General features: G+C 65.8%; 109 protein-coding genes, 6 tRNA genes and 1 other RNA gene (2 of these 116 running past the window's edge). 48 read left to right on the forward strand and 68 right to left on the reverse strand.

The genetic code is table 11. From position 1 onward, the window contains the following. From nuoL to A7Q26_RS01740, 20 genes are all read right to left on the reverse strand, one after another. Positions 1-1823 carry the 5' portion of an NADH-quinone oxidoreductase subunit L gene (gene nuoL, locus A7Q26_RS01645; RefSeq protein ID WP_066855630.1) on the reverse strand. Its footprint begins 244 nt before the window's first position, so 1823 of the gene's 2067 nt are visible here — the first part of the coding sequence; it begins with the start codon at positions 1821-1823; its stop codon lies off the left edge, out of view. A gap of 10 nt (positions 1824-1833) precedes the next feature. Then, entirely contained in the window at positions 1834-2139 is a 306-nt protein-coding gene (gene nuoK / locus A7Q26_RS01650) for an NADH-quinone oxidoreductase subunit NuoK (protein ID WP_004211745.1), read from the reverse strand. Next, positions 2136-2747 (reverse strand): NADH-quinone oxidoreductase subunit J, encoded by a 612-nt coding sequence (locus A7Q26_RS01655; protein ID WP_066855633.1) that lies wholly within the window; start codon positions 2745-2747, stop codon positions 2136-2138. Before A7Q26_RS01655 ends, nuoK begins: the two co-directional genes overlap by 4 nt. A gap of 29 nt (positions 2748-2776) precedes the next feature. Further along, the gene (nuoI, locus tag A7Q26_RS01660) at positions 2777-3262 is read right to left on the reverse strand and encodes an NADH-quinone oxidoreductase subunit NuoI (protein ID WP_066855636.1); all 486 of its coding nucleotides are present in this window, start codon (positions 3260-3262) and stop codon (positions 2777-2779) included. After that, the gene (gene nuoH / locus A7Q26_RS01665) at positions 3259-4308 is read right to left on the reverse strand and encodes an NADH-quinone oxidoreductase subunit NuoH (RefSeq protein ID WP_066855639.1); all 1050 of its coding nucleotides are present in this window, start codon (positions 4306-4308) and stop codon (positions 3259-3261) included. The genes nuoI and nuoH overlap by 4 nt, the downstream gene beginning before the upstream one ends. Next, complete coding sequence (nuoG, locus tag A7Q26_RS01670) at positions 4305-6311, reverse strand: NADH-quinone oxidoreductase subunit NuoG (RefSeq protein WP_066855642.1); 2007 nt, start codon at positions 6309-6311, stop codon at positions 4305-4307. The genes nuoH and nuoG overlap by 4 nt, the downstream gene beginning before the upstream one ends. 2 nt (positions 6312-6313) lie before the next feature. Continuing rightward, positions 6314-7648: an NADH-quinone oxidoreductase subunit NuoF gene (gene nuoF, locus A7Q26_RS01675; RefSeq protein ID WP_066855645.1), complete on the reverse strand. Its 1335-nt coding sequence runs from the start codon at positions 7646-7648 to the stop codon at positions 6314-6316. Next, positions 7645-8313 (reverse strand): complex I 24 kDa subunit family protein, encoded by a 669-nt coding sequence (locus A7Q26_RS01680; protein WP_066855648.1) that lies wholly within the window; start codon positions 8311-8313, stop codon positions 7645-7647. The genes nuoF and A7Q26_RS01680 overlap by 4 nt, the downstream gene beginning before the upstream one ends. Then, on the reverse strand, positions 8313-9548 hold the full coding sequence (locus tag A7Q26_RS01685; RefSeq protein ID WP_066855651.1) for an NADH-quinone oxidoreductase subunit D: 1236 nt from the start codon (positions 9546-9548) through the stop codon (positions 8313-8315). The genes A7Q26_RS01680 and A7Q26_RS01685 overlap by 1 nt, the downstream gene beginning before the upstream one ends. Continuing rightward, positions 9548-10333 (reverse strand): NADH-quinone oxidoreductase subunit C, encoded by a 786-nt coding sequence (locus A7Q26_RS01690; RefSeq protein WP_066855654.1) that lies wholly within the window; start codon positions 10331-10333, stop codon positions 9548-9550. Before A7Q26_RS01690 ends, A7Q26_RS01685 begins: the two co-directional genes overlap by 1 nt. Position 10334: 1 nt before the next feature. Then, on the reverse strand, positions 10335-10889 hold the full coding sequence (locus A7Q26_RS01695; RefSeq protein ID WP_084438940.1) for a NuoB/complex I 20 kDa subunit family protein: 555 nt from the start codon (positions 10887-10889) through the stop codon (positions 10335-10337). Further along, positions 10880-11254, reverse strand: coding sequence for an NADH-quinone oxidoreductase subunit A (locus A7Q26_RS01700; protein ID WP_066855657.1), 375 nt, complete (start codon positions 11252-11254; stop codon positions 10880-10882). Before A7Q26_RS01700 ends, A7Q26_RS01695 begins: the two co-directional genes overlap by 10 nt. 127 nt (positions 11255-11381) lie before the next feature. Beyond that, a complete protein-coding gene (locus A7Q26_RS01705; RefSeq protein ID WP_066855660.1) occupies positions 11382-12197 on the reverse strand; it encodes an inositol monophosphatase family protein in 816 nt (271 codons plus the stop codon). A gap of 39 nt (positions 12198-12236) precedes the next feature. Continuing rightward, positions 12237-12611 (reverse strand): hypothetical protein, encoded by a 375-nt coding sequence (locus tag A7Q26_RS01710; RefSeq protein WP_066855663.1) that lies wholly within the window; start codon positions 12609-12611, stop codon positions 12237-12239. Then, positions 12611-13174, reverse strand: coding sequence for an elongation factor P (gene efp / locus A7Q26_RS01715; RefSeq protein WP_066855666.1), 564 nt, complete (start codon positions 13172-13174; stop codon positions 12611-12613). The genes A7Q26_RS01710 and efp overlap by 1 nt, the downstream gene beginning before the upstream one ends. Before the next feature lie 102 nt (positions 13175-13276). Further along, a complete protein-coding gene (locus A7Q26_RS01720; protein WP_066855669.1) occupies positions 13277-13837 on the reverse strand; it encodes a M23 family metallopeptidase in 561 nt (186 codons plus the stop codon). Then, complete coding sequence (locus A7Q26_RS01725) at positions 13834-14922, reverse strand: L,D-transpeptidase family protein (protein WP_066855672.1); 1089 nt, start codon at positions 14920-14922, stop codon at positions 13834-13836. The genes A7Q26_RS01720 and A7Q26_RS01725 overlap by 4 nt, the downstream gene beginning before the upstream one ends. Before the next feature lie 73 nt (positions 14923-14995). Beyond that, entirely contained in the window at positions 14996-15619 is a 624-nt protein-coding gene (locus tag A7Q26_RS01730; protein WP_066855675.1) for a cation transporter, read from the reverse strand. 30 nt (positions 15620-15649) lie between these two features. Beyond that, positions 15650-16342, reverse strand: a complete 693-nt coding sequence (gene thiE / locus A7Q26_RS01735) for a thiamine phosphate synthase (protein ID WP_066856245.1) — start codon at positions 16340-16342, stop codon at positions 15650-15652. Between the two features lie 152 nt (positions 16343-16494). Continuing rightward, entirely contained in the window at positions 16495-17400 is a 906-nt protein-coding gene (locus A7Q26_RS01740) for a fructose bisphosphate aldolase (protein ID WP_066855678.1), read from the reverse strand. Between the two features lie 353 nt (positions 17401-17753). Here A7Q26_RS01740 and A7Q26_RS01745 point away from each other — a divergent pair, with 353 nt between their 5' ends. After that, positions 17754-18953, forward strand: coding sequence for an MFS transporter (locus A7Q26_RS01745; protein ID WP_066855681.1), 1200 nt, complete (start codon positions 17754-17756; stop codon positions 18951-18953). Between the two features lie 20 nt (positions 18954-18973). Here A7Q26_RS01745 and A7Q26_RS01750 read toward each other — a convergent pair whose 3' ends face one another. The 3 genes from A7Q26_RS01750 to tkt form a co-directional block, all read right to left on the reverse strand. Further along, positions 18974-20176, reverse strand: a complete 1203-nt coding sequence (locus A7Q26_RS01750) for a phosphoglycerate kinase (protein WP_066855684.1) — start codon at positions 20174-20176, stop codon at positions 18974-18976. A gap of 77 nt (positions 20177-20253) precedes the next feature. Further along, positions 20254-21264, reverse strand: coding sequence for a type I glyceraldehyde-3-phosphate dehydrogenase (gap, locus tag A7Q26_RS01755; protein WP_066855687.1), 1011 nt, complete (start codon positions 21262-21264; stop codon positions 20254-20256). Between the two features lie 34 nt (positions 21265-21298). After that, a complete protein-coding gene (gene tkt / locus A7Q26_RS01760) occupies positions 21299-23266 on the reverse strand; it encodes a transketolase (RefSeq protein WP_066855690.1) in 1968 nt (655 codons plus the stop codon). Positions 23267-23445: 179 nt separating this feature from the next. Here tkt and A7Q26_RS01765 point away from each other — a divergent pair, with 179 nt between their 5' ends. The 5 genes from A7Q26_RS01765 to aqpZ all read left to right on the forward strand — a co-directional run bounded on the left by A7Q26_RS01765 (position 23446) and on the right by aqpZ (position 25994). After that, a complete protein-coding gene (locus tag A7Q26_RS01765) occupies positions 23446-23640 on the forward strand; it encodes a hypothetical protein (RefSeq protein WP_232313639.1) in 195 nt (64 codons plus the stop codon). Next, positions 23633-23968 (forward strand): cell division protein ZapA, encoded by a 336-nt coding sequence (locus A7Q26_RS01770; protein ID WP_066855694.1) that lies wholly within the window; start codon positions 23633-23635, stop codon positions 23966-23968. Before A7Q26_RS01765 ends, A7Q26_RS01770 begins: the two co-directional genes overlap by 8 nt. Before the next feature lie 204 nt (positions 23969-24172). After that, entirely contained in the window at positions 24173-24760 is a 588-nt protein-coding gene (locus A7Q26_RS01775; RefSeq protein WP_066855697.1) for a 5-formyltetrahydrofolate cyclo-ligase, read from the forward strand. Next, the gene (locus A7Q26_RS01780) at positions 24757-24999 is read left to right on the forward strand and encodes a DUF2842 domain-containing protein (RefSeq protein WP_066855701.1); all 243 of its coding nucleotides are present in this window, start codon (positions 24757-24759) and stop codon (positions 24997-24999) included. The genes A7Q26_RS01775 and A7Q26_RS01780 overlap by 4 nt, the downstream gene beginning before the upstream one ends. 263 nt (positions 25000-25262) lie before the next feature. Beyond that, the gene (aqpZ, locus tag A7Q26_RS01785; RefSeq protein ID WP_066855704.1) at positions 25263-25994 is read left to right on the forward strand and encodes an aquaporin Z; all 732 of its coding nucleotides are present in this window, start codon (positions 25263-25265) and stop codon (positions 25992-25994) included. Between the two features lie 67 nt (positions 25995-26061). On the opposite strand, the gene A7Q26_RS01790 is transcribed toward aqpZ, so the two are convergent. The 4 genes from A7Q26_RS01790 to A7Q26_RS01805 all read right to left on the reverse strand — a co-directional run bounded on the left by A7Q26_RS01790 (position 26062) and on the right by A7Q26_RS01805 (position 27627). After that, positions 26062-26138: transfer RNA gene (locus tag A7Q26_RS01790), tRNA-Asp, on the reverse strand. A gap of 79 nt (positions 26139-26217) precedes the next feature. After that, positions 26218-26294, reverse strand: a tRNA-Asp gene (locus tag A7Q26_RS01795). 83 nt (positions 26295-26377) lie between these two features. Next, positions 26378-26454, reverse strand: a tRNA-Asp gene (locus A7Q26_RS01800). A 42-nt stretch (positions 26455-26496) separates the two neighbouring features. Further along, positions 26497-27627 (reverse strand): AI-2E family transporter, encoded by a 1131-nt coding sequence (locus tag A7Q26_RS01805; protein ID WP_443018149.1) that lies wholly within the window; start codon positions 27625-27627, stop codon positions 26497-26499. A gap of 182 nt (positions 27628-27809) precedes the next feature. Here A7Q26_RS01805 and A7Q26_RS01810 point away from each other — a divergent pair, with 182 nt between their 5' ends. Continuing rightward, a complete protein-coding gene (locus A7Q26_RS01810) occupies positions 27810-28292 on the forward strand; it encodes a hypothetical protein (RefSeq protein WP_066855707.1) in 483 nt (160 codons plus the stop codon). A 42-nt stretch (positions 28293-28334) separates the two neighbouring features. Here A7Q26_RS01810 and A7Q26_RS01815 read toward each other — a convergent pair whose 3' ends face one another. From A7Q26_RS01815 to thyA, 4 genes are all read right to left on the reverse strand, one after another. After that, positions 28335-29654, reverse strand: coding sequence for a dihydrolipoamide acetyltransferase family protein (locus A7Q26_RS01815; protein ID WP_066855710.1), 1320 nt, complete (start codon positions 29652-29654; stop codon positions 28335-28337). 5 nt (positions 29655-29659) lie between these two features. Further along, positions 29660-30664 (reverse strand): alpha-ketoacid dehydrogenase subunit beta, encoded by a 1005-nt coding sequence (locus A7Q26_RS01820; RefSeq protein ID WP_066856252.1) that lies wholly within the window; start codon positions 30662-30664, stop codon positions 29660-29662. Between the two features lie 210 nt (positions 30665-30874). Continuing rightward, a complete protein-coding gene (locus A7Q26_RS01825; RefSeq protein ID WP_066855713.1) occupies positions 30875-32170 on the reverse strand; it encodes a 3-methyl-2-oxobutanoate dehydrogenase (2-methylpropanoyl-transferring) subunit alpha in 1296 nt (431 codons plus the stop codon). A gap of 120 nt (positions 32171-32290) precedes the next feature. After that, positions 32291-33229, reverse strand: a complete 939-nt coding sequence (thyA, locus tag A7Q26_RS01830; protein WP_066856255.1) for a thymidylate synthase — start codon at positions 33227-33229, stop codon at positions 32291-32293. A gap of 170 nt (positions 33230-33399) precedes the next feature. Here thyA and A7Q26_RS01835 point away from each other — a divergent pair, with 170 nt between their 5' ends. The 10 genes from A7Q26_RS01835 to A7Q26_RS01880 all read left to right on the forward strand — a co-directional run bounded on the left by A7Q26_RS01835 (position 33400) and on the right by A7Q26_RS01880 (position 44967). Then, a complete protein-coding gene (locus A7Q26_RS01835; protein ID WP_066855716.1) occupies positions 33400-33699 on the forward strand; it encodes a JAB domain-containing protein in 300 nt (99 codons plus the stop codon). Positions 33700-33803: 104 nt separating this feature from the next. Continuing rightward, a tRNA-Pro gene (locus A7Q26_RS01840) sits at positions 33804-33880 on the forward strand. A 275-nt stretch (positions 33881-34155) separates the two neighbouring features. Beyond that, complete coding sequence (locus A7Q26_RS01845) at positions 34156-35790, forward strand: TldD/PmbA family protein (protein ID WP_066855719.1); 1635 nt, start codon at positions 34156-34158, stop codon at positions 35788-35790. A 19-nt stretch (positions 35791-35809) separates the two neighbouring features. Further along, positions 35810-37144 (forward strand): TldD/PmbA family protein, encoded by a 1335-nt coding sequence (locus A7Q26_RS01850; RefSeq protein ID WP_066855722.1) that lies wholly within the window; start codon positions 35810-35812, stop codon positions 37142-37144. Positions 37145-37325: 181 nt separating this feature from the next. After that, positions 37326-37994 carry a DUF4159 domain-containing protein gene (locus A7Q26_RS01855; protein WP_232313640.1) on the forward strand — a complete coding sequence of 223 codons (669 nt, stop codon included), beginning with the start codon at positions 37326-37328 and terminating at the stop codon, positions 37992-37994. A 48-nt stretch (positions 37995-38042) separates the two neighbouring features. Then, on the forward strand, positions 38043-39032 hold the full coding sequence (locus A7Q26_RS01860; protein ID WP_066855728.1) for an AAA family ATPase: 990 nt from the start codon (positions 38043-38045) through the stop codon (positions 39030-39032). A 10-nt stretch (positions 39033-39042) separates the two neighbouring features. Then, on the forward strand, positions 39043-39936 hold the full coding sequence (locus A7Q26_RS01865) for a DUF58 domain-containing protein (RefSeq protein ID WP_066855731.1): 894 nt from the start codon (positions 39043-39045) through the stop codon (positions 39934-39936). Then, complete coding sequence (locus tag A7Q26_RS01870; protein WP_066855734.1) at positions 39933-41075, forward strand: BatA domain-containing protein; 1143 nt, start codon at positions 39933-39935, stop codon at positions 41073-41075. The genes A7Q26_RS01865 and A7Q26_RS01870 overlap by 4 nt, the downstream gene beginning before the upstream one ends. After that, complete coding sequence (locus A7Q26_RS01875) at positions 41072-43180, forward strand: DUF4175 family protein (RefSeq protein WP_066855737.1); 2109 nt, start codon at positions 41072-41074, stop codon at positions 43178-43180. The genes A7Q26_RS01870 and A7Q26_RS01875 overlap by 4 nt, the downstream gene beginning before the upstream one ends. After that, positions 43177-44967 carry a carboxypeptidase regulatory-like domain-containing protein gene (locus tag A7Q26_RS01880; protein WP_232313642.1) on the forward strand — a complete coding sequence of 597 codons (1791 nt, stop codon included), beginning with the start codon at positions 43177-43179 and terminating at the stop codon, positions 44965-44967. The genes A7Q26_RS01875 and A7Q26_RS01880 overlap by 4 nt, the downstream gene beginning before the upstream one ends. Here A7Q26_RS01880 and A7Q26_RS01885 read toward each other — a convergent pair. Next, entirely contained in the window at positions 44952-45410 is a 459-nt protein-coding gene (locus A7Q26_RS01885) for a hypothetical protein (RefSeq protein WP_066855740.1), read from the reverse strand. The two genes, A7Q26_RS01880 and A7Q26_RS01885, sit on opposite strands and share 16 nt — an antisense overlap. 170 nt (positions 45411-45580) lie before the next feature. Here A7Q26_RS01885 and A7Q26_RS01890 point away from each other — a divergent pair, with 170 nt between their 5' ends. From A7Q26_RS01890 to A7Q26_RS01900, 3 genes are all read left to right on the forward strand, one after another. Continuing rightward, complete coding sequence (locus A7Q26_RS01890; protein WP_066855743.1) at positions 45581-46252, forward strand: spermidine synthase; 672 nt, start codon at positions 45581-45583, stop codon at positions 46250-46252. A 78-nt stretch (positions 46253-46330) separates the two neighbouring features. Then, complete coding sequence (locus A7Q26_RS01895; RefSeq protein ID WP_066855747.1) at positions 46331-47959, forward strand: alpha-D-glucose phosphate-specific phosphoglucomutase; 1629 nt, start codon at positions 46331-46333, stop codon at positions 47957-47959. A gap of 116 nt (positions 47960-48075) precedes the next feature. Then, complete coding sequence (locus tag A7Q26_RS01900; protein WP_066855750.1) at positions 48076-48774, forward strand: DUF2490 domain-containing protein; 699 nt, start codon at positions 48076-48078, stop codon at positions 48772-48774. Between the two features lie 12 nt (positions 48775-48786). Here the strand turns inward: A7Q26_RS01900 and purQ are convergent, their stop codons facing one another. Beyond that, complete coding sequence (gene purQ, locus A7Q26_RS01905) at positions 48787-49461, reverse strand: phosphoribosylformylglycinamidine synthase subunit PurQ (RefSeq protein WP_066855753.1); 675 nt, start codon at positions 49459-49461, stop codon at positions 48787-48789. Between the two features lie 3 nt (positions 49462-49464). Further along, a complete protein-coding gene (gene purS / locus A7Q26_RS01910; RefSeq protein ID WP_021224554.1) occupies positions 49465-49698 on the reverse strand; it encodes a phosphoribosylformylglycinamidine synthase subunit PurS in 234 nt (77 codons plus the stop codon). A gap of 165 nt (positions 49699-49863) precedes the next feature. Between purS and A7Q26_RS25475 the strand changes: the two genes are divergently transcribed. After that, positions 49864-50013, forward strand: coding sequence for a hypothetical protein (locus A7Q26_RS25475; RefSeq protein WP_198162806.1), 150 nt, complete (start codon positions 49864-49866; stop codon positions 50011-50013). 290 nt (positions 50014-50303) lie between these two features. Further along, on the forward strand, positions 50304-51056 hold the full coding sequence (locus tag A7Q26_RS01915) for a sulfite exporter TauE/SafE family protein (RefSeq protein WP_066855756.1): 753 nt from the start codon (positions 50304-50306) through the stop codon (positions 51054-51056). 34 nt (positions 51057-51090) lie between these two features. On the opposite strand, the gene purC is transcribed toward A7Q26_RS01915, so the two are convergent. The 3 genes from purC to A7Q26_RS01930 form a co-directional block, all read right to left on the reverse strand. After that, the gene (purC, locus tag A7Q26_RS01920) at positions 51091-51873 is read right to left on the reverse strand and encodes a phosphoribosylaminoimidazolesuccinocarboxamide synthase (protein ID WP_066855759.1); all 783 of its coding nucleotides are present in this window, start codon (positions 51871-51873) and stop codon (positions 51091-51093) included. Between the two features lie 171 nt (positions 51874-52044). After that, positions 52045-53319 (reverse strand): aminotransferase class V-fold PLP-dependent enzyme, encoded by a 1275-nt coding sequence (locus tag A7Q26_RS01925; RefSeq protein ID WP_066855762.1) that lies wholly within the window; start codon positions 53317-53319, stop codon positions 52045-52047. 136 nt (positions 53320-53455) lie between these two features. Continuing rightward, the gene (locus tag A7Q26_RS01930) at positions 53456-54352 is read right to left on the reverse strand and encodes a LysR family transcriptional regulator (RefSeq protein ID WP_066855765.1); all 897 of its coding nucleotides are present in this window, start codon (positions 54350-54352) and stop codon (positions 53456-53458) included. Positions 54353-54453: 101 nt separating this feature from the next. Between A7Q26_RS01930 and A7Q26_RS01935 the strand changes: the two genes are divergently transcribed. Both A7Q26_RS01935 and A7Q26_RS01940 read left to right on the forward strand, forming a co-directional pair. Continuing rightward, on the forward strand, positions 54454-55233 hold the full coding sequence (locus A7Q26_RS01935; RefSeq protein ID WP_066855768.1) for an SDR family NAD(P)-dependent oxidoreductase: 780 nt from the start codon (positions 54454-54456) through the stop codon (positions 55231-55233). Positions 55234-55313: 80 nt separating this feature from the next. Beyond that, positions 55314-56027: a 2OG-Fe dioxygenase family protein gene (locus tag A7Q26_RS01940; protein ID WP_066855771.1), complete on the forward strand. Its 714-nt coding sequence runs from the start codon at positions 55314-55316 to the stop codon at positions 56025-56027. 94 nt (positions 56028-56121) lie between these two features. Here the strand turns inward: A7Q26_RS01940 and gor are convergent, their stop codons facing one another. Both gor and pgi read right to left on the reverse strand, forming a co-directional pair. Beyond that, entirely contained in the window at positions 56122-57468 is a 1347-nt protein-coding gene (gene gor, locus A7Q26_RS01945; RefSeq protein ID WP_066855773.1) for a glutathione-disulfide reductase, read from the reverse strand. A gap of 181 nt (positions 57469-57649) precedes the next feature. Further along, the gene (gene pgi, locus A7Q26_RS01950; protein ID WP_066855776.1) at positions 57650-59155 is read right to left on the reverse strand and encodes a glucose-6-phosphate isomerase; all 1506 of its coding nucleotides are present in this window, start codon (positions 59153-59155) and stop codon (positions 57650-57652) included. Between the two features lie 177 nt (positions 59156-59332). Here pgi and lepB point away from each other — a divergent pair, with 177 nt between their 5' ends. From lepB to era, 4 genes are all read left to right on the forward strand, one after another. After that, positions 59333-60157: a signal peptidase I gene (lepB, locus tag A7Q26_RS01955; RefSeq protein WP_066855779.1), complete on the forward strand. Its 825-nt coding sequence runs from the start codon at positions 59333-59335 to the stop codon at positions 60155-60157. Then, a complete protein-coding gene (gene rnc, locus A7Q26_RS01960; RefSeq protein WP_066855782.1) occupies positions 60154-60825 on the forward strand; it encodes a ribonuclease III in 672 nt (223 codons plus the stop codon). The genes lepB and rnc overlap by 4 nt, the downstream gene beginning before the upstream one ends. A 119-nt stretch (positions 60826-60944) precedes the next feature. Beyond that, positions 60945-61232 carry a GIY-YIG nuclease family protein gene (locus A7Q26_RS01965; RefSeq protein WP_066855785.1) on the forward strand — a complete coding sequence of 96 codons (288 nt, stop codon included), beginning with the start codon at positions 60945-60947 and terminating at the stop codon, positions 61230-61232. Positions 61233-61268: 36 nt separating this feature from the next. Then, a complete protein-coding gene (era, locus tag A7Q26_RS01970; RefSeq protein WP_066855788.1) occupies positions 61269-62177 on the forward strand; it encodes a GTPase Era in 909 nt (302 codons plus the stop codon). A 119-nt stretch (positions 62178-62296) separates the two neighbouring features. Here era and topA read toward each other — a convergent pair whose 3' ends face one another. The 4 genes from topA to plsY form a co-directional block, all read right to left on the reverse strand. Then, complete coding sequence (topA, locus tag A7Q26_RS01975) at positions 62297-64870, reverse strand: type I DNA topoisomerase (protein WP_066855791.1); 2574 nt, start codon at positions 64868-64870, stop codon at positions 62297-62299. A gap of 64 nt (positions 64871-64934) precedes the next feature. Then, on the reverse strand, positions 64935-65579 hold the full coding sequence (locus A7Q26_RS01980) for a YoaK family protein (RefSeq protein WP_066855794.1): 645 nt from the start codon (positions 65577-65579) through the stop codon (positions 64935-64937). 16 nt (positions 65580-65595) lie between these two features. Continuing rightward, entirely contained in the window at positions 65596-66678 is a 1083-nt protein-coding gene (dprA, locus tag A7Q26_RS01985; protein WP_066855797.1) for a DNA-processing protein DprA, read from the reverse strand. Further along, entirely contained in the window at positions 66675-67289 is a 615-nt protein-coding gene (plsY, locus tag A7Q26_RS01990; protein WP_066855800.1) for a glycerol-3-phosphate 1-O-acyltransferase PlsY, read from the reverse strand. Before plsY ends, dprA begins: the two co-directional genes overlap by 4 nt. A gap of 263 nt (positions 67290-67552) precedes the next feature. Between plsY and murI the strand changes: the two genes are divergently transcribed. Both murI and hemA read left to right on the forward strand, forming a co-directional pair. Further along, complete coding sequence (gene murI / locus A7Q26_RS01995; RefSeq protein WP_066855804.1) at positions 67553-68356, forward strand: glutamate racemase; 804 nt, start codon at positions 67553-67555, stop codon at positions 68354-68356. A 194-nt stretch (positions 68357-68550) separates the two neighbouring features. Continuing rightward, entirely contained in the window at positions 68551-69777 is a 1227-nt protein-coding gene (gene hemA / locus A7Q26_RS02000; RefSeq protein ID WP_066855807.1) for a 5-aminolevulinate synthase, read from the forward strand. Between the two features lie 7 nt (positions 69778-69784). On the opposite strand, the gene A7Q26_RS02005 is transcribed toward hemA, so the two are convergent. Beyond that, a complete protein-coding gene (locus tag A7Q26_RS02005) occupies positions 69785-70426 on the reverse strand; it encodes a class I SAM-dependent methyltransferase (protein WP_066855810.1) in 642 nt (213 codons plus the stop codon). Next, entirely contained in the window at positions 70423-71667 is a 1245-nt protein-coding gene (locus A7Q26_RS02010; protein WP_066855813.1) for a DUF3419 family protein, read from the reverse strand. Before A7Q26_RS02010 ends, A7Q26_RS02005 begins: the two co-directional genes overlap by 4 nt. 145 nt (positions 71668-71812) lie before the next feature. Between A7Q26_RS02010 and A7Q26_RS02015 the strand changes: the two genes are divergently transcribed. The 3 genes from A7Q26_RS02015 (at position 71813) to A7Q26_RS02025 (ending at position 74865) form a co-directional block, all read left to right on the forward strand. Continuing rightward, the gene (locus A7Q26_RS02015; protein ID WP_066855816.1) at positions 71813-72805 is read left to right on the forward strand and encodes a ligase-associated DNA damage response exonuclease; all 993 of its coding nucleotides are present in this window, start codon (positions 71813-71815) and stop codon (positions 72803-72805) included. 101 nt (positions 72806-72906) lie between these two features. After that, on the forward strand, positions 72907-74490 hold the full coding sequence (locus tag A7Q26_RS02020) for a cisplatin damage response ATP-dependent DNA ligase (protein WP_066855819.1): 1584 nt from the start codon (positions 72907-72909) through the stop codon (positions 74488-74490). 27 nt (positions 74491-74517) lie between these two features. Continuing rightward, entirely contained in the window at positions 74518-74865 is a 348-nt protein-coding gene (locus A7Q26_RS02025) for a GFA family protein (RefSeq protein ID WP_066855821.1), read from the forward strand. 61 nt (positions 74866-74926) lie between these two features. On the opposite strand, the gene A7Q26_RS02030 is transcribed toward A7Q26_RS02025, so the two are convergent. Then, the gene (locus tag A7Q26_RS02030; protein ID WP_066855824.1) at positions 74927-75487 is read right to left on the reverse strand and encodes a fasciclin domain-containing protein; all 561 of its coding nucleotides are present in this window, start codon (positions 75485-75487) and stop codon (positions 74927-74929) included. A gap of 197 nt (positions 75488-75684) precedes the next feature. Between A7Q26_RS02030 and A7Q26_RS02035 the strand changes: the two genes are divergently transcribed. The 3 genes from A7Q26_RS02035 to A7Q26_RS02045 all read left to right on the forward strand — a co-directional run bounded on the left by A7Q26_RS02035 (position 75685) and on the right by A7Q26_RS02045 (position 79555). Next, a complete protein-coding gene (locus A7Q26_RS02035) occupies positions 75685-76902 on the forward strand; it encodes a saccharopine dehydrogenase family protein (protein WP_066856261.1) in 1218 nt (405 codons plus the stop codon). Between the two features lie 127 nt (positions 76903-77029). Continuing rightward, positions 77030-78202 carry a carboxynorspermidine decarboxylase gene (locus A7Q26_RS02040; RefSeq protein ID WP_066855827.1) on the forward strand — a complete coding sequence of 391 codons (1173 nt, stop codon included), beginning with the start codon at positions 77030-77032 and terminating at the stop codon, positions 78200-78202. Between the two features lie 147 nt (positions 78203-78349). Further along, positions 78350-79555, forward strand: coding sequence for a type III PLP-dependent enzyme (locus tag A7Q26_RS02045; protein WP_066855830.1), 1206 nt, complete (start codon positions 78350-78352; stop codon positions 79553-79555). Positions 79556-79611: 56 nt separating this feature from the next. On the opposite strand, the gene A7Q26_RS02050 is transcribed toward A7Q26_RS02045, so the two are convergent. From A7Q26_RS02050 to A7Q26_RS02080, 7 genes are read right to left on the reverse strand one after another with little or no spacing between them, the layout of a single operon-like run. Continuing rightward, positions 79612-80817: a class I SAM-dependent RNA methyltransferase gene (locus tag A7Q26_RS02050; protein WP_066855833.1), complete on the reverse strand. Its 1206-nt coding sequence runs from the start codon at positions 80815-80817 to the stop codon at positions 79612-79614. Continuing rightward, entirely contained in the window at positions 80814-82205 is a 1392-nt protein-coding gene (locus A7Q26_RS02055; RefSeq protein WP_066855836.1) for a bifunctional ADP-dependent NAD(P)H-hydrate dehydratase/NAD(P)H-hydrate epimerase, read from the reverse strand. The genes A7Q26_RS02050 and A7Q26_RS02055 overlap by 4 nt, the downstream gene beginning before the upstream one ends. Further along, a complete protein-coding gene (locus A7Q26_RS02060) occupies positions 82202-82576 on the reverse strand; it encodes a hypothetical protein (RefSeq protein WP_066855839.1) in 375 nt (124 codons plus the stop codon). The genes A7Q26_RS02055 and A7Q26_RS02060 overlap by 4 nt, the downstream gene beginning before the upstream one ends. Then, entirely contained in the window at positions 82573-83289 is a 717-nt protein-coding gene (locus A7Q26_RS02065; protein WP_066855841.1) for an N-formylglutamate amidohydrolase, read from the reverse strand. The genes A7Q26_RS02060 and A7Q26_RS02065 overlap by 4 nt, the downstream gene beginning before the upstream one ends. Then, positions 83286-84167 (reverse strand): 4-(cytidine 5'-diphospho)-2-C-methyl-D-erythritol kinase, encoded by an 882-nt coding sequence (locus A7Q26_RS02070; RefSeq protein WP_066855844.1) that lies wholly within the window; start codon positions 84165-84167, stop codon positions 83286-83288. Before A7Q26_RS02070 ends, A7Q26_RS02065 begins: the two co-directional genes overlap by 4 nt. Further along, complete coding sequence (locus A7Q26_RS02075) at positions 84154-85776, reverse strand: tetratricopeptide repeat protein (RefSeq protein ID WP_066855846.1); 1623 nt, start codon at positions 85774-85776, stop codon at positions 84154-84156. Before A7Q26_RS02075 ends, A7Q26_RS02070 begins: the two co-directional genes overlap by 14 nt. A 19-nt stretch (positions 85777-85795) precedes the next feature. Then, positions 85796-87448, reverse strand: coding sequence for an electron transfer flavoprotein-ubiquinone oxidoreductase (locus A7Q26_RS02080; protein WP_066855849.1), 1653 nt, complete (start codon positions 87446-87448; stop codon positions 85796-85798). Positions 87449-87578: 130 nt separating this feature from the next. On the opposite strand from A7Q26_RS02080, the gene A7Q26_RS02085 reads away from it, so the two are divergent. The 7 genes from A7Q26_RS02085 to A7Q26_RS02115 all read left to right on the forward strand — a co-directional run bounded on the left by A7Q26_RS02085 (position 87579) and on the right by A7Q26_RS02115 (position 92755). Further along, positions 87579-88310 (forward strand): uracil-DNA glycosylase family protein, encoded by a 732-nt coding sequence (locus A7Q26_RS02085; protein WP_066855853.1) that lies wholly within the window; start codon positions 87579-87581, stop codon positions 88308-88310. Then, positions 88307-90094, forward strand: coding sequence for a lytic transglycosylase domain-containing protein (locus tag A7Q26_RS02090; RefSeq protein WP_066855856.1), 1788 nt, complete (start codon positions 88307-88309; stop codon positions 90092-90094). The genes A7Q26_RS02085 and A7Q26_RS02090 overlap by 4 nt, the downstream gene beginning before the upstream one ends. Further along, entirely contained in the window at positions 90094-90621 is a 528-nt protein-coding gene (gene moaB, locus A7Q26_RS02095; protein WP_066855860.1) for a molybdenum cofactor biosynthesis protein B, read from the forward strand. Before A7Q26_RS02090 ends, moaB begins: the two co-directional genes overlap by 1 nt. A gap of 78 nt (positions 90622-90699) precedes the next feature. Continuing rightward, positions 90700-91464 (forward strand): 4-hydroxy-tetrahydrodipicolinate reductase, encoded by a 765-nt coding sequence (gene dapB, locus A7Q26_RS02100; RefSeq protein ID WP_066856263.1) that lies wholly within the window; start codon positions 90700-90702, stop codon positions 91462-91464. A gap of 5 nt (positions 91465-91469) precedes the next feature. Beyond that, a complete protein-coding gene (gene nth, locus A7Q26_RS02105) occupies positions 91470-92117 on the forward strand; it encodes an endonuclease III (RefSeq protein ID WP_066855862.1) in 648 nt (215 codons plus the stop codon). A 100-nt stretch (positions 92118-92217) separates the two neighbouring features. Beyond that, positions 92218-92604 carry a hypothetical protein gene (locus A7Q26_RS02110; protein ID WP_066855865.1) on the forward strand — a complete coding sequence of 129 codons (387 nt, stop codon included), beginning with the start codon at positions 92218-92220 and terminating at the stop codon, positions 92602-92604. 74 nt (positions 92605-92678) lie between these two features. Beyond that, positions 92679-92755, forward strand: a tRNA-Arg gene (locus A7Q26_RS02115). A gap of 207 nt (positions 92756-92962) precedes the next feature. On the opposite strand, the gene A7Q26_RS02120 is transcribed toward A7Q26_RS02115, so the two are convergent. Further along, on the reverse strand, positions 92963-93256 hold the full coding sequence (locus tag A7Q26_RS02120) for a hypothetical protein (RefSeq protein WP_157102422.1): 294 nt from the start codon (positions 93254-93256) through the stop codon (positions 92963-92965). Positions 93257-93331: 75 nt separating this feature from the next. Next, positions 93332-94222 (reverse strand): EamA family transporter, encoded by an 891-nt coding sequence (locus A7Q26_RS02125; protein WP_066855869.1) that lies wholly within the window; start codon positions 94220-94222, stop codon positions 93332-93334. Between the two features lie 166 nt (positions 94223-94388). Here A7Q26_RS02125 and A7Q26_RS02130 point away from each other — a divergent pair, with 166 nt between their 5' ends. The 3 genes from A7Q26_RS02130 to A7Q26_RS02140 all read left to right on the forward strand — a co-directional run bounded on the left by A7Q26_RS02130 (position 94389) and on the right by A7Q26_RS02140 (position 97485). Then, complete coding sequence (locus tag A7Q26_RS02130) at positions 94389-95585, forward strand: MFS transporter (protein ID WP_084438941.1); 1197 nt, start codon at positions 94389-94391, stop codon at positions 95583-95585. Between the two features lie 40 nt (positions 95586-95625). Further along, on the forward strand, positions 95626-96765 hold the full coding sequence (locus A7Q26_RS02135; protein WP_066855874.1) for an aspartyl/asparaginyl beta-hydroxylase domain-containing protein: 1140 nt from the start codon (positions 95626-95628) through the stop codon (positions 96763-96765). A gap of 93 nt (positions 96766-96858) precedes the next feature. Further along, positions 96859-97485: a YitT family protein gene (locus tag A7Q26_RS02140; protein ID WP_066855877.1), complete on the forward strand. Its 627-nt coding sequence runs from the start codon at positions 96859-96861 to the stop codon at positions 97483-97485. On the opposite strand, the gene A7Q26_RS02145 is transcribed toward A7Q26_RS02140, so the two are convergent. Further along, a complete protein-coding gene (locus A7Q26_RS02145) occupies positions 97482-98012 on the reverse strand; it encodes a hypothetical protein (protein ID WP_066855880.1) in 531 nt (176 codons plus the stop codon). The genes A7Q26_RS02140 and A7Q26_RS02145 overlap by 4 nt on opposite strands. Beyond that, complete coding sequence (gene hisI, locus A7Q26_RS02150) at positions 97999-98370, reverse strand: phosphoribosyl-AMP cyclohydrolase (RefSeq protein ID WP_066855883.1); 372 nt, start codon at positions 98368-98370, stop codon at positions 97999-98001. The genes A7Q26_RS02145 and hisI overlap by 14 nt, the downstream gene beginning before the upstream one ends. A 234-nt stretch (positions 98371-98604) precedes the next feature. Between hisI and A7Q26_RS02155 the strand changes: the two genes are divergently transcribed. Further along, positions 98605-100881, forward strand: a complete 2277-nt coding sequence (locus tag A7Q26_RS02155) for a TonB-dependent receptor (protein WP_066855886.1) — start codon at positions 98605-98607, stop codon at positions 100879-100881. Between the two features lie 132 nt (positions 100882-101013). On the opposite strand, the gene A7Q26_RS02160 is transcribed toward A7Q26_RS02155, so the two are convergent. From A7Q26_RS02160 to A7Q26_RS02210, 11 genes are all read right to left on the reverse strand, one after another. Then, positions 101014-101090: transfer RNA gene (locus A7Q26_RS02160), tRNA-His, on the reverse strand. Between the two features lie 89 nt (positions 101091-101179). Then, the gene (locus A7Q26_RS02165; RefSeq protein WP_066855889.1) at positions 101180-101740 is read right to left on the reverse strand and encodes a septal ring lytic transglycosylase RlpA family protein; all 561 of its coding nucleotides are present in this window, start codon (positions 101738-101740) and stop codon (positions 101180-101182) included. Positions 101741-101952: 212 nt separating this feature from the next. Continuing rightward, a complete protein-coding gene (locus tag A7Q26_RS02170; RefSeq protein ID WP_024019962.1) occupies positions 101953-102225 on the reverse strand; it encodes an HU family DNA-binding protein in 273 nt (90 codons plus the stop codon). A 179-nt stretch (positions 102226-102404) separates the two neighbouring features. Beyond that, positions 102405-104801 carry an endopeptidase La gene (lon, locus tag A7Q26_RS02175; RefSeq protein WP_066855893.1) on the reverse strand — a complete coding sequence of 799 codons (2397 nt, stop codon included), beginning with the start codon at positions 104799-104801 and terminating at the stop codon, positions 102405-102407. Between the two features lie 136 nt (positions 104802-104937). Continuing rightward, positions 104938-105261 carry a YbaB/EbfC family nucleoid-associated protein gene (locus tag A7Q26_RS02180; RefSeq protein WP_066855896.1) on the reverse strand — a complete coding sequence of 108 codons (324 nt, stop codon included), beginning with the start codon at positions 105259-105261 and terminating at the stop codon, positions 104938-104940. Next, on the reverse strand, positions 105258-106871 hold the full coding sequence (locus A7Q26_RS02185) for a DNA polymerase III subunit gamma/tau (RefSeq protein WP_066855899.1): 1614 nt from the start codon (positions 106869-106871) through the stop codon (positions 105258-105260). Before A7Q26_RS02185 ends, A7Q26_RS02180 begins: the two co-directional genes overlap by 4 nt. Positions 106872-106922: 51 nt before the next feature. Then, an RNA gene (gene ffs / locus A7Q26_RS02190) (signal recognition particle sRNA small type) lies at positions 106923-107020 on the reverse strand. Between the two features lie 77 nt (positions 107021-107097). Then, positions 107098-108063 (reverse strand): SGM family class A beta-lactamase, encoded by a 966-nt coding sequence (gene blaSGM / locus A7Q26_RS02195; RefSeq protein ID WP_066855902.1) that lies wholly within the window; start codon positions 108061-108063, stop codon positions 107098-107100. An 8-nt stretch (positions 108064-108071) separates the two neighbouring features. Further along, the gene (locus A7Q26_RS02200; protein WP_066855905.1) at positions 108072-108407 is read right to left on the reverse strand and encodes a 2Fe-2S iron-sulfur cluster-binding protein; all 336 of its coding nucleotides are present in this window, start codon (positions 108405-108407) and stop codon (positions 108072-108074) included. 18 nt (positions 108408-108425) lie between these two features. Beyond that, positions 108426-109514 (reverse strand): cysteine desulfurase family protein, encoded by a 1089-nt coding sequence (locus A7Q26_RS02205; RefSeq protein WP_066855907.1) that lies wholly within the window; start codon positions 109512-109514, stop codon positions 108426-108428. Continuing rightward, a complete protein-coding gene (locus tag A7Q26_RS02210) occupies positions 109511-110572 on the reverse strand; it encodes a cysteine desulfurase family protein (protein WP_066856266.1) in 1062 nt (353 codons plus the stop codon). Before A7Q26_RS02210 ends, A7Q26_RS02205 begins: the two co-directional genes overlap by 4 nt. Positions 110573-110738: 166 nt before the next feature. On the opposite strand from A7Q26_RS02210, the gene A7Q26_RS02215 reads away from it, so the two are divergent. Further along, positions 110739-111253 carry the 5' portion of an alpha/beta hydrolase gene (locus A7Q26_RS02215; RefSeq protein WP_021319762.1) on the forward strand. The gene runs 142 nt beyond the window's last position, so only the first 515 of its 657 coding nucleotides appear in the window; its start codon is at positions 110739-110741; its stop codon lies off the right edge, out of view.

Below are 111253 nucleotides of genomic sequence, written 5' to 3' on the forward strand. Positions count from 1 at the left end.
TTCAGCAGGAACTGGTACAGCGCGCCGAAGGTGGCGACGAAGCGCTGCGGCCAGTCGGTGAACTTGATGTAGCTCAGCCAGGCAATGACCAGGCCGGTCAGCATCACCGTGAACGGACCGAACTTGACCCAGGTCGGCACTTCATGCGCGGCGTGCATCAGATGGCTGTCGAACGCCAGGGCGTTCTTCCAGAATTCGATGCCGCCTTCCGAACCGATGAACTGGTCGTGGAAGAGGAAACCGGCGAAGACGGCACCCAGGCTCAGCACCACCAGCGGAGTGAGCATGACCCAAGGGCTTTCGTGTGGATGATAGCCCGCCGTGCCGGTCAGTTCCTGGCTGTGATGACCATGATCGTCATGCGCGTCAGCATGGACGTCATGGCCATGGCCGTCGCCTTCCTCGTCCGCCCCTTCATGATGGCCGTGGACGGCGTGCTGGATATGCTCCGAAGCGGCCCAGCGCGGCTTGCCGAAGAAGGTCAGGAAGACCAGGCGCCAGCTGTAGAAGCTGGTCAGCAGCGCGGCGAACACACCGACGAAATAGGCGCCGATGCCCGCACCGCCCGACGCATAGGCCGCTTCCAGGATGCCGTCCTTCGAGTAGAAGCCGGCGAAGCCGACGCCGACGAGCGGCAGGCCCACGCCGGTGATGGCCAGCGTGCCCAGGGTCATCGTCCAGAAGGTGATCGGGATCTCCTTCCGCAGCGCGCCATAGTAACGCATGTCCTGCTCATGGTGCATCGCATGGATGACCGAACCGGCGCCCAGGAACAGCAGCGCCTTGAAAAAGGCGTGGGTGAAGAGGTGGAACATCGCCGCGCCATAGGCGCCGACGCCGGCGGCAAAGAACATGTAGCCCAGCTGCGAGCAGGTCGAATAGGCAATGACGCGCTTGATGTCGTTCTGCACCGTGCCGACGGTCGCGGCGAACAGGCAGGTCGCGGCGCCGACATAGGTGACGACGGTCAGCGCCGTTTCCGACGTTTCGAACATGGGCGACAGGCGGCAGACCATGAACACGCCCGCGGTCACCATTGTGGCTGCATGGATCAGTGCCGACACCGGGGTCGGGCCTTCCATCGCATCCGGCAGCCAGGTGTGGAGGCCAAGCTGCGCCGACTTGCCCATCGCACCGATGAACAGCAGCAGGCAGAGCACGGTCATCGTGTCGAAGCGGTGGCCCAGGAAGCCGATGGTCGAACCGGCCATCGACGGCGCGGCGGCCAGGATTTCCGGAATCGAAATGGTGTTGAACACCAGATAGGTGCCGAAAATGCCCAGCATGAAGCCGAGGTCGCCGACGCGATTGACGACGAACGCCTTGATCGCGGCCGCATTTGCGCTGGGCTTGCGGAACCAGAAGCCGATGAGCAGGTAGGACGCCAGGCCCACGCCTTCCCAGCCGAAGAACATCTGGAGCAGGTTGTTGGCCGTCACGAGCATCAGCATCGCGAAGGTGAAGAGCGACAGATAGGCGAAGAAGCGCGGCTGATCCGGCTCCTCGTCCATATAGCCCCAGCTATACAGGTGGACGAGGCTCGACACGCTGGTGATGACCACCAGCATGACGGCCGTCATCGTGTCGACGCGCAACGCCCACTGGGCATCAAAGCTGCCCGACTGGATCCAGGTGAAGACGGGCGCGACATAGGGTTCGGCGTGCCCGGTCAGGAAGCTGATGAAGATCGGCCAGCTCATTGCGCAGGAGGCAAAGAGCGCGCCGGTGGTGACGATCTTGGCCGGCAGCTTGCCGAGGGCCTTGTTGCCAAGGCCGGCGATGGCAGCAGCCAGCAGCGGGAGAAGGACGATAAGCTGGATCATGGGTAGCGGCTCAGCCCTTCATCCGGTTGACATCGTCGACGGCGATGGTGCCGCGACCACGGAAGTAAATGACGAGGATAGCAAGACCGATGGCCGCCTCACCCGCCGCGACGGTCAGCACGAACATCGAGAAGACCTGCCCCACCAGATCGCCCAGGAAGGCGCTGAAGGCGACGAGGTTGATGTTCACGCTGAGCAGGATCAGTTCGATCGCCATCAGGATGATGATGACATTCTTGCGGTTGATGAAGATGCCCAGCACCCCCATCACGAAGAGGATGGCGCTGACCACCATATAATGTTGAAGGCCGATCACAGCTCCACCCCCTGCCCCACGGGCTGATTGATGTTGCGCACGGCGTCCTGCGGACGACGGCGGTTCTGTTTCGCGACATTCTGGCCACGGACGCCGCCACGGGCGCGGTGGGTCAGCACGATGGCGCCGATCATCGCGACCAGCAGGACGATGCCCGCCGCTTCGAACAGGAAGATGTAGCGGGTATAAAGAATGCCGCCGATCGCCTGAATGTTGCTGAGTTCGGGGTTTGCCGGCGCGGCGCGCTGCGCCAGCTCGATCGGACCCGCGCTCCACAGGCCGATGCCCAGCACGATTTCCGCCAGCAGCACCGCCGCGATCAGCAGGCCGAAGGGCAGGTAGCTGACGAAGCCCGCGCGCAGTTCGGCGAAGTCGATGTCGAGCATCATGACCACGAACAGGAACAGCACGGCGACCGCGCCGACATAGACGATGACGAGCAGCATCGCGATGAATTCGGCGCCGAGCAGGACCATCAGGCCGGCCGCGTTGAAGAAGGCCAGGATCAGCCAGAGAACCGAATGGACCGGGTTGCGCGACAATATCGTGAGCGCGCCGCTGCTCACCACCAGAATGGCGAACAGGTAGAAGGCGATAACGTGGATCACAGGATCATATTCCCCTTGATGCCGGCGGCTTAACGATAGGGTGCATCGGCGGCAAGGTTGGCAGCGATCGCACGCTCCCACTTGTCACCATTTTCCAGGAGCTTGACCTTGTCGTAGATCAGCTCCTCGCGGCTTTCGGTCGCGAATTCGAAATTCGGTCCCTCGACGATGGCATCGACCGGGCAGGCTTCCTGGCAGAAGCCGCAATAGATGCACTTGGTCATGTCGATGTCGTAGCGCGTCGTGCGGCGGCTGCCATCGTCGCGCGGCTGCGCCTCGATGGTGATCGCCTGCGCCGGACAGATGGCCTCGCACAGCTTGCACGCAATGCAGCGCTCTTCCCCGTTCGGGTAGCGACGCAATGCATGTTCGCCCCGGAACCGCGGCGAAATCGGGTTCTTCTCATAGGGATAATTGATGGTCGCCTTGGGCTTGAAAAAATATTTCAAGGTCAGCCAGTGCGCCTTCACGAACTCCCACAGGGTGAAGGATTTGACGTAGTAACCGAGGCTCATTGTGCGCCTCCATAGCGCGTCAGCATGAGGAAGCCCGAAACCAGGAAGACGAAGAAGAGCGAGGTCGGCAGGAAGATTTTCCAGCCCAGCCGCATCAGCTGGTCATAACGGTAGCGGGGCACCGTCGCCTTCACCCAGGAGAAGACGAAGAAGAAGAACAGGATCTTGGCGAACAGCCAGATGATGCCCGGCACATAATAGAGCGGCGCCCAGTCCAGCGGCGGCAGATAGCCACCCCAGAACAGGATCGCGTTCAGCGCGCACATCAGGATGACGTTGGCATATTCGCCCAGCCAGAAGAGCGCGAAGGCCATGGACGAATATTCGGTCTGGTAGCCAGCGACCAGTTCCGACTCCGCTTCGGTCAGGTCGAACGGCGCGCGCGCAGTTTCCGCCATCGCGGATATCAGGAACATGATCGCCATCGGGAAGAGCAGCGGGTTGAAGCCGTTGCCGTTCAGCAGGCCATAATAGCCCTTCTGGCTTTCCACGATCGCGGTCAGGTTGAAGCTGCCCGCCCACAGCACGACGCAGATCAGGATGAAGCCGATCGAGACTTCATAAGAGATCATCTGCGCCGACGCGCGGATCGCCGAGTAGAAGGGATATTTGGAGTTGGACGCCCATCCCGACAGCACGACGCCATAAACGCCGAGCGACGAGATGGCCAGGATGTAAAGCAGGCCGACATTGATGTTGGCCAGCACCACGCCCACCTGGAACGGGATCACCGCCCAGGCCATCAGCGCCACCGTGAAGGTGATGATCGGCGCGATCAGGAACAGCGCCCGGTTCGCGGCCGACGGGACGATGGTTTCCTGGAGGAAGACCTTGAGCCCGTCCGCGAAGGACTGGAGCAGGCCGAAGGGCCCGACGACGTTGGGGCCACGACGCAGCGCCATCGCCGCCCAGATCTTGCGGTCGGCGTAGATGATCATGGCGACGGCCAGCATGACCGGCAGCGCGATCAGCAGAATGCCCACGACAGTGGAAAGCAGCCAGGCGCCTTCGAACGGCAGGCCCAGGCCTTGGAAGAAAGCGGTCACTCTGCGGCCTCCGCGAAGCTTTCACCATGGATCAGCTCGGCCGAGCATTGCTGCATCGTCGGGCTGGCGCGGCAGATCGCGTTGGTGAGGTAGAAATCCTTGATCGGCGAACCCAGTTCGCCGGTGGCGCCGGTCGGCAGCGACGGCAAGGACCAGCCATAATCGGCCAGCCCCTCCTGCGCGAGCGCCGGAACCGCCTTGCCCATTTCGGCCCGCAGTTGCTCGAAGCTGTCGAACGGCAGCTTGGCGCCCAGCGCTTCCGAAAGCGCGCGCAGGATCGACCAGTCCTCGCGGGCGTCGCCCGGCGCGAACACCGCCTTTTCGCCGCGCTGCACACGGCCTTCCAGATTGACGTAGGTGCCCGCCTTTTCGGCATAGCTTGCCCCCGGCAGGATCACGTCCGCCGCGTGCGCGCCCTTGTCGCCATGATGGCCGACATAGACCTTGAAGCTGTCCTCGAACGCCGAATAATCCACTTCGTCGGCGCCCAGCGAGAAAAGCAGCCTGGGCTTGGCAGCCGCCACCGCCCTGATGCCGCCCTGCGTCGCATAGCCCAGCATCAGCCCGCCCATACGCGCGGCCGCGAAGTGGAGGACGTTATAGCCGTTCCAGCCATCCTTGATCAGGCCCAACGTCTCGACCAGCGCCAGCGTGTCGCCATGCGCGCCATCCTTGGCCAGCACGCCACCGCCCACGATCATCGCGGGCCGCGCGGCCTTGCCGAACGCCTCGACCACCGCTTGAGGCAGCTTGGCCAGCAGCGCGGCGTCATTGCCCAGCCATTCGACCTTGTAGGTGAGGTCGAATTCGGGACCGATGCCAAAGACCTTCGCGCCCTTCTTGATCGCCTTCCGGATGCGGGTGTTCACCAGCGGCGCTTCCCAGCGCAGGTTGGTGCCCACCAGCAGGATCACGTCGGCGGTTTCCAGATCGGCCAGCGGGGTGTTGAACACCACCGAAGACAGGCTCGACACGTCATAGGACAGGCCGGTCTGGCGCCCTTCCAGCATCGTGCCGCCCAGCTTTTCGACCAGCGCCTTGCCCGCAAACATGGTTTCGCAATCGAGCAGGTCGCCCGCGATGGCCGCGACGCTGCCGCCATGCTGGACCGCCGCGACGGCGGCGAAGGCTTCCGCCCAGGTCGCCGGGACCAGCTTGCCATCCTTGCGGACATAGGGCTTGTCCAGGCGCTTGCGGACCAGACCGTCGACATTGTGCCGGGTCTTGTCTGACGCCCACTCCTCGTTCACGTCATCATTGATGCGCGGCACGGCTCGCAGCACCTGACGGCCACGGCTGTCGAGGCGGATGTTGGTGCCGACCGCGTCCATCACGTCGATCGCATGAGTCTTCTTGAGTTCCCACGGACGCGCTTCGAAGGCGTAGGGCTTCGACGTCAGCGCGCCGACCGGGCACAGGTCGACCACATTGCCCGACAGCTCGCTCTTGGCGGCATGTTCGAGATAGGTGGTGATCTGCATATTCTCGCCGCGATAGATGGCGCCGATTTCCGGCACGCCCGCAACTTCCTCGGCAAAGCGCACGCAACGCGTGCACTGGATGCAGCGGGTCATGACCGTCTTGACGATCGGACCCATATATTTCTCGGTGACGGCGCGCTTATTCTCCTCGAAGCGGCTGCCGCCCCGGCCATAGGCCATGGACTGGTCCTGCAAATCGCACTCGCCGCCCTGATCGCAGATCGGGCAGTCCAGCGGGTGGTTGATGAGCAGGAACTCCATCACCCCCTCGCGGGCCTTCTTGACCATTTCGCTGTCGGTGCGGATTTCCTGGCCTTCGGTGGCCGGAAGCGCGCAGGACGCCTGCGGCTTGGGCGGTCCGGGCTTCACCTCGACCAGGCACATGCGGCAATTGCCGGCGATGGAAAGGCGCTCATGATAGCAGAAGCGGGGGATTTCCTTCCCCGCCTGCTCGCAAGCCTGGAGAACCGTCGCCCCGGCCGGGACTTCCAGTTCTACGCCGTCTACTTTGACCTTCGGCATGGTTACTCCGCTGCCTCCATGACGGGGGCGCTACCCTTGTTCTCGTTGATCCGACGCTCGATTTCCGGGCGGAAATGCTTGATCAGCCCCTGGATCGGCCAGGCCGCCGCGTCGCCGAGCGCGCAGATGGTGTGGCCTTCAACCTGCTTCGTGACCTGGAACAGCATGTCGATTTCGCTCTGGTCGGCATCGCCGGTGCGCAGACGCTCCATCACCCGCCACATCCAGCCGGTGCCTTCGCGGCATGGCGTGCACTGGCCGCAGCTCTCATGCTTGTAGAAGTAGGAGAGTCGCGAAATGGCGCGGACGATGTCGGTCGACTTGTCCATGACGATGACGGCGGCAGTGCCAAGGCCGGAGCCGAGCGCGCGCAGGCCGTCAAAATCCATCGGCGCGTCCATGATCTCCTTGGCGGGGACCAGAGGCACCGACGACCCGCCCGGAATGACCGCCAGCAGATTGTCCCAGCCACCGCGAATGCCGCCGCAATGGCGGTCGATCAGTTCGCGGAACGGGATCGACATCGATTCCTCGACGACGCAGGGCTTGTTCACATGACCGCTGATCTGGAACAGCTTGGTGCCGCGATTATTCTCGCGGCCGAAGCCGTTGAACCAGGCCGCGCCACGGCGCAGGATCGTTGGCGAAACCGCGATCGATTCCACATTGTTCACGGTGGTCGGGCAACCATAGAGGCCCGCCCCTGCCGGGAAAGGCGGCTTCAGGCGCGGCTGCCCCTTCTTGCCCTCGATGCTTTCGATCTGCGCGGTTTCCTCGCCGCAGATATAGGCGCCAGCGCCGCGATGGACGAAGACGTCGAAATCATAGCCCGAACCGCAGGCATTCTTGCCGATGAAGCCCTTTTCATAGGCCTGCTCGACAGCGGCGAAGAGTACCTTCGCCTCGTAGATGAACTCGCCGCGGATATAGATGTAGGCGGCGCGCGCGCGCATCGCGAAACCGGCGATCAGCGCGCCTTCGATCAGCTTGTGCGGATCGTGGCGGATGATTTCGCGGTCCTTGCACGAACCCGGTTCGGATTCGTCGGCGTTGATGACCAGGAAGCTGGGACGGCCATCCTTGCTTTCCTTGGGCATGAAGCTCCACTTCATGCCGGTCGGGAAGCCGGCGCCGCCACGGCCGCGCAGGTTCGACGCCTTGATGGTGTCTATGATCGCGTCCTGGCCGATTTCCATCAGCTTCTTCGTATTGTCCCAATCGCCGCGCTTCATGGCGGCGTCGATGCCCCAATCCTGGAAGCCGTGGACGTTGGTGAAGATGCGGTCCTTATCGGCCAGCGGGCCGACGAAAGGAGCCGGAGCGGGTGCGTCGGTCATGCCCAATCCCCCCGATAGTCGTGATTTTCCGTGACCATCTCCTTCAGAGTGGTCGGGCCGCCTTCGGGCGCGCTCGTCTGACGGTCGATCTGCGGGCCGATCTTGGGCTGGCCGCCAGCGGCCAGCGTCTCAAGGACAGCGCTCATGCTGTCATAGGTCAGATCTTCGTAATTATCGTCGTTGATCTGCACCATCGGCGCGTTGGCGCAGGCGCCCAGGCATTCGACTTCGGTCAGCGTGAACAGGCCGTCCGGGGTCGTGCCGCCCTTCACCAGCCCCTTGTTCTTGCACGCGGCGAACACATCATCCGACCCGCGCAACATGCACGGCGTCGTGCCGCACACCTGCACATGGTAACGGCCAACCGGCGCCAGATTGTACATGGTGTAGAAGGTCGCGACCTCATAGACGCGCATGTAGGGCATATCGAGCTGACGCCCGATATATTCCATCACCGGCACGGGCAGCCAGCCCTGGGTCTGCGTCTCCGCACCGACCTGACGCTGGGCCAGGTCAAGCAGCGGCATCACCGCCGACTGCTGGCGACCGGCGGGATAGCGGGCGATCACTTTCTTGGCCTGTTCGGCATTTTCGGCGGTCCACTCGAACGCGCCCCAGCGCGCACGGGTTTCGGCCTCGTCCGGGATATGCACTGCGTCAGCCATTAGCGGTCACATTCTCCAAACACGATGTCCATGGCGCCCAGGACAGCGGTCGTATCGGCCAGCATGTGGCCCTTCATCATGAAGTCCATCGCCTGCAAGTGCGAGAAGGCGGTCGGGCGGATCTTGCAGCGATAAGGCTTGTTGCTGCCGTCGCTGACCAGATAGACGCCGAATTCGCCCTTAGGGCTCTCGGTCGCCACATAGACTTCGCCTGCCGGGACATGGAAGCCCTCGGTGTAGAGCTTGAAGTGATGGATCAGCGCTTCCATCGAGCGCTTCATCTCGCCGCGCTTGGGCGGCACAACCTTGCGGTCGAAGCTCGCGATCGGCCCTTCCGGCATTTCGTTGAGGCACTGTTTCATGATGCGCGCGGACTGGCGCACTTCCTCGACGCGGACCATGAACCGGTCATAGCAGTCATATTGCGTGCCGACCGGGACATCGAATTCCATCCGGTCATACACGTCATAGGGCTGCGCCTTACGGATGTCCCAGGCGATGCCCGAACCGCGCAGCATGGGACCGGAAAAGCCCCATTTCAGCGCGTCTTCCTTGCTCACGACCGAAATATCGACATTGCGCTGCTTGAAGATGCGGTTGTCGACCACCAGACTCATCGCATCCTCGAACAGGCGCGGCAGGCGGGTATCGAGCCACTCGGCAATGTCGGTCAGCAGCTTCAGGGGCACGTCCTGATGCACGCCGCCCGGCCGGAAATAGGCCGAGTGCATACGGGCGCCCGACGCGCGCTCGAAGAAGTTGAGGCAATCCTCGCGGATTTCGAACAGCCACAGGTTCGGCGTCATCGCGCCGACGTCCATGACGTGCGACCCCAGGTTCAGCATGTGATTGCAGATTCGGGTCAGCTCCGCGAAGAACACACGCAGATATTGCGCGCGCAGCGGCACTTCCAGGTTCAGCAGCTTTTCGACCGCCAGCACATAGCTATGCTCCATGCCGAGCGGCGAACAATAGTCCAGCCGGTCGAAATAGGGCAGCGCCTGCATATAGGTCTTGTACTCGATCAGCTTCTCGGTGCCGCGATGCAGCAGGCCGACATGCGGGTCGCAGCGCTCGACGATTTCGCCGTCCAGTTCCATGACCAGTCGCAACACGCCGTGCGCAGCGGGGTGCTGCGGACCGAAGTTGATCGTGTAGTTCTGGATTTCCGTGTCACCATATGTCGGATCGGCCGCATCGGTGACATGGTCCAGCTTTTCCAGATAGTCGGACATCAGGCCTTACCTTCGGGCTTGGCAGCCCCCTTGCCTTCATCGGTATGGGCGGCCGGCTTGACCGGCGCGTCAGCGGATTTTTCCTCAGCCTGCTTGTTGGCGGCCTCACCCGCGCCGGTATCGGCCTTCTTCTCCGTCACCTTGGGCGTCGGAGCGGCAGGCGCAGCCGGAACCGCAGCCGCCTTCTCATCGCCCGGCAGCACATATTGCGCGCCTTCCCATGGGCTCATGAAATCGAAGCTGCGGAAGTCCTGGGCCAGCTTGACCGGTTCGTAGACGACGCGCTTGTCCTCCTCGGAATAGCGCAGCTCGACATAGCCCGTCAGCGGGAAGTCCTTGCGCTGCGGATGCCCCTTGAAACCATAGTCGGTCAGGATGCGGCGCAGGTCGGTATTGCCGTCGAACACGACGCCATACATGTCGAACACCTCGCGCTCCAGCCAGCCCGCGACCGGCCACAGGTGCGTGACGGTGGGTACCGGCGTGTCCTCGTCCGTGGACACTTTCACGCGGACGCGATGGTTCCGCGTGACGCTCAGCAGATGATAGCAGACCTCGAACCGCTCCGGACGATCCGGATAGTCGACGCCGGCGATTTCCATCAGCTGCTGATAATGGCCCATGTCTCGCAGCAGGGTCATGGCGTTGGCCAGCTCCTCGCGCACGACGGTGAAGCTCAGCTCGTCGGCATGGTCGACGGTTTCGACCAGCATCGACCCCAGCAGCGCGCCGATTTCCTCGGCGATGCCTTCGGGGTTCACGATCTTGGGTGCAGAATGGCCCATATTAACGCTCAATCGTCCCGATCCGGCGGATCTTCCGCTGCAACTGCATGATACCGTAGAGCAGCGCCTCGGCGGTCGGGGGGCAACCCGGCACATAGATGTCGACCGGCACGATGCGGTCGCAGCCACGGACCACCGAATAGCTGTAGTGATAATAGCCGCCGCCATTGGCGCAGCTGCCCATCGAAATCACATATTTCGGGTTGGACATCTGGTCATAGACCTTGCGCAGCGCCGGAGCCATCTTGTTGCACAGCGTGCCCGCGACGATCATCACGTCCGACTGGCGCGGAGACGCGCGCGGCGCGGCGCCGAAGCGCTCCATGTCATAGCGCGGCATGTTGACGTGGATCATCTCCACCGCGCAGCAGGCGAGGCCGAAGGTCATCCACCAGAGCGAGCCGGTGCGCGCCCACTGGAACAGTTCCTCGGTCGAGGTGACCAGAAAACCCTTGTCGCTGACCTCATTGTTCAGCGCGTTGAAGAAGTCCTGGTCGGGCTGCGTCCCCACGGGCGGCATGGTGCCGGGCATGGGGCTGGTCAGTTCTACTCCCAATCGAGTGCTCCCTTCTTCCACGCATAGACGAGGCCGAGCACCAGCTCCGCTATGAAGATCATCATCGTCGCCCAGCCGGCCCAGCCGATCTGGTCGAGGCTTACCGCCCAGGGAAAGAGGAACGCCGCTTCAAGATCGAAGATGATGAAGAGGATCGCGACCAGATAGAAGCGCACGTCGAACTGGCTGCGCGGCTCCTCGAAGGCGGGGAAACCGCACTCATATTCGGAGAGCTTGGCAGGGTCCGGCTTGTGCGCACCGGTCAGGCGGCCCACCAGCATCGGCAGAAAGACGAATGCGGTGGAAAGCAGCATAGCGATCCCGAGAAAGATCAGGATCGGCAGATATTGGGCTAGATCGACCAACGGAATCCCCTGGGCGAATGAAATGTGAGGGCGCTTTAGGCCCGCTGCATATGCGAAGCAAGGGGCCAGGGGCGTGAGAATGAATCGCAAAAAGACCAAGTGACTGAGCCGCTTGGCGCAAGATGCGTCAGCGCAACGCTCCAGCAACCAACTTATGCAATTTGGAATGGATGGCGTCGTTCCCGGCGATCACTTCCTTGCGCTCGATCGGCTGGTCGCCGCCGCGGAAATCGCTGGCGAACCCCCCCGCCTCGCGAACCAGCAACAGGCCCGCCGCGACGTCCCAGGGCTGGAGGCCGCTTTCCCAATAGCCGTCGTACCGGCCCGACGCGACATGGGCGAGGTCGAGCGAGGCAGCGCCGAAACGGCGGATGCCCGCGACCGAGGGCGCCACCGCGCCGAAGATGCGCGTCCATTCCGCCATGTTGCCATGGCCCATGAACGGAATGCCGGTTGCGATCACGCAGTCGGCCAGGTCGCGGCGTGCCGACACGCGCAACCGCTGGTCATGGCGCCAGGCGCCCCGGCTCTTTTCCGCCCAATAGCTCTCGTCCGTGACGGGCTGGTAGATGAGGCCGGTCGTCACTTCGCGCTTCGATCCACCGAACAACGGCTCCTCGACCGCGATCGAGATGGCGAAATGCGGGATGCCGTGCAGGAAGTTGGTCGTGCCGTCGAGCGGATCGATGATCCAGCGCGGCTTGTTGGGATCGCCGGCGATCTCGCCGCCCTCCTCCAGCAGGAAACCCCAGTCGGGGCGTGCCTTCTGCAATTCCTCGACCAGCGTCCTTTCGGCCTGCTGGTCGGCCTTGGACACGAAATCCGCCGGCCCCTTGCGGCTGACCTGGAGATGCTCGACCTCGCCGAAGTCGCGGCGCAGCTTGCTGCCCGCCTTGCGCGCGGCGCGTTCCATGACGGTTAGAAGGCCGGAGTGCGATACCATATATTTTCTCCGCCGCCCGGAATGGAGCGGCCTGCTGGATTATTTCTTGGGGGCGGGCCTGGCGGCCGGGCCGGCGGCGGGACGATAGCCGCAAGTGCCGGCGATCACCGCCAGCATCTGCGACGCGTCCTTGCGATCGACCTTGCCTGCATTGGCGGCGATCACCTTGTCCGTCGCCTCGCTGATCTTGCCGATCGAATTGGAATAGAGGCAGTCGAACAGCGCGTTCTTGACCGGTTGCTCGACCTCGCTCGACTGGAGCGCCGTCATGACCACGCGCAGCACATGGGCCGCGTTGTCGATCTGCGCTTTCGTCGGCGCGGTCGACTGGGCGTGGAGCGCAGCCGGCATGACGCCGATCGCCAGCGCCGTCGCGATGGCGGCGGCCAGTGTCACGCTGCGCCCCATCGGCATCAGTCCGCGCGCTTCACATATTCGCGCTCATACACGTCGACGACGATGCGCGTGCCGGTGACGATGTGCGGCGGCACCATGACGCGCACGCCATTGTCGAGGATGGCGGGCTTGTAGCTGGCCGATGCGGTCTGGCCCTTCACCACCGCGTCGGCCTCCACGACCGTCGCCTCGATGGTTTCGGGAAGCTGGACGCTGATCGGGCGCTCTTCATACATTTCGAGCACGACCATCATGCCGTCCTGAAGGAAGGCGGACGCGTCGCCGATCAGGTCCTGGGCCAGGTTGATCTGCTCATAGGTTTCGGTATCCATGAACACCAGCATGTCGCCTTCGGCGTAGAGATACTGGAAATCCTTGGTGTCGAGCCGAATGCGCTCGACGGTTTCGGCCGACCGGAAACGGACATTGTTCTTGCGGCCGTCGATCAGGTTCTTGAGTTCCACCTGCATATAGGCGCCGCCCTTGCCGGGCTGCGTGTGCTGGATCTTCACGGCGCGCCACAGGCTGCCGTCATACTCGATATTGTTGCCGGGACGAATCTCGACGCCGCTGATCTTCATGGGAAGAGCCTGCCTATATGTCTGAATGTGGAAAAGAGCCGGCCTCTGCGAGGCTGCGCGCGCCTTTACAGCGGGACGGGACGAAGGGCAAGGGGGCGAAGGTCAGCGTGTCGCCAGCAACGGATAGGGATTGATGGGCCTCCCGCCATACCATGGCTCGCCCGGTCGCACGGCATGGACCGCGAAGTGCAGATGCGGCGCCCCAGGGTCGGCATTGCCGGTGCTGCCCACCGTCGCGATCGGCTGTCCCCGCCGGACTGCCTGCCCCTCGCGCAGGCCCGGCGCATAGCGGTCGAGATGCGCGTAATAATAGAGGCGCCGACCGTCGCCCGATCGCTGGTAAAGGGTGCGCCCGCCTTGGTCGCTCCAGAAGATTTTTTCGACCCTGCCGTCGGCGACCGCCAGCACCGCCCTGCCCCGCGCCGCCATGATGTCGATCGCGTCATGCGGCCGGGCGCCGCCGGCGCGGGCTTGCGTGAATGTGTCGGCCAGCGCCGACGGGGGCACGCCTTCCACCGGGATCAGCAGAGCGCCATTATCGACCGGCCCCTCACCGCCGGACGCCGTTGGCGCATCCGCCGGCACGATCCGCACGCAATAGCGGGCAAAGCCGACGCATAGCAGCGCCGCCACCGCCATGCCGGACCACGACCTCGCCCTCATGCCTGGAACGTCGCCTTGACCCCGCTCTTCACCATCTGCGCCAGCCGGGCCGCGTCCCAGTTGGTCAGGCGGATGCAGCCATGGCTTTCGGTGCGGCCGATCGTCTGCGGCTCGGGCGTGCCGTGGATGCCGTAATGATCCTTGGACAGATCGATCCACACCACGCCGACCGGGCCATTGGGGCCGGGCTTGAGCACCGCCTTCTCATCCTTCGCCGAAGCGTCCCAGAAGAGGGTGGGATTATAATGAAAATCCGGATTGCGGCTGACCCCCCTGACGGTCCATTCGCCCAGCGGCAGAGGATCATGCTGCGATCCCGTCGTCACCGGAAACTGCGCGATCAGGCGCTTGTCCGCACCATAAACCTTCAGCAGTCCTTCGGACTTGTCGACGACGATCCGGTCGGCCTGTGGCTGATCCTTTGCGACACCCAGGCTGGCGAGCGTTTCACCCCATCCACGCTCGTCCCCCTCGATGCGCGCGACGGGCTGGTTGTCGACCGCGGGCACCCGGATGGTGAGGCCGGGACCGACCCTGGTGCCCGGCGGGTTCAGCGCCGTCAGCGCCTCCGGCGTGGTATGGAACCGCTCGGCCAGTTTTTCGAGCAGGTTGCGATAGGTCAGCGCGGGCAGGCTCGCCTGTTCGTTCAGCCCCTTGGGAATGCCGAAGAAGGGACCGCGCGCGAAGCCCGGCGGGATCTTCACGAGCCAGCTTGTCGGCCGCTTCTCCCCCTCCATCAACGCGATCCCGGTCTTTTCGTCATAGGCGCCCGTCACCGGCAGTCCCTGCGCCACCTGGAAGCCGCGCAACGCCGCCTTGAAGCTCATGCCGTCCTTGCCGTCGATCACGCCGGGCGAAAAGCCGCGCCGATCGAGCGCCACCTGCGCCTGGAGAACGGGGTTCGCCTGCCACGCCTTCTGTTCCGGCACGATCTCGAACGCATAGTCGCCGTTCCGGTCCGCCGGTTCAGCGACCGCCTTGCCCGGCGGCACCGCCTTGTTCGCGGGCGCGCTTTCATTGGCGTCGGTGACGGACACATTGCAGGCGCCGCACAAAAGCACGGCAAGAAGCAGAGGATTTCGCAAGGCTATTCTCTCCTGTCAGACACGGAAAGAACGCACGAGCGGGCGGAAGGCTGCGCCCCTCCGGCCTGGACTGTCAGGCGGCGCGCCAGATCGGCCACGCCTCGGCCACGACCCGCGCGGCCGACCGCAGGAACAGCAGCGCCATGGCAGAGCCGATCAGAATATCCGGCCAGGGCGAACCCAGCAGTGCGACCGCCCCGGCCGCGATCAGAACGCCGATATTGGAGATCACGTCGTTGCGCGAGCAGGCGAACGTGCTCGCCATGTTCACGTCCAGCCCGCGAAACCGCCACAGCAGGCGCAGGCAGACCAGGTTTGCGACGAGCGCGAGCGCTCCGAAGGCCAGCATCAGCGTCGATGCCGGCGGCACGCCGCTTTGCAGCCTGTCGATGACATTGGCGATGATGCCGACGCCCAGCAGCAGGATAAAACCGCCTTTCGCCAGCGCCGCCCCGGCCTTCCAGCGATCGGACCGGTCCAGCGCATAAAGGCTGAGCGCATAGACCAGCGCATCGCCCAGCATGTCGGTCGCATCGGCCATCAGCGCCGTCGATCCCGCCCAGATGCCGGCCGCAAATTCCAGGACGAACATGATGGCGTTGATCGCCAGCACCGTCACCAGCACCCGGCGCTGATCCGCCCGCCGCGCCAGCCGCTCCAGTTCACCGGCCTTGGAAGAGCAACATTGGTCCGCCATTCCCGCCTCCCCAGTGCCCCTGCCGACCCGTCAGCCGCGACCCAGCAGCGCGGCGAAGGCCGCCACACCCGCCTTGGGACCTTCGGGATGGTTCCACACCGCCCCGCTCACCGCCAGGAAATCGGCGCCCGCGGCCACCAGCGGCGCGGCATTGTTGGCGGTGATGCCGCCGATCGCGACGCAGGGCAATTCGAACAGGGTCGTCCACCAGCCCAGGATCGACGGGTCGGGGCGATGCGCCGTATCCTTGGTGGTGGTGGGGTAGAAGGCGCCGAACGCCACATAATCAGCGCCCGCCTCGCCCGCTTCCATCGCCAGATGGCGGCTGTCATGGCAGGTGACGCCGATCTGCACCCTGGGGCCCAGCAGCTTGCGCGCCGCCTTGGGATCGCCGTCGCCCTGCCCCAGATGGACGCCGTCCGCGCCCAACCGATGCGCTAGCTGCGCACTGTCGTTGATGATGAAGGCGACCTCCCGTTCCGCGCAAAGCCGCTGCAACGGTTCGGCAGCGCGGGCGATCGCGTCCTCGTCCAGCCCCTTGAGCCGCAACTGGAATGCAGCGACCCTACCCCCGTCGAAAGCAGCGGCAAGCTGGTCGACGAAGCCCTCGTCGATCGTCGGCGGGGAAATCAGGTAGAGCTGGCAGGCAGGGCGAAAGCCCTGCTCGAACTGGTCGGCGAAATGCGGGTCGAGCGCCAGTTCTTCATCGGTAAAATCGGTCATGCCCGCTTTATAGCCATTCAAGGCGATCCGCCAAGAGCGGCATGACCGGAACGGAGCGCATGGCCCTCATCCCGCTCGACCCGAGCGCCGATATGTCAGCGAAAGTGACAATGCCGGGCGAGCATCCACCCGCCCGGCATGGCTCGGTCGGTTCAGGCCGCGACCGCCTGCTTGGCGACCGAAGCACCATGGATTTCGTCGATCGCTTCGCCCAGCGACGCGTTGAATTCCTCGTCGCTCATCTGGTGGCGCAGGTCGTTCAGCAGCGCGCGGCTGAAGCTCGCGATGATCCCGCGATTCTTCGCCAGTTCGGCGCAGGCCTCGGTGCGGCTGAAGCCGCCCGACAGGGCGACGACGCGCAGCACCTTGGGATGGTCGACCAACGGATCGAACAGGCCGGCCTTGGCGGGCAGCGACAGCTTGAGCATCACCTGTTCGCCTTCGGGCAGCGCATCCAGATTCTTGAGGATTTCCTCCAGCAGGATCGCGTCGGCTTCGGCGCGCTCGGGCGACTTGATGTTCACCTCCGGCTCGATGATCGGCATCAGGCCGCCTGCCAGCACCTGCCTGCCGACCTCGAACTGCTGCGCGACGACGGCCGCGATGCCTTCGCGGTTGGCAAGGTTGACGACCGAGCGCTCCTTGGTCCCGAAAACGCCCAGCCCCTTGGCGCGCGCCAGCAGCGCGTCGAGGCCGGGATTGGGCTTCATCAGCTGGACGCCATTTTCCTCGTCCTCCAGCCCCTTGTCGATCTTGATGAAGGGCACGACGCCGCGCTCGATCAGGGCGGCGGGCGTCGGCTTGCCGTCGACCGTTCCGTCCATGGTGCGCTCGAACAGGATCGCGCCCAGCACCTTGTCGCCGGTGAAGGGCGGGGCGGTGATGACACGGCTGCGCATCGCATGGATCAGGCCGAACATTTCCTCGTCATTGGACCAGGCGCCTTCTTCGATCCCATAGCCCTTGAGCGCCTTGGGCGTCGATCCGCCGCTCTGGTCGAGCGCGGCGATGAAGCCGTTTCCGTCGGCGATCTTCTGCTTCATGGTCTGATCCAGCATCTGCACATACCTTCTCTTGGGGCACGCCCTCGCGGGGGCGTGCGAAAATGGATTTTCGGCAGACGCTCCATCATCTGCCGGCCGGGCGCGATGTTCGATCGATCACCCCCGCTCTTGGGGCTGGTAGCCAGTCCCATGGCGCACCGCAAGGGAACATCACCCGCAAATCGGCGCAACTGGACCGTCATCGCCGGCATGTCGGCGCAAAGCGCGCGCGGGCGGGCGGATCGGCACGACGTGCCGCTCGCGCGTCGATTGCGCGAAAAACCCGCCTGCCGGCCAAATGCGCCGCAATTCGACGAAACCGGCCGCCATGGGTTGAACGTCGGCCCATCGCGACCCATAGAGCCGCCATGAACAGCATTGCCATCCCCAAACCCGCAACTCTTTCGCGTTTTACCCTGCTGCTGATGGCCGTCGCCTGCGGTGCGATCGTCGCCAACCTCTATTATGCCCAGACGCTGATCGACGTGATCGGACCGGAAATCGGCCTTTCGCCGGGCGTGGCGGGGCTTGTCACCACTCTAACCCAGCTGGGCTATGGCGCAGGCCTGTTCCTGGTGGTGCCGCTCGCGGATCTGTTCGAAAACCGGCGGATCGTGCTGACGTCGATCACCGCCACCATCATCGGCTGCATCGCCATCGCCCTTTCCGATGGACCGGCCAGCTTCCTCGTCGCGTCGATCCTCACCGGCGTCGGCGCGACCGGCGCGCAAGTGCTGGTGCCCCTCGCCTCCCATCTTGCCGCACCCGAAAAGCAGGGGCGGGTCGTCGGGACCGTGATGAGTGGGCTGCTGTTCGGCATCATGCTGTCGCGTCCCATCGCCAATTTCCTGGCCGGATCGGTCGGCTGGCGCGCGACCTTCATCCTGTCCGCGGTGGTGATGGCCATGATGGGCGTCGCGCTTCGCGTCGCCTGTCCTCAGCGCAAGCCCAGGGGCGGCATGGCCTATGGCCAGGTGCTGGCGTCGACCTTCGCCCAACTCGTCAGGCATCGCGTCGTTCGGATGCGCGCCTTCTACCAGGCGGCAATGTTCGCTGCCTTCAACCTGTTCTGGACCGCCGCGCCACTCGCTCTGATCCACGAATTCGATCTGGGTCGTGGCGGTATCGGGGCATTCGCGCTGGCGGGTGCGGGCGGTGCGCTGGTCGCGCCGGTGGCCGGATGGATGGCCGACCGCCGACTGACGCGGCCGGCGTCGCTGATCGGGATGATTGGCCTCTGCCTGGGATTCCTGCTGGCGGACTGGAGCGTGGCAGCGGGCAGCCTGATCGGTTTCACCATCATGGCCGTGCTGATCGACGGCGCCGTGCAGATGAGCCAGGTGACCGGCCAGAAGCTGATTTTCTCCCTGGATCCCCATGCGCGCGGGCGGATCAATGCGGCCTATGTGACCGTGATGTTCCTGGTGGGCGCCCTCGGGTCGGTGATCGGATCGGCGACCTATGAAGCTGGCGGCTGGTCCGCGAGCGCGCTTGCGGGCGCGGCCATCGGCGGGGTCGCCACGCTGGCATTCCTGCTATTCGACCGGGGCGCCAGCCTCGCACGCTGACGCCCGGACGTACCTTCCGCTCAGCCCATCAGCGCCTTGACGCCGGGCAGGTCCTTGCCTTCCATCCATTCCAGGAAGGCGCCCCCGGCGGTCGATACGAAACTGAAATCGGCGGCCACGCCGGCATGGTTGAGCGCCGCCACCGTGTCGCCGCCACCGGCGACCGATGTCAGCTGGCCTTCCTTGGTCAGCGCCGCCGCGGTCTTCGCCAGCGCCACCGTCGCCGTGTCGAACGGCGCGATTTCGAACGCGCCAAGCGGACCATTCCACACCAGGGTGCGGCAATTTTTGAGCGCATCGCCCAGCGCCTCGACGGCGGCCGGTCCGACGTCCAGGATCATCTCGTCCTCGGCCACTTCATGCACGTTGCAGGTGCGGACCGACGGCGGATTGGCGGCAAATTCCTTTGCCACGACCACGTCATAGGGCAGGTGGATGATGCAGCCGGCCTCTTCGGCCTTGTCGAAGATCGCCTCGGCCGTCGCGCTCAGATCCTTTTCGCACAGCGACTTGCCGACATCGACGCCGCGCGCGTAGAGGAAGGTGTTGGCCATGCCGCCGCCGATGATCAGGTGATCGACCTTGGCGACCAGGTTGTTGAGCACGTCGAGCTTGGTCGAGACCTTGGCCCCGCCGACGACCGCCGCGACCGGCGTCACCGGCTCGCCCAGGGCCGCCTGCAACGCATCCAGTTCCTTCTCCATGGAGCGCCCGGCAAAGGCGGGCAGCTTGCGCGCCAGCCCCTCGGTCGAGGCATGGGCGCGGTGCGCCGCGGAGAAGGCGTCGTTGACATAGAGATCGCCGATCGCCGCCATTGCCTCGACCAGCGCCGGGTCGTTCTTTTCCTCGCCAGGGTGGAAACGGGTATTTTCCAGGATGGCGATGTCGCCGGGGCGCATCACCGCGATGCCGTCCGTCGCCGCCTCACCCTGGCAATCGGGAATGAACTGCACTTCGCGACCCAGCACGGCAGAGAGCGGTCGGGTGATCTTCGACAGCGAATATTCCGGGTTCTTCTGCCCCTTGGGACGGCCGAAATGGGCGAGGATCAGCACCTTGGCACCGCGATCGGCCAGTTCCAGCACGGTCGGCATCGCCGCGCGCAGGCGCGTGTCGTCGCTGACCGAGCCATCCTGCATCGGCACGTTCAGATCCTCGCGCACCAGCACCACCTTGCCGGTGATGTCGCCCATGTCGTCGAGTGTCTTGAACGGCTTGGCCATGATCGCTCCTGTCTTGGCAGATAAAGGTCGGTAGAAGAAAAACCCCGCCGGTTTGATCCGGCGGGGTCTCGAAAGGCTTAGAGGAACTTCGCCACGACACCCGTGGTGTCGATCATGCGGTTGGAGAAGCCCCATTCATTGTCGTACCAGCTCAGCACGCGGACCAGAGTGCCGTCGATCACGGCCGTTTCCAGGCTGTCGACGGTCGAGCTGCGCGGATCGCTGTTATAGTCGATCGACACCAAAGGCTCGTCCGAATAGCCCAGCACGCCCTTGAGCGGCCCGGATTCCGAAGCGGCCTTCAGCAGTTCGTTGACTTCCTGCACGCTCGTCGCGCGCTTGGCGTCGAACTTCAGGTCGACGACCGAGACGTTGGGGGTCGGCACGCGGACCGAAGACCCGTCCAGCTTGCCCTTCAGCGCGGGCAGAACCTCGCCCACGGCGCGGGCGGCGCCCGTGGTGGTCGGGATCATCGACAGGGCTGCGGCGCGGGCGCGGCGCATGTCCTTGTGGATCTGGTCCAGCGTGTTCTGGTCGTTGGTATAGCTGTGGATGGTGGTCATGAAACCGCGTTCGATGCCGATCGCGTCATGCAGCACCTTCGCCAGCGGCGCGAGGCAATTGGTGGTGCAGCTCGCGTTGGAGATCACCACGTCGTCGGCGGTCAGCATGTCGTGGTTGACGCCGAACACGATGGTCTTGTCCACGCCGGTGGCGGGCGCGGAGATGACCACGCGCTTGGCGCCGGCGGTCAGGTGGGCGCTGGCCTTCGCCTTGTCGGCGAAGATGCCGGTGCATTCCAGGGCGATCTCCACGCCCTGCGCCGCGTGGGGCAGCTTGGCCGGGTCGCGCTCGGCGGTCACGGCGATGCGCTTGCCGTCGATGACCAGGAAATCGCCATCGACGCTCACGTCGCCCGCCCAATTGCCATGCACCGAGTCGCGCTTGAACAGCAGGGCGTTCGCCTTGGCGTCGCCCAGGTCGTTGATGCTGACCAGTTCCAGATCATGATCGGTGCGCGAGAGGATGGCGCGCGCCACCAGGCGCCCGATGCGTCCGAAACCGTTGATTGCTACCTTCGTTGCCACTGCACTTGTCTCCCGGTTTGCGTGTGATTTTGGTTCAGGCCTTCAGCGCGGCCGCGATCTGCGGCGCGATCTTGGCCGCGGTCAGGCCGAAATGGTCGTACAGCGCTTCCGCCGGGGCCGACGCGCCGAAGCTGTCGATGCCGAAGCGCAGGCCGGCGATCCCGGTATAGCGTTCCCAGCCGAAGGTCGTGCCCGCCTCGATCGACACGCGCAGCACATGATGGGGCAGCAGCTCGTCCTTGTAGGACTGGGGCTGCGCCTCGAAATGCGCCCAGCTCGGCATCGACACGACATCGGTGCCGATGCCCTGTTCTTCCAGCGCCTTGGCGGTGGCGACCGCGATCTCGACTTCAGATCCGGTGGCGATCAGCACCACATGCCGCTCGGCGGTGGCCGCGACCAGGCGATAGGCGCCCTTCGCCGACAGGTTTTCGCTCTTTTCGGTGCGCAGCTGCGGCAGGTTCTGGCGGGTCAGCGCCAGCACCGACGGGCCGGTCGCATCCTTCAGCGCCAGTTCCCAGCACTCCGCCGTCTCGACTATATCTGCCGGGCGATAGACGTCCAGATTCGGGATCATCCGCATCGACATGACATGCTCGATCGGCTGGTGGGTCGGGCCGTCCTCACCCAGGCCGATGCTGTCATGGGTCAGGACATGGATCACGCGCTGCTGCTGGAGAGCGGCAAGCCGGATGCCCGCACGCATATAGTCGGAAAAGACCAGAAAGGTGCCGCCATAGGGGATGACGCCGCCATGCAGCGCCATGCCGTTCATGGCGCAGGCCATGCCGAATTCGCGGATGCCATAATAGACATAGCGGCCTGAATAATCGTCCTTCGTCAGCGGCCCGGTCGACTTGGTCTTGGTGTTGTTCGATCCGGTAAGGTCGGCCGAACCGCCAAGCGTTTCGGGCAGCAGGTCGTTGATCGCGCCCAGCGCCAGCTCGCTCGCCTTGCGGGTCGCGACCTTCTGCGGGTTGGCGATCAGGCTGTCGATATAGGCGGTCAGCGAGAAGTCGGCGGGCAGCTCGCCGGCCATGCGACGAGAAAATTCCGCGCCCTTCTCGTTGCTTGAGAGGCGATCCTCCCATGCGGAACGAACATCTGCCCCCTTTGCGCCGATCGCCTTCCAGGCCGCGGCGATGTCGTCAGGGATGACGAAGGGTTCAGCGGTCCAGCCCAGAAACTCGCGGGCTGCGGCGACTTCGGCCTCGCCCAGCGCGGAACCGTGGACACCCGACGTGCCGGCCTTGTTCGGCGCGCCATAGCCGATCTTGGTGGCGCAGGCGACGATCGAGGGGCGCGCATCGGCGACCGCTTCCGCCAGCGCGCGGCGCACGTCGGCGACGTCATGGCCGTCGCACGACACGACATGCCAGCCGGTGGCGGCATAGCGGGCCAGCACGTCCTCGCTGCTCGACAGGTCGACCGCACCGTCGATGGTGATCTTGTTGTCGTCCCACAGCACGATCAGGCGACCCAGGTTCAGGTGCCCCGCGAGGCCGATCGCCTCATGGTTGATGCCTTCCATCAGGCAGCCGTCGCCGGCGATCACCCAGGTGCGATGGTCGACCAGATCGTCGCCGAACTGCGCGTTCAGGTGTCGTTCCGCGATCGCCATGCCGACGGCGGTGGCCAGGCCCGATCCCAGCGGGCCGGTGGTCGCTTCCACGCCCGCCAGCTCGAAATTCTCCGGGTGGCCGGCGCAGGGGCTGTGCAACTGGCGGAAATTGGCGATGTCCTCGATTGTCGGCCGCGCATAGCCGGTCAGGTGCAGCAGCGAGTAGATCAGCATGGAGCCATGACCAGCCGACAGGACGAAACGGTCCCGGTCCGCCCATTTCGGCTGGGTCGGATCGAATTTCAGATACTCGCCGAACAGCACCGTGGCAACGTCGGCCATGCCCATCGGCATACCCGGATGGCCGCTGTTGGCGGCCTGCACGGCGTCCATGGACAGCGCCCGGATGGCGTTGGCGAGCGACTTTTCGGAAACGGTCATGGCGGGCGGGCGTCTTTCCTGAACAGGCATAGGGACGGCCCGCGCACCTGCGGGCGAGTCGAGTTGCGGCCTCCTTTGTCGCGTCAAGCCCCATGCGTCAACCATCGCAGGGGGCAAGGGCGCGCCGAACCGCCCTTTCCCGGCTTTCACGCGCGCCCGGCTTTCGCTATGGATGAGTCATGGCAAGCGAGCGCATGATGCAGGCGATCGGCACGCTGGAGCGTGCGGTCGGCCGGCTCGAACAGGATGTGGCCCGGATCGCGGCGGCTGCACGGTCCCCTTCCTCCCCCGATGTCGACGTGCCCGCCGCCCATGCGGCGCTGCGGTCGCTCGATGATCTGATCGCGGATCTGAAGGGGCGCACCGATGGCTGAAACCACGCTGCACATCGCCAGCCGCCAATATGACATAGGTTGCCGCGACGGGGACGAGCCGCACATGGCCTATCTGGCGCGGATGATCGAGGAAAAGGCGCGCCTTGCCCAGCAATCGACGCCGGGCCTCACCGAAATCCGCACCCTGCTCTTTGCCGCGCTCTTCCTGGCCGACGAACTCAACGACCTGCGGCGCGAACTGGCCGGGCGACAGGAACGGCTGGCGCTGGAGGCGGATGACGATGCGGCCGCCCGCGCGGTCGAGGCGCTGGCGCTCAGGATAGAAAAGCTGCGCGACGGGCTTGCCGCACCCGCCCCAAGCGCCTAGATTGACGGTGACGGGCACTGCGCGGCACGAGCTTTAGCGAACATCCCTGAGGCGATAATCACATCCTAGGGGGCTGTCCCTGGGCGGGCTCCGGCCCGATCTACATGGTCCCCACCTGACGTTGAGGCGTCAGAGGATCTTCCAGCAAACGACCGAGGCGGTCCCGTCACCCTTCCGCCTTCCCGCCACTTCACAAGGGCCATGATGAGCGACGAGACGCCTCCCGCCGACAAATCGACATTGCGGGGGATCGCCCGGGACCGGCGGCGCGCCTTCGTCGCCACGCTCGATCCGCTGGCGCACCGCCTCGCGTTCAAGGTTCTCCCCTCCCCCCTCGCCCGCCGCATGGCGGACGCGCGGGTGGTGGCGCTCTACATGGGGCTGGACGACGAAGCCCCCGCGCAGAGGCTGGCCGCGCAACTCCAGGTCATGGGCAAGATCGTGGCCCTTCCGCGCGTCCTCGATCGGCTGGGCAGCATGGACTTTCTCCCCTGGCGTCCCGAAGATCCGCTGCTTCCCGGTCTGTTCCGCACCAGCCACCCCGATCCGGGCGATGGCCCGGTGACGCCCGATGTCATCATCGCGCCGCTGGTCGGCTTCGACCGCGCGATGAACCGCCTTGGCCAGGGCGGCGGCTATTATGACCGCGCCTTCGCCCGCTTCGCCGATGCGCTGCGCGTGGGCATGGCCTGGTCCGCGCAGGAAATGGACGCAGTACCCGCCGATCCGTGGGATCTCCCGCTGCACGCCATCCTGACCGAGGTCGAACTGATCGAAGGACCGGACCTGTGAGCATCGACCCGCGCCATTATCATCAGCCCAGCTGGCGCAAGCCCGTCGGGATGCTCGCGATCCTCGGACTGATCGCGCTGTGGGCCGTCCTCGTCGCCAGCCTGTCCGGCCCGATCGGCGCGCTCCCGGTCTGGATGCAGACACCCCTCTACGTGGTCCTCGGCATCGTCTGGATCTGGATATTGCCGCTCCGGCGTCTGCTCGCCTGGATGGAAACGGGACGCTGGCGGCGCGGATAGTTCGTGCGCAGTTAGGCCGTGACAAGCGCGTTGCGAATCATTATCAACAATGTTGAGCTAGCGTAACGGAAGCCCGCATCTGTCCGGGCGCGCCGTCGCTGCCGGACGGAGTGCGTCGCCATGTCGATCAGGCCATCCCTGTCCCTGCCGGTTGAGCCGCTGCCAGCCCGCTTTCGCCATTCCCCATTCCTGCCGGGCGGCGCCACCCCGCCCCGGACGTCGACGCCGTTGGTGGCATGGACCCGCTGGCACAGGAGACGGTGATGGTTGCATTGAGCAAGAGGCTTTTCGCTGAGACATTGGGAACATTCTGGCTGGTGTTCGGCGGCTGCGGCAGCGCGGTGCTGGCCGCCGCCTTCCCGGATGTCGGCATCGGCCTGCTGGGCGTCAGCCTGGCGTTCGGGCTGACGGTCCTGACCATGGCCTATTCGATCGGCCATATTTCGGGTTGCCACCTCAATCCGGCGGTCACGATCGGCCTGTGGGCGGGCGGCCGCTTCCCGGTGCGCGACATCGCCCCCTATATCGTGGCACAACTGGTCGGCGCCGTGCTCGCGGCCGCGCTGCTGCTGTTCATCGCCAGCGGCCAGCCCGATTTCGCGCTTGCGGACAATGGGCTGGCGGTAAACGGCTTTGGCGCACTGTCGCCCGGCGGCTACAGCCTCGCTTCGGGTCTCGCGATCGAACTGGTGCTGACCTTCGGCTTCCTGTCGGTGATCCTGGGCGCGACCGACAGCCGTGCGCCGGCGGGCTTTGCGCCGATCGCCATCGGCCTGGCGCTGACGCTCATCCACCTCATCAGCATCCCCGTCACCAACACCTCGGTCAATCCGGCGCGCAGCACCGGCCCCGCCCTGCTCGTCGGCGGACTGGCGCTGCACCAGCTCTGGCTGTTCTGGCTCGCACCTGCCCTGGGCGCGCTCGCAGCGGGCGGCGTCTATCGCTGGCTCGCGACCGAACCACTGCCCCCGGCAGTAACGGGCGGCGATCTCTAGGGCACATGCCGGGCGGGCTGGCGCCATGCGTGGCGCTGGCCCTGCCATCTATCCTTGCATGGGGAAATGGCGCGAGTGACGGGGCTCGAACCCGCGACCTCCGGCGTGACAGGCCGGCGCTCTGACCAACTGAGCTACACCCGCGCAGGGCGTGCATCGCTTACCGGCCGGACGGCCGCCAGAGTCTGCAAATCTGGGAAAATCACCTCCCTTGGAAGGAAGGTGGCGCGAGTGACGGGGCTCGAACCCGCGACCTCCGGCGTGACAGGCCGGCACTCTAACCAACTGAGCTACACCCGCGCAGGGTGGCATCCATTCGCAACCTTTCGGCCGCCAGACGATGCGGATCTTCTACACCATTTCCACCTTCCGGTCAGGGAAAGTGGCGCGAGTGACGGGGCTCGAACCCGCGACCTCCGGCGTGACAGGCCGGCACTCTAACCAACTGAGCTACACCCGCGTTTGGTGTGGAAGCGCCGTCTATGAGCGTCCGCCGATGCTGTCAACCGTCCGCAACGTCAGTTTCCTCTTTCTCGTCATTTTCTTTCCGGCGTGGAACCGTCAACGTTCCCTGTTCGAACAGGAATCCCGCAATGTCGGGCGTTCCCGCCGCCGATACCACCGTCTGGAGGATGATGAGCAGCGGCACCGCCAGCAACGCGCCGGGCGTCCCCCACACCCAGCCCCAGAAGGTCAGCGACACGAGAATCAGCAGCGGGTTCATCGTCAGCCGCCGGCCCAGCAGCAGCGGGGTGACGACATTGGCCTCCACCAGGTGGAAACCCACCTGCAACGCAGCGGGCAGCAGCGCCATCCACACATCGTCGAACACCATCAGCCCGCCCAGCGCCAGCAGCACCGCCGCCAGCATCGGCCCGAAATAGGGGACGAAGTTCAGCAAGGCGACGATGCCGCCCCACATCAGGGGCGACGGCATTCCGATCACCCACAGCGCCACCGCGACCGCCAGCCCCAGGCACAGGTTGATGGTGGCGATGGTGATGACATAGGCCGATGTCGCGTCGACCACATTCTGGATCACACGCGCCACCGCCATCGCGCCGTCGAAACTGCCCCGGCTGTTGATGGTCCGTCGCCGCAGCTTGGTCCAGCCGGCAAGGAAGAAATAGATAATGAGCAGCGCGAACACCATCTGGATGATCGCCGATGGGGCCGATGTGGCGGCGAATTGCAGCAGCGACCGGGGCGCCTCCACTGCCGCCGTCTGCGCCGCCGCGACCGGGCCGGTGGCCAGCATCTGCACGGTTTCGTCGACGAAGCGCTGGAGATTGGCGTAAAAGTCGATCAGCGGGGCAAGGTTCGCCTGTATCTTGGGCAGGCGCTCCGGCAGGATGCGGAACCAGTCGGTCGCCGGCACGACGATCAGCACCAGCGCGGTATTGGCGACCAGCAGGAAACCGACCATCGCGATCAGCGCCGCCAGCCCCGAAGGCAGGCCGCGCCGCTCCATCCATTCGAGCAGCGGCACCAGCGCGATCGCGATCACCAGCGCGGCGGCCAGCGGCAGGAAAAATTCCGCGCCCGCGCGCAGGGCAAAGGGCAACGCCAGGATCAGGCCGATTCCCGATGTCAGCGCGATCGACGCGAGCAGGCGGTCGCGCCGCCGATTCATTTCCTGCTGGTCCGCCGGTGTCACCTGATTCTCTCGCCCTTCGCCGACATTGGATGTGCGCCGCGCGCTGCCCCGCGTCAATTTCCAAACCATCCGCCCGCGCGGAAGGAAAACAGCGGCTTAACCAAATTTTCGGGCTTGGCGGGTTAAGCGGGCGGGCGGAACGGACGACGGGGCGGACCATGAAGGCAGGGACATTGGCGGGACCGAAGGCTTGGCTGGGGGCGCTGGCCTTGCTAGGCGCGGCGATGCCGGCGATGGCGCAGCCGCCGTTGCGGCTCGACACCCAGATGTTCGTCGAGCGCGTCACGACCGATCTCAACGGCCGCCCGCGCCGCATCCTCGCCAGCGCGAACCGCCTGACGCCGGGCGACCAGCTGATCGTCCTCCTCCACTGGCGCAACGAAGGCAGCGCGCCGCTGCGCGCCGCCGCCGTCACCCGCGCCCTGCCGCGAGGAGTGGAACTCGACCTCAGCGACCCGGCCATGCAACTGTCGGTCGATGGCGGCGTGCATTGGGGGCGGCTGGACCAGCTCTGGCTACCCACGCCGCTCGGCGGCACGCGCCGCGCCGTCGCGGCGGACATCACCCATGTCCGCTGGACCCTGCCCCACGCCCCGGCGGGCCATGCGGGACGGCTGAGCTATCGCGCGACCATCCGTTGACCGGCCGCCGGCTGGTCCGGGGCGACCTCAAGCAGGACGGCGTCAGTCCACGAACAGGAAGGCGGGCGCTTCCAGCAGCTTCCTGACCGCCTGGACGAAGCTGGCCGCATCCCAGCCGTCGACCACGCGATGGTCGCAACTGATCGACAGGTTCATCAGCTTCGCCGCGACGATCTCCTTCCCCTTGAATACCGGGCGCTCGATCACCCGATTGGGACCGATGATCGCCACTTCCGGCCGGTTGATGACCGGCGTCGTGGCGATTCCGCCCAGAGGCCCAAGCGACGTCAGCGTCAGGGTGGAGCCGCTCAGTTCCTCCGACTTCGCCTTGCCGCTGCGCGCCGCGTCCGCCAGGCGACGGATCTCGCTCGCAAGCTGCCAGACATTGCGGTCCTGCGCGTCGCGTATCACCGGCACCATCAGCCCCGCATCGGTCTGCGTCGCCAGCCCCAGATGCACCGAACCATGGCGCGTCACCACGCCCGCCTCGTCATCATAGCGGGCGTTTAGCATCGGAAAGTCGGGCAGCGCCTTGCAGAGGGCGACGATCAGCAGCGGCAGCATGGTCAGCTTGGGCCGGTCCCCCCGCCCGTCATTCAACTGCTCGCGCAGCGCTTCCAGCGCGGTGACGTCGATCTCCTCGACATAGGTGAAATGCGGAATATGCCGCTTGGACGCCGCCATATTCTCCGCGATGCGCCGGCGCATCCCGATGACCTTGACCACCTCGTCCGCGCGTTTCGCGCTGCGCCCGGCAGGACGATAGCCCTGGCCGGACCCATAGAGCAGATACGCGTCCAGGTCCGCGTGACGGATGCGATCCCCAGTCGGCCTCACCTGCGCCAGGTCGACGCCCAGTTCCTTCGCCCGCATACGCACGGCGGGGGAGGCGAGGATGGGTTCGGCCTTGTCCACGCTCTCCTCCCCAACCCCGTTCGGGCTGAGCCTGTCGAAGCTCGTCCCTTCCTCTCTTGCGCCTTGCCCGGAAGAAAAGGTCGGGCGTTCGACCGGCTCAGGGCGAACGGGCTTTGCCGGCGTATCGACCGCCCCATCTCTCGCCATTGCAGCCTCGGCGACCGCTTCGCTCGGCGGAACGACATCAGGCGTACCATCGCCCGCATCCTCGACCTCGATCTCCACCAGCATCGACCCGATCGGCACCTGGTCGCCTGCCTCGCCGGCCAGGCGCACCACCGTGCCGGCCACCGGGCTTTCCATCTCCACCGTCGCCTTGTCGGTCATCATGTCGGCGATCGGCTGGTCCTCCTCGACCCGGTCGCCGACCTTGACGTGCCAGCCGACGATCTCGGCTTCCGAAATGCCTTCGCCGATGTCCGGCAGCTTGAACGTGAACAGCGCCATGACGGTTAGTCCCTCAAAATCTTGTTGATGGCTTCGCGGATGCGAACGGGTCCGGGGAAATAGGCCCATTCCAGGCTGTGCGGATAGGGCGTGTCGAAACCGGTGACGCGCTCGATCGGCGCCTCCAGATGGTAGAAGCAGCGCTCCTGCACCAGCGACAGCAGTTCCGCGCCGAAACCGCTGGTCCGCGTCGCTTCATGCACGATCAGGCAGCGGCCGGTCTTCTTCACCGACGCCTCGATCGCGCCGATGTCGAGCGGCACCAGCGTGCGCAGGTCGATGATCTCCGCGTCCACGCCCAGCGCGGTTACGCTATTCTCGACCACATGGACCATCGTGCCATAGCAGAGGATGGTCAGCGCCTCGCCCGCCCGCGCGATCCGTGCCTGGCCCAGCGGCACCCGATAATAGCCGGCCGGCACCTGCGCGTCCGGATGCCCGGCCCAGCTCTTGGCCGGCGTGTCATAATGGCCGTCGAACGGGCCGTTATAGATCCGCTTCGGCTCGAAGAAGATGGTTGGGTCATTATCCTCGATCGCCGCGATCAACAGCCCCTTGGCGTCATAGGGCGTGGACGGGATCACCGTCTTGACCCCCGACACATGGGTGAAGATGCCCTCGGGCGACTGGCTGTGGGTCTGCCCGCCGAAGATGCCGCCGCCGAAGGGGGACCGCACCGTCATCGGCGCGATGAACTCGCCCGCCGACCGATAGCGCAGCCGCGCCGCCTCGCTCACCAGCTGGTCGAGCGCGGGATAGATATAGTCGGCGAACTGGATTTCCGGCACCGGCCGCAGCCCGTAGGCGCCCATGCCCACCGCCACGCCGATGATCCCGCATTCGGTGATCGGCGTGTCGAACACCCGGTTCTTGCCATATTTCTGCTGGAGGCCCGCGGTCGCGCGGAACACGCCTCCGAAATAGCCCACATCCTCGCCCATCACGACCACGTCGGGATCGCGCTCCATCATCACGTCCAGCGCGCTGTTGATCGCCTGGATCATGGTCATCTGTTGCATATCAGTCATGACGCCATCCTTTCCGCGCCCCTGCGGGGGAGAGGATACGGAGCCTTGCCAGCTTGCTGGCTAGGCGAAGTTGGAGAGGGGGATTGGCGAAACGGCGCGCCTTGGACGCCCCCTCTCCAACCAGCGCTGGGCGGCACGCCGCCAAGCTCCGGTATCCTCTCCCCGTCGGGGAGAGGATATGGTCCCACCCCCTCACAGCCCGGCCGCCTTCCATTCATCCAGCATCTGCTGCTGCTGTTCCTTGAGGTGCCAGGGCATCTCCTCGAACACATCCTCGAACATGCTCTCCATCGGATGGTGCAGGCCGTGGCCCAATATGCCGTTCTTCTCCGCCTCCCGCGCGGCGTCGCGGACCATTTCGGCCAGTTCCCGGTCCATCGCCGCGTGGCGCTCCTCGTCCCAAATGCCAAGGCCGATGACATGCTGCTTCAGCCGCGCGATCGGATCGCCCAGCGGCCAGAGGCTGCTCTCCTCGGCCGAGCGATAGGCGGTCGGATCGTCGGAGGTGCTGTGCCCTTCGACACGATAGGTGAAATGCTCGATCAGCGTCGGCCCGGCGTTAGAGCGCGCCCGGTCGGCCGCCCAGCGCGTCGCGGCATGGACAGCCAGCACGTCATTGCCGTCGACCCGCAGGCCGGCAATGCCATAGCCGATCGCCCGCGCCGCGAAGGTTGTGGATTCGGCTCCCGCAAAACCTGAAAAACTACTGATAGCCCACTGATTATTAACAACATTCATGATGACAGGCGCACGATAGACGCTGGCGAAGGTGCAGGCCGAATGAAAGTCGCCCTCCGCCGTCGATCCCTCGCCGCACCAGGTCGCGGCGATGCGCGTGTCGCCCTTCGCCGCGCTCGCCATCGCCCAGCCGACCGCCTGCGGATATTGGGTGGTGAGGTTGCCGGAGATGGAGAAGAAGCCCGCCTCCCGCGCCGAATACATGATCGGCAGCTGGCGGCCCTTCAGCCTGTCGCCCTTGTTGGAATAAATCTGGTTCATCATGTCGACGATGGGCCAGTCGCGCGCGATCAATATGCCTTGCTGGCGATAGCTGGGAAAGCACATGTCGTCGCGCGACAGCGCCAGCGCCGCGCCGATCGACACCGCCTCCTCGCCGGTCGACTTCATGTAGAAACTGGTCTTGCCCTGCCGCTGCGCCCGGAACATCCGCGCATCGAACGCGCGGGTCAGCGCCATGGCGCGCAACATCCTCAGCAGGGCTTCGGGTGGCAGCTTGGGGTTCCACGGGCCGACCGCCTCCCCCTGCTCGTCCAGCACGCGGATCAGGCCATAGGCCATGTCCCGCATGTCGGCGGGCTGGGCCGCCTCGTCCGGGCGCGGCTGCGCGCCGGCCGCCGGAATCTCGAAATGGGTGAAGTCCGCGCTCTCGCCCGGCCGCGCGGGCGGCTCGGGCACATGCAGGCGCAGACGCGGCAGGTTGCGCCCCGCCTGCCCTTCAGTGCCCGCGATTCCATCGGGATCGCTCATCCTGCCTCCTATGGTGCATTGCAATAATATTGCTTGATGCAGATATTATATTTCAACGCCGCAAAAGGCAAGCCTTCCTGTCCCAATTTTCCTTTTCAGCTGTCCGGGTCGCTGTCGGGATCAGACGGCGACCGGCGCTGAAATATGGGCCTGCGGCGCATAATCGAGCACGTCGAAATCCTCGATTCGATAATCGAAAATACCCGAAGGCCGCCGATTGATCCGCAATTTCGGCGCGCCCGACGGAACCCGGTCCATCTGTTCCTCCACCAGACCGGCATGGTTCAGGTAGAGATGCACGTCGCCGCCCTGCCAGACGACCTCGCCCGGCTCCAGATCGCATTGCTGCGCCAGCATCCGGGTGATCATCGACAGGCCGAAGATATTGAAGGCAAAGCCCAATCCCAGGTCGCAGCTGCGCTGGAACAGCAGGCCGTTGAGCTTCCCGTTCGATACCTGGAACTGATAGGTCATGTGACAGGGCGGCAACGCCATCCGCGCCACCTCGGCCACATTCCATCCGGTGAAGAGCAGGCGGCGCGACCCCGGCGTCGTGCGAATCGCCTCGACCAGGTCGGCGATCTGGTTGTGCCCCTTCTCCGCCCGGCGATAGAGCCCATCGCCCGCCGGCTCGTAGCGCGGCCAGTTCACCCATTGCGCGCCATAGACCGGGCCAAGGTCGCCCCACTGCCGCGCAAAATCCTCGTCCGCGATGATTCGCGCCTCGAACGCATCGCGATCGATCGCCTCGCCCGTCGCCCGGCGATAGGCGTCGAGCGGCCAGTCGGTCCAGATATGCACCCCCTGCCGCACCAGGTCGCGAATATTGGTGTCGCCGCTCAGGAACCACAGCATCTCGCGCGCCGCGACCTTCCAGTAGACCCGCTTGGTCGTCAGCAGCGGCACCGCATCGTCCGCCAGCGAGAATCGCATCGTCGCCCCCAGCACGGACCGGGTACCCACACCGGTCCGGTCCACCCGCTCGTCGCCATGGAGCCAGACATGCCGCATCAGATCCAGATATTGCTGCTCATAATGGGGCGCGGCGACGGAAGGCATGTCGGTCAAGGCAAAGTCCTGCGGAAATGAGTCTGGTCGCCCCGGCTGTAACCCAGCCAGTGGGGGGACGCCAATCTCGTCGTCATAATGGAGCGATCAGCTCGCACTTCGCACCGGAACGGACGGGCTTGCCCCTCCCCGGCGGCCGGAGGGTCGCGCAGGATCGGCCCATGGGTGCCGACGCCGGATTGATGCTCGCGATTCTCGATCAGGACTGGCGGCCGCGCCGCCTCCTCCCATTGCGCGCGGACTGGAGCTTGCTCGTCCGGCATGTCCTCGCCGAAGATGGCAAATGGCTCGCCGTGCTCCAGCAGCGTCCACCGCATGACACGCCGCTGCCGCGCGCGACCGACATCCGCCTGACCCGCGCGCTCGCCCGCAGTCTCCGGCCGCTCGACCTGCGTCTCGCCGACCATGTCATCCGCGCCGGCCCCACCCGTTTCAGCTTCCGCGGCGCGGGCCTGCTCTGACCTGTGCAAAAAAAGCGTCATTGCCGCTTGCCAGCCCGGAAAGCCCTCTCTATAGGCGCACTCCTGCCTTACGGGGCCGCCCACAAAGCGGTCTCGGCATCGGTCGGGGAATAGCTCAGCCTGGTAGAGCACTGTCTTCGGGAGGCAGGGGCCGGAGGTTCGAATCCTCTTTCCCCGACCACATTCTTCACATGAAATAAAGCGATTTATCAGCGGGTTGGCACAATGCCAGGCCCGCCGATTTCACATGTCCGCGCGACGCGCATGGCCAATGTTTTTCGACAGATGTCATCTGTCGAAAGCCTGGGAACGACATGCTGCACATTCGTAAAAGATGTTTGACCCCGCCCGCCCCGGCGGCAATGATCCGCCATATCAAGCCGATAGTGCCACCGATCGCATATCAGGCTCAATCCGACCCGCATCATGCGGGCTTTGGCAGGTGGGAGACACATCTTGCATAGACGCGATTTTCTGGCCTTCGGGGCCATGGGCGTGGGCGGCCTCGTCCTGCCCGCCATGTTCGGCAAGGCCATTGCCGCCGAGGAGCTGACCAGCGCCATCGACGTGGCGGTGAAGAAGGCGCTGGCCGACGCCGCGATGAACGCCGCCAAAAGCGCCGGCGCCAGCTATTGCGACGTGCGCGTCGGCCGTTACCTGCGCCAGTTCGTCATCACCCGCGAACGCAATGTCGAAAATATCGTCAACACCGAATCGTCCGGCGTCGGCATCCGCGTGCTGGCCAACGGCGCCTGGGGCTTCGCCGCCACCAACGAGATGACCACCGACGCCGTGGCGAAGGCCGCGCAACAGGCCGTCGCGATCGCCAGGGCGAACGCCCCGGCCCAGACCGCACCGGTCCAGCTCGCCCCGACGAAGGGCGTGGGCGAAATCAGCTGGAAGACGCCGATCGTCAAGAACAGCATGGCCGTGCCGATCAAGGACAAGGTCGAACTGCTGACCAGCGTCAACGCCGCCGCCATGGATGCCGGCGCCAGCTTCATCCGCTCGATCCTGTTCCTGGTGAATGAGCAGAAATATTTTGCCAGCACCGACGGCAGCTATATCGACCAGGATGTTCACCGCATCTGGGCGCCGATGGAAGTCACCGCCGTCGACAAGGCCAGCGGCAAGTTCCGCACGCGCGAGGGCCTGTCCGCCCCGATGGGTCTTGGCTTCGAATATCTGGACGGCGCCGCATCGGGCAAGACCGTCCTGCCCAACGGCGTCACCGTCTATGGCAACAGCTACGACATGAAGGAGGACGCGATCGCCGCCGCCAGGCAGGCGCAGGCGAAGATCAAGGCCCCCTCGGTCAAGCCGGGCAAGTACGACCTCGTGCTCGACCCGTCGCACACCTGGCTCACCATCCACGAATCGGTCGGCCATCCGCTCGAACTGGACCGCGTGCTGGGCTACGAAGCCAATTATGCCGGCACCAGCTTCGCCACCATGGACAAGCTGGAAAGCCGGTTCCAATATGGTAGCCAGCAAGTAAACATCGTCGCCGACAAGACCCAGCCGGGCAGTCTTGGCGCGGTCGCCTATGACGATGAAGGCATCAAGACCAAGAAGTGGGATCTGATCCGCGACGGCAAGCTCGTCGGCTATCAGGCGATCCGGGACCAGGCCCATATCGAGGGCAAGAAGGAATCGGACGGCTGCGCCTATGCCGACAGCTGGTCCAACGTCCAGTTCCAGCGCATGGCCAACGTCTCCCTTGAACCGGGCAAGGCGAAGAAGAGCGTCGCGGACATGATCGCGGGTGTCGAGGACGGCATCTACATCATCGGCGACGGCAGCTTCTCGATCGACCAGCAGCGCTACAACGCCCAGTTCGGCGGCCAGCTCTTCTACGAGATCAAGAACGGCAAGATCACCCAGCAGATCGAGGACGTCGCCTACCAGATCCGCACGCCGGAATTCTGGAACGCCTGCGTCGGCGTCTGCGACGCCAGCGACTATCGCCTTGGCGGCTCCTTCTTCGACGGCAAGGGCCAGCCCGCGCAGGTCTCCGCCGTATCGCACGGTTCCTCGACCGCGCGTTTCAACGGCATCAACGTCATCAACACCGCGCGTTCGCTCGGCTGACGCTCACGGGAGAGAATAAATGAGCATCCTTACCGAAGCGCAGGCCAAGGCCATCCTGACCAGGGTCGTCGCCCTGTCCAAGGCCGACGAATGCACCGCCACACTGACCGGCAAGATTCAGGGCAATATCCGCTTCGCCCGCAACAATGTGTCCACCGCCGGCCAGACCGACGACATCGAGCTGGCCGTGCAGGTCGCCTATGGCAAGAAGGTCGGCACCGCGACCATCAACCAGTTCGACGACGCCGCACTGGAACGTGTCGTCCGCCGGGCCGAAACGCTGGCGCAACTGGCGCCGGACAATCCGGAATTCATGCCGGCGGTCGAAAAGCAGGCCTACAAGCCCAGCCCGACCTTCGCGCAGGCCACCGCCGACATCACGCCCGCCTATCGCGCGCAGGTCGCCGCCACCTCGATCAATGCCTGCAAGGCGCAGAAGCTGATCGCGGCCGGCTATCTGGAAGATGGCCAGAGCTTCAAGGCCATCGCCAACAGCAAGGGCAATTTCGGCTATCAGCGCTCGACCGTGCTCGACTATACCTGCACCGTCCGGACCGAGGACGGGCGCGGCTCCGGCTGGGTCGGCACCGACACGCAGGACGCCACTCGCTTCAAGGTCGACAGCGACATCCAGATCGCGATGCGCAAGGCGTCGGCCTCGTCCGAAGCCAAGGCGCTGGAGCCGGGCAAATATACGGTGATCCTGGAACCGATGGCGGCCGCCGGCCTGATCGGCTTCATGTTCTACTTCTTCGGCGCGCGCGAAGCCGACGAAGGCCGCAGCTTCCTGTCCAAGAAGGGCGGCGGCAACAAGCTGGGCGAACAGGTGTTCGGCCCGCAGGTCAATTTCTACACCGACCCCTGGGACCCGGTCGCGCCGTGCGAGCCGTGGGACGAGGACGGCCTTGCCCGCCAGCGCATGGACATGGTGAAGGACGGCAAGGTCGTGAACCTCAACTATAGCCGCTACTGGGCGCAAAAGCAGGGCAAGCCCGCCGCCGGCCAGATGGGCAATATCCTGATGACGGGCGGCACCAAGTCGACCGCCGACCTCGTCCGCTCCACCGAGCGCGGCGTGCTCGTCACCCGCACCTGGTATATCCGCATGGTCGACCCGCAGACGGTGCTGCTGACGGGCCTGACCCGCGATGGCACTTTCTATGTCGAAAACGGGCAGATCAAATATCCCATCAAGAACTTCCGGTTCAACGAAAGCCCGGTCATCATGCTCAACAATGTCGAGGAACTGGGCCGTCCGGTCCGCGTGCCGCCGGACGAAGTGTCGATGAACATCGTCGTCCCGCCGATGAAGCTGCGCGACTTCACCTTCACCTCGCTCTCCGACGCGGTGTGATCCTGCCCCGGCCACTATTCTCTTCCGTCATCCCCGCGAAAGCGGGGATCCATCTCCCGCGCTATTCCCTTGCGAAAGGTCAGGAGATGGCTTCCCGCCCTTATGGGAATGACGGTGGGTGTGTCGTGGTCGTGGCTGCTCCATCTCGTCTCCCATGACCCGCAGCGAGTTCCTCCGGTTGATGGCAGGCGGCCTGGCCAGCACCTTGCTGGCCCGCCCGCTTGCTGCTGCCGGGGGCTACGACTTCTGGTTCACGCGCCTGCGCTACGACAGTGGCGACTGGGACGTGGACCAGCGCACGCCGTCCAACGTCATCACCGCGCTGATCGACTACACGACCCTGCGCGTCGACCCGAAGGAGCATGTCGTCCCGCTGGCGGACCCCAGGATGCTCACCGCGCCCTTCTGCTATCTGGCCGGGCACAAGCTGGTGGAATTTTCGCCCGCAGAGCGTCGCAATTTCGAACGCTATGTCCGCAATGGCGGCTTCGTCATGGTGGACGATTGCAACCATGACATAGACGGCCTCTTCGCCCGCTCGTTCGAGGCGCAGATGGCCAGGATTTTCGGACCGAAGGCGTTGAAGGAACTGCCGAAAAGCCACGGCCTCTACCGCAGCTTCTTCAAGTTCGACGGCCCGCCCAACACGGGCCTCGAACTCAACGGCTGGGGCGACGATCTCGTCCACGACTATCTCAAGGGCATAGAGGTGAACGGGCGGCTGGGCATTCTCTACAGCAACAAGGATTATGGCTGCGAGTGGGACTATGACTGGCGCAACAAGCGCTTCCTGGCCGAGGATAATACCAGGTTCGCGGTCAATATCGTGATGTACGCGCTGTCGGTGTGATGCCCCCCGCTCGCCTTTTTCCGCCTTTCGTCCAGCAAGGGACATGACATGACCGACCTCACCGAAGCCGAAATCCAGACCCGCCTTGGCGCGCTGACCCAATTGCGCGCCGCGATCGGCCAGGTGATCGTCGGGCAGGGCGAAGTCGTGGAGCAACTGCTGATCGGCCTCCTCGCCGGCGGCCATTGCCTGCTCGAAGGTGTGCCCGGCCTCGGCAAGACGCTCCTCGTCCGCTCGCTGGGCGAAGCGCTCAAGCTTGACTTCCGCCGCGTCCAGTTCACGCCCGACCTGATGCCCAGCGACATTCTCGGCACCGAACTGCTGGAGGAGGATCATGGCACCGGCCATCGCAGCTTCCGGTTCCAGCAAGGGCCGGTCTTCACCAACCTGCTGCTGGCCGACGAACTCAACCGCACCCCGCCCAAGACGCAGGCGGCGTTGCTGGAGGCGATGCAGGAAAAAACGGTCAGCTATGCCGGCGTCACCCATGTCCTGCCCAAGCCCTTCTTCGTGCTGGCGACGCAGAACCCGCTGGAGCAGGCCGGCACCTACCCCCTGCCCGAAGCCCAGCTCGACCGCTTCCTCCTCCACATCCGCGTCGATTACCCGACCGAGGCGGAGGAGCGCGCCATCCTCGCCCAGACCACCGCCTCCAAGCCCGCCGCCGTCCCGGCCGTGATGCAGGGGGAGGAAGTGCAGGCGCTCCAGACCCTCGTGCGCGACGTGCATTTCAGCGACGACCTGCTCGACTGGGTGACGCGCATCGTCCGCACCAGCCGCCCCGGCGAGGGCGCGCCGGACGACATCCGCAAATATGTGAAATGGGGCGCCGGTCCCCGCGCCGGCCAGTCGCTGATCCTGGCGTCCAAGGCGCGCGCCCTGCTCCACGGCCGCCTCGCCGCCACGCGCGAGGATATCGCCGCGCTCGCCGTCCCGGTCATGCGCCACCGCCTGCTCCTCTCCTTCGCTGCCGAGGCGGAAGGCCGCAGCGCCGATGACGTGGTCGCCGCCCTGGTCCGCGCCGTCCCGCTCGCCTGATACTTCCGCCATGGCCGACCTCCTCCCCCCTGATGTGCGCAGCCGCCTTCGCGGCCTGCGCCTCGTCACGCGCCGGGCGGTGGGGTCGCATGGCATCGGCCTGCACCAGAGCCACAGCCGGGGCGCGGGCCTCGAATTCGCGCAATATCGCGCCTATGAACCCGGCGACGAACTGCGCCAGATCGACTGGAAGCTCTACGCCCGCTCCGACAAATTCTTCGTGCGGGAGGCCGAGCGCGAAAGTCCCGTCGCTGTCTGGATATTGATCGACGCCAGCGCCTCCATGGGCCAGTGCGACCCCAGCCGCCCCGATTACAGCCGCCTCGACGCGGCAAAAGCGATCGCCGCCGCCATCGCCGAACTGGCGATGAAGCAGGGCGACCGCTTCGGTTTCATGGCGCTGGGCGACGCAGGCCTTGCTTTGCTGCCCCCTGCCACCGGCCTGCGCCAGCGCGACCGGCTGCTGCTCGAACTGCTGAACGTCCACGCGGCACGCGGCTTCGCCCCGGAAAGCCAGCTAGGCCCGGTCTGGGAACGGATCGGCGCGCACGACCTCGTCATCCTGCTCAGCGACTGTTTCGACGAAGGCGCGGTCGCGCTGGCGGAAAAGCTGGCCGCCGCCGGGCGCGAGACATTGGTGGTCGAGATGCTGACCGTCGCGGAACGGGATTTCCCCTTCGACGGCGGCTATCGCTTCCGCGATCCCGAAACCGGCGAGGAACTGCTGGCCGATGGCGCAGCCCTGCGCGCCGAATTCCTCGCCCGCTTCGCGCAGGCGCGCGACACGCTCCACGCCCGGCTCGACGCGATCGGCATCCGCCATGCGTCGCATATTCTGGACGAGCCCGTCGACCTGCCCCTCCGCCGCCTGTTCGCGGCCCATGGCGCAGCGGAATATCAATGAGCATGGGCCTGTTGTTCCCCGCCGCGCTGGCCGCGCTCGCGGCCCTGCTGGTGCCGCTCATCATCCATATCGCGCGGAAAAGCGAGCAGCAGCCGACCGACTTCGCCGGCCTGCGCTGGCTGCGCGCCCGGCCGAAGCCGCGCTCGCGCCTGCGCTTCGACGAATGGCCGCTGCTGCTGCTCCGCCTCGCGCTGCTGGCGCTCGCCGCGCTGTGGCTGGCCCAGCCCGTCCTGCTGGGCACTGGTGACAAGGACCCCTATGTCGCGGTGATCCCCGGCGCGCGGGTCGATCCCGCCCGCATCGGCGATGCCCGCGCCCACTGGCTGGCGCCCGGCTTCCCGAACATCGACCAAGCCCCACCGACAGGCCCGCTGGCCATCGCCAGCCTCGTCCGCCAGCTCGACGCCGAACTCCCGGCCAACACGCCGCTGACTATCGTCACGCCCACGATCATCGAAGGTGCCGACGCCGACCGCCTCCGCCTCTCGCGCAGGGTGACATGGCAAGTTCAGCCCGGCGCCATGCCCGCGCCCCGGACAGCACCGATTCCGGCGCCGCGCATCGCCATCAGGGCCGACACCGCCCATGCCGGCGGCCTGCTCTATCTCCTGGCCGCCGCCCAGTCATGGCAACCGCCCGGCAAGCCAGCCGCCCTCGACAGCGGCCCGCTCACCGCCCCAATGCCGCCCATCGACCAGCCGCTCTTCTGGATGAGCAGCGGCACCCTGCCCGACGCCGTCACCCGATGGGTCGACGGCGGCGGACAGGCGATCCTCGCCGCCGACATGCGGATGCCGCCGGGCGAAACCGTCCCCATCTGGCGCGACGATCAGGGCCAGGTGCTGGCCCACGCCCGGCCCATGGGCAAGGGCCGTCTGATCCGCCTGACCCGTCCCCTCGTCGCATCGCAGATCCCGCTCCTGCTGGAGGCCGATTTCCCGACCCGTCTCCGCGCGCTCATCACCGCGCAGCCGACTCCCTCCCGCGTCGCCGCCGCCGACTATGCCCCGCTCACGGGCGGCCGCGCCCCCGACCAGCCGCCCCGGCCGCTCCGTCCCATGCTCGCCGTCCTGGTCGCCCTGCTGCTCCTCGCCGAACGCTGGCTCGCCACCCGCCGCAGCCGGAGCATCGCGCCATGAGCGACCTGTTCGTCCAGTGGATCGCGCCCGCTCGCCGTCGCCGCGTCGCCGACACGCTGGCGCTGGCGTTGCCGCCGCTGCTCGCCGCCACGGCGATCGGCTGGCGCTTCTTCGGCCCGATCGCGGCCACCGCTGCCGCGCTGCTCGGCATCGGCATCGCCCTCCTCATCGCCCGGCAGCGCGCCGCGCTCCACGACCTGCCCTGGCTGGTCCGCAGTCTCGACACCGCGCGCCCGGACCTTGAGGACAGCAGCGCCCTCCTCTTCGGCGGCGACGCGCCCCTCTCCCCGCTCCAGTCGCTCCAGCGCCGCCGCATCGCCGCCCGGCTCGACCAGGGCGGCCCCCAAGACCTCGTTCCCCCCTGGTCGACGCGCACGCTCCTGATCCTCGGCCTCACCGCCGCCGCGCTGATCGCCGCCGCCCTGCTCTGGCCCCGCGCCGGTGAAGGCCCGCCCGCTCTCGCCCCCAGCAGCGAAGGCCTGCCCGCCCGCCCCGGCATCCCCCGCCTCGTCGCCCAGAATCTGCGCATTCTCCCCCCCGCCTATACCGGCCTGCCGGTCCGCGACTCCGCCACGCTCGACGCCCGCGTGCCGCAGGGATCGCGCCTCGAATGGACGCTCCGCTTCGATCCGCAGGCGACCGCGCCCCGGCTGCTCATGCTCGGCGGCCAGCCCCTCGCGCTGCGCCGTGACGGCGCCAACTGGATCGCCAGCCGCACCGCCGACGCCGCCTTCCTCTACCGCGTCGATCCCGCCGCCGGGCGCGGCCCCACCCCGCCGCTGCACCGGATCGACGCCGTCGCCGACGCGCCGCCGCAGGTGAAGGCCCTGACCGACAGCCTCACCCTGGTCAGGCCCGGCCAGCACGGCTGGTCCCCGGCCTTTGCCGCCACCGACGATTATGGCGTCGCCACCACCGCCCGGCTGCGCGTGACGCTGGCGATCGGGGAGGGCGAAAATGTCAGCTTTTCCGAACGCGAAATCCCCGTCGGCGGCACAGGCCCGGCCCGCGACCGCCGCTTCGCCCCGCGCCTCGACTTCGCCAGCTTCGGCTTTGCCGCGGGCGGCGACATGGTCGTGCAACTCATCATCCGCGACAATCGCAGCCCGTCGCCGCAGGAAGCGCGCGGCCCCAGCCTGATCCTGCGCTGGCCGTCCCCGAAACAACCCGAAAGCAGCGGCCTCACCGGCATGGTCAACACCACCCTGCCCGCCTATTTCCGCAGCCAGCGCCAGATCATCATCGACATCGAAAAGCTGCTCAAGCAACGGCGCGCCCTCGCGCCCGACCGCTACCTCGCCCGCTCCGCCGCGATCGGCGGCGACCAGCAGATATTGCGCGGCCGCTACAGCCAGTTTCTCGGCGGCGAAAGCGAAGGCCAGCCCGAACTCCCCACCTCGGATGCGGAGGCGCACAGCGACAATGACGGGCACGACCATGGCCCGCCGCCATCGTCGCCCAATGTCTTCGGCGAGAAGGAGGATGTGCTCGCCGAATTCGGCCATCCGCACGACGAAAGCCCCGCCTCCAGCCTCGATCCCGAAACCCGCGCCATCCTGAAACAGGCGGTGGACGAAATGTGGCAGTCCGAACGGGAGCTCAAGACCGGCCATCCCGACGCCGCGCTGCCCTTTGCCTACCGGGCGCTGCGCTTCATCAAGGAGGTGCAGCAGGCGACCCGCATCTTCCTCTCGCGCGTCGGGCCGGAACTGCCGCCGATCGACGCGGGCCGCCGCATGACCGGCAAGCGTGAGGGGCTGGCCAGCCGCCAGCTGGAACTCACCCCCGTCGAACGGCAGGATGGCCCCGCCGCCGCTGCCTGGCGCGCGCTGGGCGCCGGACCGGACGCGATTCGGGGACCGATCAATCTCGGACCGCTGGACGCCTGGGTCCGCGCCAACACCGCCCGCCTGCCCGATGCGCTGACGCTCAGCGGCGTGATCGACGCCGTGCGCCGCGACCCCGCCTGCGCCTCCTGCCGCGCGAAGCTCCGCGCTCAGCTCTGGACCGCGATGGAACGCCCGCTCGGCCAGCCTGCCCGCCGCCGCCCGGCCGACGGCCCCGGCACCCGCTATCTCCGCGCGATCGGGGGAGGCGGATCATGACCACGCCCATGCCCATGCCGGCGATCGTCGCCGCCATCCTTGCCCTCGCCGTCCTGCTGGCCGCGATCCGCCTGACCCTCTGGCACCGGGCGGCGGTCGAGCAGGGATCGCCCCTCCGCCTGGCGCTGCTCCTGCTGCTCCAGCCGGTCTGCGCCGGGCTGCTCTTTTTCGCGCTTTTCCCACCCGCCACCAGCGGCGGCAGCGGCGCCCTGCGCATCGCCACCGCCGGAACGCCGCGCCTCGCCGCCGCCGGCGCGCCCCTCATCGTCCTGCCCGAGGCAGGCGCTATCCTCGGCGAAGCCGCGCCCGACCTCGCCACCGCGCTGCGCCGCCACCCCGCCGCTGGCACGATCGAGATCGTCGGTCGGGGATTGACGCCCCGCGACATCGAAGCCGCACGCACGGTCGCCCTCCGCTTCGATCCGCCCCCGCCGCCCAGGGGCATCATCCACCTCTCCCCACCTGCGTCGACCGCACCGGGCGCGACCTTCACCACCGGCGCGACGCTCGCCGGCCTGCCCGAGGCCACCGTCCAATTGCTCGACCCAGCCGGCCGCGTGACCGACAGCGCCACGCCCGACCGCGACGGCCATGTCACCCTCACCGGCACCGCCCGCAGCGCCGGCGCCGCCGACTTCACCCTGCGCGTGCGCGACGACGGCCGGATGATCGAACAGGCCAGCGTCCCCGTCCTCACGCAGGACAGCGCCCGGCCGCGCCTGCTGATCCTCGCCGGCGCGCCCGGACCGGAAGTCAAATATCTGCGCCGCTGGGCGACCGACACGGGCTTTGCCGTCACCAGCCAAATGAGCGCGGGCGGCGGCGTCCAGCTCGGCGACGCCCCCGTCGCTATCGACGGCGCCAGCCTGCGCCGCTTCGACGCCGTGCTGATCGACGATCGCAGCTGGGCCGCATTGGGCGGCGCGCGCAACGCCCTGCTCGGCGCGGTGCGCGACGGCCTCGGCCTCATCCTGCGCGCCGGCGGCCCGCTCGACGGTGCGACCCGCAACCAGTGGCAAGCGCTGGGCTTCGCGCTCCAGGGCGGTAACGACCTCGCCCCGCTCGCCTTGCCCAAGCCGCCCGCCGCCACCATAGCCCGCACCCGGCAGGGCATAGCCTATGCCGACCGCCCCGAAGACATGGCGTTCCCCGACGAATTGCTCCCCGAAGTCACCCGCCTCGCCGCTGCACCCACGGGCCGCGACGCCGTTCCGCTGCTTCGGGACGCCGGCGGCGCCCCGCTCGCCGCATGGCGCGCGCTCGGGACGGGGCGGATCGCACTTTTTACCGGCATCGACAGCTATGCGCTCATCCTCACCGGGCACCAGCCGCTCCATGATCTATGGTGGCGCAGCCTGCTCGGCGCGGTCGCCCGCCCCGCGCCCGCGCCCGCAATGATCGACGGCATCCATTGGGCAGGCGAGCGCATGGCGCTGTGCGGCCTTGCCGGAAACGCGCAGGTCGACCGCCCCGATGGCAGCCACGCGCGGCTGATCCCGGTGAACGGCTGCGCCGCCTTCTGGCCGGAAAGCGCCGGCTGGCACGTCCTGCGCGGCAAGGACGGCGCCGTCCCCTTCCACGTCCAACCCGCCCAGGCCCTGCCAGCGATGCGCGCCACCCGCGACCGCGCCGCCACGCTCATGCTGCGCGGCAACGCCCCGGCACCGGGTTCGGACGAACCCCGCCACGGCCCCGCCTGGCCTTGGCTGCTGGCATGGCTCGCCGCCAGCGCCCTGCTCTGGTGGCTGGAACGCAGCCGGATCGGCCGCCGTCAGTCCGCCCGATAGGCCATGTAGAAATCGCGCAGCGCCCGCGCGTCGTGCAGGGCGTTGTGCGGCACCCGGCTGTTCGCCGCCGCGCTGAATCCCGCCGCGTTGATCAGTTCCAGCCGCAAGCCGAAATCGACCCCGGCCATCTGCCCCGGCCCCTTCACCAGCAGAGCGCAGAAATGAGCCAGATCCTCGGGCCAGTCGGCGATGATGACGGGATCGGAATCGCCCGCCAGATAGGCGGCGACCATGTCGGCGCCTTCCTCGCGCCCCAGTTCATGGTCGATCCCCGGCGGCACATGGCGCAGATAGGGGATGACGTTGGCCGACACCCATGTCTCGATCTGGTCCGGCAGGGGCAGCGAAAAATAGAGTTCCTGGTCCCCGTCCTCGGGCACCAGCGCCACGCTGATCAGCGTCCCGCCAAAGCCGTTGAATTCGGTGTCGAGAAAATAGCGCATGGGGAAGAAGGCTGCCTGTCCAGATTCGGGTCGCGGTCGGCGGGCCGATAGCATCCGCCGGACGGATCGGCCATGTGGCGACCGACGCGCGCGACCGCCTGTAGCATTTGCGCGACGGAAGCCAAGCTGCCATGCGCCACAGGCCGATCGTTTATGTAAGAAGGGGCCGTATGACGCCGCGCGAATATCTGGGGTCCGCCGCCGTGCCGGGTGGGCAGGAACTGAAACTCTACCGGCGTGGCGGCGACTATATGATCGTCCTCGACCGCAATGAATTGATGAGCAGCCGGATGAGTGGCTCGGAAAAGCAGCTCGCGCTCATGACGATCGAGCGGCTGAAGGGGCGCACCGCGCCGCATCTGCTGATCGGCGGCTATGGCATGGGATTCACCCTGCGCGCGGCGCTAGGCGCGCTCGACGCATCCGCGCAGATCACGGTCGCCGAACTGGTGCCCGAAATCATCGAATGGGCGCGCGGTCCGATGACGGACCTTGCCGCCGGCTGCCTCGACGACCCGCGCGTGCGCCTCGTCCTCGACGATGTCGTCAACGTGATCGCCGCAGGCCATGGCAGCTATGACGCGATCCTGCTCGACGTCGACAATGGCCCCGACGGCCTCACCGCCGCCGCCAATGACCGGCTCTACAATGGCAAGGGACTGGAGGCCGCGCGCACGGCATTGAAGCCCGGCGGCATCCTCGCCGTCTGGTCCGCCGGCTCCGACGATGCCTTCACCCGCCGCCTGCGCAGCGCCGGCTTCCTCGTGGAGGAGGTCGCCGTGCGTGCCCGCGACAATGGCAAGGGGCCGCGCCATGTCATCTGGTTTGCACAAAAGCGCTGAACATGCTGCACTGCGATATAGCGCCCGTCCGGGTGCTGTGAGATTTCAACCGACACGTTTTCTCAAAAGGATGCCGGAGTGATCCAGACCGTAACCACCACCCCCTTCACCGACCAGAAGCCCGGCACCTCCGGCCTGCGCAAGAAGGTGCGGGTCTTCGCCCAGCCCCATTATGCGGAAAATTTCGTCCAGTCGGTGTTCGACAGCCTGGAGGGGTTCGCGGGCCAGACACTGGTGGTGGGCGGCGACGGCCGTTATCTCAACCGCGAAGTCATCCAGACGGTGCTGAAGATGGCAGCCGCCAACGGCTTCGGCCGGGTGCTGGTGGGCCGGGGCGGCATTCTCTCCACCCCCGCCGCCTCGCACCTCATTCGCGCGTCGGGCGCGTTCGGCGGCCTCGTGCTCTCGGCCAGCCACAATCCCGGCGGCCCGGACGAGGATTTCGGCATCAAATATAATATCGGCAATGGCGGCCCGGCGCCCGAAAAGGTGACGGACGCGATCAACGCCCGCACGCTGACGATCGACAGCTACCAGATTCTCGACGCCGCCGATGTCGATATCGACAGCATCGGCTCCAGCCGGCTCGGCGACATGACCGTCGAAGTGGTCGATCCGGTCGCTCTCTATGCCGACCTCATGGAAAGCCTGTTCGACTTCGCTGCCATCCGCGCGCTGATCGCGGACGGCTTTACCCTCGCCTTCGACAGCATGAGCGCCGTCACCGGTCCCTATGCGGTAGAGATTTTCGAGCAGCGCCTCGGCGCGCCCGCCGGCACGGTGATGAACGGCACGCCGCTCCCCGATTTCGGCCATCATCATCCCGATCCCAATCTCGTCCACGCAAAGGCGCTCCATGATCGGCTGATGGCCCCCGACGCGCCCGATTTCGGTGCAGCGTCGGACGGCGATGGCGACCGCAACCTCATCATCGGCCGCCATTGCTATGTGACACCCTCGGACTCGCTGGCGGTGCTGGCGGCCAACGCCCATCTCGCGCCCGGCTATGCGCGGGGCCTGAAGGGCATCGCCCGCTCCATGCCGACCAGCGGCGCGGCCGACCGGGTGGCCGAACGGCTCGGCATTCCCCTCTATGAAACGCCCACCGGCTGGAAATTCTTCGGCAACCTGCTCGATGCCGGCATGGCCACCATCTGCGGCGAGGAAAGCGCGGGTACCGGTTCCGACCATGTGCGCGAAAAGGACGGCATCTGGGCCGTGCTGCTCTGGCTCAACATCCTCGCCGTCCGCCGGCAGGGCGTCGCGCAGATCATGGCCGAACATTGGGCGACCTATGGCCGCAATTACTATGCCCGCCATGATTATGAGGCCATCGCCAAGGACCGCGCCGACGCCTTGATGGCCACGCTGCGCGACAAGCTCGACCGCCTGCCCGGCACCGCCAACAGCGGCGGCATCGTGAAGAGCGCCGACGATTTTACCTATACCGACCCCACCGACCAGTCCGTCAGCCGCAACCAGGGCGTCCGCATCCTGTTCGAGGACGGATCGCGCGTGGTCTTTCGCCTGTCGGGGACCGGCACCGAGGGCGCGACGTTGCGCGTCTATATCGAACGCTATGTCGGCCCGGACGGCGATCTCGGCATGGACACCGCCGATGCCCTCGCGCCCCTGATCGCGGCGGCGCAGGAAGTGGCGGACATCCGCGGCTTCACCGGCATGGACCGGCCCAGCGTCATCACCTGACACAGGCCGGCCCGACAGAAAAAACGATCGGGAAACAGGGCGGAAACAGCATGGCCTCTATGATGGAGGGACAGTCCCATGTCGGCTGTCCCTCCACTGCCCTGTCAAGGAACCCCATGCGCCGCCTGTTTTCGAGCCTGTCCGCCATCCTCCCGTCCGCCTGCCTCGCCCTGCTGTCCGCCCCGGCCATGGCCGCGACCAGCGAGGATGAGCAATTCTGGCTCAATCTTACCGCCATGGGATCGGTGAAGGACGAGCTGGTCTATTTCGCCGAAGTCCAGCCGCGCATCGGCGACGGCGTCTCGCGCGTCGACCAGGCGCTGTTCCGCGGCGCGCTCGGCTGGAAATTCTCGCCCTCGCTCACCCTCTACCAGGGTTTCGCCCATATCGTCGTGCCGACCGAAGGCGGCAAGGACGTGAATGAGGAACGCAGTTTCCAGCAGGTCAGCTGGACGCTCGGCAAGCCCTGGGGCGGCGAACTCTCCTCGCGCACGCGGCTCGAACAGCGCTGGCGCTCGGACGGCGACGACATGGGCTGGCGGCTGCGTGAAATGATCCGCTATGAAAAGCCGCTCAAGGCCGGCAGCGACGCGGTGAACGCGCTCGTCTATGCGGAAGGTTTCGCCGCATTGAACGACACGGACTGGGGCGCGCGCAGCGGCTTCGACCAGCTGCGCAGCTTCGCCGGCGCGGAAATCGGGCTCCCCGGCGCGTCAACGCTGGAGGTCGGCTATCTCAACCAGCTCATCAACCAGCGGGCCGGCAACACCCGCGTCAACCATGTCGCGTCGGTGACTCTCTTCTTCCGCCACTGACGCGGCCAGCGATCAGGCCCGCGCGAGCAGCCCCTCGACCAGGCCGGCGAACAGCCGCTGGCCGTCGGTCGAGCCATGCGCCGGCTCGATCACGCGCTCGGGGTGGGGCATCATGCCCAGCACATTGCCGGCGTCGTTCAGGATGCCGGCAATGTTGCGGGCCGATCCGTTGACGCTTTCGGCATAGCGCAGCGCGACCCGGCCTTCGCCCTCCAGCCGGTCGAGCGTGGCGTCGTCGGCGAAATAATTGCCGTCATGATGCGCGACCGGGAAACGGATCGCCTCGCCCGCCGCATAGCGGCTGGTGAACGCGCTCTGCGCATTCTCGACCGTCAGCGCGACGTCGCGGCAGACGAAATGGCCGCCGGCATTGCGCAGCAGCGCGCCGGGCAGCAGGCCGCTTTCGGTCAACACCTGGAATCCGTTGCAGATCCCCAGCACATAGGCGCCACGCTCGGCCGCCCTCGCCACCGCCTGCATCACCGGCGAACGGGCGGCCATCGCGCCGGACCGCAGATAGTCGCCATAGGAAAATCCGCCCGGCACGCCGATCAGGTCGATGTCACCCGGCAGGTCGGTGTCGCGGTGCCAGATCATGGCGGGCTTGCTGCCGGTCGCAGCCTCGAACGCCACCGCCAGGTCGCGGTCGCAATTGCTGCCCGGAAAGACGATGACGGCGCTCTTCATGGCTTAGGCGACCTTCTCGATGCGATAATTCTCGATCACCGTATTGGCCAGCAGCTTGCGGCACATGGCGTCGATATCCTCGTCGCTGGTGCCGTCGGCCAGGTCCAGCTCGATCAGCTTGCCCGCACGCACGTCGTTGACCCCGCCAAAGCCCAGCCCTTCCAGGGCATGATGGATCGCCTTGCCCTGGGGATCGAGGACACCGCCCTTGAGGGTGACGAAGATGCGGGCTTTCATGGCGTGCGGACTCCCTGGAATCGACAAATGCCGCGCTTCATGCGCGGGGAAACGGCGATGCCGCACCCCCTAGGCGCGGCTGCGCGCGGAGGCAAGCCATTATCCTTTTATTAGCGACCATGGCGCTATTGTTACGGGGTCGGATCGGGGGAAGGTCGGGGTGCCATGTCGGGTCTCGCGCTCGCTATGTTTGTGGGGCTGTTCGCCTGGGGCCAGGACATCGTCGGCTATGACGATCCCCAGGGCAAGGTCCAGTTCGCCCTCCTCGCCACCTTCAGCTTCGGCCTGATGGTCGGCTACCGCGCCAACCGCTGACCGCGCCGCATATCTGGAAGCGAGCAGATGCGGACAGTTAAGTGCGGGCGACGCCACTCGAAAGCCGCCATCCCATATTATCGTCACCCCAGCGAAGGCTGAGGTCTCAGGCGATGGCGAGAGAGGTTCAGACAAGCGCCGCCGACCAAATGCTGCGTGCCTCGCCCTGAGATGCCCGGCATGACAGATGATTTCCGCCTGTTTGCCGGCACTCCCGCTCAAAATCCGAGCGCCCGCTTTCCCCCAAGCCAGCCATTCCCATGCACCCGCACTTCCCCTAAGCGGTCCCCATGCACCCGGACTATCTCTACCTCGCCTGCGCCATCATCGCCGTCATCATCTCCGGCCTCGCCAAGGGCGGCTTTGCGGGGGTCGGCGCGCTCGCCATGCCGGTCATGGCGCTGGGCGTCGATCCGGTGCGCGGGGCCGCGATCCTGCTGCCGATCCTGATCCTCCAGGATGCGGTCAGCGTCTGGGCCTATCGCCACAGCTGGGACGGCCAGATCCTCAAGGTCATGCTGCCCGGCGCCGCGGTTGGCATCGGCCTTGGCTGGCTGTTCGCCAGCCAGGTTTCCGAAATCGCGGTTCTGGGCGTGCTCGGTGCGATTTCCGTGCTGTTCGGCCTGCAACGCCTCTGGGTCGAGCGGGGCCAGGCGGTGGTGCTGCCGTCCGACTCGCCCGGCTGGGTCGGCTTCCTGTTCGGCATCGGCAGCGGCTTCACCAGCCAGATCGCCCATGCCGGTTCGCCCCCCTTCCAGATGTGGGTGCTGCCCAAAAAGCTCCCCCGCGACATGCTGGTCGGCACCACCGCGCTGGCCTTCGCCGTGATGAACTGGATGAAGCTGCCCGCCTATGCCGCGCTCGGCCAATTCACCACCGCCAATCTGACGGCGACGGCGATGCTCGTCCCGGTGGCGATGGCGGCGACCTTCGCGGGGGTGGCGCTGGTCCGCCGGGTCGATCCGGCGCGTTTCTACACGCTCATTTATGCGCTGATGATCCTGCTCGGCCTGAAGCTGGTCGCGGATGCGCTGATGGCATGAAAAAAGGCCGGCTTATGCAGCCGGCCCTTTCATCTCAGTCCTTCTCGCGCTTCTTGCGATGGGTGTCGAGGTCGAGGACGGTGGTGTCCAGCCCCTCGGGCAGCAGGCCCAGGCGGCGCGCCACTTCCTGATAGGCTTCCACTTCGCCGCCCAGGTCGCGGCGGAACCGGTCCTTGTCCAGCTTCTCGTTGGTCGCCATGTCCCACAGGCGGCACCCGTCGGGGCTGATCTCGTCGGCCAGGATGACGCGGCTGTAATCGCCGTCATAGAGGCGGCCGAACTCCAGCTTGAAATCGACCAGGCGGATGCCGATGCCGGCGAACAGGCCGCACATGAAATCGTTGATGCGGATCGCCATGTCGGCGATGTCGTGCATCTCGTCCTGCGTCGCCCAGCCGAAGCAGGCGATATGCTCCTCGGACACCAGCGGGTCGCCCAGCGCATCGTCCTTGTAGCAATATTCGATCAGAGTGCGGGGCAGCTGCGTGCCTTCCTCGATACCCAGCTTCTTGCTGAGCGATCCGGCGGCCACGTTGCGCACCACCACCTCGATCGGCACGATCTCGACCTGGCGGACCAGCTGCTCGCGCATGTTGAGGCGGCGGATGAAGTGGGTCGGCACGCCGATCTGGCCGAGCAGGGTGAAGATATGCTCGGAAATGCGGTTGTTGAGCACGCCCTTGCCGGAAATCGTGCCCTTCTTCTGCGCGTTGAAGGCGGTCGCGTCATCCTTGAAATACTGGATGATCGTACCCGGTTCCGGGCCTTCGTAAAGGATCTTTGCCTTGCCTTCGTAGATCTGGCGGCGACGGGCCATGCGCGTTCCTGTCTTTTTCTCAAAAACAATGCGCCCCGGCAAACGCGAATCGGAAAGGATCACGGGTGCCGGGGCTGTCAGCGCGGCCCATAGAACAAAGTGAGCGGCGGTGCAATTGCGGCGGGGGCGATGCGACCGCGTTCCCCCTCTCGGGGAGCGGACCGGAAGAGGCTAAGCCCCCTTCGCCTTCCGAAATTCGTCGAACAGCCCCAGGAACCTGTCGATGTCCGCCTTGCTCAGGAACCAGGGCGTCGCCAGCCGCAGCTTGCTGGGCGCGCCGCCGCGGATGCGGACCTTGTGGTTGGTCCATAGCCAGTCCTGCAATTCCATCCGCTGGATCGGCGGCACATTGACCGTCGCTATCGCTCCGCGCAACGCCGGGTCGGGCGAGGTCCAGCTTTCCGCGCCCCGCTTCATCATCTCGCCATGGATATAGTCGGCCAGCATCCGGTTGCGCGCCTCGATCCGATCCATGCCGATGCCCTCGGCGAAAGCGACGGCCGCGTTCAGCCCCATCAATGTGGGAATGCAGGACGACCCGATCTGCATGTAGCGGTCGGCCATGCGGGCGGGATCGTCATATCCGCCCGTCGCGACCGTGTTCCACACCCGGTCCATCACGCCCCTGTCGCGCAGATAGAGGAAACCCGTGCCCTTGGTCGCGAACAGCCATTTGTGCATCGACCCGGTGTAGATGTCGCATCCCATGTCGTTGAGGTCGACCTGGATCATCCCCGGCGCATGGGCGCCGTCGAAGGCCGACAGGATCCCCTTCGACCGGGCGAGCGCTGCAATCTCCTTCGCGGGCAGCACCACGCCGGTCGCGGTGCTGATATGGCTGACGAAGATGATCCGCGTCCTGGGCGTGATCGCGTCGTTGATGCGGTTCAGTATCTCGGCCGCATCCCTGGGCGGCCTGGGCATGGCGAATTTCCTGACCACCACGCCATAGCGGCGCTGGCGCAGCATCCACGGCATTTCGCCTGACCCATGTTCCTCGTCGCTCATCAACACCTCGTCACCCGGCTTCATGTCGAAACCATTGGCGACATAACTGTTCGCCTCGGTGCAGTTGCGCAGGATCGCCATCTGCTCGACCCGCGCGCCCATGAAGGCGGCGAAGGGCCGGCGATACTCTTCCCACGCCCCATAGCCCCAGATCGGATAATCCTCCGATCCTTCCTGCGTCATCTGCTCGGTCTGCGCGAAGCCGTCGAATATCGCCTTGAGCACGGGGCGCGGGGAGGAGCCGACGGTGCCGACATTCAGGTTCACGACATCGGCGGGGATCAGGAATTGCGCCCGCAGCGCCTTCCAATAGCCCGCCTCGTCCCGGTCATGGAGATCGGCGGGCGGCAGCGGCACCGTCGCCAGCGCCTGCGCGCCGACCGGCTGCGCCAGCGAAGCGGCAGCCGCGCTGCCAAGGAAGGAACGGCGATCGAGCATCGGGCACCTCTGAAACGGGCGGACGGACAATCTGTCTGCCGCAGGTTCAACGATGTGCAAGCGAAAATCCGCAGCGCGCCCTCACTCCCCCGGTGCGTCACTCCCGCGCGTCACGCCTGCCCGTCACGCCTGCCCGTCACTGGCCGATCACCACCGCCTCGTCCAGAAAGTCCAGGAATGCGCGCACCCGCGCCGCCGACCGATCTTCCGCTGCATAAAGGGCATGAATATCCTCTCCGTCGCCCGGATTATAGTCGGCCAGCACTTCCACCAGCCGCCCGGCCTTCAGATCGCTGGCGACATGAAAATAGCCATGCCGGGCAATGCCGCAGCCGGCCACCGCCATCTGCCGCACCACCTCGCCCGAATTGCCGAAATAGCGCCCCTGTACCGGCCGCTGCACCACCCGCTTGCCGATGCGGAACGGCCAGCCATCGACCGAGCGGCGGAAACTGAAGCGCAGGCAGTCATGCCCCTCCAGTTCATCCGGCGTCTGCGGCGTCCCGCGCCGCGCCAGATAGTCGGGGCTGGCGACCAGCGCCATGCGGCTGTGCCCCAGCTTCTTCGCCCGCAGCCTCGTGTCGCGCAGCGGGCCGATGCGGATGGCAATGTCCGCGCGGGCCTCGACCAGGTCGACGATGGTGTCCGACAGGCTCAGGTCCACCGTCACGGCCGGATGCAGAGCGGCGAAGCGCGGCAGCAGCGGGATCAGGCATTCGACGCCGAAGGAGGGCGAGGCGTTGATCCGCAACAGCCCGCGCGGCTGGTTCCGGTCCTCGCCCAGCCCCGCCTCCACATCCATCATGTCGCAGATCAGCACCGTCATCCGGTCATGATAGGCCTGCCCCTCGCGCGTCAGCGCCAGCGCCCGCGTCGTGCGCCGCACCAGCGCGACGCCCAGCCGCTGCTCCAGCCGCGCGATCGACCGGCTGACCGCCGATGGCGTCAACCGCAGCGCCTTGGCCGCGGCGGCAAAGCTGCCCTCTCCCGCCACCATCAGGAACGTCTCGATGTCGCCGAACCGGTTATCCATGATTTTGATTCACTTCTGAAGTGATGCGATGCGGTCTAATCATCAATCGTCGAATATCTATCTGGTGTCCAGTTCGCTGTCCGTTTTTTTGGAGGAAGCCCATGGACCTGAAACTCGCCGGCAAGAGCGCCATCGTCACCGGATCGACCGCCGGCATCGGCCTCGCCATCGCCCGCCGCCTCGCGCAGGAGGGCGTCGCCGTCACCATCACCGGCCGCAACCAGGCCAAGCTGGAGGCCGCCGCGCAGGAGATCGGCGGCAGCGTCAATCCCGTGCTCGCCGATCCCGCCACGGCGCAGGGTGCCGCCACGCTGATCGCCGCCGTTCCGGACACCGACATCCTCGTCAATAATCTGGGCATCTACGAAGCCAAGGACTTCGCCGACATCAACGACGAAGACTGGCATCATCTGTTCGAAGTCAATGTCGTCAGCGGCGCCCGCCTCTCGCGCCATTATTTCCCACGGATGCTGGAGCGCAACTGGGGCCGCATCCTCTTCATCGCCAGCGAAAGCGGCCTGCTCCCGCCCGCCGAGATGATCCACTACGGCATGACCAAGTCGGCCCAGCTCGCCATCTCGCGGGGGCTTGCCGAACATACGCGCGGCACCGGCGTCACCGTCAATTCAGTGCTGCCCGGCCCGACCCGGTCGGAGGGGATCGTCGACTTCATCCGCTCGGTGGTGGATGACAAGGACGCGCCCGAAGCGGACCGCGAGGCCGAATTCTTCACCCGCCTCCGTCCACTCTCGCTCATCAAGCGGCTGATCGAGGCGGACGAGGTGGGCGCCATGGTCGCCTATCTTGCCAGCCCGCTCGCCGCCGCCACCAACGGCGCGGCGCTCCGGGTCGAAGGCGGCATGATCCCGACGATCGCGTGAGAGGCTTCGGCCCGACCATCCGATCCGCCCTGCGGAAACTGGCCCTGTCGCTCGTCTCCTCCACCGACTAGGATGGTGAGATGAGCGACACGGACAGCCTTTCCCGCATGGACGAAGCCCTGGCGCGGGACGGCTATGCCCGGCTCCCCGGCGCGCAGATGCTGGCGCGGCTCGGCATCGGCGAAGCGGACTGGCGCGGCTTCGCCCGGACCTGGGACGATCTTGGCCCCGATCTCTATATGGCCGATGGCGGCCGCTACCGCCGCCGCCGCCACGCCACCTTCGCGCTCCGGGCCGGCCATTATGTCCGCCAGCCGCATCAGCCCCATTATCAGAGCCGCGACTATAATCCCCTGAACGGCGACGTGCAGCGCTGGTTCGATCCGGTCGATCAGGCCACCGTCGCCATGCCCGCCTGCCAGGCGATTCTGGGCTGGTGCGCCGACAGCTTCGATCCTGCCGCAAAGGGCGACTGGCTCGTCGAACTCCACCAGTTCCGCATCGAGGCCCGCCCCGGCGAAACGGGCCGCCCCACGCCCGAAGGGATGCACCGCGACGGGGTCGACCGGGTGATGGTGATGCTGGTCGAGCGCCGCAACGTCCGCGAAGGCGTCACCCGCATCGGCGCGCCCGACGGCGCGCCGCTCGGCGAATTCACCCTGACCGATCCTGCCGACACGATGCTGATCGACGACCACCGCATCCTCCACGGCGTCACCGAAATCCACCCGCTCGACCCCGCGCAACCCGCCTGGCGCGACGCGCTGGTGGTGACGTTCGCTTCAAAGGGATGACCTCGCCACCCCGTTCGCCCTGAGCCTGTCGAAGGGCTTTCCTTCTTCTGGAAACAAGGGACTCGAAGGGCCGAACCGGACTCGAGACACGGCCCTATTTCAACAGCACCAGTTCCTCCGCCATGCTCGGATGCAGCGCGACGGTGTCGTCGAAATCCTGCTTGGTCAGGCCCGCCTTCACCGCGATGGCAGCCGCCTGCAATATCTCCGGCGCGTCCGGCCCGATCATGTGCAACCCGACCACCTTGTCCGTCGTCGCGTCCACGACCATCTTGTAGAGCGCCCGCTCGTCGCGCCCGGCCAGGACATTCTTCATCGGCCGGAAATCCGACGTGTAGATCTTGACCGTGCCCAGCTTGTTGCGCGCCTCCGCCTCGGTCATGCCGACGCCCGCGAGCGGCGGGTGGCTGAACACGGCGGACGGCACGCAGCCATAATCGACCTTGCGCCGGTTGTTCCCGAAGACGGTATCGGCAAAGGCATGGCCCTCGCGAATGGCGACGGGGGTGAGTTGCAGCCGGTCGGTGACGTCGCCCACAGCATAAATGCTCGCGCAACTGGTCTGGCTATAGTCGTCGACCCTGATCGCGCCCTTCTCGTCCAGCTCGACCCCGGCCGTCTCCAGCCCCAGCCCCTCGGTCAGCGGCTTGCGCCCGGTAGCGAACAGCACGACATCGGCCGCGACCGGATCGCCGTCCTTGAATCGGACGCAGAGCGTGCCGTCGTCATTCTTCTCGATCCGCTCCATCTTCGCGTTGAAACGGAAATTGATCCCCTTGGTCATGGAAATCTGGAGCAGCCGGTCGCGGATCTGCGCGTCATAGCCGCGCAGCAGGTCGCTGCCCCGGTTGACCATCGTCACATGGCTGCCCAGCTGGTGGAAGATGCCGGCGAATTCATTGGCGATATAGCCGCCGCCGACGATCACGATCCGCTTCGGACATTCGTCCAGATGGAACACTTCGTTGGAGCTGATGCCATGCTCCGCGCCCTCCACCTCCGGGATCAGCGGCCAGGCGCCGGTCGCGACCAGAATGGTCTTTGCCGTCACTTCCCGTCCGCTGGCCAGCTTGACGCCATGCGGCCCCGTGATGGTCGCGCGTTCGGGGATCAGCTCCACCTTGTGGCTGTCGAGCGTGTTCTTGTAGAGCCCTTCCAGCCGGTCGACCTCGGCCAGCACATTGTCGCGCAGCGTCGTCCATTCAAAGCCGCAGTCGGGCACGTTCCACCCGAACCGGCGCGCGTCCTTCAGATCCTCGGCGAAATGGGCGCCATAGATGAGCAGTTTCTTGGGCACGCAGCCGCGGATGACACAGGTGCCCCCGACCCGATATTCCTCCGCCACCGCGACCTTCGCGCCGTGCGCCGCCGCGATCCGCGACGCGCGCACGCCGCCGGACCCTGCGCCGATGACGAAAAGGTCGTAGTCAAATTCGCTCATGCCTCGCCTCCGATTGGGTGACGCGGGATATGGCGGCTGGAACGGTCAGTTACAAATGGGATTTTTTCCACCCCCGTCGCTCTCGGGTAGGGGGCAGGGCGTGGGCGCGAATGCGCGGCGCTTCCTGCAACCTCTCGATCACAGGAAGCGCAACGCGCTCCTTCCCCACCCCGATTTCAGGTCACTCCCCGCCCAAGGCCAGGTCGATCAGCGCCATGGTCGACGGGTCGAAGCCGGTCGGCCCGTTGGCCTCGATCGACTTGGCGATCTCCTTGCCCAGCTCCACGCCGAACTGGTCGAACGGATTGATCCCCATCAGCACCGCATTGGCAAAGGTGCGATGCTCGTAGAAAGCGATCAGCGCGCCCAGCGCCTCGGGCGTCACATCGTCGATCAGGATCGTCGTCGATGGCCGGTTGCCCGGATAGGCGCGCGCGGGATCGGCGTCATTGTCCTTGCCCCGCATCAGCGCCGCGCCCTGCGCGAAGCAGTTGACCAGCAGCGCGCGATGATGCGCCGGGTCCAGGCTGTGCCCCGGCTCGATCGAAGCGATGAATTCGACCGGCGTCAGGATCGTTCCCTGGTGCAGCAACTGGAACACCGCGTGCTGCGCGTCGGTGCCCACCCCGCCCCAGGTGATCGGCGCGGTCGGGCCGTCGACCGGCGTGCCGTCGCGCTTCACGCTCTTGCCGTTGCTCTCCATCTCCAGTTGCTGAAGATAGGATGGCAGCAGCTTCAGCCGCTCGTCATAGGCGAACAGCGCCCGCGTCTGGCACCCCAGCACCCGTGCATAATATTGATCGACGAAAGCCGCGATCAGCGGCGCATTCTCGGTCGGGGGCGACAGCCGGAAATGGCGATCCATCGCCGCCGCGCCTTCCAGCAGGCTCTCGAACGCGTCCCAGCCCAGCGACAACGCGGCGGGGAAACCGATAGAGGACCAGAGCGAATAGCGCCCGCCCACCGACTCCGCAAAGGGCAGGATGCGCGTTTCGTCGACGCCCCATTCCATCGCCTTTTCGGGCGATGCGGTCAGCGCGATCACCCGGCCATAAGGATCGTCGACCCCGCCCTCGACCATCCAGTTGATCGCGCTCGCCGCGTTCAGCATCGTCTCGCTGGTGGTGAAGGTCTTGGATGCGATCGCGATCAGCGTATATTCCGGGTCGAAACTGTCCATCGCCCGTTCCAGCGCGGTGCCGTCCACGTTGGACACGATCGCCACGTCATAGCGGATGCCGTCGCCGTCCAGCGCATCGATGATGAGGTCGGGGCCAAGCGCCGACCCGCCGATGCCGATATGCAGGATATGGCGGATCTCGCCCAGCGCCCCGGCCTCGATCGCGTCGATCAGCGCGCGCATCCGGCTGTGCAGCGCCTTGGCCTGCGCGACGCTCTGCGCATTGCCCTCGCCCCGCTCGGCGGGATGTTCGGCGGCGCGGCCCTCGGTGTTGTTCACCGCCTCGCCGGCGAACAGCGCGTCGCGCTGCGTGGCGAAGCCCTGCTCCTCGGCCAGCTTCAGGAAGCCCGCCAGCAGATCGTCGGTCAGATGGGTCTTGGACCAGTCGAACCGGATCGGCCCCTGGGACAGCACCAGCTTCGACAGGCGATCGGGGTCGGTGGCGAAGATGGACTTGAGTTCGGCTTGCGGAAGCGCGGCGATGGCCGCCAGTGCAGGGCTGGTCATGCTAATGATCCTCTTATGACGTTGGTCGAGATCGACGCTGCACCGGTCGATTCTGTCTCTGCTTAAACGGGTCCGGCGTGCAATGCACCACCCGGCGTGCTTGACGCGGCCATTCCGACACCGCAAAAGCCGCCACGGCCCTTTTTCGGGGCAGAGCGAAGGAAAAGACGAGCATCCATGACTGCCAAATCCGAAACGCGGGATTTCCTCTGGTTTCTCGCCAAGCTGGGGCTGTTCGTCTTCATCCTGCGCAGCTTCATCGTCTCGCCCTTCAACATCCCGTCTGAATCGATGCAGCCGCGCCTGCTGATCGGCGATTATCTGCTGGTCGCCAAATGGCCCTATGGCTATTCGCGCTATTCGCTGCCCTTCTCGATCCCGCTGATCCCCGGCCGCATCCTCGCCTCCACGCCCGAACGCGGCGACGTGGCGGTCTTCAAGGCGCCGCCGAACCAGAAGAACGACTATATCAAGCGCGTCATCGGCCTGCCAGGCGACATGGTCGCGGTGCGCGGCGGCACCGTCTATCTGAACGGCCAGGCGATCCCGAAGCAGAAGGTCGCCGACCTCGTCATCCCGGTCACGCCCAACATGGAGGACGCCGCGGCCAAGGAAGGCGCCGCCTCCCCCTGCTACCGCCCCGATTTCGAGGAAGCGGCGCCCGGCGGCGGCAACCAGTGCCGCTATCCGCAGTTCCGCGAGACCCTGCCCGGCGGCAAGAGCTATAACGTCCTCGACCTGGTGCCCGACGGCGCGGCCGACGATCGCGACACTGTGCTGGTGCCGCAGGGCCATCTCTTCATGATGGGCGACAATCGCGATCGCAGCGCCGACAGCCGCTTCCCCGCGGTCGAGGGTGGCGGTATCGGCCTCGTCCCCGAACAGAATCTCGTTGGCAAGGCCATGATCTCGGTCTTCTCGACCGACGGCAGCGCCAGCTGGCTGCTCCCCTGGACCTGGTTCACCGCCGCACGCTGGAGCCGGATCGGAGAAGGCTTTTGAGCAAGCCGGACACTGACGGCTGGCTCAAGGATCTGATCGGCCGCGCCCCGAAGAATCGGGCCGCGTTCGAACAGGCGCTGACCCATGGCAGCGCCAAGGCGCTCAACTATGAGCGGCTGGAATTCCTGGGCGACCGCATCCTTGGCCTGCTGATCGGCGAATGGGTGTATGAACGTTTCACCGCCGAGCCGGAAGGCAAGCTCTCCCGGCGCTACAATGCCCTGGTGTCCGGCGAAACCTGCGCGGAGATCGCCCGCGCCGCCGGCGTGCCCAAACATCTGATCCTGGGCAAGCAGGCGCGCGACGATGGCGCGGCGGACAGCGACAATGTGCTGGGCGACGTGATGGAGGCGCTGATCGGCGCGCTCTATCTGGAAGGCGGCCTGGAGGAAGCCCGCGCGCTCGTCCGCCGCCTCTGGGGCGACCGCGTCGACACCCAGACCAGCGCGCCCCGCCACCCCAAATCCTATCTCCAGGAATGGGCCGCCGCCAACAAGCGCAAGCCCCCCGAATATGTCCTGACCGACCGTTCCGGCCCGCAACACGCCCTGCGCTTCACCGTGACCGTCTCGATCAAGGGCGCAGGCGAGGCCAGCGCGACCGGCGCGTCCAAACAGGAAGCCGAAACGGCGGCGGCGAAAGCGCTGCTGGAAAAGCTGGCGGGTTGACGGGAAACCCTCTCAACCCGTTCGCCCTGAGCCTGTCGAAGGGCTCTACTTCTTGAAAATAGAGGAAGGCTTCGACAAGCTCAGTCCGAACGGTTCCATTGAAAGTTTGAACTGCGGACATGCCCTTCCGGACCTACATGCTCCATTGCGCGGACCGCAGTTTCTACGTCGGGCATACCGACCATCTCGAAACCCGCATCGCCCAGCATGAGAGCGGCGAAATCCCTGGCTACACCCAAACGCGCCGGCCGGTAAAACTGGTCTGGTCGCAATCGTTCGGCACGCGTATGGAGGTGCTTGAGGCCGAACGGCGGATGAAGGGCTGGAGCCGGGCCAAAAAGCTGGCTCTGATCCGTGAGGATTGGACATTGATCTCCAGCTTGGCGCGATCGACCAAAGAAAAGTAAGGCGCTTCGGCAGGCTCAGCGCGAACGGAGTTATATTTGACAGAACATCTCGAAACCCAGCGCTGCGGCGTCGTCGCCATCGTGGGCGCCCCCAATGCGGGCAAATCGACGCTGGTGAACGCGCTGGTGGGGCAGAAGGTGGCGATCACCAGTCCCAAGGCGCAGACCACCCGCACCCGCGTCATGGGCGTCGCGATCGAAGGCGACGCACAGCTGGTGCTGGTCGACACCCCCGGCATCTTCGCGCCCAAGCGCAGGCTAGACCGTGCCATGGTGCAGGCCGCCTGGGGCGGCGCGCAGGGCGCCGACCTCATCGCCCTCATCGTCGACGGCAAGGCGGGCCTCGGCCCCAAGATGGAGCCGATCGTCGAGGCGCTGGTCCATCGCCCCGAACGCAAATGGCTGATCCTCAACAAGGTCGACATCGCCATCAAGGAAAAGCTGCTGGTCCACACCCAGAAGCTCTACGAGCGGATCGGCTTCGAGGAGACCTTCTTCATCTCCGCCCAGACCGGCGATGGCCTTGCCGAACTGAAGACCGCCTTCGCCAGCGCCATGCCGCAAGGACCATGGCACTTCCCCGAGGACCAGGTGTCCGACGCCACCGACCGGATGCTGGCGGCCGAAATCACCCGCGAGCAGCTGTATCACCAGCTGCACGCCGAACTACCCTACGCCGCCGCGGTCGATACCGAACAATATAAGGAACGCGACGACGGATCGGTCGAAATCCACCAGCAGATCCTGGTCGCCCGCCCGACCCAGCGCGCCATCGTTCTGGGCAAGGGCGGCCAGCGCCTCAAGGAAATCGGGTCGAAAGCACGGGCGGAGCTTGCCCAGCTTCTCGGCGTCAAGGTCCACCTCTACCTCCACGTCAAGGTGAAGGAAGACTGGGAAGACGACCGCTTCATCTACCGCGACATCGGCCTGGACTGGGTGGAGTAGGGAAACCCCCTAACCGGTCGGAACCAAACGTCCCGCTCGGCTGAGCCTGTCGAATCCCCGTTCTTCTCTTTGAAGAAAAGGGGAGTCCTTCGACAAGCTCAGGACGAACGGACGGCCGGCTACTCCGCCGCCGCCTTCTTCTTCGCGGGCGCCTTCTTCGCGGCGGGCTTCTTCGCCACCCCATCCTTCTTGGCGGCCGCCTTCTTGGGCGCGGCCTTTTTCTTCGCGCCCTTCTTCGCCGGGGCCGCCGCTGCGCGCGCATCGATCAGTTGGGCGGCTTCCTCCAGCGTCAACTGGTCCTTGTCGACCGTCTTGGGCAGCGTCGCATTGGTCGTGCCGTCGGTGACATAGGCGCCATAGCGGCCCTCCATCAGCTTGATCTCGGCCTCGGTGCGCGGATGCGCGCCCAGCACCTTGAGCGGCTCGCGCCCGCCCGACGAACGGCCACCCCGCGTCGCCGCCTCGGCCAGCTTCACCACCGCGCTGTTCATCCCGACCTCGAAAATCTCGGCCGTGCTCGACAGTCGCCCATATTTGCCGTCATGCAGCAGATAAGGCCCGAACCGGCCGATATTGGCGACGATGGGTTTCCCCGTCTCCGGGTGCAGCCCCACCTCGCGCGGCAGGCTGAGCAGCTTCACCGCCCAGTCCAGGGTCATCTCCCCATCGGGCAGGTCGCGCGGGATCGATCCGCGCTTGGCTTCCTTGCCCTCGCCCATCTCGATATAGGGGCCAAAGCGGCCGGACTTCTTGACGATGTCCTGCCCCGTCTCGGGATGCTGGCCCAATATCTCCGGACCCGTATCCTCGCCATCCTTGCCGCCCGGCTGGCCGAACTTGCGGGTATATTTGCATTCGGGATAGTTGGAGCAGGCGATGAACGCCCCGAACCGCCCGCCGCGCAGGGAAAGCTGCCCGTCGCCGCACAACGGACAGGCGCGCGGATTGCTCCCGTCGGCCTTGGGCGGGAACAGCATCGGCTCCAGGAATTTGTCGAGCGCTGCGGTGATGTCGCTCGGCTTTTGCTCCATCACCTCTGCGGTCTTGGGCTTGAAGTCCTTCCAGAAGGCTTCCAGCACTTCCTGCCACTGGGCGCGGCCGCCGGAAATCTCGTCCAGTTCGTCCTCAAGTCCCGCCGTGAAGTCGTAGGACACATAGCGCTCGAAGAAGCGTTCGAGGAAGGCCGTCACCAGCCGTCCGCTTTCCTCCGCGAAAAAGCGGTTCTTCTCGATCCGCACATAGTCGCGGTCCTTGAGCACCTGAAGCGTCGAGGCGTATGTGGACGGACGCCCGATCCCCAGTTCCTCCAGCCGCTTCACCAGCGACGCTTCCGAAAAGCGCGGCGGCGGCTGGGTGAAATGCTGTTCGGCCGTGACATTCTTCTTGGCCGGCGCATCGCCATCGCTCATGCGCGGCAGCAGCTTGGAATCATCATCGTCGCTGTCGTCGCGACCTTCCTCGTACAGGGCGAGAAAGCCGGGGAAGATCACCACCTGTCCGGTCGCGCGCAGCATATGGCTGCCCGATCCGTCGACCAGATCGATCACCGTCCGCTCCAGCCGCGCCGACGCCATCTGGCTCGCCAGCGCCCGCTTGAAGATCAGGTCGTAGAGGCGCGCATGATCGCCCGACCCCACCTTGTCGCGGCTGAACTCGGTCGGCCGGATCGCTTCGTGCGCTTCCTGCGCATTCTTGGCCTTGGTCTGATACTGGCGCGGCTTTTCGGGCAGATAGCCGCCGTCATAGCGCTCCGCGATCGCCTTGCGCGCGGCGGAAATGGCACTGCCGTCCATCTGCACACCGTCGGTACGCATATAGGTGATCGCGCCGTCTTCATACAGCTGCTGCGCGATCCGCATCGTGTGGCTGGCGGAAAAGCCCAGCTTGCGCGCGGCCTCCTGTTGCAGCGTCGAGGTGGTAAACGGCGCGGGCGGATTGCGGCTGACCGGCTTGGTCTCGACCTTGTCGACGGTGAAGCGCCCGGCCTCGACGTCCGCCTTCGCGGCCATGGCGTCGCCTTCCTTGCCGATGGTCAGGCGGTCGATCTTCTCGCCCTTCCAGCGGACGAGCCGCGCGGTGAAACCCTGCCCGCCCTGCTCCATCTCGGCCGCGACCGACCAATATTCCTGCGGCACGAAGCTTTCGATCTCGCGCTCGCGCTCCACCACCAGGCGCAGCGCGACCGACTGCACGCGCCCAGCCGACTTGGCGCCGGGCAGTTTGCGCCACAGCACCGGCGACAAAGTGAAGCCCACCAGATAGTCGAGCGCCCGGCGCGCCCGATAGGCGTCGATCAGATCCTCGTCCAGCGCGCGCGGCTTGGCCATCGCGTCCAGCACCGCCGCCTTGGTGATCGCGTTGAACGTCACCCGGTCGACCGTCTGGGGCAGCGCCTTCTTGGCGCGCAGCACCTCCTGCACATGCCAGCTGATCGCCTCCCCTTCGCGATCAGGGTCAGTCGCCAGGATCAATCGCGTCGCCTTCTTCGCCTCGTCGGCGATGGCTTTCAACTGCTTGCCCTTGTCGCCATAATTTTCCCACGACATGGCAAAGCCGTTATCGGGGTCCACCGACCCGTCCTTGGGCGGCAGGTCGCGAATATGGCCATAGCTGGCGAGGACGTGAAAATCCCCACCCAGATATTTCTCGATGGTCTTCGCCTTGGCCGGCGATTCGACGATGACAAGCTGCATTCAGGCCCCGATTTGGAAATCTCTCACGTATACGCGCGAGTGTGTAGGGGGGTGGAGGAGGGCGTCAAGCGTTCTGCTGCGCGCGACGCGCCAACTCCGTCAGGAACGCCAACAGCAGCGCAGCGCCGCTCCCCATCCACATTGCGTCCTGACGCAGTAACGGAAACAGCGACGCGCCCGTCACCGCCCCCGCGACCAGGCCGAGCCACAAAAGCGCATAGCCGCCCCGGCCGGGATGCCGCCTGCCGGTCACGATGCCCGCCAGCCCCAGGCCGATCCGCACCAGACTGCCCGTCATATAGGTCAGCCCCAGCGGTGCCTGGCCTTCCCTCTCGAATATGGTGTTTTCCGCGCCCATGGCCAAGGCCAGCAACCCGGCCGTCCAGAGCGGCGGATGCCGGATCAGCAGCGCGGCCGCGGCAAGCATCGCCGCCACCAGCAGCAATATGGCCGCGCTTTGGCGTCGGCCCGCAGCGGCGCCCACGATCGCGCCGGCGCAGACCCCGGCGACGAAGCAGAGAATGAGGATGCCCGCCGCCATCGCATCGCTCCGCGCACCCGCAATGCCGACGGCCAGCCGCGTCGAATTGCCGCTCATGAACGAAACGAAGAAGCCCGAGGTCGTGAGAAAGCCGAGCGCATCGACATAGCCTGCCAGGAAGGCAAGGGTGATGGCGAGGGAGCGCATGTGACGATCGAACCGGATCATGGCTTTTGCCCGGCGATCACGACTGGGCCACCCTCCCGCCGGCATGGCGCGCCAGCCGGTCGGCAAGCTCCAGTTCCAGCAATACCGTCTGCACCACGGCCGGCGACAGGCCCGACAGGCGGATGATCTCGTCCACCGGCACCGGCGCGGGCCCCAGCAGCCCGACGACCGCCGCCCGATCCTGTTCCGCCACGTCGCTCGACACCGGCTCGCCGATAAAGTCGAAACTGCCCTGTCGCACCATGCGCGGATCGAAACCGCCGATCGCCTCCATCACGTCGGCCCCATTTTGCACCAGCGTCGCGCCCTCGCGGATCAGGCTGTTGCACCCTTGTGCACGCGGATCGATTGGCGATCCCGGCACCGCCATCACCTCGCGCCCTGCCTCACCGGCCAGTCGCGCGGTGATGAGCGATCCGGACTTGGGCGCCGCCTCGACCACCACCGTCCCCAGCGCCAGGCCAGCGATGATGCGGTTGCGCGCCGGGAAATGCCGCGCCAGCGGCTGGACGCCGGGCGGATGTTCGGTGACGAGCAGGCCGCTCTCGGCCACCTGCCCCTGCAAATCCCGGTTCTCCGGCGGAAAGACGATGTCGATGCCGCTGGCGATGACGCCGATCGTCCCGCTGTCGATCGACCCGCGATGCGCCTCCGTATCGATGCCGCGCGCCAGCCCCGAAACCACCACCGCGCCGCGCTGTCCCAGATCCTGCGCCAAGGCGCGTGCGAACCGGCACGCCGCCGCCGAAGCATTGCGCGCGCCGACCATCGCCACGCACGGTCGCCCGGCCAGAGCGACATCGCCCCGCACGATCAGCGCGGGCGGCGCGCCCTCCATCTGGTCCAGCAACGCGGGATAGTCGGCATCGCCCATCAGCAGGTAGCGCGCGCCCAGCGCCCGCGTCGCGCCGATCTCCCGCTCCACCGCACCCGCATCGGCGACGCTCGCCCGGCCACCGCCGCGCTCGGCCAGATGAGGGATGGCGCGCAACGCCTCCCCCGCCGTCCCGAACCGGGCGAGCAATTGCCGATAGCTGACCGGACCGATCCGGGGGGAGCGGATGAGCCGCAGCCGATCGAACCGCTCCCGCTCGCTCATTCGGCGGAAGATGGCGACTTGGACTTGCCGACCTTGGGTTCCTCACCCTTCATCAGCCGGGCGATATTGGCGCGGTGCCGCCACAGCACGATCAGGGCGAGCGCCAGCGCCACCGGCACCAGGCCGAGCCTCCCGAAGGCCCACATCGCGATCGGCGCGCTGACCGCCGCCGACATACCCCCGACCGACGACCATTTCGTCCCGAACAGCGCGCCCAGCCAGACCAGCGCGAAGACGATCCCGGCGGGCCAATGAAGCGCCGTCACCACCCCCATCATCGTCGCAACGCCCTTGCCCCCGGCAAAGCGCAGCCACACCGGATAGCAATGGCCGATAAACGCCATCGCCCCCGCCATCGGCCCGCCGCCATCGACCAGTGCCGCGCCGATCAGCACCGCCGCCGCACCCTTCAGCAGGTCGAGCAGCAAGGTCGCGGCGGCAAGCCCCTTGCGTCCGGTACGCAGCACATTGGTCGCGCCGATATTGCCCGATCCGATCTGCCGCAGGTCGCCCGCGCCGGTAACGCGGGTCAGGATCAGGCCGAAGGGGACGGAACCGAGCAGATAGCCCAGCACCAGGACGAAAGCGGGAAGAAGCCAGGGAGGTGTCATGATGTCAGCCGATAGAAGTTGCGCGCGACCATAGCGTGGCGGACGCCATGGGCAATGCCGGAATGAACGACCCCGTCCGCAGCATCCGGCGATAAATGATTCTTATGCACTTCTTGCCACAATTATGTCCTTGGAATCATCAATGTGACAAACGCGCACAACTGTCCATTTCGTTGTCGACTTCGCCCTGTCTCGCTGTCGGCTGGAGCCCGGGCGGGGCCGAGCGCCTTGACAGCGCCGCCCGGCCCGACAAGACAGCGGCCATGACGGTCGCACCAGACGCTCCCATCCTCTTCTTCGATTCCGGCGTCGGCGGGCTTTCCATCCTCGCTCCCGCCAGGGCCGCGCTGCCGACAGCGCCGATCGTCTATGCCGCCGACAGCGCCGGCTTTCCCTATGGCACCAAGAGCGAGGCGGAGATCGCAGCGCGCGTCCCCGCCCTGCTCGGACGGCTGGTCGAGCGCTACCGGCCCCGCCTCGCCGTCATCGCCTGCAACACCGCCTCGACCATCGCGCTCCAGCATGTCCGCGCCGCGCTCGACATTCCCGTGGTCGGCACCGTCCCGGCGATCAAGCCCGCCGCCCTGCTCTCCAGAAGCCGCGTCTTCGGCGTGCTCGGCACCGACGCCACCGTGCGCCAGCCCTATGTGGATCGCCTCGCCGCCGAACATGGCGCGGACTGCACCGTGCTGCGCCACGGCTCCGCCGCGCTGGTGCAACTGGCCGAAGCCAAGCTGCGCGGCGAGCCGCTCGACCCGCAGGTCGCCCGCGACGCGCTCGCCGGCCTGATCGAGCAGCCGGGCGGCGACCGGATGGACATGGTCGTCCTCGCCTGCACCCATTTTCCGCTGGTCGAGCAGGAACTGGCCGCCGCCGCGCCCCATCCCATGGGGTTCGTCCATGGTGGCGATGGCATCGCCCGCCGCATCCGCTTTCTGACGCAGGGCCAGCCCTGGCCCGACACTCCGGCGCCCGGCATCGCGGTCTTCACCCGCGTGGACCAGAGGGTGGACGCGCTTCGCCCGGCGCTCGCAGCCTATGGCCTCGACCGCATCGACGCGCTTTGAACGACCCGCTTTGAAAGGCATGGGCCATTTGTCCAATGGCCAAGCGCGTCTATCACAGTGATAGGTATTTCTCCCTAACGTTGCGAGCGGTTATCGCTGGTAATGGAAGGGCCGCGCAGGTAAATGCGGCGCTAGAGGCAGAGGATGGCGCCGCGACGAAAGACAGCGCGCGAGGAAACGGGAAGACAGGCGTAGTGAACTACAAACATATCTTTTCGCAAGCGATCGACCGCCTCCATGAGGAAGGCCGCTATCGGGTGTTCATCGATATCCTGCGTAATCGCGGCTCCTATCCCAACGCCCGCTGCTTTCACGGCCATAACGGTCCCAAGCCGATCACCGTATGGTGCTCCAACGACTATCTTGCCATGGGCCAGCATCCCAAGGTCGTCGCCGCCATGGAGGAAGCGCTGCACGATGTCGGCGCCGGTTCGGGCGGCACCCGCAATATCGGCGGCAACACCCATTATCATGTCGACCTGGAGGCGGAACTCGCCGACCTGCACGGCAAGGAAGGGGCGCTGCTTTTCACGTCGGGCTATGTCTCGAATGAGGCGACCCTCTCCACCCTCGCCAAGCTGCTGCCGGGCTGCATCATCTTTTCCGACGAGTTGAACCATGCCTCGATGATCGCGGGCATACGCAATTCGGGTTGCGAGAAGCGCGTCTTCCGCCACAATGACGTCGACCATCTGCGCGAACTGCTCGCCGCCGAAGACCCCGACGCCCCGAAGCTGATCGCCTTCGAAAGCGTCTATTCGATGGACGGCGACGTCGCGCCGATCGCCGAAATCTGCGACCTTGCCGATGAATATAACGCACTGACCTATCTCGACGAAGTCCATGCCGTGGGCATGTATGGCGCGCGCGGCGGCGGCATCTCCGAACGGGACGAGGTGGCCGGCCGCCTGACCATCATCGAAGGCACTCTGGGCAAGGCGTTCGGCGTCATGGGTGGCTATATCGCCGCCGACCAGATGATCATCGACGTAATCCGCAGCTATGCGCCCGGCTTCATCTTTACCACCTCGCTCTCCCCCGTGCTGGTCGCGGGCGTGCTGGCGAGCGTGCGCCACCTCAAGGGGTCGAGCGAGGAACGCGAAGGCCAGCAGGCCTCTGCCGCGCTCCTGAAGCGTCTGATGGCCGAAGCGGGCCTGCCGGTCATGAACTCCGTCACGCATATCGTGCCGCTGATGGTGGGCGACCCGGTCAAGGCCAAGCGGATCAGCGACATATTGCTCGCCGAATATGGCGCCTATGTGCAACCTATTAACTACCCCACCGTCCCCCGCGGCACCGAACGCCTGCGCTTCACGCCGGGGCCGGCGCATAGCGAAGCGATGATGCGCGACCTGGTATCCGCGCTGGTCGAAATCTGGGACCGGCTGGACCTGGAAAAGGCGGAACGTCAGGCGGCCTAGGGGCGGCTCAAACGCGGATCACGCCGCCCCTCACCGCATAGCCGCGATAGAGCGTCCGGCTGTGCGGAAAGCCGCCCATGTCCTGGGCGATCCGCTCGATTGCCGGCTTTAGGTCGCGCCTCGGCGACACATGGAAACGTTCCAGCCAACCGAACAGCGCCCGGCGCCACAGTGCCGGCAACCGGTCCTGTTGGCCGAAATCGACGATCTCCAGCCGACCGCCCGGCGCGACGCAACGCGCAGCCTGCGCCAGTGCCATCTCCCATTCCGGGATCATCGACAGCGCATAGCTGATGAAGACCCGCTCGAACCGCGCCCGGCCAAACAGCGCCGCCGCGTCGAAACCGCAGGCATCGCCCCGCGCCAGTACGACCCGTTCGCCCATGCCCGCCTTCGTCACCGAAGCCCGCGCCGTCTCCAGCATCGTCTCGCTGATATCGACGCCATAGAGCCGCGCGGTGGGCCAGGCCTTGCCCACCGCGATCAGGTTGCGCCCGGTGCCGCAGCCAATCTCCAGTACAGCCCCGCCCGCCGGCGGATCGAGATCGGCGATCAGTCCGTCGCGCCCCAGCAGATAATATTTGCGGGTCAGGTCATAGATATGACGCTGGTAGCGATAGACCCCGTCCATCAACTGGCCGTGGCTCATCGCTCGCCCTTCAGCACATAGAGATGGACCCCGCCATAGATGGCGGACCGGTCGCGCGCAGTATAATCGCGCGACGCCTCGGCCCTGTAATCCCAGCGGCTGAGCACCTCGTCGATCACCCGGCCCGGCAATATGCTCGGCTCCCCGGCGGTGCGGAACAGCACCCGCGCGCCCGGCCTGGCCGTCCGCGTGATCTGCGCCCAGAGCGCGTTCAGCTGCTCGTCGTCCATCCAGTCCTGCGCGTCGAGCAGGATGTAGCGGTCGCAGGAGGCGGCCGGCTGGCCGGCGAGGAAATCGGTGAAATTGATGTGCCGCACGTCGACACGGCTTGCCCGCATCCGCACCGCATCATGGTTCGCCGCCTGGAGATAGGGCGGTAACGGCCCCTCGGCTTGCCCGTTTTTGGCGGCATAACCCCGCCCAAAGGCCTGCACCGCGAAATAATTGTCCTTGAGGTCGAAGTCGCAGGCCAGCTTCTTCAGCCGGGCCTTGAGCACATTGTCCATCCGCTCGTCCCCGGCCAGCGCCTCGAACTGGGCCGGCGGGATGCCCAGGCCGAACAGCGAGGCTGGCTGGCTGGTCAGCCAGCGCACGAAGCCCTTGTCGAAGATCGGCGCCAGTTCGCGTTCGAAGATCATGCGCTGCTCCTCGATGCTCCGGGCATCCAGCATCCGCCTGGGGTTCACCCCATGCACCCGCGCCAGCAGATGCGCCGCGCCGATGAAGCGGCCGAGCAGACCATGCTTGTAGATGCCGCGTGCGAAACCACCGATGCGCCGTCGCCCGATCAGGTCGCGCCCTTCCCAGTAGCGCCGCGTCGCTTCGTCCAGATGCGGCGCGACGATCTCGCGATAGGCGGCGACATTGTCCTTGCTGTCCGCCTGCGCGAAGAAACGGTGGAAGGCGCCATGGTCGGGCAAGGTCCGCGCCGCCGCCAGCTTGAGCTTGTTGAGCGCGATATGCGCGGTGTTGAGGTCAACCGCCGTGATCTTCGCCGGATCGGCGGTCAGGTAGGACAGGACGTTGCAGCCGCCCGATGCGATCGTCACCACATGGCTGTCGGGCGTGATCGCCAGCGCCTCCATGTCCACCGCCGGGTCTTCCCAGATTTGCGCATAGACCAGGCCGCGAAAGGCGAAGGTGAAGGCGCGCTCCAGCAAGCCCTGCTTCGACAGGTGGCGATGGCGATGCACCGCGTCGGTGATTTTCTGATGGCCATTCTGGTCGGCTGTGGCTGCCATGGCTGCACTCCTCGCTGCCGGGTCGTTCCGGGGCCGATAGGGCAATGGCATGTCGTCCGCATGACTTGCCGGTTACGGGGCGATGACTGTCTTTTGGGAAACGCCCTTGCGGAACCGGGACGCCCTCTCCCATCTTGTATGGCCGATGGACCACTGGATCGAACCCCACCCGACCGGCATCTATGTCCGCCCCGCCGATGCGTGGATCGATCCTTCGCTGCCGCGGGAACGGGCGCTGGTGACGCACGGCCATGCCGATCATGCGCGCGGCGGCCACGGCCATGTCTGGGCGACCCGCGAGACGCTGTCGATCATGGCACTGCGCTACGGCACCGCCGGCGGCACGGCGGTGGGCTATGGCGAGGAGGTCCGGATGGGCGGGGTGACGATCCGCTACGTCCCCGCCGGCCATGTGCTGGGGTCTGCTCAGATATGGCTCGAACATGCGGGCGAGCGGGTGGTCGTGACCGGCGATTACAAACGCCGGCCCGATCCCACCTGCCTGCCCTTCGAGCCGGTGCCCTGCGATATTTTCGTGACGGAGGCGACCTTCGGCCTCCCCGTCTTCCGCCATCCCGACACCGGCAGCGAAATGGACCGGCTGCTCGCCGCGCTCCACGCCCACCCCGATCGCTGCGTGCTGGTCGGCGCCTACGCGCTGGGCAAGGCGCAGCGGGTGATCTGCGAACTCAGGGCGCGCGGTCATCATGATGCCATCTATATCCATGGCGCACTGGAGCGGATGTGCGCCCTCTATGCGGACTTCGGTGTCGAACTGGGCGAACTGCGTCCCGCGACGGGCGTGCCCGCAAAGGAGATGCGCGGCCACATCGTCGTCTCCCCACCCTCCGCGCTCAACGATCGCTGGAGCCGCCGCCTGCCCGATCCCATCACCGCGATGGCGTCCGGCTGGATGCGGGTGCGCCAGCGCGCGCGGCAGAAGAATGTAGAACTGCCCCTCGTCATTTCCGACCATGCCGACTGGGACGAATTGACCGACACGATACGCGAAGTCGCGCCGGCCGAAACCTGGATCACCCATGGGCGCGAGGAGGCGCTGCTCCACTGGTGCATGACCCACCAGATCCGCGCCCGCGCGCTGGCGCTGGTGGGGCGCGAAGACGAGGATGAAGGGTGATGGACAAACGCACAGCATCCGTTCGTTTCGAGCGCAGTCGAGAAGCGGATAGGGTGGTTACAGCGTTTCTCGACTGCGCTCGAAACGAACGGAGGTAGGTGATGCGCGCCTTCTCTCAACTCCTCGACGGCCTGGTCTACACTCGTTCGCGCAACGGCAAGCTGGACCTGATCGCCGCCTATATGCGCGACGCGCCCGATCCCGACCGGGGCTGGGCGCTGGCGGCGCTGACCGGCAATCTCGACCTCAAAGCCGTCAAATCCTCCGCCATCGGCGAGATGATCCGCGCCCGCACCGATCCGGTCCTTTATGAAATGAGCCGCGACTATGTCGGCGACCTTGCCGAAACCGTCGCCCTGCTCTGGCCGAAGAGAGAGGACCAACCCGCCGAACTGGATGACGGGTCGCTCAGCCTCTCGGCCGTGATCGAGCGCCTGCACGGCGTCAGCCGCGCCGCCGCACCCGATGCGCTGGCGCAGATGATGGACCATCTCGACGCCTCGGGCCGCTTCGCGCTGCTGAAACTTGCCACCGGCGGGCTTCGGGTGGGCATTTCCGCCCGCCTCGCCAAGACCGGCTTCGCCCAGGGCTTCGGCCTTGACGTCGATGATGTCGAACAGGTCTGGCACGCCCTCGCCCCGCCCTATGCCGCGCTGTTCGACTGGGCCGAAGGGCGCAGCGGCCGGCCGGATCCGGAAGGCACACCCTATTTCCGTCCCTTCATGCTCGCCCACCCGCTGGAGGCCGAGAGCGTCGATCTCGCTGACTATGCCGCCGAATGGAAATGGGACGGCATCCGCATCCAGATCGTCGGTACGGGTGGCGAAACCCGCCTCTACAGCCGCGCGGGCGACGATATTTCAGGCAGCTTCCCGGAGATCGCGGCGGCCTTCACCGGCCATGCCGTGCTGGACGGCGAACTGCTGGTGAAGGGCGCGTTTCAGGGCGGGGAAGCCGCCAGCTTCAACGCCCTGCAACAAAGGCTCGGCCGCAAGGCGGTCAGCGCGAAGATGATGGACGACTATCCCGCCTTCGTCCGCCTCTATGATCTGCTGATCGAACGCGACACCGACCTGCGCGCCCTCCCCTGGCACCAACGGCGCGCCCGGCTCGAAGCCTATATGCCCCAGCTTCCGCCGGATCGTTTCGATCTCTCCGCCATCATCGACGCGCCGGATTTCGATGCTCTGGCCGACATCCGCGCCGGCGCCCGCGACGCCGCGATCGAAGGGGTCATGCTCAAGCGCCGTGACAGCCCCTATGTCGCCGGGCGCAAGGCGGCGCTCTGGTATAAATGGAAACGCGACCCCCTGACCGCCGACTGCGTCATGATGTACGCCCAGCGCGGCCACGGCAAACGCTCCTCCTTCTATTCGGACTATACGTTCGGCTGCTGGACCGAAGATGGCGAATTGCTGCCGGTGGGCAAGGCCTATAGCGGCTTCACCGACGAGGAACTCAAATGGCTCGACCGCTTCGTCCGCCAGAACACCCTCAACCGCTTCGGCCCGGTGCGGGAGGTCGAAAAGTCGCTCGTGCTGGAAGTTGCGTTCGACAGCATCCACGACAGCAAGCGCCACAAATCAGGCCTCGCCATGCGCTTCCCCCGCATCGCCCGCATCCGCAAGGACAAGCCCGCGCATGAGGCCGATACGGTCGAGGGGTTGAAGCAGCTGGTGAGCTGACGCATAAAGATCAAAAGGAGAACGGACATGGCCTATACCGGAAGCTGCCATTGCGGCGCCGTCACGTTCAGCGTCGCGACCGATGCTCCCGACGAGGGCATGACCTGCAACTGCTCCCATTGCAGCCGCAAGGGCTTTGTCCTGACCTTCGTCCCCGCCGACCGGTTTACGCTGGACAGCGGCGCGGATCATCTCACCGACTATCTTTTCTACCGGCACAATATCACGCATCAGTTCTGCAGGACCTGCGGGACGGAAGCTTTCGCCCTCGGCAAGTCGCCCGACGGTCCGATGCGCGCCATCAACCTCCGCTGTGTGCCCTCGGTCGACATCGACGCGCTCACGATCACGAAGGTCGATGGGGCCAGCTTCTGACATGCGAAACGGCCGGCCCGCTTACCCGACCGGCCGTTTCTTCCATGTCAGCGAGCGACGGTCAGGGCATCAGCACAGTGTCGATGACATGGATCACGCCGTTCGACTGGTTGACGTCGGCGATCGTGACCTTTGACTTTCCGCCCTTGGCATCCTGCAGATAGACCGACGATCCTTCGACCCAGGCGGTCAGCGGTTCTCCCTGCACCGTGGTCAGCGTCGCCTTGCCTCCGCCGGCCTTGGCCTGTGCGATGAGGTCGGCGGCGCTCAGCTTGCCGGGCACCACATGATAGGTAAGGATGCCGGTCAGGGTCGCCTTGTTCTCGGGCTTCAGCAGCGTGTCCACCGTGCCGGCCGGAAGCTTGGCGAAGGCGGCATTTGTCGGCGCGAAGACGGTGAACGGACCGGCGCCCTTCAGCGTATCGACCAGACCTGCCGCCTTGACCGCAGCGACCAGCGTCGTGTGGTCTTTCGAATTGACGGCGTTGTCGACGATATCCTTGGTCGGGGACATCGCCGCGCCGCCCACCATCGGGTTCTTTTCATGATGATTGGCATAGGCCGTGCCACTGACGGTCAACAGCGCGCTCGCCAGCGCCAACGACAGATGGGACTTCTTCATGGAGGCTTCCTTCCCGATATTCTCTATCCCCTGATCCGGGGACACCGCCACTACGCGCGGGCGACCGCGTGGATGCATGGCTGCCCCAAAAGACAGGGGCCAAGGCGCTGCGCGCGCATCTGACTTTGCGCTGTCACGGGCAGCCCCTATATGGGCGCTTTCGCGCGGGGGCGCGCGGTCGATTTATGGAGACGAAATTGAGCAAGGTTCTGGTCATCGGCGCAGGCGGCGTCGGGTCTGTCGCGGTCCACAAGATGGCGATGAATCCGGATATTTTCAGCCATATCACGCTCGCCAGTCGCCGGATCGTCAGTTGTGAGAAGGTCGCCGAATCGGTGAAGGCGCGCACCGGTGTCACCATCGACGTGGCGCAGGTCGATGCCGACAATGTCGCAGAGACGATCGCGCTGATCGAGAAGATCCAGCCCAAGCTCGTCGTGAACCTGGCCCTGCCCTATCAGGATCTGGCGATCATGGACGCCTGCCTCGCGACCCGGACCGACTATCTCGACACCGCCAATTACGAGCCGCGCGACACCGCGAAGTTCGAATATAGCTGGCAATGGGCCTATCAGGAGCGCTTCAAGGAAGCCGGCATCATGGCGCTGCTCGGATCAGGCTTCGACCCCGGCGTCACCAGCGTTTTCGCCAGCTACATCAAGAAGCACCTGCTCGACCGGATCGACACGCTCGACATTCTCGATTGCAATGGCGGCGACCATGGCCAGCATTTCGCCACCAACTTCAACCCGGAAATCAACATCCGCGAAGTGACCGCGCCGTCGCGCCACTGGGCCGATGGACAATGGGTCGAAGGCCCGGCGCTCAGCCACAAGCAGGAATTCGACTTCGATCAGGTCGGACCGAAGAACATGTACCTCATGTATCATGAGGAACTGGAGTCGCTTGCCAAATTCTATCCCGAGATCAAGCGCATCCGCTTCTGGATGACCTTCGGCGACGCCTATCTCAAACATCTGGAAGTGCTCCAGAATGTCGGCATGACCCGGATCGACCCGGTCATCTATAACGGGCAGGAGATCATCCCGCTCCAGTTCCTGAAAGCGGTCCTGCCCGAACCGTCGAGCCTGGGTTCGACCACCAAGGGCAAGACCAATATCGGCGACATCGCCACCGGCGAAAAGGACGGCCAGCAGAAGACCGTCTATGTCTACCAGGTCTGCGACCATGAGGAAGCCTATGCCGAAACCGGCAACCAGGCGGTCAGCTACACCACCGGCGTGCCCGCGATGATCGGCGCCGCGCTGATGCTGACGGGCGCCTGGAAGGGCGCAAATGGAGAAGGCGGCGTGTTCAATATCGAACAGTTCGATCCCGATCCCTTCATGGACATGCTCAACGAGCATGGCCTGCCCTGGCAGGTGAAGGAACTCGACGCGCCGCTGGATTTTTAAGCGCCGCTCGCGCTCTGACGATCCCGCGCGGGATCGTCACCCCAGCGAAGGCTGGGATCTCATGCGGCGACGCCGTGCCCTCTCGCCTGAGACCCCGGCCTTTGCCGGGGTGACGGAGTATGTTGTTATGGAAACCCGCGCCGGCCATCCTGCCGCCTTCGCCCGATTCGACCTCTACCGCGTTCCCTCGCCCGCCTTCGTGGTGGACGAGGCGGCGGTGCGGCGGAACCTTGCGGTCCTGCGCGACATCGGCGACCGAGCCGGGGTCAAGGTACTCGGTGCGCTCAAGGCCTTTTCCATGTGGTCGCTTGGGGGCGTGCTGGGGGAATATCTCGACGGCGTCTGCGCGTCGGGCATCTATGAAGCACGCCTGGGGCGCGAGGAATATCAGGGCGAAGTCGCGACCTATTGCGCCGCCTACAAGCCCGACGACCTGGCCGAAATCCTCAAAATATCAGACCATGTCATCTTCAACAGCCCCGGCCAGATCGCGCGACTCAAACCCGTCATCGACGCAGCGCGCAGCGACGGTGTGAACTTCGACATCGGCCTGCGCCTCAACCCGCTCCACCCGGAGGGGGAAGTGCCTAAATATGACCCGTCGCAACCGCACAGCCGCTTGGGCTTCCCGGTCGACCAATTGCGCCCCGAACATCTGGAGGGCGTCGACGGCCTGCATGTCCATAATCTGTGCGAGCAGGATTTCCTGCCGCTGGAACGCACCTGGGCGGCGATTGAGGGCCATATCATGCCTCATGTCGCGAGCCTCAAATGGCTCAACTTCGGCGGCGGCCACCATGTCACCCGCGCCGACTACCAGATCGACGATCTCATCGCCTTCCTGACAAGGATCAAGGCGCAGACCGGTCTTGCCCTCTATATCGAACCCGGCGAGGCAATGGCGCTCGACGCTGGCATCTTGGTGGGCGAAATCCTCGACGTGATCGAAAACGGGATGCCCGTCGCCATCACCGACATCAGCGCCACCTGCCACATGCCCGACGTGATCGAGGCGCCCTATCGCCCCGCCATGCTCCATGAGCCGGAAGAGGGACCGGTCACTCGACTCGGTGGCCCCTCCTGCTTGGCGGGCGACATCATCGGCGACTATCGAGTCCCCGGCGGCGCGGAACCGGGCGCGCGTATCGCCTTCCTCGACCAGGCGCACTATTCCATGGTGAAGACCAATACATTCAATGGGGTACCCCTGCCCGCCATCTGGTTATGGAACTCGGAAACCGACGAACTCAAGGAAATCCGGGCCTTTTCCTATACCGATTTCAAGACCCGTCTCTCGTAACGCACATTTCGTAGCGGACCGCGCAACAAAATTTTCATATGCGCTTTACAGGGGGGACCCCTCCGCATATATCGGCCGTCCGCTGCCCCATGGGACTTCCACCGCAAGGCAGCTTTTCGCCCTGAACTACACTGGAGGTCCCTTGAGTTGCACAAGCATCATAGCGCGCTGGGGGTAGCGACCGCCCTCACACCGGCAGCACCGGTAACGCTGATTCGTCCCGAAGCCGCGGCTCGGGCCGCCCGTTTCTTCGTTGAGAAGTTTCCGGGCCGATCGCTCTATGCGGTCAAGGCGAATCCGTCTCCCGACCTGATCCGCACGCTCTTTGCATCGGGCATCACGCATTTCGATGTGGCCTCGATCGCTGAAGTGCGCCTGGTGGCCGAAACGCTGGCCGATGTCGCAGGCGACAAGGCGAAGCTCTGCTTCATGCACCCGGTCAAGGCCGAGGAAGCGATCGCTGAAGCCTACCACGTCCATGGCGTGCGAACCTTCTCGCTCGACACGATCGACGAGCTGGAAAAGATCATGCGCGCGACCGGCGATGCGACCGATCTGGAACTGTGCGTCCGCCTGCGCGTGTCATCCGAACATTCGGAACTCAGCCTCGCGTCGAAGTTCGGCGTCGAACTGGGCGAAACCCGCGAACTGCTGATGGCGACCCGCCAGGCCGCCGATGCGCTGGGCATCTGTTTCCACGTCGGAAGCCAGGCCATGTCGCCGCAGGCCTATAGTGATGCGATCGAGCGCGTGCGCGCCGCGATCGTCGATGCGGCGGTCACGGTCGACATCATCGATGTCGGCGGCGGCTTCCCTTCCATCTATCCGGGCATGGAGCCGGTGGCGCTCGAAAATTATTTCGAAGCGATCCATCGCGGCTTCGAAAGCCTGCCGGTCAGCTATTCGTCGGAACTGTGGTGCGAACCCGGCCGCGCGCTGTCGGCCGAATATAGCTCGATCATCGTGCGGGTGGAGCGCCGTCGCGGCACCGAACTCTACATCAACGACGGCGCCTATGGCGCGTTGTTCGATGCCGCGCATATCGGCTGGCGCTTCCCCGTGGCCTTGCTGCGCGAGGATGACAGCGAAGAAGAGCTGGAAGGCTTCTCCTTCTACGGCCCGACCTGCGACGACATGGACCATATGGTCGGCCCCTTCATGCTTCCTGCGGACGTGAAGACGGGCGACTATATCGAAATCGGAATGCTCGGCGCCTATGGCGCGGCAATGCGTACCGGTTTCAACGGCTTCACGTCGGAATCGACGATCGAGGTGGGGGATGAGCCGATGGCCAGCCTCTATGCCGAGACCGTCCAGCCGCGCCGTCGCGCAACCGTCATCAAGCTGGGCTGACCCGCCCCGCAAAATGATTTCCATCCCTCGCCGCCTCCTTTGCGGCGAGGGATTTTTTATCGCCGGAAGATGCCGACCAGTTCGACATGAGTGGTCCAGCGGAACTGGCCAACCGGCTTGACGCTCTCAAGGACGTAGCCCGCCGCCACCAGATGCGCCGCATCCCGCGCAAAACTGGCAGGATTGCAGGACACATAAGCGATCAGCGGCACAGCCGACTGCGCCAGTTGCAGCATCTGTTCGCGCGCGCCCGCGCGCGGTGGGTCCAGCACGACGGCAGCAAAGCGGTTCAATTCCTCCGGCGTCAGCGGTCGACGGAACAGGTCGCGATGGTCGGCCGCCAGCCGCCGCCGCGCCCGCGCCGCGCCGAGCTTGAGCGACAACAGGACGTCCCGCGCACCCTCGGCCGCATAGACCGGCCGCGTCTCGCCCAATGCCAGAGCGAATGTACCAAGCCCGCAGAAGAGATCGGCGACCGCACCCGTCTCCGGTAGCGCATCGCGCACTGCGCCGACCAGCGCCGCCTCGCCATCCGGCGTGGCCTGAAGGAAGGAGAAAGGCGGAAAGCTGACCGGCACCCCGCCGAAGCTGACCGTCACCGCCTCCGGCTCCCAGCGTGTCTGCGGCCCGTCGCCTTCGTCGATGGCCAACCTGGCCAGGCCATGCTCGCGCGCAAAATCGCCCAGCGCCTCATCCACCGCCAGCCCCGCGACTTTCACGCCCTCCAGCAACAGGTCGACACCCTGATCAGTCAGCGACATGCGGACATGCGCCGCCCGCTTGTCCGGCACGATCAGCCCGAGCAGTTCCCGCAAGGGCGGCAGCAGCCCGAACAGCCTGGGATCGAGGACCGCGCACATCTGCAAGTCTATCAGCTTGTGGCTGCCCTCCTCCGCAAAGCCGATGGTGATCCGCCTGCCCGCCCGCGCCGCGCGCAGCGATGCGCGCCGCCGCGTCATCGGCGGCGAAATATGGGCCGGCAGCACCGCGCCCGGCGTCACGCCCTGCCCGTCCAGCGCGCCTGTCACCCGCGCCGTGACGAATTCGGCATAGCTCGCCTCGTCCAGATGCTGGAGCTGACAACCGCCGCAGGCCGGGAAATGGTCGCAGGGCGGCACCGCATGATGGACACCGAAGACGACACTTCCATCGGGAGCGACCCGATCGCCCGGCGCGGTCAGAGGGAAGTGCCGGCCATCGGCGGTGACGCCGTCGCCCTTGGCGGCGACGCGGATGATGATGTCTGTTTCGGTGTCGGTCACAATCGCGCGGCGATAGCCGCTGGCAGCGTTCCAAGCAAATCATCCGCGACGAAGGCCGGCCCGGCCCGCCGCGCCGCATCGCCATGCAGCCACACCGCCTCGCACGCCGCGCGAAAGGAATCACCCGTAACGGCGAGCCTTCCGGCGGCCAGCCCCGCAAGCACGTCGCCGGTTCCGGCGGTCGAAAGCCAGGGCGATGCCCCGCTGGCCACGGCCACCCTCCCGTCGGGCGCAGCGATCACGCTGTCCGCGCCCTTGTAGACGACGATCGCCCCCGACGCCTGCGCCGCCGCGAGCGCACGGTCGATCTTGCTGCCGGGCAGGTCGCCGAACAAGCGCTGAAACTCGCCTTCATGCGGGGTCAGGATCGCACCAGCCGGAATGGCGCGCGCGCCTTGCTCGCCCAACAGGGTCAGCGCGTCGGCGTCCAGCACCATGGGATGACCGGCATCCAGCGCGGCATCCAGCCGCGCTCGTCCGTCCGCCTCCAGGCCGAGGCCAGGCCCGACCAGCACGACGTTGATCCGCTCATCCGCCAGCGCATCGGCAATGGCCTCGGGCCGTTCAGTCTGCCGGCTGACGATCGCGTGCGGTCCCGCCACCGGCCGATCCGCGGCGAAACGCCGCACCGTTCCGGCCCCTGAATGCGCGGCGGCGATGCTGGCGAGCAGGCTCGCGCCGGCCATCCCGCCACCGACCACGGCCACCAGCCCTCGATTATATTTATGCGCCTGCGCGACCGGCGCCTCCAGCAGCGGTGGCGCAAGCCGCTGCATGATGCCGGGCACCGCAATGCCTATGTCTGCCAGGATCAGGCGCTCTATCCGCCCTGCCGCCGGATGCAGCAGATGCGCGGGCTTATATGCACCCAGCGCTATACAGATGCCGAAAATCGGCACTGCCGACAATAGCGCGCCGCTGTCCGTCTCCACCCCGCTTGGAAGGTCTACGGCATGGGTCAGAACGGCTGCCTCCGCCAGCGCGCAGAGACGGGATGCGACCGTCGCGTCCAGGCTGCGCGTCAGCCCCGTACCGAAGAGCGCGTCGATCAGTTGCGTCGCCGGCGCGGCGCTCATCATATCCTCGACCGGCCCACCCCAGGCTGCGCGCGCCCGCTGGCTTGATACCGTCCGGCTTTCGCCCAATGCCGCGACCCGCACAGCCACGCCGCGTGCCCGCAACAACCGCGCTATGACGAAGCCATCGCCGCCATTATTGCCCGGCCCGCACAGAACCAGCGCGTCGCGCCTGTGCCCCGCTCGCCAGATGATTCCCGCCGCCGCCGCGCCCGCCGTTTCCATCAGGCTATATTCGTCGACCCCGGCGTCAAAGGCGGCCTGTTCCGCTGCACGCATCTGCGCCGCCGTCAGGATCGCCCAGCCGGTCATTGCCCGGCAATCTGCGCGGGCAGGCGATAGCGCTCGCCGCCCGTCGCCACCTCGATCTGGCGCCGTCCGCTGATCTGCACGCTGGCCCGCTCCGCCCCATCGGCCGCTTCCAGCCCGCGTCCGTCAGCGAGCAACCGGAAACGACGGAAGCCGCCATCGGGATGGCGGATCGTCAAGATATGGCCGTTTCGCTCGATCAGGCAGTCCCGCGCCCATTGTTCCGCATCGCCGGTGATGCAATCCGCCTTGCCGTCATTGACCGGCGGCGCTTCGGCCTGTGCGGCAGAGCCATTACTCCCCGTCTTGGCCGCATCCCCGTTGCACCCGGTCAGCGCCAGCAATGCGGCCGCCGCGATCACGCCCCGCGTCACGCCAGCCTGCTCCGACAGTCCAGCGCGATCGGCCCGATTATCTCTGCAAAGCGCCTCTGTCCGGCAGCGTCGCTCACCAGATCCTGCCGCATCTCGATACCCAGATAGGGAATGCCATTGGCCTCGGCATGACGGTTCATCGTCGCGTTGAGCAGCTGTCCCGAATAGGGCAGTTGGTCGCCCACCTTCAGCCCCGCCGCCTCCAGCAGCGGAATGGCGATCCGGGCCGCGCGATCGTCCTGATTATAGAGTATCCCGATGTCCCAGGGGCGCTCCTGCTCCGGATCGCTCGCCAGCCGCGGCGTGAAGCTGTGGACGGAGAGGATGAACGGCGACGTCATCTCATCCAATATCCGCCCGAGCTGATGATGATAAGGATGATGGAAACGCAACATGCGCTCCGGCAGGTCGGCGTCGCGATTGCCGGGAATGGCATGGCCGTCACTCATGACCGGCAGCAGGCCCGGCGCGTCCTCTTCGCGATTGAGGTCGATCACCAGCCGCGACACAGCGCCCAATATGGCCGTGCAACCCAGTTGCGCCGCCAGCAGTCCGCTGACCTCCGCCACGCCGATGTCGATGGCAATATGCGCCTCGAGCAGCGCCGGGTCGATGCCTAGGTGGATGTCGCCCGGCACATGCGCTGAGGCATGATCGGCGACGATCAGCAGGTCCAGATCCCCGCCGTCGATCCGGGTGAAGGCTTCGCTCATGCCCCCTTGATCCTCGTTTCCATCACCCACCATCGGGGATATTGCGAGCGGATGGCATCCGCCGCCTCCGTCCTGGCCGCCTCATCGTCGAACAGCGCGAAGCAGGTCGCGCCCGATCCCGACATGCGTGTCAGTAGCACGCCAGGCGCACGGCCAAGCACTGCCAACACCTCCGCGATCGCTGGCGCGACCGCAATGGCCGGCCGTTCCAGATCATTGCGGCCTGCCTTTATCAACGCATCAAGACTGCCGGCGTCCAGCGCGCCCCGGTCCACCCGATCCCACCCGGCAAAGATGCTGGCGGTCGAAACGCCGATTCCCGGATTGACCAGCAGCATCGACAGGCCCTCCAGCCCATCGACGTGATGCCGCGCCACATGCTCGCCACGTCCCGTCACCAGTTGCGTCACGCTCGCGAGGCAAGCGGGCACGTCCGACCCAAGGTCGAGGGCCAGTCCGGACAGTTCCTCAGTTTCGATCCGCACGTCCCACAGCCGCGCCAGCAAGCGCAGCGTCGCCGCCGCATCGGCCGATCCGCCACCGATCCCCGACGCCACCGGCAGAATCTTGGTCAGCCGGATGGTCGCCCCGCGCTGCTCGCCCAGATAGGATTGCAGCGCCCGTGCGGCGCGTATCACGAGATTGCCCGGCCCCGCGTCCAGTCCGGCGCCGAACGGCCCGTCGACCTGAAAATCGATGGCGCCATCGTCCGTGGCCTGTCCCTCCACCCGGTCGCCATGCTCGGCGAAGACGAACAGGCTTTCCAACGCATGATAGCCATCGTCGCGCCGCGCGCGCACATGCAGCGCGACATTCACTTTGGCATGGGCGGTCTCGGCAAGCGTTTCGGCGTCCGCCTCAACGTCAGGGTGCGGCATATTCGGGCTTCAATCCTTCCTCGCTTTTCGCCGCCAGCCGCGCCGCGACATCCCCTTCGGCATAGACGGCCGCAGCGTTCCAGGCGTAGCGCGCCTCATAACGTCGCCCGGCGGTCCATAGCGCATCACCCAGATGCTCGTTGATCGTCGGATCGTCGGGCGCGCCCGCCGCCGCACGCTCCAGCACCGGCACGGCCGCCCGCACATCCCCGGTCACAAATTGCGCCCAGCCAAGCGAATCCGTGATCGATGCGTCCTGCGGCTTGAGCGCGCTCGCCCGCTTGAGCAGCAAGAGCGCCTGTTCGACATTCTGCCGCCGCTCGATCTGCGCATAGCCCAGATAGTTGAGGATAACCGGCTCGTGCGGAGCGATCCTGGCCGCGCGTTCCAGCACGACCCGCGCCTCGTCCCAACGCTTGCCCTGCTCCAGCGCGCTGCCTTCGAAAAGGAGCAATGTCCAGGGCACGGAATCCTGCGGATAACCGGCCTGCGCCGCCTTGAACGCCGCTGCCGCCCCGGCGAAATCCCTCGCGTCAGCCAGCAGGCGACCGAGGCGGACATGGCGTTCTGGGTCTGCCCCTGGCTCGGCGACCAGCGTCCTTGCGAGCGTGATCGCGCCATCGCGGTCCCCTGTGCCCGCCATCGCACCGACCAGTTCGGCCTGCGCCAGCCCGGCATACCAGCCCCTGGCCGAAACATTGGCGGCTTCGGCAGCCGCAAAGGCGGGATAGCCTGCGGCCGTCAGCAGCCTGGCCGCAACGATATGGGCTTCAGGGTCGTGCGGGTCCGCAAATGTCGCAATGCGCGCGAGACGCACGGCCAGCACGAGGCCGGCATCATCCGAAGCGATATCCGCAGCCAGCCGCGTAAGAAGCCGCGCAAAGCCCTGAGCCGGGGTCAACAGCGCCTTTCGCCCCTTGCTGCCTTTGCCTCGCGCGATATCGGCCCGCGCCAATGCGAAATTCGCGTCATCGGCGGGCAACAGGGCCAGTGCCTCCGCCTTTGCGCCCCGCGCCGCCAATTGGCGTGCAAAACCCAGGCGCAGCATCGCCCCGTCGCTGACGCGCAGACCGATCGCCCGGCGGATCGCTGGCAAGGCTGCCGCGAGGTCATCACGCCCGATCGCCTGGAGCGCCATATGCTCATCCAGATAACGCTGGGCGAGCGTCGCGAACTGCTCCTTGCCCTCAATGACGGGCGCGGCATAATGTCCCTCGCCCAGCGAGATCCAGCTACGGACGATCGGCGCGAGAAAGGCGAAATTGCCCTCTTCCACGATCCGGTCGAGCAAGAGCCGGGCGCCCACCCAGTCCTTCCGAACCAGCGCATCACTGATCCGCAACAGGGCGCCGTCGCGCGGCAACATGCCCTGCGCGTCGAGCAGGACCGCCGAACGCATCGCCAGCGCCTGATCCCCGCTCTCCAGCGCCTGGGCGTAGGAGCGCCGCGCAATCTCCGCGCTGCCGGGATCGAGAGCGAGTGCGGCGCGATAATTGGCCACGGCGCTTCCAAGCGCGCCATTCCCGTCGGCCAGTCGCGCGCGCGCATAGGCGTGCAGCGCGCTGCCGGGATCGACCGACGCCCCGGCCGCAGCCGGGATCGTCAGCATCAGGATCGGGATCAGGCGCTTACATATTGGGATAATTTGGTCCTCCGCCGCCTTCCGGAACGACCCAGTTGATATTCTGGGTCGGATCCTTGATGTCGCACGTCTTGCAGTGGACGCAATTCTGCGCGTTGATCTGGAAGCGGGGCTCGCCCTCATCCTGACCCACCACTTCGTAGACGCCCGCAGGACAGTAACGCTGTGCCGGCTCGTCATAAAGGGGAAGATTGTAGCCGATCGGAATCGATGGGTCCTTCAACTGAAGATGGACCGGCTGGTCCTCCTCATGATTGGTGTTCGACAGGAACACCGACGACAACCGATCGAAGCTGATTATGCCATCGGGCTTGGGATAGACGATCTTCTCGCACTGTTCCTGGCGCCAGATCTTCTCGTTATCGGGCTTGTGTTTCATCGTGAAGGGCAGTCCGATCTTGAGCGTCCGCATCCACATGTCGATGCCAGCCAGAAGGGTGCCGATCGTGTTGCCGAACTTCGCCAGCAGCGGCTCGGCATTCTTCACCAGTTGCAGTTCGGTCGCGATCCAACTGGAACGCACCCGATCTTCATAATCATGCAGCACGTCGCGCGAGCGTTCGTCCAAAATCGCCTCGAACGCCGCCTCGGCGGCCAACATGCCCGACTTCATCGCCGTGTGCGTGCCCTTGATGCGCGGCACGTTCACGAAGCCCGCCGAACAACCGATCAGGGCGCCACCGGGGAATACGAGCTTGGGGATGGACTGCCAGCCGCCCTCGTTGATGACGCGCGCGCCGTAGGAGACGCGACGCCCCCCTTCCAGGAACCGGCGAATTTCCGGATGCTGCTTCCAGCGCTGAAATTCCTCGAACGGATAAAGATGCGGGTTGCGATAGCCCAGCCCGACGACGAAGCCGAGCGCAACCTGCCCGTTGGCCTGGTGATAGAGAAAGCCGCCGCCATAGGCGTCGGTCAGCGGCCAGCCCTGACTGTGGATCACCAGACCTGGCTGGTGCCTGGCAGGATCGACGTCCCACAATTCCTTCATGCCGATGCCATAGACCTGCGGCTCGCAATCCGCGTCGAGCGCGAACTGGCGCTTCAATATCTTGGTCAGGTGGCCGCGCGCGCCTTCGGCGAAAAACGTGTATTTGGCATGAAGTTCGAGACCCGGCTGATAATCCGGCTTTCGCTCGCCATCGCGACCGATACCCATGTCGCCTGTGGCCACGCCCTTCACGCTGCCGTCCTCATTATAGAGGATTTCCGCAGCGGCAAAGCCGGGGAAGATTTCGACGCCCAGCCCTTCGGCCTGCTCTGCCAGCCAGCGGCACAGATTGCCCAGCGACCCGGTGTAGGTGCCCTTGTTGTGCATCCAGCCTGGCGTCATGATGTGCGGCATGGACATCTTGCCGCCCTTGGTCAGCCACCAATGCTGGTTGTCGGTAACGGGCACGTCTGCCAGCGAGCAGCCCATGTCGCGCCAGTCGGGCAGCAATTCATCCAGCGCCTTGGGATCGATCACCGCGCCGGACAGGATGTGGGCGCCTATCTCCGACCCCTTCTCCAACACACACACCGCGAGTTCCTGACCGGCTTCGTTGGCCAGCTGCTTCAGCCGGATCGCCGCCGACAGGCCAGCCGGTCCCCCACCCACAATAACGATGTCATAAGGCATCGATTCCCGTTCGCTCATTCATCCCTCCTCCTGGCGATCAGCAGGCTGCACCCTGTGTTTCCAACCGCCGCATTACTCCAACACTTTGCCATCGAAGGCGATGAAGCAGCTTGACCCGATCGTCAACCTCTGGCCCTAGTTGTTTGCGATGCGGGGATTAGTGCAGGACAATGCGGCACTGGCCGCCGACGCCTATATGGCGTGGTGGCAGTTGGCCGGCGTGGAGAGCGCCGTAGCGGAGGTGCCGCATCATTGGCTGCGCCCTGCCCCTCCGGCCGTTTCGACGTTCCAGCCTTCCCCGATGACCGACATCGCGCCGCAGGCCAAGGCCCGCGACCTCAAAGCCTTTCATCTGTGGCTGGAATCCGAATCGGGGCATCCCGAACGTCGCTGGCCGTCGCGACCCATCTATCCCGCCGGCGCCGCCGACACGCCGTTGATGGTCATTACCGATATGCCCGATCCCGCTGATCTTGATGCGGGCACCTTGCTGGTGGACCGGGCCGGCGCACTGTTCGACGCCATGCTCGGCGCGATCGGCCTGGACCGTTCGCGGACCTATATCGCCTCTCTGTTTTTTGCTCGCCCTCCCGGCGGCATGGTGGAAGCGGCCGATCTGGCCAATGCCGCCGCGCGGATGCGTACCCATGTCCATCTTGCCCGCCCTCGCCGGCTTCTGCTCCTGGGGGACAGGACGATACGCGCATTATTGCCTACAGACGGTCAGGCATCGACGAATAGTTTACGTAATTTTAATCATGATGGCGGCATCCTTCCCGCCGTCGCCACATTCCATCCGCGCCTGCTGCTCAGCCAGCCCGCGGCGAAGGCGGAATGCTGGCGCGCCCTGCAAAGCCTGATCGAGGAAGACCGTCCGTGATTCGTGCCGCGACCCGCTTGTCCATGCTGGCCATGCTGGCCATGGGAACCGCTGCCGTCACCCAGGCCGCCGCCGAGACCGCCGAAACATTGCCGGCCCTGCCCAGCCTCAAGTCAGACGCCTCTCCGCTCGACCTGAGCGACGGCGACAAGGCGCGCTACAATGCCGTCTTCGCTGCACTGCGCGCGGAAAAATGGGCCGATGCCAGGGCGATGATCCAGACGCTCGACACGCAGGATGCCATGCGTTCCGTCGCGCTCGCCGAACTCTATCTGGCCCGCAATTCGCCCAGGGTCGAACTGTTCGACCTGCTGGACCTAGTCAACAGGGCGCCCTGGCTGCCCAAGGCCGACCAGTTGTCCCGCCTCGCGCAGAAACGTGGCGCGACGATGCTGCCCAGCCTGCCGCAGATCCAGAAGATGGTCTGGCTAGGCTCGGCCCCGCGTCGCCAATATGTCGCGGCCACCAGGACGGATGTGCTCGCCCAGACGCTGGCCGGGCAGATCCAGACCTATGTCAAGAATGACGATCCGATCGGTGCCGAAGGACTGCTTGCCGCCGGCGAAGCGGGCCTGACGCCCGAAGGCCTGACCGAAGTGCGCCAGCGCGTCGCCTGGGCCTATTATATCGAAAATGACGACGCCAATGCCCGCCGAATGGCGGCCCGGGCGCTGGACGCCCGAGCCGGAGGCGACTGGACGGTCCAGGCGCATTGGACGACGGGACTTGCATCCTGGCGCCAGAATGATTGCCGCGCGGCTGCGCCGGCCTTTGCCAATGTCGCCGCGTTGGCCACGGATGCCGACATGCGCTCGGCGGGCGCCTATTGGGCGTCGCGGGCCTATATGGTTTGCGGCGAAGCGGACAAAGTCTCGAATTACCTGAAGCTTGCCGCGCGTTCCGATGAGACTTTCTACGGCCTGCTCGCCAAGGAATCATTGGGGCTGCCGCTGGGTGGCGCGCCCGTGGCGAGCCGCTTCGGCGCGCTGGAATGGCAGAAGCTGAAGGACAGTCCCAATGCTCGCGCCGCCATCGCCCTCTCGGCGATCGGTGAAAATGGCAAGGCCGACGAACTTCTGCGTTATCAGGCGAAGATCGGTGGAAGCGAGCAATATGACGCATTGCTGCGGCTCGCCAGCGCGCTCAACCTGCCCGCGACCCAACTCTATCTCGCCCATAACGGGCCGGCCGGAACCCAGCCGGGCCGTTTCGCCCGCTTCCCCGCGCCCGACTGGCGGCCCGATGGCGGCTGGCGCGTCGATCCTTCACTGATCTTTGCCCATACGCTTCAGGAATCGGGCTTCCGCACCGATGTCGTCAGCAGTGCGGGTGCTCGCGGCCTGATGCAGGTTCGCCCCGGTACCGGCAGCGACATGGGCCTGGCGTCGGCGGCGCAATTGTTCGTACCGTCGACCAACATGGAATTTGGCCAGCGCTATCTGGAGGCCTTGCGCGACATGAGCGCCACTGGCGGCCTGCTGCCCAAGGTAATGGCGGCCTATAATGCCGGGCCACTGCCTGTCGAACGCTGGAATAGCCAGGTCAAGGACAAGGGCGACCCGCTGCTCTTCATGGAGTCGCTGCCCTATTATGAAACCCGCGCTTATGTGAACATCGTCATGCGCAATTACTGGATGTACCAGATCCAGGCAAAGGGCAGCGCGGACTGCCTGACCGGCATGGCACAGGGCTTGTGGCCGACCTTTCCCAATGCAAAGGGCGTGAAGCTGGTGCGCCTGAGCAAGGCCGACGGCCGCGCCTCCATGGGTGGCGGCTCCGACTGATGCCCGTCGATGAAAGCCGGACCTTTCTTCCCGTCCGGATCGCGCTCCTCACCGTTTCCGATACGCGCGGCCTGGCCGAGGATCGTTCCGGTGATGCACTGGTCGAGCGGCTCGAAGGCGCGGGTCATATTCTCGCCGCGCGCCATATCGAAAGGGACGACAAGCCCGCCATCGTCGCCCGGCTGCACGCCTGGATCGACGATCCGCAGATCGACGTCATTCTGACCACCGGCGGCACCGGCGTGACCGGCCGCGACGTGACTCCCGAAGCGCTGGCCCAGGTGCAGGACAAGGAGATCCCCGGTTTCGGCGAGCTGTTCCGCTGGCTCAGCTATCAGAACATCGGCACGTCGACGATCCAGTCCCGCGCCACCGCCTGCGTCGCGCGCGGCACCTATATCTTCGCCCTGCCCGGTTCGACCGGCGCGGTAAAGGACGCTTGGGACGGCATTCTCGTTTCCCAGCTCGACAGCCGTTTCCGGCCCTGCAATTTCGTCGAATTGATGCCGCGCCTCACCGAACGCTGACGGTTGCGCCCCTGCGGGGATGACAAAGCCGTGCTGCTCTGGCATCGCGCCCGCCATCATATTGGGATAGCCAGCATCATGACCAACATCGGGATATTCGGAGCCGCCGGCCGCATGGGCCGAGCCATCGCAAGCGTCGCGGCAGACGCCGGCATGGGTATAGCGGGCGGCACGGGTCGTGACGGAAGCGGCGAAATCGCGCCGGGTGTCGCCATCTCCGCCGATCCCCTGGCGCTCGCCCAAGCAAGCGACGTGCTCATCGACTTCTCTGTTCCGGGCGCGCTCTCCGCCCATCTCGACGCCTGCATCGCGGCGCGGAAGCCTATCCTGGTCGGCACGACGGGGCTGGAGCCGGTTCACCATGCGCTGATTGACGAGGCGGCCAGGATCATTCCGGTGCTCCAGACCGGCAATACATCGCTGGGCGTCAATTTGCTGGCGGCGCTCGTGGAGAAGGCGGCAGCCGGCCTTGGCGACGACTGGGACATCGAGATTGTCGAAATGCACCACCGGCACAAGGTGGACGCGCCGTCAGGCACGGCCCTGCTGCTGGGCGAAGCCGCAGCACGCGGCCGTGGTATCAACCTTTCCGAAAAGAGCGAGCGAGGTCGCGACGGCATCACCGGCGCGCGCGCGAAGGGCGCGATCGGCTTTGCGGCGCTGCGCGGCGGATCCGTCGCAGGCGACCATCAGTTGATCTTCGCGACCGAAGGCGAACGGATCGAACTCGGCCATCGCGCGGAAAACCGGACTATTTTTGCCCGTGGCGCGATCAAGGGTGCACAATGGCTGGCGGCTCAGGACGCGGGCAGATACGATATGAAGGGCGTGCTGGGCCTCTGACGCGCATGAACAAGGCCCAGATATTCGATTTTTTCAGCCGCCTGGCGGAGGCCAACCCCGCCCCGCGGACCGAGCTCGAATATGGCAACGACTATCAGTTGCTCGTCGCGGTCGTGCTGTCCGCGCAAGCCACCGATGTCGGCGTCAACAAGGCGACGCGCGCGCTGTTCCGGGAAGTCGAAACGCCGCAGCAGATGGTCGATCTGGGCGAAGAAGGCCTCAAGCAGCACATCAAGACGATCGGCCTGTTCAACGCAAAGGCGAAAAATGTCATCGCCTTGTCCGAGATACTGGTGCGGGATTTCGCCGGCGAGGTGCCACAGGATCGCGACACGCTGACCACCCTGCCCGGCGTCGGGCGCAAGACCGCCAATGTCGTGGTCAACACCGCCTTCGGACAGGAGGCGTTCGCGGTCGATACCCATATCTTCCGCGTCGGCAACCGAACCGGTCTGGCGCCGGGCAAGACGGTGCTGGCCGTCGAGCAGAAGCTGGACAAGCGCGTACCGGGACCGTTCCGCCGCGACGCCCATCACTGGCTGATCCTGCACGGCCGCTATGTGTGCAAGGCGCGCCGCCCCGAATGCTGGCGCTGTATCGTTGCGGACCTGTGCCGCTACAAGACCAAGACTCCCGCTCCCAAGACGGCCTGAAGCCCCTCCGTTATCGCCCGGTTCAGCCGCACCATGTTAGGGACGAGACGGAATTTGGCGCTCCATGTCGTCGAGTCGGCATATCATGAGGAGAGAAATCATGTCTGTCCGCACCCCGGCCCGCTTGGCCTTGGGCGTTGCCTTGACCCTCAGTGTCGCGCCGGCCGTCGCCAAGGACGCGCCCGATCCCTATGTAGCCAAGGGCGAAGCCACCAACTGCATTCCGATCCGCTCGATCCGGTCCACCAATGTGCGCGACGACCGGACGATCGACTTCGTCATGAACAGCCGCAAAATCTATCGCAACACGCTGCCGAGCAGCTGCCCCAGTCTGGGCTTCGAAAAGCGCTTTTCCTACCGAACCAGCCTGTCCCAGCTCTGTTCGGTCGATATCATCACGGTCCTGTGGAACGCCGGCCCTGGTTTGCAGCCCGGAGCCAGTTGCGGGCTGGGCAAATTCCAGCCGATGGAAAAGGCTGCGAAATAAGATCATCGTCAGATGATTTTGGTGCTGGCGCAGTCCGATGGACTTTGCTAACCGCCCCTTCTGACCCGCGTCACGCACCCATAGCTCAGCTGGATAGAGCGTTGCCCTCCGAAGGCAAAGGCCAGAGGTTCGAATCCTCTTGGGTGCGCCATTTTCCAATTACTTAGCTACTCCCGTGTGAGCCAGAAAATGGCCGGCATGTGCGGCTATGTGTAGCCTGCGCTCAATTTCTACGGTTGAAAGCCACCAATGTCTCGCCTTGGAAATAGGGTTGATGATGCGCGTCAAGCTCGATGGTTCCCGCCTCCACTTTTGCGCGAACCATGTCCGCAGATGCGGGGTATGACCCCGGCCAGACTTACGTTCCTGTAGCTTGTTCCGAACTTCCGCAATTGCCATCGTCAATGTCGATGATGCGCCGTCCCTTGTCGTCGATAACGAACCCTACATCGCTGCGCTGGCCGCGCCGCTTGCCGGTCTTTGAGGTGGCCCTTGTCGTTGCGGCCTCGAGGGTCGCCATCAAATCGTCGACATCGAAGATGCGCCAAATCGCGCCGATATGACTGACATTCATGCCCTGAGAAGCAATGGATATCTTACCCGCCGCAAACTGACAGACCGGACGCACCGGCATCGGAGCAGGTGGCTTCATGGCCGGATTTGGCTATCAGATCCTTATCGATACAAGCATGATCGGTCGCCCAGCCGCCTCGAACCGCCCGCACCTCTATTGCGGCGCATCCTCGATCACCGGCTTGTGCCCGGCGGTCAGAGCGCTGCCCGCCGAAGCAGCCATTACGCAGACGATAGCGGCCCACTGCAAGGGCGTCAGCCGCTCGCCCAGGACGATGAAGCCCGCAAGCGCGCCCACGGCCGGCGCCGAACTCAACAGCAGGCCGAATACCGGCGCAGACAAACGGCGCATCGCCTCCATCTCCAGCGAATAGGGCAAGGCGCTCGACAGCAGGGCGACGGCGAGGGCGACCATCAGCACCCAGGGGGAAAGCAACCCCGCGCCTGCATCGACCAGGCCGACCGGCATGACGAGGATCGCGGCAACCAGCATCCCCCAGGCGACCGCGTCGCCGCCCAGCGCCCCCGAGACTCGCTTGCCGGTCAGGATATACAGAGCCCAGCAGACCGCCGCGCCGCAGGCGAAGCCGACACCCAGCGGATCGAGGGGCGCATCTGTTCGCAGCGGCAGCAACAGCAGAAGCCCGGTCACTGCCGCGCCAAGCCAGAGAAAATCGCGAGGCCGGCGCGATCCGAACAGGACGATCGCCAGCGGGCCGGTCACTTCGATCGCGATGGCGATACCCAGTGGAATGCGCGCGAAAGCCTGATAGATCAGAAGGTTCATCAGACCCAGAGTGGCGCCATAAGCGATCAGCGGCCAGCGCGCTTCGCGGGGAATGGGCCGACCCCAGGGACGGCGAAAGAGCAAGAGCAGGATCGCGGCAAGTCCGATGCGCAGCCCCGCGACGCCTTTAGCGCCGACTAGCGGGAACAATGTCTTGGCAAAGGCAGCGCCCAGACTCATCGAAAAGAGCGAGAGCAGCACCGCTCCGGTTCCCGCCAGCGCGGCGGCGCGCGCCCGGTTGCCATCGTCCCCTGTCATAATCGGAGCGCTATAGCCGATCCGCCCGCGAGTGCGAAACCCTTCCGGTTGCATAGCGCGCGAACGCACTTGCAGGAATCTCATACGAATGCAGGGTTGACCAACGTTGTCATGCGGCCCATCTGCGGAACTTCCGCATATTTTGCATTGCAGCATGGAGCTTGCCATGGGTGTCCAGCCCCGGAACGCGCATCCCGCGCTTGTCCTGTTCGCCCTCTCGGTCGGCGCCTTCGCGATCGGCACGACCGAATTCGCGGCGATGAGCCTGCTGCCTTTCTTCGCGCGTGACCTGGGCATCGACGTGCCGACCGCCGGTCATGCGATCAGCGCCTATGCGCTGGGAGTGGTTGCGGGCGCGCCGGTGATTGCCGCCTTCGCCGCGCGGTTGCCGCGCCGGACACTGCTGATCGGCCTGATGGCGATGTTCGCCGTCGCCAATGCGCTTTCGGCACTGTCGCCCAGCTATTCCTGGATGCTGTTGTTCCGTTTTCTGTCCGGCGTTCCGCATGGCGCCTATTTTGGCGTCGCGGCGCTGGTTGCCGCCAGCCTGGTGCCGATCGAAAAGAGGACGCTGGCGATGGCCAAGGTCATGTCCGGCCTGACCGTCGCCACCGTGCTGGGCGTGCCGGTGGCCAACTGGATGGGGCAGGTGCTGGGCTGGCGATCGGGCTTTTTCGTGGTCGCCGCCCTGGCGGTAGCGACGGTGACTTTGGTCGGACTCTATGCGCCGCGCGATGCGGGCGATCCCAAGGCCAGCCCGATGCGCGAATTGACCGCGCTGGGCAAGTCGCAGGTCTGGCTGACCTTGCTGACCGGCGCGATCGGCTTTGGCGGCATGTTCGCCGTCTACACCTATGTCGCCTCGACCATGATCGAAGTGACGCGTGTTCCCGAAAGCTACGTGCCGCTGATCCTCATCATCTTCGGCATCGGCATGACGCTGGGCAATCTGGCCGCAGCCTGGCTGGCCGATCGCGCGCAGAGCCGCACCGTCATCGGCGTGCTGTTGTGGAGCGCGGCGTCGCTGGCCCTGTTTCCGCTGATGGCCGGCAATATCTGGACGCTCAGCCTGATCGTCTTCCTGATCGGCATCGGCGGCGGCCTGGGCACGCCCTTGCAGGCCCGACTGATGGATGTCGCCGGGGACGCGCAGACGCTCGCCGCCGCGCTCCATCACAGCGCCTTCAATGTCGCCAATGCGATCGGACCATGGTTGGGCGGCCTGTCGATCGCTGCCGGCTACGGGCTGGTGTCGACCGGCTGGATCGGCAGCGCGCTGGCGCTGGGCGGGCTGGCCGTCTTCCTCCTCGCCATTGCGCTGGAGCGGCGGAACGGCGCCATGATACCCGCTGCCGCCGAATAAGCCGCTTTCGCGCCGCCGCGGCGCCGGATAAGGCAGGGGCATGAACGACCAGGCAAGAGAGACGATGCTGGCCGACGCGGCAGTGGCTGCCCTGCGCCGCGGCGATGCGCCGGTGGCGCTGGCGACTTTGCGCGAGATGGCGGACCCGCCGGCGATGCTGCTGGCACAGGCGTGCAACCGCAGCGGCGATCTGGACGGCGAAGCGGACGCGTTGCGGCGCATCCTCGACGGCGACATGCGCAACCTCCCCGCGCTGCTCGCGATGGGCCAGAACATGCTGCGCCGTGGCGACGAACGGGGATCGATCAGCTGGTTCCGCGCCGCCCTGGCGCAGGCCGCCGCGACTGGCGCGCCGCCCCCGATTCAGCCCCTGCTGCGACAGGCTCAGGCCAGCCTGGCCCAGTCGAGCCGGCGGTTCGAGGATCATCTGACCACAGCGATCCGCGACCTGCCGCCCCTGCCGCGGATCGCCCACGCCACCGATCTGCTGCTGGGCAAGCGCGACCTCTACCTCCAGCAACCGAGCATGTTCTATTTCCCCGGCCTGCCCCAGCGCGCCTTCTACGAGCGGGAAGAGTTCGGCTGGGTCGCCCCGATGGAGGCGATGACCGACGCCATCGTCCGGGAACTGGAGGCGGTGCGCGCGCAGGACGCCGAGTTCGCCCCCTATGTCCAGACATCCGCCGGCCGTCCCGCGCCCAATAATCCGCTGCGCGACGATCCTAGCTGGGGGGCGCTCTATTTCTGGCAGGGCGGCGCGCCGGTAGAGGAAAATGCCCGACGCTGCCCATCGGTGATGGCGGCGCTAGCCCATGCGCCGATACCGGTGATCGGCGGCCGTTCTCCCATGGCGCTCTGGTCGTTGCTCAGGCCCGGCACCCATATCCAGCCGCATCATGGGCTGCTCAATACCCGCCTCATCTGCCACCTGCCGTTGCTGGCGCCGGACGATTGCGCACTGCGGGTCGGCGCCGAAACAAGGGCGTGGCGCAAGGGCAAGATGCTGCTGTTCGACGACAGCATCGAGCATGAAGCCTGGAACCGCAGCGGCGAAACGCGCGTCGTACTGCTGTTCGAAGTGTGGCGGCCGGAGATCGACGCGGAGGAGCGCGAGGCGCTGACCCGGTTGTTCCAGGCGATCGACGCCTTCGGGCCGGCGCAGGTCGATACCGGGGGCTGAGCCTCTTTCCAGAAGCTCGTAATGTTGTTATTAGCGCACGTAACAAAATAACAAGAGGATGGCCGGGGCGTTCCCGCTTCACGGACTCCGCCAATGCCTCCTGTCGTGCCTTCACAGACACCCTCTGCCCGTCCCCACAGCCTGGCCGAGGATGGCTATGCCATCGCGATCGGCTGCGCCTTTATCGCCATGGGCATCATGCTGTTGAAGGAAGCAAGCCTGGTGACGGGCGGGATCGCCGGCATCGCGCTGCTCCTGTCCTATATCATTGCCTGGTCGCCCGCCGCGCTGTTCATCCTCATCAACATCCCCTTCTTCCTGGTAGCGGGCAGGACCATGGGACCAGCCTTCGGCGTCAAGACGCTGGCCACCAACATCGCGATCATGGCACTGGGGCTGGCCATGCCCTGGGCGATGCAGATCGCCAGCGTCAGCCCGCTCTTCGCCGCCCTGTTCGGCGGATCGATCATCGGGTTCGGCATTCTTGCCATCGCCCGCCATGGCGCAGGCGTTGGCGGCGTCGGCGTGGTCGCGTTGATCCTGCAAAAGTCGCGCGGCTGGAATGCCGGGCGCACGCAGATGCTCTGCGACATGGTCATCCTGCTGCTGTCGCTCCCGCTGCTCAGCCCCGACCGGTTCGGCCTTTCGATCCTGTCAGCCGCCGCGATGAATGCCGTACTGGTCGTGAATCATCGCCCAGGCCGCTATATCGGCTATTAGCTCTCGCAGAGCGGCGTGTTGCCGCGATCGCGCGCTCGCAGGGCGCTGGCGGCGTCATTGGCGACGCGCGGGAAGCTGACGCCTTCCAGCGAGCCGCGCCCTTCGCACAGGTCCGCGCAGGCCATGTCGACCACACCGGGCAAGGCAACCTGATCGCCATCATATTGGGCGACGATGATGCAGCGGTCCCCGCCCCTGAAGCTCAAGATCAGCTTGTCACCGGTCCGGCGCGCGGTGCCATGGCCACGACAACTGGGCTCCTCGCCGAACACCGCTTCCAGCCCGAAGCGGAACTGCCCGTCCTGACCGGGAATGACGCAGAGCGAGTCGCGTCCGGCCTCATGGGCGCGCTGGAACAGGCCCACCGGCGAAATCCTGCTGGCGTCGGCGATGGCGCCGGTCTCGATCGCCGCCCGCTCCAGCCCGGAGACGGACGCGCGCCCGCCATCCGGGCCGGCATCACCGCGCTCCGGAGGTCGCTGGCAGGCCGCCAACAGGATGAGGAGCGCCAGGCTAGTCCGCCGCATCGACGCTGCTGAGACCCTCCGGCCCGACCCGGCGAAAGAAGCAGGACCGCGCGCCGGTGTGGCAGGTCGGTCCGGCCGGCACCGCCTTCACCCACACCGCATCCTGATCGCAATCTATGCGAAGGTCGCGCACCTGGAGCATATGCCCGGACGTCTCGCCCTTCTTCCACAACGCCTGCCGGCTGCGCGACCAGAAATGAGCGAGGCCCGTCTCGACCGTCAGCGCCAGGGCCTTTGCATTCATATGCGCGACCATCAACACGTCGCCGCTGGCGTCATCGGTCACGACGGCCGTGATCAGCCCGTCGCGGTCATATTTCGGATTGAGGGTCAGTCCCCTGTCGCGCGCATCGTCCATGGCGGGGATATAGAGGGCGGAACGCGCGCTGCGAAGCCTTTTTACGGCGCGCCTCCCGGCCGGGGACCGGGTGCCGACATGTCACTTTCTGTCAGGATCGTTGCATATTTGCGACAGATTAGCGTCGTGCTTCCTTGCCCCCCGCAGCAAGCGCGCATAGCGTCGCGCGCACAACCCGAACACGGGACTCCGCAGGGAGCGGGATGCAAGGCCAGGGTTAAAAGGGGCCTCACCATGTCATCATTGCCGATCTTCACCACCATATCGCGCGGCGCGCTTGCGATTTCGCTTGCCGCTGCCCTGGCGCCAATCGGCGCCGCTCATGCCCAGACCGATCCTGCGGCGGCCGCCGAACAGGGGCTCGGCGAAATCGTCGTAACCGCTTCGCGCCGCGAGGAAAATGCCAAGGACGTGCCCGTCGCCGTCACCGCGATCGGCGGCGAAAAGCTGGACGCGCTCAACAGCAGCGGCCTCGACATCCGCTTCCTGTCGGCGCGCACGCCCAGCCTTCAGATCGAAAGCTCGTTCGGCCGCACCTTCCCGCGCTTCTACATCCGCGGTCTGGGCAACACCGATTTCGATCCGAACGCGGCCCAGCCGGTATCGGTCGTCTATGACGATGTCGCGCTGGAAAATCCGATGCTGAAAAGCTTTCCGGTGTTCGACCTGGCCAGCGTCGAAGTGCTGCGCGGACCACAGGGCACGCTGTTCGGCCGCAATACCCCGGCGGGCGTGGTCAAACTGACCTCGGCCGCGCCGACCGACCATTATACCGGCTATGCGAGCGCATCCTGGGCAACGTACAATACCGTCAATGCGGAGGGCGCGATCAGCGGCCCGATCGCCGATGGTCTCAGCTTCCGACTGTCCGGCCTGCTCCAGCGCCGCGACGACTGGGTGAAGAACGACAATCAGGGCGGCAATGCCAACGCGGAACTGGAAGGTTATCGCGACATCGCCGGCCGCCTCCAGATCGCTTATGAATCGGGCGACTTCAAGGCGGTGCTGAGCGGCCATTATCGTGACCTCGACGGCAGCCCCCGGGTGTTCCGCGCCAATATCTTCCAGCCGGGCAGCAATCATTTCGTCGACGGCTTCGACAAGGATCATGTGAACCTGGACGGCTATACCAGCCAGTCGATGAAGCAGGGCGGCGGCAATCTGCGTATGCAGGTCCATCTGGACGGCGTCGGCACCTTCTTCTCCACGACAGGCTTTGAAAAGGCGCGGGTCGAGAGCACCGGGGATATCGATGGCGGCGGCTGCTATCCCTATACCGGCTGCACTTTCGGCAACCTTGGCGTCGGAACCTTCGATTCCAACACCGGCGGCATTACCCGGCCGGAGGAATTCAGCCAGGAATTCCGCTTCGCAACCGATGACATGAACGGCATCCGTTTGCAGGCGGGCACGTATTTCTTCCATCAGCGCCTGAAGTACAGCGAATATGCCTATGATCTGGCAGGCGCGCGGGTCAGCAATATCCTGCACAACAACACCAACGAGAATATCGGCCTGTTCGCGTCCGGCGAGGCGCGTGTGACGCCCGCGCTGACGCTCCGCGGCGGTCTGCGCTATTCTCGCGACAACAAGCGCGACACGATCACGCTCGACCCGGCGCTAGCCGCAAGCAGCATCGCCAGCCAACTGATCGCCGTCGACCTGCCGCTCAGCAATACCGCGCGCGGCAAGAACCTGTCCTGGGACGTCAGCGCCACCTATGCGGTCAGTCCGGACGTCAACCTTTATGCCCGCGTCGCGACCGGCTATCAGGGTCCGGCGATCCAGGATCGCGTTACCTTCTTCAGCGTGCCGTCGGTCGCCAGGAAGCAGACGACCCTCTCCTATGAAGGCGGCGTCAAGGGCGCGATCGGCAACAGCCTGCGCTTCGACCTGTCGGCCTATTACTGGAACACGGACGACCTGCAACTGACGGCCGTGGGCGGCGCCGGGAATTCGGCGCGCCTCATCAACGTCAACAAGGCGGTGGGCTACGGCGTCGAGGCAAATGTCGAGGCTCAGCCGATCCCCAATCTGACGTTGACCGTGGGCGGCAGCTACAACTTCACCGAAATTCGCGACGATGCCGCTTTCGTGGCGATCTGCGGGTCGGGCATGTGCACGCCGACGGGCCGCACCTTCGTCGACGGCGGCACGACCTACAGCTATCTGGACGGCAACGACCTGCCCCAGGCGCCGCGCTATATCGCCAATGCAACGCTGCGCTACGGCATCCCCGTGGGCACGGGCGAAGTGTTCGCCTATACCGACTGGGCTTATCGCAGCAGCGTGAACTATTTCCTCTATTCGGCGGCCGAGTTCCGGGGACGCTCCCTTATCGAGGGAGGCCTCAAGATCGGCTACAAGTCCGACCATGGCTATGAGGTCGCGGCCTTCGCCCGCAACATCACCAACCAGATCCGGGCGGTCAGCGCGATCGATTTCAACAATCTGACCGGCATGATCAACGAGCCGCGTGTCATCGGCGGCATGATCAAGGCCGGCTTCTGATCGCTTGCGCCATGGCGCAATGACGGAGGGCGTCCCGCAAGGGGCGCCCTTTTTCGTTGGCGCGACGAACGGGAAACGCGCCTGCAAGCCTTCGCTCACATGCGCGTCATCTTCTCGATACAAGGGAGAAAATGGGGCGATCGACGGGATCCGAACCCGCGACCTCTGGTACCACAAACCAGCGCTCTAACCAACTGAGCTACGATCGCCATGGGGGCCATCGGCCCCGCGAGAAGGGCCACATATGCGGCCCATCCCCACCCGTCAAGCGAACAAAATCACCGACGTGCAATTTCTGTCAGCGCCCCGCATCCCGAAGCTGCGCGCGAAGATTGGCAAGCGCACCCGCCGGAAGGCCGGGGCGCTCCCGCGCCGGCTTGCCCTTGCGCAAGCGGGCGCGATCCTTTTCCGCCGGATCGACCACCCGCACCCGCACCGCCGCATGGCCCAGCGCGCGCATCCCCAGTTGCTCCGCCGCCCCGCGCGACAGGTCGATGATCCGTCCGCGCCCGGCAAAAGGGCCGCGATCATTGATCCGGACCAGGATGGTCCGCCCGGTTTCCAGCGACGTCACCTCGACATAGCTCGGCAAAGGCAGGCTGACATGCGCGGCGGTGATCCACCTGGCCCGGAACCTTTCGCCATTGGCGGTGCGATTGCCCGATTCCGAACCATACCAGCTGGCGTAGCCGAGCATGTCATAGCCAGGATCGGCGGTCGGCACATAGGTGACGCCCCGCACCGTATAGGGCGGCCCGATCCGCACGGGGCTGTCGCTGACGGGGCGGAAATCGCCCCCGGCACAGGCCGCAAGCGCCAGAGCCGGGACTGCCCATGCCATTCTGGTCGAGAAGCGCATATCGCTTTCCCTACAGCCCCCTCGCCCGCGCGTCGAGGCTGCGCGCCATGAAAAAAGGGGCGAAGGCGCGCTGACGCCTTCACCCCTTCCTTTCGGCACTCCGCGCCCGTCGGGTGATCCCCTCAAGGCCGCGTCACTCTCCTGAAAACTTCCGACCGCGACGCCGGTAATTTGGTCAGAGCGAGCGTCTGCGCGAGGCAGACGCGAAACCCTTAGTTGACCGAGTCCTTCAGACCCTTGCCAGCCTTGAACTTCGGCTGGGCCGAAGCCTTGATGGTCATCGTTTCGCCGGTACGCGGATTGCGACCGGTGGAAGCCTTGCGCTGCGAAACCGAGAAAGTACCGAAACCGACCAGGCGCACTTCGTCGCCCTTCTTCAGAGCGCCGGTAATGGCGTCGAACACGCCCTCGACCGCCTTGGTCGCGTCATTCTTGCTGAGGCCGCTGCTTTCAGCAACCGCGCTGATCAGATCCTGCTTGTTCATGCCTTGGGAACCCCCTTGTGCTGTTGGTTAGTTTAGGAATCGCGGCGTAGGCGCGGCAATAAGGCGCGGATTCAAGCGCCTGTCAAAGGGAAAGCGACGAACCTCCCTGCTCTGAACCAATTTTGCACTGTGTCGCGCATATCAGCCCAAAGCCAAGGAGTTCCGCCATTTATACCAGATCAGTGCCGAAGCGTGGGATCGCTATCACGGCCGGCAGGCGCCGAAGGCTGCGCGGCGAGGTCATCCTCCTCGGTCCAGGCGATCGCCTCCGGTTTCGAGACGAGCGCGCGGGCCAGCACTTCATCCACATGGGACACCGGAACGATCTCCAGACCCTCGCGGATGTTGGCCGGAATTTCCGCTAGGTCTTTCTCGTTTTCTTGCGGGATCAGCACCGTCTTGATGCCGCCGCGCAGAGCCGCCAGCAGCTTTTCCTTGAGACCGCCGATCGGCAGCACGCGACCGCGCAGGGTCACCTCGCCGGTCATCGCCACATCCTTGTGGACGGGGATGCCGGTCAGGGTCGACACGATCGTCGTCACCATGCCGATGCCGGCCGAAGGACCGTCCTTGGGCACCGCGCCTTCGGGCAGGTGGATATGGATGTCCTTGCGGTTGAAGAGGCTGGGCTTGATGCCATAGCCGGGCGATCGCGCCCGCACATAGGAGAAAGCGGCCTGCACCGATTCGGTCATCACTTCGCCGAGCTTGCCGGTGGTCTTGATCGCGCCCTTGCCGGGCACGGTGACCGCCTCGATAGTCAGCAGTTCGCCGCCGACCTCGGTCCAGGCAAGGCCCGTCACCGCTCCAATCTGGTGCTCCTCCTCGCCTACGCCATGGCGGAACTTCCGCACGCCGGCATAGTCGGCCAGGTTTTCGGGCGTGATGACGACCTTGTCATATTCGCCTTCCAGAATCTTGCGCAGCGCCTTGCGGGCGAGACGCGCCATCTCGCGCTCCAGCGTGCGAACGCCAGCCTCCCGCGTATAATAGCGGATTAGGTCGCGGATCGCCGGTTCAGTCACGGTCACCTCACCGTCCTTGAGGCCGTGGGCGTCGATCTGCTTGGGCAGAAGATGCCGCTCGGCGATCTCGACCTTCTCGTCCTCGGTATAGCCTTCGAGCCGGATGATCTCCATGCGGTCCAGCAAGGGCTGCGGCAAATTCAGGGAGTTGGCCGTCGTTACGAACATGATGTCCGAGAGATCGACGTCGATTTCCAGATAATGATCCTGGAACTTGCTATTCTGTTCGGGGTCCAGCACTTCGAGCAGCGCGGATGCGGGGTCGCCCCGGAAATCCTGGCCCAGCTTGTCGATCTCGTCGAGCAGGAAGAGCGGGTTCATCGTCCCCGCCTTTTTCAGGTTCGACACGATCTTGCCCGGCAGCGAGCCGATATAGGTCCGGCGGTGGCCGCGGATCTCGGCCTCGTCCCGCACGCCGCCCAGCGACTGCCGCACGAACTCGCGTCCGGTCGCCTTGGCGATCGAGCGGCCCAATGACGTCTTGCCGACGCCCGGCGGGCCGACGAGGCACAGGATCGGCCCCTTCAGCTTGTTGGTGCGCGCCTGCACGGCCAGATATTCGATGATCCGGTCCTTGACCTTCTCCAGCGCGAAATGATCCTCGTCGAGGATCGCCTGCGCCTTCTTGAGATCGGTCTTGACCTTGCCCTTCTTGCCCCAGGGCAAACCGAGCAGCACATCGAGATAGTTGCGCACGACCGTTGCTTCAGCCGACATGGGCTGCATACCCTTGAGCTTCTTCAGCTCCGCAGTCGCTTTCGCCCGTGCTTCCTTGCTCAGCTTGGTCTTGGCGATCTTTTCGGTCAGTTCAGCAAGCTCATCGCCTTCCTCACCCTCGCCATTGCCCAGTTCGCGCTGGATCGCCTTCAGCTGCTCGTTCAGATAATATTCGCGCTGGGTCTTCTCCATCTGCCGCTTCACGCGGCCGCGAATCTTCTTCTCGACCTGGAGTACGCCCAGTTCGCCCTCCATGAAGGCGAAGACCATCTCCAGCCGCTTGACCGGATCGGCCTCGACCAGCAGCGACTGCTTGTCGGAGACCTTCACGTTGATGTTGGCGGCGACGGCATCTGCCAGGCGCCCGGCATCCTCAATCTCGCGCAGCTGGACCGGCGTCTCGGCCGGCAGCTTCTTGTTGAGCTTCGCGTAATTCTCGAACTGCTCGGCGACCGAGCGCATCAGCGCAGCCGCCTCCGGCCCTTCGGCTACGATCTCCTCGACCGTCGCGACATCGGCGACGAGATAGGTCTCGCGCGCATCCATCTGTTGCAGCTGTGCGCGGTGCTTGCCTTCCACCAGCACGCGGACGGTGCCGTCGGGCAGCTTGAGCAGCTGGAGCACGACGGCGACGACGCCCGTGTCATAGAGCGAGTCGCGGCCCGGATCATCCTCGGCAGGGTCGAGCTGCGAGACGAGGAAGATTTCCTTATTGCCTTCCATCGCTGCTTCGAGCGCCGCAACGCTCTTGTCGCGGCCCACGAAGAGCGGGACGATCATCTGCGGGAAGACGACGATGTCGCGCAGCGGCAGAAGGGGATATTGCGTAGTCATTCACTCTCCGGGGCCAGCCTGTAGCCCATCCATGCGTTCATCGCCTTTATGGGGATGCCCGTCGCGTCAATCAATCAGCACTGGTCATATCATAGCAACAATGAACCGCGAGTGATCGTACAGCCGCCATTTCCGATCAAAAAGGCAGCTTGAAGCCGGGAGGCAGCGGGAGGCCCGCGGTCATCTTGCCCATTTCAGCGCTGGACACCTCATCAGCCTTCTTCCGGGCGTCGTTGAACGCGGCGGCGACCAGATCCTCCAGCATCTGCTTTTCCGAAGGTGCGAGCAGGCTCTCGTCGATCGTTACGCCCATGATCCGGCCCTTGGCCGAAGCGCGCACCTTGACCAGGCCACCGCCGGCCGCACCCTCGACCTCCAGCTTGTCGAGATTGTCCTGCGCCCGTTGCAATTCTTCCTGAACACGGCTCGCCATGCCCAGGATTTCGTTCAAGTCCTTCATGCTTCAGCACTCCATTGTTCGAGCCTGTCATCCAGCTCGGCATCGGGGAAGGCGGCCATCGCCGCCTTGACCACCGGGGTTTCCAATATCTCGGCGCGGGCGTCCGCCGCCTTGCGCTGCTCCTGTTCCAGCAAGGTCGGCTCGGCCGACCCGTCACTCTGCGCCACCTGCCAGGGGGTACCGGTGACTTCGCGCAACGCAGGCAGCAGGCGCGCCATGAAATCGGCGGGCAGTTGCGACGTCGGGCGATAGTCGAACTGGGGCGGCGCATAGCGCACGACGCCCACGCAATCATGAAGTTCCTGTGCCAGTTGCCCCTTGCCCCGCTGCCAGAAGGCTTCGATCAGGTCGACAAAGGTGGCTGGCAGGCGCGCCGCGGGCGCGGACGAAGACGCAGCGGATGCACCATTGGCTGCGGCCGGAGCCGCCACCGGACCGCCCTCGCGCAGCATCCGCGCAATCTCGCTCGGATCGGGCATGGTCGCCGCGTGCATGACGCGCAGCAGCGCCATTTCGCAGCTTTCGATCGGCAGGATCGCGCTCGCTACCTCGTCATGCCCCTTGAGCAGCAATTGCCAGAGCCGATGCAGCGGCGCGAAACCGAGCTGCGACGCCCAATCCGACAAGGCTTCACGTTCTTCGGCCGACTGGCCGGGGCTGCCAATGTCGCGCCCGGCCTTCACCAGGGTCACGGCATGAACCAACTCCAGCAGACCGCGCATCAGGGCCAGCGGCTCGACGCCCAGCGCATATTGGTCGCGGACAGCGCCCAGCAGAGCGCCCGTATCATCTTCCAGCAGCAGGCCGAGGAGGCGGCGCACGGACCCGCGATCGGACAGGCCCAGCATGTCGCGCACCTGGGCGGCGGTGACGAGCGGCGCCCCTTCCCCCATCTCGGCGTGCGCAATCGCCTGGTCCAATATGGACAGGCCGTCGCGGGCGGAACCTTCCGCTGCCTGCGCGATCAGCGCCAGCGCATCGGGCTCGGCCGCCACATTCTCCGCTTCCACCACATGGGAGAAATGGCCGGCCAGCAGTTCGGCCGGGATTCTGCGCAGGTCGAAGCGCTGGCAGCGCGACAACACCGTCACCGGCACCTTGTTAACCTCGGTCGTGGCGAACAGGAATTTTACATGGGCGGGCGGCTCCTCCAGCGTCTTCAGCAACGCGTTGAAGGCGTTTTTGGAGAGCATGTGGACTTCGTCGATGATGTAGATCTTGTAGCGCGCCGACACGGCGGCATAGCGCACCGCCTCGATGATCTCGCGCACGTCGTCAACGCCGGTATGGCTGGCGGCGTCCATCTCCACCACGTCGATATGGCGGCCTTCGGCGATCGCCAGACAGGGTTCGCACAGGCCGCAGGGGTCGATGGTCGGACCGCCCTGCCCGTCCGGCCCTATGCAATTGAGCGCCTTGGCAATCAGTCGCGCGGTGGAAGTCTTGCCCACCCCGCGCACGCCCGTCATCAGAAAGGCATGGGCCAGCCGCCCGCGCTTGATCGCATTGCCCAGCGTCTGGACCATCGCGTCCTGGCCGATCAGCTCATGAAAGCTGCGCGGTCGATATTTGCGCGCGAGGACGCGATAGGGCTGCGGGGAATCGGACATGCCTCTGTCCTAGCCGCTCGGACGGCCATTGTCGAAGATGGATGATGACTGGAGGGTGGGAGCCGGAACGACCCGTGACGAAATCACTGTGGCTGCTTCCGTCAGGACCTGACCAGGTTCGCAACGGTCACGCCCGCCCGACTCCCGCGCCGGCATATGGCGAAGTGAGGCGGGCTTGGCAAGGGGTTCACCTTCTCGCCACCATGGCAGGGAGAGATCGGCCCGCTTACTCCAGCCCGCTCTTCTGTGCCTTGCTGACGAAATCGAGCGCCGCGCGCGCGGTTTCGGCGATGGCCGCCTCCGCCTTGCCCGCATCGACCGTGGGCCGGTCCAGATAGATGGCCAGGATATATTCGTCGCCCGCCGCAGACTTGACCAGCGCCACGTCATTATAGGCGGTGCCACATGTGCCGGTCTTGCTACCCGACGTCCACCCTTCGGGCAGGCCCGCCTTGATGCGATGGTCGCCGGTGCTACTGGCGTTGAACCAGGCGCGCAGCCTGTCGGCGCTCTCCGGCTTCATGTCCCGGAAGAAAAGCCGCCCCATCAGCCCCGCCATCGCTGCGGGAGACGTCGTGTCGCGCTCGTCCCCCTCGGCATTCTCGTTGAGAGCGGGCTCGTTGCGGTCGAGCCGGGTCACGCGGTCGCCATGGGCGCGCATGAAGGCGGTGAGGCCCGGCGGGCCGCCCAGCATCGGCAGCAACAGATTGGCCGCGCTGTTGTCGCTCACCTCCACCGCCGCCTGCGCCAGTTCGCCCATGCTCATGCGGCCGCGCTTGCGGTTCTTCTTCACGACCGGGGCGTAATCGAGAATATCGTCCTTGCCGAAGGATATCTCCCCCTCCAGCCCGAACTTGCCGGCTTCGGCGCCCAGAAGCACGGCAGCGGCCAGCGGCCCCTTGAAGGTCGAACAGAGGGCGAAACGCTCGTCGCGGTTGAAGCCAAGCAGAAGCGCCCCGCTCCTGTCGACCAGCGCGACCCCCAGCCGTCCGCCGGTTTCCTTCTCGATCTCGGCGGGATTGCGAAGGGATGTCAGCGCCGATTGCGGCACCAGATAACGCGGCGCGACCGGCATCAGTGAATCGAGCCGCCCAGTCGGAACCGGCTCTCTGGCGGGCGCCTTCTTCCGGTCGGCAGCCTGACCGGGAACGGCGATCAGCGCCAGGGCGGCCAGAAGGGTCAGCCTCTTCATGGATCGGATCACATGCCCTGCATATTATTGGATTCGTTCGGGATGCGGACGGTCAGTCGCTCCATTCCGGCGTCCAGCACTATCTGGCAGGACAAGCGGCTGGTGCGCGTCGCGGCGGCGGCCAGGTCGAGCATATCCTCCTCATCCTCGCTGGCGCGGGGCAGACGGACGAAATCCTCGGCATCGACGATGACATGGCAGGTCGAGCAGGCCATCTGTCCCTCGCAGCTTCCTTCCAGCGGCTGGCCGGCGGCCTGCGCAATGTCCAGCAGCAGCGATCCGGCAGGCGCGTCGACCTCCTGCCGCCGCTCGCCGTCAGCGCTGATAAAGGTGACCCTGGTCATTGGTGCGACGCTCCCTTGTCACGGCGCCGCTTGTGCGGCTGCCGCTTCATTCAACACTGTTGCAGCCCTCTCCAGTTCCGCCGGCGTCGTGTAGCGGCCGAAGCCGATCCGCACCGATCCGCGCGCCTGGCCATCCGTCAGCCCCAGCGCGCGCAGCACATGGCTAGGCCGCCCGGACCCGCTTGCGCAAGCACTTCCCAACGAAAAAGCAACATTGCGGCAATGGGACAACAGCCGCGCGCCATCAATGCCCTCGCGCCGCAGGTTGAGATTGCCGGCGTAGCGCTGCGCCATGCTACCGTTCAGCGTCCAATCATCGAACAGACTGCGGGCCGCAGCCGCCAGCTTTTCGACATGCACGCGATCCATGTCCGCCCGCTCTCGCATCAGCCGCGCGGCGACCCCGAAGCCCGCGCAGAGCGCCGGGGAGAGCGTGCCGGACCGCAGCCCCCCTTCCTGCCCGCCACCATGAATGAGCGGCGCGGGCTTCACCCCGTCGCGCAGCCAGAGCGCACCTACGCCTTTGGGGCCGTGAATCTTGTGTGCACTGATCGCGACCATGTCGCAGCCCTGCGGGATCGGAACCCGGCCATAGCCCTGCACCGCATCGCACAGGAACAACGCGCCAGCCTCATGCGCCATGGTCGCCAGCATCTCGACCGGCTGGATCACGCCGATCTCGTTGTTGACCAGCATCGCGACAACGAGTGCGACACCTGGAACGATTGCTTCCCGTGCAGCGTCCGGATCGACGATGCCGTCCGGGCCGACCGGCAGGACGGTCACGTCACGGCCGGCCCGGCGCATGGCGTCCGCCGTGTCGAGCACGGCGGCATGTTCGGTCGCGATCGTAACGATGGCGCCCGCCGGCGCGCCCTGGATCGCGATGTTGAGCGCCTCGGTCGCGCCGGAGGTGAAGAGGGTTCGCCCCCCCGAGGGCAGCAGCTTGCCGATCTCCTCGCGCGCGACCTCCACCTGCGCGGCGGCGGCGCGACCCGGGCGATGAGCGCTGTGCGGATTGGCGAACTGGTCGCGCAGCAGCGGGACCATCGCGTCAAACGCCTCCGGCGCGAGCGGCGTCGTAGCCTGATAATCAAGATATATCATATCTTTAACTGTCCAGCCGCTCTTTCCGCCATGGCTGTCCAGACGGCGAGGAAACTGTCCATGTCGCTGTCGGACGTTTGCGGGCCGAAGCTCACGCGCACCACTTCGGACGCCGCCGCCTCGTCCCAGCCCATTGCGCCCAGCACATGGCTGGTCTTGAGCGATCCGGACGAACAGGCGCTGCCCGCCGACACCGAAATGCCCCTGAGATCGAACTGGATCAGTTGCGCGCGGGCGGACAAGCCCGGCATCCGGTAGCTGGCGATGGCGGGGATACGCGGCGCGTCCCGCGCGACGATCACGCCGCCCGCCGCCTCGATCCCCGCGTCCAACCGGGCGCGCAGTTCCGCCGCCTTGGCCAGCCAGTCGCCGCGCGAGTCCAGCGCCGCGGCCATGGCAAGGATCGCGGGGAGATTTTCGGTACCCGGACGATAGCCCTGCTCCTGACCGCCGCTCGGCTCGATCAGGGCAAGGTCGCGGATCAGCAGCGCGCCGATGCCGGGCGGGCCGCCGAACTTGTGGGCGCTGACAGCGATCATGTCGGCATCCGGCAGCGACAGCTTGCCCGCGCTCTGGGCGCAATCGGCAAACAGGATCGCCCCATCGCGCTCGATCCGGTCGAGCGGCTGGATCACGCCGGTTTCGTTATTGACGTGCTGGACGGCGAGAAGGATTCGTTCGTCCGATCGCAATACCCGATCGGAAGTCAGGCAGACACACCCATCAGACGTTACCGGCAGCCGATCGGCGCCCTTCGTCACGCGCAGTACGGCGTCATGCTCGACCGGCGACGTGACGACCCGCGCCGCCCTCACCCGCGTCAGCGCGATGGCGATCGCCTCGGTCGCGCCGGACGTGAAGATCACATGCCCGCTCCAGCCCAGCGCCACGGCGATCCGGGCGCGCGCCTCCTCCAGCGCCGCGCGCGCGGCGCGGCCGTCGGCATGGGGGCTGGACGGGTTGGCCCAATCCTCCATCGCCGTCGCCATCGCCGCGCGCGCAGCGGGCAGCATCGGGGTGGTCGCGGCATGATCCAGATAAAGACGGTCGGCGGCCAAGCGGGCATTACTCATTGATTGCGGAAATGGCGGCGGCTTCTATATAGGCGGATTGCCGCGCGGCGCCAGCGCCTTGCCCCAGGCATCGCATGACGCGCGCGATCCGGACCCATTAGCCGCTTGCCTCCTCGTCTGGAGTGGGCGGCCCAGAACCATAACAGGTGCCATGCCCGACGTCATTTTCCCCGGACCCGAAGGCCGCCTCGAAGGCCGTTTCAGCCCCCCGCCCCGCCCGCGTGCGCCGGTCGCCATGATCCTGCACCCGCATCCGCAGGGCGGCGGCACGATGAACGACCGCATCACCCAGGCGCTCTACAAGACCTTCGTGAAGCGGGGCTTTGCCGTGCTGCGCTTCAACTTCCGGGGCGTAGGTCGCAGCCAGGGCACGTTCGACAATGGCATCGGCGAACTCAGCGATGCCGCCGCCGCGCTCGATTGGGTGCAGAGCTTCCATCCCGAAGCGCAGACCACCTGGATCGCCGGCTTCTCCTTTGGCGCGTGGATCGGAATGCAGTTGCTGATGCGTCGCCCGGAAATCCGGGGCTTCATCTCGGTCGCGCCGCCCGCCAACATGTATGACTTCTCCTTCCTCGCCCCCTGCCCCTCGTCGGGCATCATCGTGCAGGGCACGGCGGACGAGGTGGTGACGGCAAGCGCGGTCCAGAAGCTGGTCGACAAGCT

Source organism: Sphingobium sp. TCM1 (assembly GCF_001650725.1).
GTDB lineage: Bacteria > Pseudomonadota > Alphaproteobacteria > Sphingomonadales > Sphingomonadaceae > Sphingobium.

What these genes read in the sequence shown, in the direction of transcription:
- nuoI (WP_066855636.1), bottom strand. Translation starts at nt 3,262, where the DNA reads ATGAGCCTCGGTTACTACGTCAAATCCTTCACCCTGTGGGAGTTCGTG.
- nuoG (WP_066855642.1), bottom strand. Translation starts at nt 6,311, where the DNA reads ATGCCGAAGGTCAAAGTAGACGGCGTAGAACTGGAAGTCCCGGCCGGG.
- nuoF (WP_066855645.1), bottom strand. Translation starts at nt 7,648, where the DNA reads ATGACCGACGCACCCGCTCCGGCTCCTTTCGTCGGCCCGCTGGCCGAT.
- A7Q26_RS01680 (WP_066855648.1), bottom strand. Translation starts at nt 8,313, where the DNA reads ATGGCTGACGCAGTGCATATCCCGGACGAGGCCGAAACCCGTGCGCGC.
- A7Q26_RS01685 (WP_066855651.1), bottom strand. Translation starts at nt 9,548, where the DNA reads ATGTCCGACTATCTGGAAAAGCTGGACCATGTCACCGATGCGGCCGAT.
- A7Q26_RS01690 (WP_066855654.1), bottom strand. Translation starts at nt 10,333, where the DNA reads ATGGGCCATTCTGCACCCAAGATCGTGAACCCCGAAGGCATCGCCGAG.
- A7Q26_RS01705 (WP_066855660.1), bottom strand. Translation starts at nt 12,197, where the DNA reads ATGGTATCGCACTCCGGCCTTCTAACCGTCATGGAACGCGCCGCGCGC.
- A7Q26_RS01710 (WP_066855663.1), bottom strand. Translation starts at nt 12,611, where the DNA reads ATGCCGATGGGGCGCAGCGTGACACTGGCCGCCGCCATCGCGACGGCG.
- efp (WP_066855666.1), bottom strand. Translation starts at nt 13,174, where the DNA reads ATGAAGATCAGCGGCGTCGAGATTCGTCCCGGCAACAATATCGAGTAT.
- A7Q26_RS01720 (WP_066855669.1), bottom strand. Translation starts at nt 13,837, where the DNA reads ATGAGGGCGAGGTCGTGGTCCGGCATGGCGGTGGCGGCGCTGCTATGC.
- A7Q26_RS01730 (WP_066855675.1), bottom strand. Translation starts at nt 15,619, where the DNA reads ATGGCGGACCAATGTTGCTCTTCCAAGGCCGGTGAACTGGAGCGGCTG.
- thiE (WP_066856245.1), bottom strand. Translation starts at nt 16,342, where the DNA reads ATGACCGATTTTACCGATGAAGAACTGGCGCTCGACCCGCATTTCGCC.
- A7Q26_RS01740 (WP_066855678.1), bottom strand. Translation starts at nt 17,400, where the DNA reads ATGCTGGATCAGACCATGAAGCAGAAGATCGCCGACGGAAACGGCTTC.
- A7Q26_RS01745 (WP_066855681.1), top strand. Translation starts at nt 17,754, where the DNA reads ATGAACAGCATTGCCATCCCCAAACCCGCAACTCTTTCGCGTTTTACC.
- A7Q26_RS01750 (WP_066855684.1), bottom strand. Translation starts at nt 20,176, where the DNA reads ATGGCCAAGCCGTTCAAGACACTCGACGACATGGGCGACATCACCGGC.
- tkt (WP_066855690.1), bottom strand. Translation starts at nt 23,266, where the DNA reads ATGACCGTTTCCGAAAAGTCGCTCGCCAACGCCATCCGGGCGCTGTCC.
- A7Q26_RS01765 (WP_232313639.1), top strand. Translation starts at nt 23,446, where the DNA reads ATGGCAAGCGAGCGCATGATGCAGGCGATCGGCACGCTGGAGCGTGCG.
- A7Q26_RS01770 (WP_066855694.1), top strand. Translation starts at nt 23,633, where the DNA reads ATGGCTGAAACCACGCTGCACATCGCCAGCCGCCAATATGACATAGGT.
- A7Q26_RS01775 (WP_066855697.1), top strand. Translation starts at nt 24,173, where the DNA reads ATGAGCGACGAGACGCCTCCCGCCGACAAATCGACATTGCGGGGGATC.
- aqpZ (WP_066855704.1), top strand. Translation starts at nt 25,263, where the DNA reads ATGGTTGCATTGAGCAAGAGGCTTTTCGCTGAGACATTGGGAACATTC.
- A7Q26_RS01805 (WP_443018149.1), bottom strand. Translation starts at nt 27,627, where the DNA reads ATGAATCGGCGGCGCGACCGCCTGCTCGCGTCGATCGCGCTGACATCG.
- A7Q26_RS01810 (WP_066855707.1), top strand. Translation starts at nt 27,810, where the DNA reads ATGAAGGCAGGGACATTGGCGGGACCGAAGGCTTGGCTGGGGGCGCTG.
- A7Q26_RS01815 (WP_066855710.1), bottom strand. Translation starts at nt 29,654, where the DNA reads ATGGCGCTGTTCACGTTCAAGCTGCCGGACATCGGCGAAGGCATTTCG.
- A7Q26_RS01820 (WP_066856252.1), bottom strand. Translation starts at nt 30,664, where the DNA reads ATGACCATGATCCAGGCGATCAACAGCGCGCTGGACGTGATGATGGAG.
- A7Q26_RS01825 (WP_066855713.1), bottom strand. Translation starts at nt 32,170, where the DNA reads ATGAGCGATCCCGATGGAATCGCGGGCACTGAAGGGCAGGCGGGGCGC.
- thyA (WP_066856255.1), bottom strand. Translation starts at nt 33,229, where the DNA reads ATGCCTTCCGTCGCCGCGCCCCATTATGAGCAGCAATATCTGGATCTG.
- A7Q26_RS01835 (WP_066855716.1), top strand. Translation starts at nt 33,400, where the DNA reads ATGGGTGCCGACGCCGGATTGATGCTCGCGATTCTCGATCAGGACTGG.
- A7Q26_RS01850 (WP_066855722.1), top strand. Translation starts at nt 35,810, where the DNA reads ATGAGCATCCTTACCGAAGCGCAGGCCAAGGCCATCCTGACCAGGGTC.
- A7Q26_RS01855 (WP_232313640.1), top strand. Translation starts at nt 37,326, where the DNA reads ATGGCAGGCGGCCTGGCCAGCACCTTGCTGGCCCGCCCGCTTGCTGCT.
- A7Q26_RS01860 (WP_066855728.1), top strand. Translation starts at nt 38,043, where the DNA reads ATGACCGACCTCACCGAAGCCGAAATCCAGACCCGCCTTGGCGCGCTG.
- A7Q26_RS01865 (WP_066855731.1), top strand. Translation starts at nt 39,043, where the DNA reads ATGGCCGACCTCCTCCCCCCTGATGTGCGCAGCCGCCTTCGCGGCCTG.
- A7Q26_RS01870 (WP_066855734.1), top strand. Translation starts at nt 39,933, where the DNA reads ATGAGCATGGGCCTGTTGTTCCCCGCCGCGCTGGCCGCGCTCGCGGCC.
- A7Q26_RS01875 (WP_066855737.1), top strand. Translation starts at nt 41,072, where the DNA reads ATGAGCGACCTGTTCGTCCAGTGGATCGCGCCCGCTCGCCGTCGCCGC.
- A7Q26_RS01880 (WP_232313642.1), top strand. Translation starts at nt 43,177, where the DNA reads ATGACCACGCCCATGCCCATGCCGGCGATCGTCGCCGCCATCCTTGCC.
- A7Q26_RS01885 (WP_066855740.1), bottom strand. Translation starts at nt 45,410, where the DNA reads ATGCGCTATTTTCTCGACACCGAATTCAACGGCTTTGGCGGGACGCTG.
- A7Q26_RS01890 (WP_066855743.1), top strand. Translation starts at nt 45,581, where the DNA reads ATGACGCCGCGCGAATATCTGGGGTCCGCCGCCGTGCCGGGTGGGCAG.
- A7Q26_RS01900 (WP_066855750.1), top strand. Translation starts at nt 48,076, where the DNA reads ATGCGCCGCCTGTTTTCGAGCCTGTCCGCCATCCTCCCGTCCGCCTGC.
- purQ (WP_066855753.1), bottom strand. Translation starts at nt 49,461, where the DNA reads ATGAAGAGCGCCGTCATCGTCTTTCCGGGCAGCAATTGCGACCGCGAC.
- purS (WP_021224554.1), bottom strand. Translation starts at nt 49,698, where the DNA reads ATGAAAGCCCGCATCTTCGTCACCCTCAAGGGCGGTGTCCTCGATCCC.
- A7Q26_RS25475 (WP_198162806.1), top strand. Translation starts at nt 49,864, where the DNA reads ATGTCGGGTCTCGCGCTCGCTATGTTTGTGGGGCTGTTCGCCTGGGGC.
- A7Q26_RS01915 (WP_066855756.1), top strand. Translation starts at nt 50,304, where the DNA reads ATGCACCCGGACTATCTCTACCTCGCCTGCGCCATCATCGCCGTCATC.
- purC (WP_066855759.1), bottom strand. Translation starts at nt 51,873, where the DNA reads ATGGCCCGTCGCCGCCAGATCTACGAAGGCAAGGCAAAGATCCTTTAC.
- A7Q26_RS01925 (WP_066855762.1), bottom strand. Translation starts at nt 53,319, where the DNA reads ATGCTCGATCGCCGTTCCTTCCTTGGCAGCGCGGCTGCCGCTTCGCTG.
- A7Q26_RS01930 (WP_066855765.1), bottom strand. Translation starts at nt 54,352, where the DNA reads ATGGATAACCGGTTCGGCGACATCGAGACGTTCCTGATGGTGGCGGGA.
- A7Q26_RS01935 (WP_066855768.1), top strand. Translation starts at nt 54,454, where the DNA reads ATGGACCTGAAACTCGCCGGCAAGAGCGCCATCGTCACCGGATCGACC.
- A7Q26_RS01940 (WP_066855771.1), top strand. Translation starts at nt 55,314, where the DNA reads ATGAGCGACACGGACAGCCTTTCCCGCATGGACGAAGCCCTGGCGCGG.
- gor (WP_066855773.1), bottom strand. Translation starts at nt 57,468, where the DNA reads ATGAGCGAATTTGACTACGACCTTTTCGTCATCGGCGCAGGGTCCGGC.
- pgi (WP_066855776.1), bottom strand. Translation starts at nt 59,155, where the DNA reads ATGACCAGCCCTGCACTGGCGGCCATCGCCGCGCTTCCGCAAGCCGAA.
- lepB (WP_066855779.1), top strand. Translation starts at nt 59,333, where the DNA reads ATGACTGCCAAATCCGAAACGCGGGATTTCCTCTGGTTTCTCGCCAAG.
- A7Q26_RS01965 (WP_066855785.1), top strand. Translation starts at nt 60,945, where the DNA reads ATGCCCTTCCGGACCTACATGCTCCATTGCGCGGACCGCAGTTTCTAC.
- topA (WP_066855791.1), bottom strand. Translation starts at nt 64,870, where the DNA reads ATGCAGCTTGTCATCGTCGAATCGCCGGCCAAGGCGAAGACCATCGAG.
- A7Q26_RS01980 (WP_066855794.1), bottom strand. Translation starts at nt 65,579, where the DNA reads ATGATCCGGTTCGATCGTCACATGCGCTCCCTCGCCATCACCCTTGCC.
- dprA (WP_066855797.1), bottom strand. Translation starts at nt 66,678, where the DNA reads ATGAGCGAGCGGGAGCGGTTCGATCGGCTGCGGCTCATCCGCTCCCCC.
- plsY (WP_066855800.1), bottom strand. Translation starts at nt 67,289, where the DNA reads ATGACACCTCCCTGGCTTCTTCCCGCTTTCGTCCTGGTGCTGGGCTAT.
- murI (WP_066855804.1), top strand. Translation starts at nt 67,553, where the DNA reads ATGACGGTCGCACCAGACGCTCCCATCCTCTTCTTCGATTCCGGCGTC.
- A7Q26_RS02005 (WP_066855810.1), bottom strand. Translation starts at nt 70,426, where the DNA reads ATGAGCCACGGCCAGTTGATGGACGGGGTCTATCGCTACCAGCGTCAT.
- A7Q26_RS02010 (WP_066855813.1), bottom strand. Translation starts at nt 71,667, where the DNA reads ATGGCAGCCACAGCCGACCAGAATGGCCATCAGAAAATCACCGACGCG.
- A7Q26_RS02015 (WP_066855816.1), top strand. Translation starts at nt 71,813, where the DNA reads ATGGACCACTGGATCGAACCCCACCCGACCGGCATCTATGTCCGCCCC.
- A7Q26_RS02020 (WP_066855819.1), top strand. Translation starts at nt 72,907, where the DNA reads ATGCGCGCCTTCTCTCAACTCCTCGACGGCCTGGTCTACACTCGTTCG.
- A7Q26_RS02025 (WP_066855821.1), top strand. Translation starts at nt 74,518, where the DNA reads ATGGCCTATACCGGAAGCTGCCATTGCGGCGCCGTCACGTTCAGCGTC.
- A7Q26_RS02030 (WP_066855824.1), bottom strand. Translation starts at nt 75,487, where the DNA reads ATGAAGAAGTCCCATCTGTCGTTGGCGCTGGCGAGCGCGCTGTTGACC.
- A7Q26_RS02040 (WP_066855827.1), top strand. Translation starts at nt 77,030, where the DNA reads ATGGAAACCCGCGCCGGCCATCCTGCCGCCTTCGCCCGATTCGACCTC.
- A7Q26_RS02055 (WP_066855836.1), bottom strand. Translation starts at nt 82,205, where the DNA reads ATGACCGGCTGGGCGATCCTGACGGCGGCGCAGATGCGTGCAGCGGAA.
- A7Q26_RS02065 (WP_066855841.1), bottom strand. Translation starts at nt 83,289, where the DNA reads ATGAGCGAAGCCTTCACCCGGATCGACGGCGGGGATCTGGACCTGCTG.
- A7Q26_RS02070 (WP_066855844.1), bottom strand. Translation starts at nt 84,167, where the DNA reads ATGCCGCACCCTGACGTTGAGGCGGACGCCGAAACGCTTGCCGAGACC.
- A7Q26_RS02075 (WP_066855846.1), bottom strand. Translation starts at nt 85,776, where the DNA reads ATGCTGACGATCCCGGCTGCGGCCGGGGCGTCGGTCGATCCCGGCAGC.
- A7Q26_RS02080 (WP_066855849.1), bottom strand. Translation starts at nt 87,448, where the DNA reads ATGAGCGAACGGGAATCGATGCCTTATGACATCGTTATTGTGGGTGGG.
- A7Q26_RS02085 (WP_066855853.1), top strand. Translation starts at nt 87,579, where the DNA reads ATGCGGGGATTAGTGCAGGACAATGCGGCACTGGCCGCCGACGCCTAT.
- moaB (WP_066855860.1), top strand. Translation starts at nt 90,094, where the DNA reads ATGCCCGTCGATGAAAGCCGGACCTTTCTTCCCGTCCGGATCGCGCTC.
- dapB (WP_066856263.1), top strand. Translation starts at nt 90,700, where the DNA reads ATGACCAACATCGGGATATTCGGAGCCGCCGGCCGCATGGGCCGAGCC.
- nth (WP_066855862.1), top strand. Translation starts at nt 91,470, where the DNA reads ATGAACAAGGCCCAGATATTCGATTTTTTCAGCCGCCTGGCGGAGGCC.
- A7Q26_RS02110 (WP_066855865.1), top strand. Translation starts at nt 92,218, where the DNA reads ATGTCTGTCCGCACCCCGGCCCGCTTGGCCTTGGGCGTTGCCTTGACC.
- A7Q26_RS02120 (WP_157102422.1), bottom strand. Translation starts at nt 93,256, where the DNA reads ATGAAGCCACCTGCTCCGATGCCGGTGCGTCCGGTCTGTCAGTTTGCG.
- A7Q26_RS02125 (WP_066855869.1), bottom strand. Translation starts at nt 94,222, where the DNA reads ATGACAGGGGACGATGGCAACCGGGCGCGCGCCGCCGCGCTGGCGGGA.
- A7Q26_RS02130 (WP_084438941.1), top strand. Translation starts at nt 94,389, where the DNA reads ATGGGTGTCCAGCCCCGGAACGCGCATCCCGCGCTTGTCCTGTTCGCC.
- A7Q26_RS02135 (WP_066855874.1), top strand. Translation starts at nt 95,626, where the DNA reads ATGAACGACCAGGCAAGAGAGACGATGCTGGCCGACGCGGCAGTGGCT.
- A7Q26_RS02140 (WP_066855877.1), top strand. Translation starts at nt 96,859, where the DNA reads ATGCCTCCTGTCGTGCCTTCACAGACACCCTCTGCCCGTCCCCACAGC.
- A7Q26_RS02145 (WP_066855880.1), bottom strand. Translation starts at nt 98,012, where the DNA reads ATGCGGCGGACTAGCCTGGCGCTCCTCATCCTGTTGGCGGCCTGCCAG.
- hisI (WP_066855883.1), bottom strand. Translation starts at nt 98,370, where the DNA reads ATGGACGATGCGCGCGACAGGGGACTGACCCTCAATCCGAAATATGAC.
- A7Q26_RS02155 (WP_066855886.1), top strand. Translation starts at nt 98,605, where the DNA reads ATGTCATCATTGCCGATCTTCACCACCATATCGCGCGGCGCGCTTGCG.
- A7Q26_RS02165 (WP_066855889.1), bottom strand. Translation starts at nt 101,740, where the DNA reads ATGCGCTTCTCGACCAGAATGGCATGGGCAGTCCCGGCTCTGGCGCTT.
- A7Q26_RS02170 (WP_024019962.1), bottom strand. Translation starts at nt 102,225, where the DNA reads ATGAACAAGCAGGATCTGATCAGCGCGGTTGCTGAAAGCAGCGGCCTC.
- lon (WP_066855893.1), bottom strand. Translation starts at nt 104,801, where the DNA reads ATGACTACGCAATATCCCCTTCTGCCGCTGCGCGACATCGTCGTCTTC.
- A7Q26_RS02180 (WP_066855896.1), bottom strand. Translation starts at nt 105,261, where the DNA reads ATGAAGGACTTGAACGAAATCCTGGGCATGGCGAGCCGTGTTCAGGAA.
- A7Q26_RS02185 (WP_066855899.1), bottom strand. Translation starts at nt 106,871, where the DNA reads ATGTCCGATTCCCCGCAGCCCTATCGCGTCCTCGCGCGCAAATATCGA.
- blaSGM (WP_066855902.1), bottom strand. Translation starts at nt 108,063, where the DNA reads ATGAAGAGGCTGACCCTTCTGGCCGCCCTGGCGCTGATCGCCGTTCCC.
- A7Q26_RS02200 (WP_066855905.1), bottom strand. Translation starts at nt 108,407, where the DNA reads ATGACCAGGGTCACCTTTATCAGCGCTGACGGCGAGCGGCGGCAGGAG.
- A7Q26_RS02205 (WP_066855907.1), bottom strand. Translation starts at nt 109,514, where the DNA reads ATGATATATCTTGATTATCAGGCTACGACGCCGCTCGCGCCGGAGGCG.